Below are 110,885 nucleotides of genomic sequence, written 5' to 3' on the forward strand. Positions count from 1 at the left end.
CTGCAGTCGATGGCCACAAAATTGGTGGCGGACGGCAGAGGTTCCAACCCGTGTGCACGGGCAATCTCGGCGATCCGTTCTCGGGCTTTGGCGACCCGCGCCTGAACGTCTGCAAGCCATGAGTGGTCCTGCAGCGCAGCCAGCGCCCCGGCCTGCGATGCACGGTTGACGCCAAAGTGATTGCGCACCTTGTTGAAGGCCGCAATCAGTTCGGGCGCGCCGAGCGCGTAGCCAATCCGCGCCCCGGCCATGCCGTATCCTTTCGAGAATGTCCGCATCCGGATCACCCGTGGATCATCCGCTGCGACCGGCGCCGCCGTGCCTTGGGGTGCGCATTCCACATAGGCCTCGTCCAGCACCAGCAGACAGCCTTTGGGCAAGGTCTCCATCGCCGCCACGATATCCGTGCCACGGTGCCAACTGCCCATCGGGTTATCGGGGTTGGCCAGATAAACCAGCTTGGCCTCCACCTCGGCAGCCTTGGAAAACAGCGCCGCCGGGTCCTCATGATCAGCGACATAAGGCACTTTGTGCAATTCTCCGCCAAAACCGGCGACATGGTAATTGAAGGTCGGATAGGCCCCGTCCGAGGTCACAACCGTATCCCCCGGTTCGATCATAAGCCGCACCAGATAGCCCAGCAGCGCATCAATCCCTTCACCGACGACGATGTTCTCGGGCGCCAACCCGTGATGCTCTGCCAGAGCGTGCCGCAAATCGTAGGATTCGGGATCGCCATACATCCAAACCTCTGCGGCGGCCTTCTGCATCGCTGTGACCGCGCGGGGCGAAGGGCCAAATGCGTTTTCATTTGCGCCCAGCCGCGCTGCAAACGGCGCGCCGCGCTGACGTTCTTGCGTTTCAGGTCCGACAAACGGAACGGTTGCCGGTAGGGATAGCGCGAGCGGTGTATATCGAGGGCCAGTCATATCCGCAGATAAGCCCACCGGAAGGGCGCGGGCAAGCCCGACCTCTGACAACCTGCCTTGACGTCGCGGTGGAACTGGACCCGCATTCAGGGCAGGGTTGCAGCAAGCAGACCACAAGGAGAACTGCACATGGCCCGCGTATCCGTTGAGTACAAAGACCACATCGCCCATGTTACGCTGACACGCGCTGACAAGATGAACGCGTTGGACGAAGCGATGATCAAGGCGCTGCTGGCGGCCGGGCAAGAGGTCGCGGCCTCGGACGCGCGTGCCGTTGTCTTGTCGGGCGAAGGCAAAAGCTTTTGCGCCGGGCTGGATATGGCGGGCTTTGCCAAAATGGCCCATACGGACCCGACCGAATGGTTGATGAACCGCAGCCATGAGGATGCCAATGAGATGCAAGAACTTGCCCTGATCTGGCGCCGCGTCCCTGTCCCCGTGATTTGTGCCATTCAGGGTGTGGCTTATGGCGGTGGTCTGCAGATCGCGCTGGGTGCGGATATCCGCATCGCGCATCCCGAGGCCAGATTGGCCGTGATGGAGATGAAGTGGGGCATCATCCCCGATATGGGCGGTATGGTCCTTTTGCCGCGGTTGGTCCGCTCGGACGTGTTGCGTCTTTTGACTTACACCGCGCGGCCTATCGGTGCGCAACAGGCGACCGACTGGGGGCTGATCACCCAGCTGTCGGACGATCCCCTGACCGAGGCCTTGGCGTTGGCTGAAAACATCGCGTCACAAAGCCCCTCGGCCATCCGCGCCGCCAAGCGCCTGATTGAGATTGCAGAATCCAAACCCCGCGCCGAGGTGTTGCTGACCGAGTCCGCAGAGCAGGTCGAGTTGATCGGAAAACCAGACCAGATGGAGGTCGTTATGGCGCAGATGCAGGGTCGCAAGCCCGAGTTCAAGTGATCAACGCATAAACGCGCGCCGCGCGTCGCGGGCCATGTTGAAGCGCATCTCAAGATCGGCAATCCTTGCCATTGCGGCTTTGCGGGCCGCAGGTTCGGACAGCGCAGCATAGTCTTGTCGCGCCGCATCCAGCTGTTTCTTGATATCGAACTCTTCTGGCAACACTCCGGCCTGCGCCATGATCCGGTGGCCCGCAGCAATGGCCGGATCTCCCTGCGCCTCACCCGAGCGGTCTGGCAGAGGTGCGCCTTGGCCTTCAAGACCCTGCAGCTGGCCCTCGGCCTGCGCCTTTTTGATCTGGCGTTCCACCAGTTTTCCAAGCGATCCGAACATGTGACCAAAATAGCAAGGCTCGTCGCCTAGTGAAAGGGATCATCGCACGCGGTTAGACGCCAGATATGCGATACCGCCGGCCAAAAGCCCCCAGACGGCCGCACCTAGACCGAATACCGTGATCCCCGAGGCCGTGATGGCAAGTGTCAGGATCGCGGCCTCCCGCTCGGCGGACACTTCCAGCGCAGCAAAGATGGCGTTGGCCATCACACCTATCAGGGCGATGCCGGTCAGCGTTCCCATCAGCAGCGGGTCGGCATGGGCGGCAAAGCCTGTGATTGCCACAGCGAAGACTCCAAACAGACAATAGAACACCCCGCCCATTACTGCCGACCAATAGCGCAGATTGCGGTCCGGATGACTGTCCTCGTTCGAGCACATCGCGGCAGTGATGGCGGCAAGGCAGGTGGCAGGTGCGCCGAAGGGTGCCGATAGCAGGCTGGCTGCACCAACCGACGAAAACAGCTTTCCCGGCGCCGGGGTGTAACCATAGCTGCGCATGACTGCGATGCCGGGAATGTTTTGAGTGGCCATTGTCACCACAAACAGCGGCAGGCCAATTCCAATGGCCGAGGCCACCGAGAATGTGGGCATCGTCCAGACCGGTGCCGCCAGATAGTGTTCGGGGCGCACGGACGTACCCTCTGCGCTGAACACGACAACCAGCGCGGCGGCAACCACGGCGGCGGGGACGGCGAACAACCGGTTAAGCCGCCCTGCAACGAACCACGTCAGGATGACAGGCAGGGCCTGCCAGGGAAGTTCGACCGCTGCCTTGAACGGGATGATACACAGAGGCAGCAAAACGCCTGCCAGCATGGCCTGAGCCAGCGTCGTCGGGATCGCGGCGGCCAAGCGTCCTAGCGGTTTCCAGAGCCCAGCAAGCACCGTCAATGCACCGGCGCAGAGGAAAGCTCCGACTGCACCAGAGAAACCTTCTGTCGGTGTTGCGGACACCGCAAGCACAGCCGCGCCAGGCGTGGACCAGGCCACACTGATCGGTTGACGATAGCGGACACTCAGGAAAATCGCGGCCAACCCCATGGCAATGGCCGCACTCATCAGGCCCGAGGCCGCCTCGGCCTTGGTTGCGCCCATCGCGGCAAGCCCTTGCAGGACGATGGGGAACGAACTGAAGAACCCGACGATGGCCACAACCAACCCGGTTGAGACGGTCTGCATCGGAGGAAGGGGCTGCGCCATCGGGGCCTCGGAGGATTGTGTTGCCGAACTGCTAACAAGTGTGGGGTGGCGCGAACAAGGGGGAAAGCTTTGAGGGCAAAGAAAAACCTCACCGCTGGTTTGTGCGGTGAGGCTGGGTTTTCGCCGACTGAAACGCCAGAAAGATCAGGCGATTTCGGCCAACCGGGCAAGGGCCTCGTCCAGTTTCGCCTCTTCCTCCTCGCGGGCAGCGAGGTTGGCCTTTGCCTCGGCGACGACCTCTTCCGGGGCCGAAGCCACGAATTTCGGGTTGTTCAGACGCCCGCGCAGTCCACCCAGTTCCTTGGCCAGCTTACCTTTGGCTTTTTCCAGCCGTTCTTTTTCAGCACCAATATCAATGATATCCGCCAGCGGCAGGCCGAAACTCGCGCCGGGGGCGGCGATCGAGATGGTGCCTTTGGGCAGTTCATCCGCCTTGGTCAGACTGTCGATCCGCGCCAGACGTTTGATCAGCGCCTCATTGCGGTCCCACGCGGCTTGGCCGTTGGCGTCGATCTCGGTCACCAGCATCGGTACGTAGAGGCCAGCAGGCACCCGCATCTGCGCCCGGGCTGAGCGGGTGTTTTCGATCACCGAGATTACCCAGTTCATCTCGCGATCCGCATCCGCATCGACAAGTTCGGTGCCGTATGTGGGCCAGTCGGCGTGAACGACCATCTTCGCGCGGTTGCCAGTCAGGCCCCAGAGCTCTTCGGTGATGAAGGGCATGATCGGGTGCAGCAGGACCATACACTGATCCAGAACCCAGCGCATGGTGGCGCGGGTCTCGGCCTGCGCCTCGGCGTCGTCGCCCTGCAGCAGCGGTTTGGAGAGTTCCACGTACCAGTCGCAGACCTTGCCCCAGACGAAGGCGTATAGGCCGTTGGCGGCGTCGTTGAAACGATAGCTTTCCAGCGCCGCGTCGACCTCTTCCCGCACGCGGGCGGTTTCGCCGATGATCCAGCGGTTCACGGCGGCTTTGGGCTTCAGGTCGGCCACATCCAGTTGCGGGACGGCGTCGGTGAAGACCTCGTTCATCTCGGCAAAGCGTACGGCGTTCCAAAGCTTGGTGCCGAAGTTCCGGTAGCCGGTGATGCGCTCGCGGGACAGTTTCAGCACTCCGCCGATTGCCGCCATTGAGGCGTTGGTGAAGCGCAGCGCGTCAGCACCGAATTCGTCCACGATCTCCAGCGGGTCTATGACGTTGCCGGTGGTCTTGGACATCTTCTTGCCCTTCTCGTCGCGGACAAGCTGGTGCAGGTAGACGGTGTGGAACGGAATCTGATCGACCACGGCCAGTTGCATCATCATCATCCGTGCGACCCAGAAGAACAGGATATCGAAACCGGTAACCAGAACGTCCGTCGGGAAGTAGCGCTCCAGTTCCTCGGTCTGCTCGGGCCAGCCCAGCGTGCCAATGGGCCAGAGGCCGGAGGAGAACCATGTGTCAAGGACGTCGGGGTCGCGGAACAGGCCGATTTTGCCCTCGCGAATGAGAGCGATAGCCTCTTCTTTAGAAGAGACTTCAGCGATTTCTATGCCTTCGTAGTAGTCCTCAATGTCCGCCCGAATTGCATCAAAAGACGAGCCGCAGAAAACCGCAAACTCTCCTTTGTTGTGTTTTTCCATTCGGGCGATGCGACTAGGGTTCGGCGCCAGTCCCGAGCACTTCTGCTGAGGCCCATACCAAACCGGAATCTGATGCCCCCACCACAGCTGGCGCGAGATGCACCAAGGCTCAATGTTTTCCAGCCAGTGGTAATAGGTCTTCTCGCCGGACTCGGGGATGATCTTGACCGTGCCGTCTTTGACCGCATCCAGCGCGGGGCCGACGACCTTTTCAGCGTCCACGAACCACTGGTCGGTGAACATCGGCTCGATGACCACTTTTGAGCGGTCGCCAAAGGGCTGCATGATCGGTTTGCTCTCGACCAACGGGACCAGAGCCGGGCTGAAGCCCGGCCTACCGTCTTCGTCTTCCGTAGACCGGGCTTCAGCCCGGCTTTGCCCCAGACGCGGATCATCCGGGCTGCACATTACGGCAAGACCATCGGCAGTGATCTCTTCTACCACCTTCGCGCGCGCCTCGAACCGATCCAATCCGCGCAGGTGATCGGGGACCAGATTGACCGCGTCGATCTCGTTCTCGGTGAACGCGCGACCACGCGCATATTCCTGCGCCAAACCCGCCGCTTCCGCATAAGGCGCACCATCACCCCGCATCGCGCCTTTGGTATCCATCAGGCGATACATCGGGATGCCGCCGCGCTTGGCGACCATGTTGTCGTTGAAGTCATGCGCGCCGGTGATTTTCACCGCGCCCGAGCCGAACTCGGGATCTGGATAATCATCGGTGATGATCGGGATCTGACGGCGATGCTCTTTCGGGCCAACCGGGATTTCGCAGAGTTTCCCGATGATTGGCGCATACCGCTCATCTGACGGATGAACCGCAACCGCGCCATCGCCCAGCATGGTTTCGGGGCGTGTGGTCGCGATCGAGATGTAATCGCGCTCTTCCTCAAGCACGATATTCCCATCCTCGTCCTTCTCGACATAGGTATAGGTCTCGCCCCCGGCCAGCGGGTATTTAAAGTGCCACATATGGCCCGCGACTTCGATATTCTCGACCTCAAGATCGGAAATCGCGGTCTCAAAATGTGGGTCCCAGTTGACCAGGCGCTTGCCGCGATAGATCAGGCCCTTTTCGTACATCTCAACAAAGACTTTGATGACCGCGTCATGGAAATTGGCCGAATTCTCGTGCCCGGTGCGCGGATCACCCGGCGCGCCTGCCATGGTAAAGGCATTGCGCGACCAGTCGCAGCTGGCACCAAGACGCTTGAGCTGATCAATGATCGTGCCGCCATATTCACCCTTCCATTCCCAGACTTTCTCAAGGAATTTCTCGCGCCCCAACTCGCGCCGACCGGGCTGCTGGGTCAGCATCAGCATCTTCTCAACCTGCATCTGTGTTGCGATGCCTGCGTGGTCCTGACCGGGTTGCCACAGCGTGTCAAAACCGCGCATCCGGTGCCAGCGGATCAGGATGTCCTGCAGTGTGTTGTTGAAGGCATGGCCCACATGCAACGCCCCCGTCACGTTGGGCGGCGGGATCATGATGGTAAAGCTATCATCGCGCGAGCGGTTTGCGCCGGCCTTGAAGGCTCCGGCCTGTTCCCAGGCCTCGTAAATGCGGGCCTCGGCCTCGGCCGCGTTGAATGTCTTTTCCATCGCCATGGGTGCGTCCTGCGTCATCGAATTGAGGGTCAGCGCTTGCAATAGCGAAAGGTTTGCAAAAGGGGAAGGCTTTGCCGCCAATTCCGCGCGTGGCTTGGTCCACTGCAACCGTGAACCAAGCCACAGACAAGGGAAACCGGGATCGGCTAGACTGTTGTGGTGCGGTCACGGGACGGCGCGACCCGGCAAGATGTGGCTGAGCTGCCAGTTTCGTGATCACTCGCCAATTGGTTTCAGGAATTTTGCAATGTCTTTGAACTTTCGTAATATATTCAGACATATGGTGGTTGGATTGATAGGGCCGCACAGGGCGAGGGGCTTGGTCATGATGATGCCCAAATGGCAACCTAGGCTGGATTTGATGGTGCAGCGGCTCACGGTTTCGTTGGACGCCTTGCCCGGCAGGCGCAGGATGCCCATCATTGAGTGTATGCCGTTGCCGCTCTTGCCGGAGGTCTCTCAGGTGGCCGCCGGAAAGTGTTGCGGAGGTCGGATATCGGCGCATGGGCCTATTGTGCAAATGCGCCCTGAGATAAGGGGACGTGCCATGCTGAGACGCTCGCGCACCCTCACAGAATACAGGAGTGACTGAGATATGGTTTGGTCGCGGCTAAGCAGAAAGGTACTGGGATGGCTCGGGCGGCCTTTGCGCTCCGAGCACTCAGCCGAGGCGCTGCGCCGCGAACCGATCAGCCATGTTGTCATTCTGGACGGCACCATGTCGACGCTGGAGCCCGGGTTCGAAACCCATGCAGGGCGGACTTTCCATCTGTGCCGCGAGATGGGTGCACAGGTGTCGGTTTTTTACGAGTCCGGTGTGCAGTGGGACAGCTGGAAATCCTCGCTTGATGTTATGATGGGGCGGGGCATCAATCGGCAGATCCGTCGCGCCTATGGCTATCTGGCGTCGCGGTACAGGCCGGGTGACCGAATCTATTTCATCGGCTATTCGCGGGGTGCGTATGGTGTGCGAAGCCTTGCGGGCGTGATTGATATGATCGGGTTGCTAAAACCCGAACATGCGACCGAGCGGAACATCAAACAGGCCTACCGCCACTATGAATGTAACCCCAGCGGCACGGCCGCCCGCGATTTCCGCCGCAATTTCTGCCATGAGGATGTGGCGATTGAGATGATCGGGGTCTGGGACACCGTCAAGGCTCTGGGCTTGCGCCTGCCGCTGCTCTGGCGCTGGGCTGAGGACAGGCACGCGTTTCACAACCATCAGCTTGGCCCCGCAACGCGCCATGGGTATCATGCGATAGCATTGGACGAAACGCGCGAGGTTTACGAGCCGGTTTTGTGGAATTGTACGCCAGAGTTCAAAGGCCATGTCGAGCAGGTTTGGTTCCGGGGCACGCATGGTGATGTGGGCGGCCAGCTGAACGGATATGACGCGGCGCGCCCGCTGAGTAACATTTCCCTGATATGGATGCTGGACAAGGCCGAGCGGCATGGGCTGCCGCTGCCGGATGGATGGCGCGAGCGGTTTCCGATTGATGCGCATGCACCTTCGGTCGGCACATGGCGCGGATGGGGCAAGATTTTCCTGCTGCGCAAGCATCGCACCGTAGGTCGGGATCAGTCCGAGCACCTGCATGCCTCGGTCTCGCCCGAGGAATTGCCGGGTTGGGTACCGGACCCGGAATTGCCTACGCATCCGGCGCAGTAAGGTTTAGTCAAACATCGTTGGCGCCGCGTCCGAGCGAGCGGCCTGGAATGCGTATTGGATGTCCTGTTCCAAGTTTCGACCAAGTGACAAATCGGGCAGCGCGTCCAGTGCATGGAAAGCAGCCTCACTTGTTTCTTCGCCTGCGGTAGGGTCCGCTTGACCGGCTTCTTCGCACAGAAAGAACAGCTTGTAGAAATCCCGTACGTCCGGTGGATAGGCGTGCCGCGCTTTGTGGCGCAAGGCATATAGCCGCGTTGCTCGGACTTTCAGTCCGGCTTCTTCCAGGACCTCACGCTCGATATTCTCAGCCGGCGAACTGCCGATATCCGCAAATCCGCCCGGCATCGACCATTTTCCATCGCTGCGCTCGCGCACCAATAGAATTCGCCCCTTGCGGATCACGGCTGCGCGAAGGTCTATACCCGGTGACGCGTAACCGCCCGCATGTTCGCAAACCAACCCTTCGATCCGCGATAGAGGTACATCGCCCAGATCTGCAAGTAGCGCGCGCGCAAGTGCTGCGACCTCTTCATAGCGTTCGCGATCAAAGGGATCTTGAGTAAAATGCTGGCCGGTTTCGGCCAGCGCAAGAAGTCGCTTGGCCCGCGATAGCCAGGTATCCTCCAACGCGGTCGGATCCTGGCGCACGGATCCTACCGCCGCCGATCGCGCCGCGAGCTCATGGGTTGGAAGGCTACGCCCACATGCGCCTCGCAATAGGGTTTGCCGGGCTCCACGGGCAGGCCGCAAAACCAGAAATCCTCGGTCGCGGGGTCGCCGACCGGCCATTTGCAGGTCTTTTCGGTCAGTTCCATCAGCGTAAGCTTCTTCGCCTTTTTCTCGACTTCGTTGACCTTGGCCAGTGCCTCGGGGCTGATTTCGTTGGCCGATGGCTGCGGCGGCAGCGGCTGACCGGCGGGTATAATCTGACGGCGTGCAGGGATGGCGGGTTTGGCCTCGGCAGCCGGGGTAGGGGCCGGACGTGCCGGTTCGGTCTTGGGCGCGGGTTTGGGCTTGGCTTCGGCCTTGGGCGCGGGGGCCGGCTTTTCCTTGGGTTCGGACTTGGCCGGGGTCGATCCGGTTGCACGGTTCGATAGGCCCAGACGATGCACCTTGCCAATCACCGCGTTACGGGTCACGCCGCCCAGCTCTTTGGCGATCTGACTGGCCGACTGGCCCTCGCCCCACATCTTTTTCAGCAGTTCTACGCGCTCATCGGTCCAGGACATGGGTTGCCTTTCAAAAAACGGGAAAGCGGCCCCGGATTCGGGCCGCCTTGGGAATTCGTGTCAGCCCCCTATTCTAATCACTGCGACCCGAGTTACAAGCGGTCTTCGAATCAGTTTGAGGTCAGATGATGCAGATTTCCGCACAGCAAAGCGAACGCCGGTTCGGACGGGTGAACTGGATGGGCCTGTACACTCTGGCACAACGCGAAACGCTGCGCTTTCTGGCGGTATGGACGCAGACCTTGTTGGCCCCGCTGGTCACGGCGGGTCTGTTTCTGCTGATCTTCAACATTGCCATCGGGCCCAGCCGGTCCGATGTCATGGGCGTGCCGTTCCTGACGTTCCTGGCCCCCGGCATCATGATGATGACGGTGATTCAGAACGCTTTTGCGAATACGTCGTCCTCGATGGTGATATCCAAGGTACAGGGCAATATCGTCGACACGCTTATGCCACCGCTGTCGCCTTTGGAGATTCTGCTGGGCTATCTGGCTGGTGGCATCGCCCGGGGGGTCCTGATCGCCTTTGTGGTCGCGAGCGCCCTGGCTTTGGTGCTGGGTATCGTTCCGCAACACCCGCTGGTGGCATTGGTCTTCGTCATCCTCGGTGGAGCGTTTATGGGCGCTCTGGGGCTGTTTGCAGGTATTTTTGCCAACAAGTTCGACCAGATGGCTGCAATCACCAACTTCATTGTCACGCCTCTGGCTTTTTTGTCGGGGACCTTTTATTCGGTCGAGGCATTGCCGCCGGTCTTGAACAAGATCAGCCATGTGAACCCGGTTTTCTATCTGATCGATGGCCTGCGTTATGGGATGATCGGGGTCTCGGACAGCGCGCCTGTATTGGGGTTTGTGGTCTGTTCGGCGGCGACCCTGGCCGTATGCGCGCTGACTTGGCAGATGGTGCGTACAGGTTACCGGCTTAAGGCCTGACGCTGCCGCGCTTCCCGCCAGACCAGGATCAGCGCGCCGGTCAGGATGATCGACGAGCCGATGACGCTGACTGTGTCCGGAACCACGCCAAAGATCGCAAAGTCATAGCAGGCTGCAAAGATCAGGGTTGCATAGCTGATCGGAGCCACGAACGAGGCATCCGCCCGTGCCATCCCGTTGACGAAACAGGCTTGCGCGCACGCCATCAACCCTCCGATCGCGGCCAGAGCGACCCATTGTGACATCGTTGGCGGCTGCCAAACAAAGACCACCGCAACCGAGGCAATGACCAGCCCCAAGGAATTGTTTATCAACAGAATTTGGATCGGAATCTCGCGACCCGAGAGTTTCTTGATGAAAATCAGTTCCATCCCGATCACCATTGCCGCGGTCAATGCCAACAGGGCTGCCGGTTGGAAGCTGGCCGGGGTGGGCCGCAACAGGATCAGTGCCCCGACCAGGGCCACAAATGCCGCCAGCCAGCGCCAGGGTCCAACACCTTCCTTCAACAGCGGAATCGCAAGAACCATGGCAAAGACGGGGTTGAGGAAAGAAATCGCAGTTGCGTCTGCAATCGGGATATAGGCGACCGAGGCAAACATCAGCGTGATCCCCAGCCACCCGAAACTGGTACGTCCGATATGCAGCCCCCAGTGCGGACGCTTCAGGGGCGGGCGCAATACGGCCACCGCGCCGACGATCACCGCAAAGGCAAACAAAAAACGACCATGGCTGATTTGCATCGGGTGCAGCGGAGGGCCCAAAGCATGCGTTCCCAAAGCCTTTGCCAACAACGTCGTTCCGGCCAACAAAGCGCTGGCAGCAAAGATCAACAGGGCCGCAAGGGACGGGTTTTGGCGGGCAGGCGTCATGCCCCAGCGGTGCGGTACGCAAGGGCAAATGACAAGCGCCAAATGCGTCGCATGGTCGATCCAGCGCAAAATTTCACGACGACGCAAATTAGAGGGTTCCCAGATCGGACCAGCCCCGCTATACGACCGGCCATGATCAAGACTGCACATATACTGCGGCTCCGACGCCGACGCCTGACCGCGTAACCGGCCCGTTTGATCTATTTGCGCTGTCCAAATCCGCGCAAACTCCACCAAATCAGTTGACGACCATGGCTCTCGTGTATCACTCACAGGGCTCAAGCTATTCGAAAAGGATGATCCGATGATCCCGTCCGTTCTGCCGACCTATAACCGCGCACCCCTGACTTTCGTGAAGGGCGAGGGCGCCTGGCTGACCGAGGCGGATGGCCGACGTTTTCTGGACCTCGGCGCGGGCATCGCGGTGAACGCGCTGGGCCATGCCCACCCGGCATTGGTGGCCGCACTGACCGAGCAGGCACATGCGCTGTGGCATGTTTCGAACCTCTACAATATTCCGCAACAGCAGGCGCTGGCCGACAAGCTGGTCGAGCACACATTCGCCGACACAGTGTTTTTCACCAACTCCGGCACAGAATCCTGCGAACTGGCCGTGAAAATGGCGCGCAAGTATTTCTATGACAAAGGCCAGCCCGAAAAGGTCGAGATCATCACATTCGATGGCTCTTTCCATGGCCGCTCCTCGGCGGGCATCGCTGCGGCTGGCTCTGAGAAGATGACCAAAGGCTTTGGCCCGCTACTGCCGGGCTTCGTGCATCTGATCTTCGGCGATCTTGATGGCGTCACCGACGCTATTACCGACCAAACAGCCGCTATCATGATCGAGCCCGTTCAGGGCGAAGGTGGCATTCGCCCGGTGCCCGATACCGAACTCAAAGCCCTGCGCCAGATCTGCGACGATCACGGCTTGCTTCTGATTCTTGATGAGGTGCAATGCGGTGTGGGCCGGACTGGCAAGCTTTTTGCGCATGAATGGGCGGGGATCGCACCCGACATCATGATGGTCGCCAAAGGCATCGGCGGAGGGTTCCCCCTGGGGGCTGTTCTGGCCACCGAAGAGGCCGCCAGCGGCATGACCGCAGGCACTCACGGCTCTACCTACGGGGGCAACCCGCTGGGATGCGCCGTTGGCTGTGCGGTGATCGATCAGGTGGCAACACCCGCCTTCCTTGACGGCGTCAACCGCAAGGCCGGCCTGCTGCGCCAGAAACTCGAAGGTTTGGTTGCCGAACATCCAGAGGTATTCGAAGCAGTGCGCGGTTCCGGCCTGATGCTTGGTCTCAAGTGCAAGGCACCCAATCTGGATGTGGTCAACGCGGGCTATGACAACGAGGTTATCACCGTCCCCGCCGCCGACAACGTGATCCGCCTGCTGCCACCCCTGACCCTGACAGAGGACGATATTGCGCAAGCCATGATCCGCCTCGACAAAGCCGCAGCACAAGTCGAGACCCATCTTGCCACGGCATGATCGTCATCTTTTCCAATTGCTTGGCAGTGGGGGTCGCCCCTACTGTCCAAAAGATAAAAGCGAAGCAAAATGAAACACTTCCTCGATATCCACAAAACCGATGCAGGCGAATTGCGGGCCATGATCGATCAAGCCGCTGCCATGAAACAGGCGCGGCAGGGTCGGCCCAAGGCCGCGCCGGATGATGACCGGCCTCTCAGGGATCACATGGTCGCGCTGATCTTCGAAAAACCCTCGACCCGGACTCGTGTGTCATTTGACGTGGGCGTGCGTCAGATGGGCGGGCAAACTATGGTGTTGTCGGGCAAGGATATGCAATTGGGTCACGGTGAGACCATCGCTGACACAGCCCGCGTGCTGTCGCGCTATGTCGACATGATCATGATCCGAACCTTTGATGAAACCATCCTGACCGAGATGGCGGAATACTCGGACGTACCCGTGATCAACGGCCTGACCGATCGTACCCACCCCTGTCAGATCATGGCCGACGTGTTGACCTTCGAAGAACACCGGGGGCCCATCGCAGGCAAAAAGGTGGTGTGGACCGGCGACGGGAACAATGTGTGCGCCTCCTTCCTGCACGCGGCCGGCCAGTTCGGATTTGACCTGACGTTCGCCGGCCCCGCGCAGTTCGACCCAGAGGACGAATTCATCGGTCTTGCGCGCCAGAAAGGGTCAAAGATCGTTGTCGAACGCGACCCGTTCAAGGCGGTCGAAGGCGCGGATTTGGTGGTCGCCGACACATGGGTCTCGATGCACGATTCCCAATCGGCCAAAGAGCGTCGCCACAACCTGTTGCGCCCCTATCAGGTCAACGCCGAACTTATGTCGCACGCCAAACCTGATGCGCTGTTCATGCATTGCCTGCCTGCACATCGCGAAGAGGAAGCAACCTCGGAGGTCATGGATGGCCCCAACTCGGTGATCTTTGATGAGGCTGAAAACCGCCTTCATGCGCAAAAGGCGGTCATGCGGTGGTGTCTGGGCGTCTAACGCCGGACCTCCCAAACCCGCATCCTGGCGAGCGTACCTGCGCTTGCCAGCAGCACCAGCACACAAAGTGCGGTCTTGGTCATGATCTCCATAGTGCCTTCGATCAGCATCGCATGCACGACGCAGCCAACAATCGTCACGGTCGCCAGGCTCGTGTGCGTCAAGCGCCAGAGGCGAAACCGCAGGCTTAGCCGCTGCCGGTAAAGTCCCAACAGCGCCACCGCAAACGCGGCCCACATGGCAATCACACCCCAAGCAGAGAACGGCGTCGGTGACACGAACAGCAGGGCATCCACAACATCCGGTGGGCTAGTGACCCACAACCCGCCGACATGGATCAGAATCGCCACAATCAGCGTAAGGCCGACCCATCGATGCAAGCGTCGGCTGGTCATCGGGGACAGACCAGGCAGGTCTTTTGTCGCCAGCAACGGTTGAAGCAGCAGCAACCCCAAGCATAGAACCCCGGCAAACCCGGACAAAATGTAGACAGGGTCACGCCAAGCCAGCAGTGGGCTCAACATCGCTGCCGCCAAAGGAATAAACATGGCGGCACCGATGGCTGCCCAAATGCCCAGACTGCGGAGCACTTGGATCAGACTGGTTGCAGCACGAAATGCGCAGCCAGTGTTTTGTCTTTCGAACTGGACATGACGGGCCGCAGGAACACCGTTTCGAAGTCGCCGCTGTCATAGGCCAGATGGCCGTGCGGCTGCCCGAACGCGGGCACGATCTGCGGCATTTCCAGCCGGAATTCGCCATTCGCATCCGTCAGAGTCGCCCCATGACTGCGCTGATCCCGCTCGTGACCTTCGGTGGTATGTGCCCAGATCTGGATGCGTTGGCCGGGCAGGGGGGCTCCGTCGCCCGCGCGCCGCACCGTTCCTGTCATCCAGAAACCGCCCTCGCCGATCCGCTCGACAATCGGAGCGCCGGGTCGGTAGTTGTTGGAGCCTCCGCGCATCGACGGCGTGGGCGCCACCCCGCTGGCCCGCGCAGGAACCAACACACCGGAAGCACCCGTGACCAAAGCGGCGCTACCGGTGACGATCAGCGAACGACGAGAGACCTGGGTCATGCAACTCTCCTTGAAACCACGATCCATGCGCCCGGTGCCTACCTGACGCCTCCCTTCAATATAGTATGATTGTCGCGCATTCCGAGACCTTGTTGGCCAAGCGTTGATGGGGATCGGAATCCTTTGACGCATTGCGCGCGCAGTGCAATCGTCAGGCCCTGAGGCCCAATTCGGAAAGGGATGGCAGATGACAGACAGGCCCCTCGTGTCAGTGGACGACATCGCAGCCTTTCAACGCGATGGAGCCGTCGTGCTGCGATCAGTTTTCCCGGACCATTGGCTTGCGTTGTTGCGGGACGGTATCGATGCCGATTTGGCCGATCCCACCGAAAATTTCACACGCCACACCAAGGACCCGGACGCACCTGCCTATTTCGAGGATTTCTGGGCTTGGAACAAAATCCCACAATTCAACGATTTTGTCCGAAACTCGCCCTGTGCTGCACTGGCTGCTGACCTGCTGGGCGCGCCTTCGATCAATCTGGTTATGGACAATTGGTTCCTGCGTGAAGCCGGATCGACCTCACGCCCGCCCTTTCATCAGGACCTGTCCTACTTTGATTTCGAAGGCACAATGTGTGTCCTTTGGTTGCCATTGGAGCCTGTCTCGAAAGAAAACGGCATTGCGTTCGTCAAGGGCTCGCATCTTTGGGGCAAGCTGTTCATGCGGGTGCGGTTTGCCGATGGCCATCCCAGTTTCGAACCCACCGAAGTCGCAGGCCATACCTATCACCCGCCCCCCGATGTGAATGCAAACCCAGACGCCTATGATCTGCTGCAATGGGACTTGGAGCTTGGGGATTGCATTTTCTTCGATATGCGCACTCTTCATGGTGGTCTGTCTTCTGTAACGCCAACCGAAACGGTGCGCCGTTTTACGCTCAGAATGACCGCCCCGGACGGAATTCTCCGTTACAGGGGGGATTGGGCCAAGGACGAGCGCGCCCAGTTCGAGGCGGCAGGATACAATGAAGGCGACCGCATCGACGGAGCTTTCTTTCCCCGACTCTGGCCGTAACTGAAGCTGTTGAGACAAAGGTATGTCCATCACTGGATAGCGGCGCACTTTTAGTGTGCGGTTTTGGGGATGTGAATGCGTGTTTTCGCCCTATATCCTGCATCAGTGAACCGAAGCACCGGAGATTAGGTATGAGTTGGAACCCGACCCACAGCCCCGAATGCAGCTCGCAGGACTCAGCGCTTGAGACATTGATTATCCCTCGCGCCCGGGATCTGGGCGGTTTCGAAGTGCGCCGCGCCTTGCCCTCGGTCGACCGCCAGTTGGTAGGACCTTTTATTTTCTTCGATCAGATGGGCCCTGCCGAGTTCATTACCGAGGGCGGGATCGATGTCCGCCCGCATCCCCATATCGGGCTGGGCACCGTCACCTATCTTTATCAGGGCGAATTCGAACACCGCGACAGTCTGGGCACGCATCAAATGATCTACCCAGGCGAGGTCAACTGGATGGTGGCCGGGCGCGGTGTCACCCATTCCGAACGCACAAGTGCCGAGACCCGGGCCCGAGAAAACAAACTGTTCGGCATTCAGACCTGGATCGCATTGCCGGAAGCGCATGAGGATATGGCCCCTGACTTCGAACACCACAAAAATGGTGCGCTGCCTCATATTCAGGACAAGGGCGTTAGTGCCCGGCTGATCCTCGGTTCGGCCTATGGCGAAACCAGTCCAGTGACGATGCTTTCCGAGACTTTCTATTTGGACGTCCAACTGGACCCCGGTGCTTCCTTCCCGCTGCCGGAAGATCATGAAGATCGCGGTGTTTATGTCACCCAAGGCTCTGTCGATATCGCAGGAGACACATTCGACGAGGGTCGCATGATGGTCTTCCGCCCGGGCGACAAGCTCTCGGTCACGGCAGGTCCATTGGGTGCGCGGCTGATGCTGCTGGGGGGCGCGACCCTGAACGAGGATAGATATATCTGGTGGAATTTCGTGTCCTCGTCGAAAGAGAAGATCGAGCACGCCACGCGGGAATGGAAACAGGCCGACTGGGCCGATGGTGCCTTCCACCTGCCGCCCGGCGACGATCAGGAGTTTATCCCGATTTCTCCGGAGCTGGAGCGCACCAAGCCTCGGTTGGCGCGTTCAACGTGACGTCATAGAAAGTCCGGCTTGTCCGGACCAACTATTCCGGTGATCCTTCTTCAAGCGGAGGGTTCACCATGAAGATCGTCATCGCTGGTGCAGGCAGTATCGGGTGCTATTGCGGCGCATTGCTGGCCAATGCAGGGCACACGGTTACATTGCTGGGCCGGGCGCGCGTGTTGGATCCGATCCGGGCGCAGGGCCTGAGCGTCAGCGATTTCTCGGGCCTGCGCTGCACCGTCCCTGCCGCGTCGCTGGACCTGAGCGAAGACCCGACCTGTATGGCCGGCGCCGAGGTTGTGATTGTTGCCGTAAAGTCCGGGGCCACCGCTGAAATGGCTGATCTGATCGCGTCACATGCTCCGACCAACGCCCCCATCCTGTCCTGGCAGAACGGAATGGAGAATGCGCGAACCCTGCGCGATGCTTTGCCTGACCGTGATGTCCGCGCAGGCATGGTGCCCTTCAACGTCGTGCCAACTGATCCGGCCAGCTATCACCGGGCGACATCCGGTGAAATCGTCATTCAGGCCGGTCCGGGGGCGGTGGCGGGGCAGTTGAGCAGTACAAACCTGCCCATAGCGGAAAGTGAACGGATCGAAGCCGTGCAGTGGGGCAAACTGGTCATCAATCTCAACAACGCGCTCAATGCACTGTCCGGCCTTACGCTGCGCGCTCAACTGATGGACCGTGACTGGCGTCGCGTGATGGCCGATCAGATGGCTGAGGCGTTGTCTGTCCTGAAAGCCGCGGGTCGCCCCGTGGTCTCGACGACTCCGCTGCCCGCTTGGATGATGCCGCATATTCTGCGCCTGCCGACACCGCTGTTCAAACGTATCGCTGCGCGGATGTTGACCATTGACCCCAGTGCGCGGACTTCAATGGCGTACGATTTGAGCGCAGGCCGCCAAACCGAGATTGATAGCCTTCAGGGAGAGATTGTGCGTCTTGGGCAACAGACAGGTGTCCCTACACCGATCTGCGCCCATATTGCAGACCTGATCCGAAAGGCCCCGGAAAACCCGCTCTCACCGGATCAGACCCGTCCCTGATCACCGGCTCAGGTAAAGGCCGTCAGCAACCAGAAAATCATCGCTGACATCGTGGCCGCAGCGGGGACGGTGATGACCCAAGCAGCCACGATGGTCATAAAATGCGACCGTCGCACCAGCATGCGCCGTTGATGTTCTTCCCGCGCCAGGCGTTGTTCCGGCGGACGTTGGCGGTTCGACCGGTTCCAACGCTTGTCCGAATGCCATTCGCGGTAGAACCCGACACCAAACACCGCACCCACGGCGATGTGGGTCGAACTGACCGGCAGTCCCAGCCAACTGGCCACAATCACGGTGATCGACGCCGACAGAGCGATGCAGAAGGCCCGCATCGGGTTCAGCTTGGTGATCTGGCTGCCAACCATGCGGATGAGTTTTGGTCCGAACAGGAACAGGCCAAAGGATATGCCAAACGCTCCGATCACCATGACCCAGACAGGAATCGACACTTTGGCGGCAAATCCTCCGGATTCGGCGGCATGGACGATGGCAGCCAAAGGTCCAACCGCATTTGCCACGTCATTGGCACCATGCGCAAAGCTGAGAAAAGCGGCCGAGATGACCAATGGCAACCCGAACAGTGTCTTCAGCGAACGAGTGCGGTTTTCCAAACCGGCGGATTTGCGACGGACCCAGGGTATGGTCACAGACCAGGCCAGCACACCCGTGCTCAGCCCGATCAGCAGCGCGATGTCCAGCTCGACTTCGACGATCTTTTTCAACCCTTTCACGGCCAGATATGTGGCGAAGGCCCCTGCCATAAGACCGACAAGGATAGGAACCCAGCGTTGGGCGGCGGCAATCTTGTCTTCCCGGTACTGTATCTTTGCCTTTATCAGTGCCAGAAACCCGGCTGCAATCACCCCGCCCAGAACCGGCGAGATCACCCAACTGGCTGCTATCGCGCTCATCGTGCCCCAGCTGACCGCGCTCAGACCCGCTGCGGCGATGCCCGCGCCCATTACACCGCCAACCACCGAATGGGTGGTCGAAACCGGAGCCCCCACCCAGGTCGCCAGATTGACCCACATGGCGGACGAGATCAGCGCCGCCATCATTGCCCAGATGAACACATCGCTGTTCTGGACGGATACAGGGTCGATGATCCCTTTGGAGATCGTGGAAACAACGTCGCCCCCGGCCAGTAGCGCACCCGCGCTTTCGGCTACGGCTGCGATGGCAATTGCACCACCCATGGTCAGCGCGTTTGCGCCAACCGCAGGCCCCATGTTGTTGGCAACGTCATTGGCGCCGATGTTGATTGCCATATAGGCACCAAATGCTGCCGCCGCGACGACGATGAACGCGCCGTCCATCTGCCCGAACAGCACCGCGGCTGTCAGCCCGGCCAACGCCATGAAGGCCAGCGCAAGGCCCGGCGCCAGCAAAGGACGGGCCACATGCGCATTCGCTGTCTCGACGCGCGAGATGCGATGCAGGTCACTGTCCAGCGCCTGCCAACGGGGTTTTGAGTGCGAATTCGCCATGGTCTTGATGTCGTTCCAGGGATACGGGCTTGGCGGCTATCGGTTTCCCTGTGCAAGGGCAACCCAATAGTCCTGACATTGTCGTGGGGCCCTTACATATCCCGCAAGAGGGCCTGCAATTCCGGCTCGTTCACACGTTTGGCGGCGGTTTTGGGGGGCACCCAGCTTCGCTTGCGCTCATCCATCTCGGGATAGTCATCCGACAACTCTTTGACACGAAGGCGGTACACGCTGGTCAAAACAGGTTCTGCCGAGCCGTCCTTGAGTATCTTGTCATACGTGAAATGCCCGACTGGGTCCTCTTCGGCCACGGCTTTGCGTACGCCAGCCTCTTCCCAGGCCTCTTGCAAGGCGGTTTCTGCGCCGTCCAGCCCGTCAATGGGCCAACCCTTGGGAATAATCCAGCGCCCGGTGTCGCGGCTGGTGACAAGCAGAACCTCTTCACCGGATCCGGCCTTGCGCGTGCATAGCGCAGCAACCTGCACCCGCTTGGGGCGCTGGACCATGGGTCGTCCGACCTCGTCCCAGATTTTCTGCAACTGTGCTTTCATCTGTCGGCTGTCTAAGAATTGAGCATACTGAACGGTTGATGACATAGTTGTGGGAGGCACCTTTTGCAACGCGAGCTGCACAGATTGCCGTTTTGGTCAGAGTGTTTCGGCAATTATACCGCAAAACCCGCGACGTTCCGCAGTTTCGCCCAAAAACAGGCTACCTACTAGACCGGCCTGCGTTTTGCCCGCAACGTTGGATCAGCCTGTGTCGGGTCTTCTGGCCATGGGTGTTTGGGGTATTGCGCCCGCATATCCTTGCGCACATCCGCATAGGAGCCTGCCCAGAACCCCGGCAAATCACGGGTGATCTGGATCGGGCGACGTGCGGGCGATAGCAGCGTGACCTTGAGAGGTGCGCCCCCCACGATCGGATGCTGCGTGACGCCAAACATTTCCTGCAGACGCACCGAAATCTCAGGCGCGTCAGCGCCATAGTCTATCGGTACTTTCCGTCCCAGCGGCGTGATGAACGATCCCGGTGCGCGTCGGTCCAGCTCTTGCGTCTGGGTCCAGTCCAGCCGCGCCCGCAACGCTGGCAGCAGGTCGAAGCGCTTCCAGTCGTCGGCGCTGCGTACGCCCGAGAGCATCGGCAACAACCAGTCATCCAGTGTCTCCATCAGCCCCTGATCCGAGAAATCGGGCAGGTCGACGCCATCACCGCGCACCAGCTGCACCCGCGCGGCCAACCGGGCCGCAGCCCCACTAAGCCGCAGCCCCAAATCGCGCACACCGTCCAGCATGGCCTGGGCCACCACATCATCCGGCACGTCCTTCCAGACGCGATCGTCCAATGTGATCGCTCCGAACAACTCCTGTCGCCGCGCGATGACGCGCCGCTCGCGCTTGGACCAGGCGCATCTGTCTTGCCAGCCGATCTGATCCGAAAACAGGTCTCGGATCTCCCGTTCCGAGATTTGTGCAGCCATACGCGCCCTGGCCTCGCGCGGGTTTCCATCCGTATCGACGACCACCAGATAGGGTGCGCCCGCCAGCGTATCGCTGGTGTCCAGCACGACGCCTTTGCCCCCCGACAGCACATAGCGCGGAGCATCTCCCTTGCGCCGTTGCCCGATCCGGTCGGGATACGCCAATGCTGCCATGGCCGCGTGGCTTTGGGTTTCGGTTTCGCCTCCAGCTTGCGCCCGCAGGCGTTTTGTCTCGGCCTTGACCCGGTCCAGCACGCCCATGTTGACTTGCCAGACCCTGTTGCGTTGAAACGCCCGGGCGTCCCGTATTGCTTCAAGGCGCAATGTCAGATCAACCGGGGCGCCCTTCAGCGGATCGCGCTCGGCCATCAGGGCCGCCAATGACGCCGCCTGAGGTCCGGCGGAAATCAGCATATGCCCCAAACGCGGATGGAGCGGCAACGCCGCCAGGGCCCGTCCGTGATCCGTGATCCGCCCCTTTTCGTTCAGCGCCCCCAGCATGGTCAGCAGCGCCCGCGCTTCGGCCAAAGCGCCTGCGGGCGGCGGGGTCAAAAAAGCCAGATCTCCGACCTCGGCCCCCCAAAGGGCCAGTTCCAGTGCCAGACCTGTCAGGTCAGCGGCTTCGATCTCGGCAGGCGGGTAGGCGGCCATTGCGCCATCTTCACCCTTGGACCACAGCCGATAGCACACACCTTCCGAGACACGGCCCGCCCGCCCTGACCGCTGCGTCGCCTCGGCCCGCGTCACGCGTTCTGTCACCAGTCGCGACATACCCGATCCGGGATCGAACCGTGCCCTTCGCGCCTGACCCATGTCGACCACGATGCGAATATCGGGAATGGTCAGCGATGTTTCTGCAATCGAGGTTGCCAGCACCACCTTGCGCCCGCTCTCGACTGGCGCAATCGCGGCGCGTTGGGCGTTGAACGGCATTGCACCGAACATGGGCCGCACAGCGCAATCCTTGCGCAAACGTCCGGTCAGGGCGCCTTCGGCCCGGCGGATTTCCCCTTCGCCAGGCAGGAATACCAATATGCCTCCGCCCGAAGCCCGAGTTTCACGCTCGGCCTGAACAACCAGATCGATCAATGCATCCAGCCGTCGGGCCTGTGCACCCAAAGGCCGATCCAACCACCGGGTCTCGACCGGATAGCTACGCCCAGCCGAGGTCACGAGCGGGGCTCCCATCAGCTGTCCCACCGGGTCTGCATCCAGTGTCGCGGACATCGCCAGCAGGATCAGATCGTTCCGCAGCGCGCCTGTCACCTCAAGACATAGTGCCAGACCCAGATCGGCATTCAGCGACCGTTCGTGGAATTCATCAAAAATCACCGCGCTGACGCCGGGCAGGTCAGGTTCAGATTGCAGCATCCGGGTCAGGATACCTTCGGTGACCACCTCGATCCGGGTGGATTTTGAAACCCGTGCATCGCCGCGCACCCGATATCCAACTGTTTGACCGGCCTGTTCGCCCAGCGTCCCGGCCATCCGCTCGGCCGCGGCGCGGGCCGCCAGTCGCCGGGGTTCCAGCATCACGATCCGACCCTCGCACAGCCCTGCCTCAAGCATGGCCAGCGGCACCCGCGTGGTCTTGCCTGCACCGGGCGGGGCCTGAAGCACGGCCCTGCCATGGACCTTTAGAGTATCCAGCAGCTCGGGGATTGCATCGTCTATCGGCAAACGGGTCATGCAGCCTTATCGCCAAAGCACGACCCAAGGTCCAGAAGCACCGCAGCAAATCCCGCTTGGACCTCTGGACAAACACCACGCGGAAAAGTCATCTAGGGCAAACTCGAGAGGGACCGCACGAATGAACATTGCTGACCTGGGCGACAGGATCCTAGAAGGCGAACGCCGGGCCCTCGCGCGTGCAATCACGTTGGTCGAAAGCCGGAGAGAAGATCACCGGGCGCAAGCGACCGAGTTGTTGACCCATCTGGCGCAGTCCGGGCGGCAATCCCTGCGCATCGGATTGTCGGGTACGCCCGGTGTCGGCAAATCTACTTTCATCGAAAGCTTTGGCATGATGCTGATCGGGCAGGGGTTGCGCGTGGCGGTTCTGGCTGTTGATCCCAGTTCGGCCCGCTCGGGCGGATCGATTCTGGGTGACAAAACCCGCATGGAACGCCTGAGCCGGGAAGCCAACGCTTTCATTCGCCCTTCGCCCAGTCAAAGCCATCTGGGCGGCGTCGCGCGCCGCACTCGTGAGGCCATCGCCCTGTGCGAGGCGGCAGGCTACGACGTGGTTCTGATCGAAACCGTTGGCGTTGGTCAATCCGAGACAGTGGTCTCGGAGCTTTCGGACCTGTTCTTGCTGCTGCTGGCGCCCGCAGGCGGGGATGAGCTGCAAGGCGTCAAGCGCGGGATCATGGAGATGGCAGACATCATCCTGATCAACAAGGCGGACGGGGATCTTAAGTCTACGGCAACCCGCACCTGCGCCGACTATGCCGGGGCGCTGCGTCTGCTGCGCAAACGCCCGCAGGACCCGGAAGGGTTCCCAAAGGCCATGACCGTCTCGGCTGTCGAAGAACATGGGCTCGACACCGCCTGGACCGAAATCCAGACCCTGACCGATTGGCGCCGCGAGGCGGGTCATTGGCACAACAATCGCGCGGCCCAGGCTCGATACTGGTTCGATCAGGAGGTGCGCCACGCGCTGCTTGCCCGCCTTGAAACCGCTCAGGCCAAGGCCCAGATGGCGCGGCTGGATGCCGAAGTGTCCCAAGGCCGCCTGAGCCCGGCGATGGCCGCACAACAGATGTTGGCTACATTGAGCTGACACTTGTTTTTTCTTGCGGAAAACACCCGCAGGGCAGGGCCCTTCCCGCATGGGACGGTATGGAAAAGAATTCGCTTTGTCCGTCTTGACCCTCAGGGCGATTCCAACTAAACGCATCCAACCAGTTTTCGGGCGCGACTTCGGGTTGCGCCCCTTGTGATTTGGCCGCAGGCGTTTTGCCGGGCCTCCAGAAACAAAGGAAGAAACCATGTCGCGCCGTTGCGAACTGACCGGAAAAGGCCCGATGACTGGCAACAATGTCAGCCACGCCAACAACAAAACCAAGCGTCGTTTCCTGCCGAACCTGAATGACGTTACCCTGCAGTCCGAGACTCTGGGTCGTGGCGTCAAGCTGCGCATCTCGGCGGCTGCTCTGCGTTCTGTCGACCACCGTGGTGGTCTGGATGCGTTCCTGGCCAAAGCCAAGGACGATGAGCTGTCTGCGAACGCTCTGAAAGTGAAAAAGGAAATCGCCAAGGCACAAGCCTCGGTCTAAACCTTTACACATTTAAACTTACAAGCCCCGAGCCCGTCCGGCTCGGGGCTTTTGTTTTTTGGAAACGATTTTTGTTGATTGTTGCCAAAGGCGAAATAAAATATCTGCTGTGTGATCTTGTTCACAGACGAGTTGATGTAAATTGACGTAGCGTTAACTTATCCAGCGGCGAGGGCTTTCCCATGTCATTAAAGAGTATATATTTTTTTCAAATATTGAACGCATTGGCTGGTAGGACGATTTCGGCGTGTTCGCGGATGCAACGCAGGGTTAACCGGACGCATACCAGCCTGACCAAGGGCACTGTCAAGCGGCCAGGAATGGACTACTGACCCGGAATTAGAGTGCGACCGTTTCGCGCTTGAAGCCCATTCAAACCAAGGCTTATATCGACGCCAATATGAGACGCGTCGTGCATCAAGTTGTGCCTGTTCTGCTGTCCCTGCTGGTTGTACTGACTGGACAGGGTGTTGCGGCGTCCCGTGGTATCGACAACGCTGTGGGACAGATGGTGCTGTGCACCGGTACAGGTCCTGTCGTTGTCTACATGGATGCGTCAGGTCAACCGACTGCGCCTCCGCATTTTTGTCCCGACTATGCCCTGGCACTGTTGGGAGCTGTTTGCGCGGCACAGCCACCTGTGCCGGAGGCCCCGCAGCGAACGCTGCCCCAACCGGCGCGCCAGGTGGACAGCCTGATTGCCTTGCCGTTGCCCAGTCAACCAGCGCGCGCGCCGCCTTTGTTGGCCTGAAACCCCTCCGAATTCCCAGTTTTTCTACAATGGAGAGGCATGATGTCCTTCAAATCGACTCTGCTCGCAACCCTGGCCACCTGTGCTCTGGCCCTTCCCGCAATTGCAGACAGCATCATCGTGGTTGATGATGCCTATGCCCGGTCGGCGGGTAAATCAGCCAAGGCAGGCGCGGCTTTCATGGTGATACAAAACACCGGAGACACCGAGGATCGCCTGCTCAGCGCGACCTCGGATGTGTCTGTGCGCGTTGAATTGCACACCCACAAGATCGACGATGCCGGTATAGCCAAGATGGTACAGGTCGAGGAGGGCTTTGCGATTCCAGCAGGAGAGAGCCATGTGCTCAAGCGTGGTGGCGACCATGTGATGTTCATGGGGCTGAAGCAACCGTTCGAACATGGCGCCACAGTGCCGGTCACGTTGGTCTTCGAAAATGCAGGTGAGGTCCTGATCGATGTCCCTGTTGATCTGGAACGCCAGGACAAGCATGGCCATGGTCAGGGCAAACAGGGGTCGCATTCGAACTAAGGCGACGCCTGTCTTCGGGCCGCGATGCGGCCGTCATCCATGCGTCAGGCCGGGCTTTGCCCGGCCTGTTGTGCCTTGGGGTTCAGGGTAGCGACCTTACTTTACCGGGTGATGTTTTTCATACCGACCCGGTCATTGGCACTGCGCAGGCGCGAAGTCAGCCAGAACATGACGGCGGCAATGGCGAGTGCCGAGAAAGCGATGGCCCATCCCAGCGCCACCAGTGCAATGGCTGGCCATATCATCAGAACCAATCCAATGATAAGCGCTGCAAAGCCCGAGCCGCGCATCGAGCCGCGCTGCGGGTCTTGTTCGCGCATCTGCCGGGCGGCCGCCAGTGAGCCGATACCAATGATCAGCGCCCAAGCACCCAACAGGAAGAAGGCCAGCTTGACCGTGCCCTCGGGCCAGATCAGCAAGACGAGGCCAATCAGCACTGCGCCAATCGCGGCACTACCCAGAAGCCCCCGCCGTCCAACACCAAAGAGCGTCAGGACGCCATCGAGGACCAGCAATGCGCCGACCAGCCGCAGCAGCAACGCAATGCTGCTCGAAGGCCAGAACAGGGCCGCGATGCCAACAGCCGCGGCCAACACACCGCGCAGCAAGAAAGTCCACCAGAGGCTTGCCAACTGGGCGCTCAACATGTCCCGGTCGGCCATACTGCCCTCATCCAAAATTTCACCGGTTTGCGGGTTTTGGTCTGTCATGGCGTGGTCTCACTTTGTGTTTTGGTAACCAATCGGTCTATAGGGGCGCAGAATTCGTGCGCTGTCTGCCCTTTTATGATTGCATTTGCAGAAGTCGGTTGACCCATAGTGGCACGGTTTCGGTCGCGTTGCCCAGCAGGCGGTCATCAAAACCACCGTTCGTTTGCTCAAGATTGATTTCTATGGTTTGCGCACCAGCCGCCTGTGCCTCATGCACAAAGGCGGCCGCCGGGTAGACCTGGCCAGAGGTGCCGATCGCGGCAAAGATTGATGCTGTGGCAAGGTGATCGAAAATCTCGTCCATGTGATAGGGCATCTCGCCAAACCAGACCACATCGGGTCGCGCGGTGGGGGCGAGGCACAACGGACAGGGTTCTCCGACGGCCATTTCGAGCGGGGCAGTCCAGCGGTGACCGCAAGACGCACAAAGCGCGCCAGACAAAGTGCCGTGCATATGGATCACATGCCTGGCGCCTCCGGCCTCGTGCAGCCCATCAACGTTTTGTGTGACGATCACGACTTCTCCGGACCAGTCCCGCTGCAGGTTGGCCAATGCCTGGTGCGCTGCGTTCGGCTGAACAGTGGCGGCCTGTGCACGGCGCGCATTGTAGAACCCCTGTACCAAGGCGGGATCACGCGCGAAGCCTTCCGGCGTCGCGACATCCTCGATCCGGTGTTGCGCCCAAAGGCCCCCTTCGTCGCGGAATGTGCCAAGCCCGCTTTCGGCGGAAATTCCGGCCCCGGTCAGAATGACGATCTTTTCCATTTGCCCCTCGCGCGTTACACATTGGCCCATGACGCACCGTATCCTGTTTGTTTGCCTGGGCAATATCTGTCGCTCACCCGCCGCCGAGGGCGTTTTTCGCGCGCAGGCACCGCATCACGGCGCAGATAGTGCGGGCACCATGGGTTGGCATGCAGGCAACCCGCCATACGGCCCGATGCAAAAGGCTGCCAAAGCACGCAACTTCGATCTTGGCGATCTGCGGGCGCGACAATTCTCGGCCGAGGATTTTGACCGTTTTGATCTGATTCTGGGAATGGATGCCGAGAACATCAAAAACATCGAGGCCCTGCGTCCGCCCGGAAACCAAACCCCTGTGCGTCTGTTGACGGATTTTGTGTCTGGATCCGACGCGGATCACGTGCCCGACCCCTATTACACACGAGACTTTGACGGAGCCCTCGACCTGATCGAAACCGCCGTCCAGGGCCTGGTCGACCATTTGGATCGTTAGGTATCCATGATCTTGAACTGTCCGCTCAGCCAAGGCAGCTTTGCCGTGGCAGGATCGATCATCTGGCTTTGCATCAGCCGACGCATCATGCCCGCGACCTCCTGCGGGACCTGATCCGACCAATCAGTCCGGGTGAACAGCGAGATCGTCCGTGAAAACGCACCGAAGGGGCAGGGATGGGCCTTTAGATCGTCATGAAACCGCGCCGCGCGCATATAGCCCAAAGGCGTGGTGATTGCCCAACCCAGACCGCGTGCGACCATCGCCATCAGCGCCAGATGCGAGCCAATCTCGAACCGTTCCTCGAACTCCATCTGTTGCCGGGCGACGTGAGATTCGATCTGGCGGCTGATCAGCTGTTCGCGCGCATAGCGCAGGAACGGCAGCTTTTCTACGGCCTCGTCCGCATCACCAACGCTGCTTGGGGCCACCAGAATGAACGGGTCCTGAACCAGAGGGTATTCGACCACCCCTTCCAGCACCTCGCCGCTATGGGCGGAAACCGCCATATGCAGGCGCTGGGCTTCCAACTCGGCAAACAGGTCCAGACTGGGCAGCGTGATCAGCTTGAATTTCGACCGCGTCAGGCTGTCAGCCAACAGGGTCGCCAATCGCGGCGTCAGGTCATTGTCAAAATCGTCGATCAACCCGATTGCGAGCGTGGTGAGATGCCCCAGATCCATTACGGTCAACTCGCTCTGGGCCATTTGCAGTTCGGCCAGAACCGCCTCGGCCCGCGCCAGAAAGCTGCGCCCGGCCTGTGTCAGTCGCATGGGTCGCCGCCCGTGATCGACCAGATCTGTGCCTATCGCCTTTTCCAGATTGCGCAACTGTTGACTGACCGACGGCTGGCTGAGTCCCGTGATCTCGGCGGCCTGCGCCACCGAGCCTGTCCGCGCCAGTGCCTCGAACACTTCGAGCCCGCGCAGCGTCAGCCCTTTCATCACCATGCAAAACCCCTCTTGTTGCGCCTTTTCTGCGGCGCAGCCGAGGTCAGGTCAAGCGTTCAGATGGTGCGTCGGATCAGCGACAGATTGCCTGAGCCAGCTGACCAAAGTTCTGATATCGATCCCACAACGCATCATCGCGCGCGGTTTTCGACATCTTCAACTCCTGCGCCTGATGCGGGTCGGAGAACCACTTGGCGACGGTTCTCTGGTCGCCATTTGTCAGCGTGTCATTGGCCACGCCCTGAATACATCTGCACCTTTGCCGGGTTGCCGCCGCCCGATCAGATGCCAGACACGCTCGCTTGATCTGCGAGGCCTCAACGGCCTGAGGCGCCACTGCCGTGATCGACGTGGCGCAGAGTGCGATTAGGAGGAACTGTTTCATGCTCATGCCTCGTGTTTGCCTGCCCGGACGGGTCTTATGCCCCTCTCGGTCTCCGCGGAAGTATGAATCAAAGTGGATTTGGGATCAATTGTTTTGACAGTCAGATCAAACGGCGTTGATTTGACCGGGACAAAAGCCGCGCGTCGGGATGCGCCGCAAGCGAATTAGATCGGCGTATACAAGGGATAGGGCAGTGATTTCGATCAAAAATCTATTTGTGTCAGCTGTAGTTTGGTTTTCTCCAATTGCGGCCTTGTCGGAAGTGCCCCCTTTGCAAGGCGAAGACGCGCCGGAATTCAAGGAAACGGTTCAAGCTTGGTTGGATGGCGAAGATCTGGTCGCGTTGCGAAGCCTCTCTGAGCAGGCGCAAAATGGGAATCCAGCGGCTCAAATCCTTCTGGCGAGCATCGCACTTAGAGGAAACATGCACAAGCACGTATCCGTCGATCTACCGCGTAAAGAACGGATTGCGCTATTTCGAAAGCCAAAAGGGCTGTCCGGTCAATCTTGGTTGGTTGAAGCATCGGAAGCGGAACCTCTGGCGGTTGCATTGATGCAATCTAAGGAAATGGGACAACGAGTGCCTGCGATTGCGGCACTCGTAGAACTAGGCGAGCCATTAGCTGCGTTACTTGTAACTGAATTCTTGCTTACCGAAGGTAGAGCGGATGAGGTGATTGATGCCTTACAGGGATTAGAAGGCGAATTGCCAGAAGAGGCAACGCCCTTGTTGATTTGGGCAAAGTATCAAGTCGCTAACAAGAACCGATACCCCTACGCAGGACATCACCGCGTAGCTTCGCAGCTCTTGGCAGATAATCGTTTTCGCACTTCTGAACTAGCTTGGATTGCACCCGGACCGTTTGAATTGTCGGAAAACAAAGACCTCTTTAGGAAAACGTCTAAACTAAGTGCTGATGTTTCAAATTGGGCCCCGGTGCGTAAGTTTTGTACTGAGAAGTGCGCAAACGAAGTTAATGATTGTACCACTCTTGGTGCTTCATTCTTATACTACAATGGGAATTTGCCGTTAAGGAGCCCGTTAGAGCGCGTGATTTCCAATGAGGTTTATTGGAACAGCCGAAGGATGGAGGGAGATATGATGAGGCTGATCCCTGATATGCAGCATTTGGATTGGAAAACCTTACAACCAGCTAACGCATGTGTTGTCGAGGCCGTCATCGAGTCTCAGGCTGGTCACGGTTTCGGAGTTGGAACAAAGCGGATTGGTTCGGATTGAACACGTAAGCTTTACGCAAATACCTATTCGGTCCTTGCGAAGTTCACTACTCAGGCTCCGTATCATATCTCAAATAAGCAGTCGAACTATAGTGAATCCTTTGACGACCGACCATTGACCACAGCCCATTTCCGACGCATATCCCCAACCCATGACAGACCTCGCTCATATCCGCAATTTCTCCATCGTCGCGCATATCGACCATGGCAAATCCACCCTTGCTGACCGGCTCATTCAAGAGACCGGAACGGTCAAGGATCGCGACATGAAGGAACAGCTGCTCGACAGCATGGATATCGAGCGCGAGCGTGGCATCACCATCAAGGCCAACACGGTTCGCATCGACTATACCGCCGATAATGGCGAGCAATACGTGCTGAACCTGATCGACACCCCCGGCCACGTGGACTTTGCCTATGAGGTCAGCCGGTCGATGCGCGCGGTCGAAGGCTCGCTGCTGGTTGTGGACTCGACACAAGGGGTCGAGGCGCAGACGCTGGCGAACGTGTATCAAGCCATCGATGCCGACCACGAAATCGTGCCGGTGCTGAACAAGATCGACCTGCCCGCGTCCGACTGTGACCGCGTCGCCGAACAGATCGAGGATGTGATCGGGATCGACGCCTCCGAGGCCATCCAGGTCAGCGCCAAGACGGGGCAGGGCATCCACGAAACGCTGGAAGCCATCGTCACCCATCTGCCCGCGCCCCAAGGCACTCTGGACGCGCCGCTCAAGGCGATGCTGGTGGACAGCTGGTACGACGCCTATCTCGGTGTCATCGTTCTGGTCCGCATCATGGACGGCACGCTGAAAAAGGGGATGCGGGTCAAGTTCATGTCGAACAACACCCTGCACCATGTGGACCGCGTCGGCGTCTTCCGGCCCGAAATGGAGATGGTCGACAGCCTCGGCCCCGGTGAGATCGGCTTTCTGACCGCCTCGATCAAACAGGTCCGCGACACCCGCGTCGGCGACACGATCACCAATGACCGCAACGGCACCGAAGAGGCGCTGACGGGCTTTAAACCCGCGCAGCCGGTGGTGTTCTGTGGCCTCTTCCCCGTCGACAGTTCCGAATTCGAAGACCTGCGCGATGCGATCGACAAACTGGCGCTGAACGACGCCAGCTTCAGCTTTGAGATGGAAACCTCGGCAGCACTCGGCTTTGGCTTCCGCTGCGGCTTCCTTGGCCTGTTGCACCTTGAGGTTATCCGCGACCGCATCGAACGCGAATATGATATCGAGCTGATCACCACCGCGCCGTCTGTGATCTATCACGTCTACATGAAAGACGGCGAAATGATCGAGCTGCACAACCCCGCCGATATGCCCGACCCGTCAAAGGTCGACCATATCGAGGAACCGCGCATCAAGGCGACCATCCTGGTGCCGGACGAATTCCTGGGCGACGTGCTGAAACTGTGCCAGGACCGCCGTGGCATCCAGATGGACCTGACCTATGCGGGCAGCCGCGCCATGGTCGTCTATGACCTGCCGCTGAACGAGGTTGTCTTTGACTTCTACGATCGCCTGAAATCAGTGACCAAGGGCTATGCCTCGTTCGACTACCAGATGACCGGCTATACCGAGGATAATCTGGTTAAGATGTCGGTGCTGGTGAATGACGAGCCCGTCGATGCGCTGTCAACCATGGTTCACCGCGACCGGGCCGAGATGCGGGGCCGGGCGATGTGCGAAAAGCTCAAGGACCTGATCCCGCGCCACATGTTCAAAATCCCGATCCAGGCCGCCATCGGAGGCAAGGTCATCGCCCGCGAGACCCTCTCGGCGCTGCGTAAAGACGTGACCGCCAAATGCTACGGAGGCGACGCCACGCGGAAACGCAAACTGCTGGACAAGCAGAAGGCGGGTAAGAAAAAGATGCGTCAGTTCGGGAAGGTGGATATCCCGCAGGAGGCGTTTATTAGCGCCTTAAAAATGGACAGCTAGCGGCTGGCTGTATTGCGAAGGTTGGTTGCAATCTCTCTTCTCTTTTTGGGGAGAGGGTTCATTGAAGGCCCGCCAAGTTAATGAATTCGGTACCGTGTTTGGGGCTTGAAACTTTCAACCGGCTAAGGCTGCTGTTGAGCGAAATCTCAAAGTTTAGGGTCGCATTTTCATTAGCTGCCCATCGATCAATCGTTTGAATGTTCTCATACTCAAAAAACGCAATGAAATCGTTATTGGCATCGATAGTTTTCTGCAGTCTTTTCTTAGCTTGTTTAATGATTTTCTCTAGAGATTTGTGTTCCTTTAGAGACATTTGTTGAATTTTGAGGAAGGTGGCACTCTTGTCACTCCCAAAGTTGGCCACGGAAAAAGCCTGTATCTCTTTTTCGCAATCTCTCGGATGCCTAAAGGTGCTCTTTACTGCAGTATGCCCTGACACAGAGCCAATTTTCTCTTCATAATGATCGGATACTCCCGATGAGGACACTGTCGCAACCCCTGAGCGGATGTTGCGCTTTCGTGCAACAGACAAATAACCATTTGACATTTCGCCTCGAAGGGCTTGTGCGATTTCAGGACATTTACGTCGAAACTCAAGCCATATGTCACGGTGTCTCACGGATTGTTCGTGCGCTAACAAGAGTTTCTCAAGAATTTCGGGAACTTTGTGGAAGTTTTCCTCGAGATACTTGATCCTCGCTTCCTGTCTCTGACGGTCTTTGAAAGCTCGGACTTCCCTATCCCATCGATCATAGATCCGTTTGCCACATTCCTTACCGATGGCCCGTATGCACTTTTCGCTAGGGAACCAAACAAGATACCCCGCAAGAAATTTGGGTGATCGAGGGCTGCAAATCGGACAAGGTGCTTCATCCAGTTCTGGCCGCTTCTTTCGATTGACCTGAAACTCTGTCAGGATCATCGCGTCGTCAAGCTGGGTTGCCTCGGTGGTAGTGATCCTTGGAAATGTCTCTGGACTGCCGGTGGCACGGACATGCTCTCTAAATTCTTGGATTTCAGCAAGAGTGGGCTTTTCACGTAGAGTGAAAAGCCTGAGGTCGTTTTGGTAGCTACGGGCCGTATTATCCAAATTGGAACTTTCCGAGTCTAAATGGCGAACAAATCAACCTTTCTCTGTTTGTTCCTTGCCGTCTACTTCGCTTCCTAAGTATCAATGTAAGACTAAATGCGCCGCGTTGTCAATAACAATCGTATGGGCATCTACTGCTCATGGTAGGACGATTGTCAGCGGCAACCATATATTGCTGCGTAAGGTCGTTAGAGCTTTTGCGATCTTCGTTAAACTCAACCCTTCCGCCCGGCGGCACCGTCGGGCCGCGACGACCCGCCCCGTCAAACCGTAGGTTTGCCTCCGCAAATCGGGCGGCGCGTTTGCGCCCCGGGGCTCCGCCCGTTCGAAAGCGAAACCATCCCCCGGATGGTTTACGGGGAGCTTTCTCACTCCACTGGACGAATTCCAAGACGTCGCTCACTCTGACCCAGATCAAAGACTTACCCGGCCTTTGACCCTAGCGTCAGACGAAACTGAGTCCCTGATATGAGGCCCCCATGCTTCCCCTGATGTTGATCGTGCATATCTTCCTTGGCTCTACCCTTGCCGGGTCCGCTGTGATTGCGGTTCTGTCGATGGGGTATACGACGTTGACCCCAATCCTGATCGCCGCGGGCGTCGGATTCGTGGCGGCGTTCCCGGCCTCGTATCTGGTGGCGCGCAAGATCTCGAGCTAAGGGCCGGGCGGGGACGCTTGTGCCCCGCTGTTCTGCGCCGATCCCACTGTCCTGCTGAGGTGCCCCTGACGGGGACGTCAACACGAGGCCCAGTTGCGGTCGTGCGTGCCCCCGATCCTCGCCCTCGGGTCAGGCTACGATTGCTGCGATTTCAACGGCGGTCTGGCAGAAGGCACCGGGCGTTGGCCTTGATCTTCTGATCGTCGCGACGCAATCGGTCGGGGCTGATCCGTGTGTGAAGCAATCATTAAGCCTTGTTTAGAAAGCTTGTAAGCCGTCGGGGCTCTTCCAATCTGTATCCCACAGCAACGGTGTTCGCTTTTGAACTCCAAAGGGTCGCATTCAGGAGGATAACCCATGACCAGATACATGACTGCCGGAGCAGCCGCTCTGGCCACGAGCCTTACTCTTGGAACTGCGGCATTGGCCGATACCACACCGGATTTGCGCGGCACGTGGACGGGCAGCTACACCACCGTTGGCCCGAACAGGACCACAACCGGCGATGCGCCGCGTTTCAACAGTGCCGAGTGGGTGCTGGACATCCAGAAGCAGAAAGACAACGTGTTCTGGGGGCCCAGCAAGTGGCGTCCGAATGCGGCCCAGGGATGGCGCGTCATGGATGCCACCGGAACCATCAGTGTCGATGACCCGACCCGCATCAGCATCGTCGAAAGCTCGGCCAATCCCGAGATCGGTGTGAATGCCCTGATCGATGCCCGGTATCAGGATGGCAAGATTTACGCGGATTTCCGTAGCCTGCGTCGCGGGACGACCTACAGCACCGTTCTGGAACGTCAGGTGAACTGAAGCGTTTCCGGCTCGGGCGGACTGTAGGGGGTACGTCCTGTCGCACGATTGTTCAAGCGGCAGAGTAGTAGGTAACCCGGCCGGGTCGGAACGCTTCTCAAGTCGATCCCACCTCCTTTGCACAGGAGGAGGTGGGACATGCGGCCCTCTCACCGTCAGCGGACCGCCGGGCAAGAATGCGTGGTTTCTGATACGGATGATGTCCCCGAGTGCGGATTTTCGCTTGGAGGACAGACCGCGCCAAATGCGTGCAGGCCCAGGTGAGAATGCAGTGTATTTTGCGTCGTCCCTGATTTGTGCGATTCGTGTGCTTTGGGGTCCGAGCGTCGAATTTTTTGTCCCAACGGCCCGAAACTCACCGTGGGCGACCTTTGCACCTGCAGCATTCCCGGGTTTTCCGCTAAAATTCTGCTTTCTGGAGTTTTCCGATATTAACCCTGCGCAATTTTCAGGAAATCCCGATTTATCCACAGCGCTCTCCCGGCAGATATCAACAACTTATCCCCGTCTGATTTTCATGCTGCAGTGCTATTTTCTTGCCCGGTTTCAGGCGGAATGTAACAGTGACGACACCGCTGGCGTTCCTCGGAACAGACGGCGGGATGCAAAGGCCAAGGGGGTCTGAGCGGGGAAAGACGATCTTAGGATTGTTATTCTTTTGCAAAGGCTTACCGGTAGACGATACGTCACTCTTGGGCCCTCGGGCCTTGGGTTGAAGGATCGGTTGCTTTAACGGTCTTTGTGCGTCGCGGCGGCCTTCGGGTTCAAAGCGGCAGCCGTGGTCCTTTCGGGGGCCGGGGCAACTGGATCGAGGTGGTCTTCGGGCTGCGTCGTCCGGGTAAGGCGTCAGGGGTTGCCCGCAAGGGCGCATGCAAAGACCGCGTCTGCGCACCTGACGCCTTTTCCCTTGCCAGTTTCATTCAGGCTACCACGCACCCCTCTTCCGAAAGGGAGCGGGGCTCTTTCGCATGTGCAAAAGAGCCCCGTATTTACGTCAGATGATGCAATGCCGCGTCTATGCACCTGTAGCGGCACACTAGCGCATCCCGCAGGGTACATCAACTATATATTGCGGCATGTGCGTCAAAGGCCGCAAAATGCAGGTGCGGATCAGATGTTTTCCTGCACATCGGTGGCTGCGCTCTGGATAGCGTCGCCTGCTTTTTCGATGTCTTTACCGGCGCCTTTGGCTGTTTCACAGGCGGTCAGGGCAAACAGGCTCAGGCCGACAAGAATTGCGCGGATCATGCTTTTCTCCTTAATGCTCGATCTGCCTTTCGGTAGCATTATCCTGGTGGGCGGGCCAGTACCTAAGACATGGGACACGCGGCATCTGCGTAACGTTGGGAAATCACCCGGTCTATTTCGTGTCATCGTTGCTGCAAAAAAGCTCATACACAACTTCCAGCATTCGGCGCGGGCGGTCGTCTGCCAGACGGTAGTAGATTGCTTTGCCTTCCCGGCGCGGCGTGACCAGACCTTCCAGCCGAAGACGCGACAGCTGTTGTGATACGGCGGCCTGGCGCGCGGACAGAAGTTCTTCCAGCTCAGTTACCGATTTCTCGCCGGACACCAAATGGCACAAGATCATCAGTCGCCCTTCGTGACTGATGGCCTTTAGAAAGTTCGACGCGCGGGCGGCATTTTCCACCATGCGATCAAACTCGTCCGGCGACATGTCTCGGTTCAACTGGGGGAGAGTCATTTTATCTTCCTTGCAAACCCGTTGATCGGGTGTTGTGTCCATCATTGTGGCTGCCATCAAGTCAGGCCGTTTCGTTACATGTTTTGCGCATTTCTTTCCATATGCATGAATCAAAATACTGTGATGAGAGATGCACAGCGCTGGCCGGCAACCCCGATTTCCAGAAGACCGGAAATCAAATGGCGCTACATTCGTGTGAAGCGTGTGACCACAATAGATCACCGTTCTGATCGGCCCCCCTTGCAGCCCCCCGGTGGCGACACTAAGACTCGGGTAACTCTTGTTGGGATATCGTCCCGATCCATAGCAAAGCAGGCAGGTTCCGAATGTTCGATCCAGTAGATACCTATATGAATACGCTCGTGCCCATGGTCGTTGAGCAGACCAGCCGGGGTGAACGCGCTTATGACATCTTCTCGCGCCTGCTCAAAGAGCGGATCATTTTTATCAACGGCCCAATCCACGACGGGATGAGCCATCTGATCGTGGCCCAATTGCTGCACCTTGAGGCGGAAAACCCGAACAAGGAAATCTCGATCTACATCAACTCGCCCGGTGGTGTCGTCACCAGCGGTTTGTCGATTTACGACACAATGCAGTACATAAAGCCGAAATGTTCCACATTGGTGATCGGTCAGGCTGCGTCGATGGGGTCGGTTCTGCTGGCCGGTGGTGAGACAGGCATGCGCTTTTCACTGCCCAACAGCCGCATCATGGTCCACCAACCCAGTGGCGGCTATCAGGGCCAGGCGAGCGATATCATGATCCATGCCGCTGAGACGCAAAAACTGAAAGATCGTTTGTATGACATCTATGTGCGTCATACAGGGCAGACCAAGAAGGCGGTTGAAAAGGCTCTGGATCGTGACAATTTCATGAGCCCCGAAGAAGCCAAGGATTGGGGACATATTGACGAGATCGTCGAAAACCGTGCCAAGATGGATACGGAAGAGGCCTAGGACACAGACCCCGCGCCCCGTGCGCGGGGGTCATTTTGAGATTGTAGCCGCCAGAGCGCTGGCCTAAGCTGCACGAACATGCGCAAGCGCGCCCTGTCAGATGGGGTGCATGGACGAAGCCCGAAAGGTAAATCATGGCGACGAATTCAGGCGGTGACGGCAAAAACACGCTCTACTGTAGCTTTTGTGGAAAAAGCCAGCATGAGGTGCGCAAGCTGATCGCGGGCCCGACCGTTTTCATCTGCGATGAGTGCGTCGAGCTGTGCATGGATATCATCCGCGAGGAAACCAAAGCCAGCGGGCTGAAATCCTCGGATGGCGTGCCGACGCCCAAGGATATCTGCGAGGTTTTGGACGACTATGTGATCGGGCAGGCCACGGCCAAGCGTGTGCTTTCGGTTGCCGTGCACAACCACTACAAACGTCTCAATCATGCTCAGAAAGCGGGCAGCGACATTGAGCTGGCCAAATCCAATATCCTGCTGATCGGCCCGACCGGTTGCGGTAAAACTCTGTTGGCGCAAACGCTGGCACGGATTTTGGACGTTCCGTTCACTATGGCGGACGCAACCACACTGACCGAAGCCGGTTATGTGGGCGAGGATGTCGAGAACATTATCCTCAAGCTGCTTCAGTCCAGTGAGTACAATGTCGAACGCGCACAGCGCGGTATCGTCTATATTGACGAAGTCGACAAGATCACGCGCAAATCCGAAAACCCCTCGATCACCCGTGACGTGTCGGGCGAAGGGGTGCAGCAGGCGCTGCTCAAGCTGATGGAAGGCACTGTCGCAAGCGTTCCGCCGCAAGGGGGTCGCAAGCATCCCCAACAGGAGTTCCTGCAGGTTGATACAACCAACATTCTGTTTATCTGCGGTGGCGCATTTGCGGGCCTCGACAAGATTATCGCGCAGCGCGGCAAAGGCTCGGCTATGGGCTTTGGTGCTGATGTACGCGACAATGATGACCGTGGCGTGGGTGAGATTTTCAAGGAACTGGAGCCCGAAGACCTGCTGAAATTCGGTCTGATCCCGGAATTTGTCGGCCGCCTGCCGGTCCTGGCAACGCTGGAAGATCTGGACGAGGATGCCCTGGTCACAATCCTGACAAAGCCCAAGAACGCCTTGGTCAAGCAATACCAACGCCTGTTCGAACTGGAGGATGCAGAGCTGGCTTTCACCGACGACGCGTTGAAGTCGATAGCGAAGAAAGCGATCGAGCGCAAAACCGGCGCGCGCGGGTTGCGTTCCATCCTGGAAGACATCCTTCTGGATACGATGTTCGAGTTGCCAGGCATGAAGAACGTGACCGAAGTTGTTGTGAACGAAGAGGCCGTGTCTTCCGACAAGCAACCGCTCATTATCTATGCAGACGCAGCTCCGGAATCGGCGTCAGCTGGATAGCGGATACCAAGATCACCACAGCCCTTGGGTGAAGCGGATTTTGCCTCAACAATGGCAAGCCGCATATCCCTTGGGTGTTGTTGGCCAGATGATACAGGGATCCAAAACTTCATCTGGCCCTAAGTATCCCGGAGCGCGAGGCAGAGCCTCGCTGGAATCCAAAAGGCTTTTCAAAGAGTTGGTGTGGAGGTTTGGGGTTTGACCGCAATCAAACGACTTTCTTCAGGCGGTGAATTCGAAGCCACGGTCGGTTATTGCCGCGCCGTGGTCGCTGGCGGTTGGGTTCATGTGGCCGGTACGGTTGGGCAGGGCGAAACCGTGGTCGAGCAATGCAAGTCGGCTCTGACAATCATCGAAAAAGCCTTGGTTGAAGCAGGCGCAACTTTTGAAGATGTTGTCCGAGTTACCTACATGTTGCCGGACCGGGCAGAGTTCGAACACTGCTGGCCCATTCTGTCCGAAACCTTCGGGGCGAATCCTCCGGCTGCGACGATGATCGAATGTGGGCTGATTGATCCGAAATACCGGATCGAGATTGAAGTCACCGCCTTTTTGCCGGAGTGACGCAGTCACACGGGTGGCACTGGACCTTGGCGCGCCTTTGGTCCATATCATTGCAGGACCGAATTGCCGGAGGCGGATAATGGGTATCCTAAACACTCTTTTGCGGGCTGTTACCTGGTGGAACGGGGCAACCCTGAACACGCAAATCTTCACGGCGCGCAATGGTGTAAAAGTGGGAGAGGACGATGAAGGCAACGTCTTCTATCGCAATGCGGATGACAGCAAACGCTGGGTGATTTTCAACGGCGAGGCAGAGGCCAGCCGGGTTGATCCCGAGTGGCATGGTTGGCTGCATCGCACCTGGGATGAGCCACCGACGGACCGGCCGCTCAAACACAAGTCCTGGGAGAAACCGCATCAGGAGAACCTGACAGGCACTGCCCTCGCGTATACGCCAGCAGGATCTCTGCGTCGGGCAGAGCCGGTCGAGCGCAAGGACTACGAGGCCTGGAGCCCGGAATAGAAGAGGCGAGCAATGTCGACCCACAACTGGACCGAAGTATTTGTCGGCGGTGCCGTCCTGGCCTGCGCCGTCGCATTTGGTGTTTATGCCAGCCAGTCCACCGGCCTGTCCCAGAGCAGAGCCGGCTATGAACTGGGTGCGTCTTTCCGATCGCTGGAAGGTGTGAGCGTGGGAACTGACGTGCGCCTTGCGGGTGTCAAGATCGGCACCGTCACGGATGTAACTCTGAATTCTGACACCTATCGCGCCGACACCACCTTTTCGGTCGCGGATGGTGTTCTGGTCCCGGATGACAGCGCGGTCGTGATTTCCTCAGAAGGTTTGCTGGGTGGAAACTTTGTTGAGGTGATGCCAGGTGGGTCTCCGTTCTACTTTGAGCCCGGCGATCAGATCGAAGATACGCAGGGCGCGGTCAGTCTGATCTCGTTGCTGGTTAAGTTCGTGGCCGGAGACGGCGGCGAATGATACGCGCGCTGACAGTTGCACTGGCATTGATGGCCACATCCGCGTCGGCGCAACAAAAGGTCCAGTCTGGACCCGGGGCGATGTTGCGCGGTTTGGACAAGGTGAACGGTCAGACTGTGGATGTTGAACTGAAAGCCGGTGAAACACAGGCCGTCTTTGGCTTGGATGTCGCGTTGGGGGATTGCCGCTATCCGGTGGACAACCCAACCGGGGATGCGTTTGCTTTCCTGACCGTCTGGGAACAGGGTAAGGCCGATCAGCTGTTTGACGGCTGGATGATCGCGACCTCTCCGGCGTTGAACGCCTTGGATCATGCGCGTTACGACGTTTGGGTGATCCGCTGTATCACGCCGTCCGCGGACTGAGCCAGCGGCGCCGTGAAATCCGCACTGGCGTTGATCGCGTCGTCCAAGATTTTCCGATAGTCACTGCGGGGGATTTCAATCGCCCCGAGCGAGGCCAGATGGCCCGTCAGGAACTGCGTATCGAACAGCTGAAACCCGGTTTGCCGAAGCCGATCCATCAGATAGGCAAGCGCAATCTTCGACGCGTCCGAGCGGCGCGAGAACATGCTTTCCCCAAAGAATGCGGCCCCTAGAACCACACCGTAGACTCCGCCGACAAGCTGCTCGCCCTCCCACACTTCAAGAGAGTGCGCGTGGCCCGCGCGGTGCAGCTGTTGGTACAGGTCGCTTAGTTCAGCGTTGATCCAGGTGTCGGCGCGGTCGGCGCAACCATCGACGACGCCGGCGAAGTTTTGATCAATCGAGACCGAGAACCCGCATTTCCGGAGTCGTCGCGCGAGACTGCGCGAGATATGAAAGCCATCCAGCGGAAAGACACCCCGGAATTTGGGGTCCACCCAGAACAATTCGGGGTCATCACGGTGCTCGGCCATCGGAAAGATGCCGATGGAATAGCCATGCAACAAAAGCTCAGGGGACAGGCTCATGCGAAACACCCAAGGGCCGGGGGGCAAAAGCCAACCGGCCCCATGTTTTAGTCGGCCATATTCTCCGCAAGCCAGTGCTCCAGCCAGTGGATGTTGTAGTCGCCTTTGTGCAGATCGGGTTCTTGCAGCAGGGCATGGAACAGAGGCACCGTGGTGTCGATGCCGTCAACGATCAACTCACCCAAAGCCCGTTCCAGACGCGCCAGCGCCTCGGGCCGGTCACGGCCCTGAACGATCAGCTTGGCGATCAGGGAATCGTAGTAGGGCGGGATCGAATAGCCGTCATAGAGCGCGGAATCCATTCGCACACCCAGACCACCCGGAGCGTGATACGCGGTGATCCTGCCGGGGCAGGGTGAGAAATTCGGCAGTTTCTCGGCGTTGATACGGACTTCTATCGCGTGACCGTTGATCTCAAGGTCATCTTGTCCGAAGGACATGTCCTCGCCTGCAGCGACGCGGATTTGTTCGCGCACCAGATCGACGCCAAAGATACCTTCGGTCACCGGGTGTTCCACCTGCAAACGGGTGTTCATCTCGATGAAATAGAACTCACCATTCTCATAGAGGAATTCGATGGTTCCAGCGCCGATATAGTTGATCTTGGCCACCGCGTCGGCGCAGATCTTGCCGATCTTGGCGCGTTCTTCGGGGGTGATTGAGGGGCCGGGGGCCTCTTCAAACACCTTCTGGTGGCGGCGTTGCAGCGAGCAGTCGCGTTCGCCCAGATGGACCGCCTTGCCCTTGCCGTCGCCAAAGACCTGAATCTCGATATGGCGCGGCGTGGTCAGGTATTTTTCGATATAGACCTCGTCATTGCCAAACGCGGCCTTGCCTTCGGCCCGCGCGGTCATGAAAGCGCTTTCCATCTCATCGGCGCTTTGCGCGACTTTCATACCCCGCCCGCCGCCACCGGCGGTGGCCTTGATGATGACAGGATAGCCGAATTCCTCGCCGATGCGCTTGGCATCCTCCAACGTGGGAACGCCGCCGTCCGAACCGGGCACGCATGGCACACCCAGATCCTTCATCGTGTCCTTCGCAGTGATCTTGTCGCCCATGACGCGGATATGTTCTGCGGTGGGGCCGATGAAGGTGATGCCGTGGTCTTGGACGATCTGCACGAACTCGGCATTCTCGGACAGGAAACCATAGCCCGGATGGATCGCCTGTGCGCCGGTGATTTCACAGGCCGAGATGATTGCTGGGACGGACAGATAGCTTTGCGGGCTGGGCGGAGGGCCGATGCAGACCGACTCGTCGGCCATACGCACATGCATCGCATCGCTGTCTGCGGTGGAGTGGACGGCAACCGTCTTTATCCCCATCTCGCGCGCTGCGCGGATCACGCGCAGGGCGATCTCGCCGCGGTTGGCAATCAGGATCTTGTCGAACATGGGCCCGCCTTACTCGATAATGACCAGAGGGGTGCCGAATTCCACAGCGTCGCCGTCGCCAACCAGAATGCGTTTCACGGTGCCCGACTTGGGTGCATGGATGTGGTTCATGGTTTTCATCGCTTCGACGATCAGCAGGGTATCGCCTTCGGACACGGATGCGCCTACCGAAACAAAGGCAGGAGCGCCCGGTTCGGGCTGCATATAGACCGTACCGACCATGGGTGACGTGACGGCACCGGGATGGTTGGCGGGATCATCCGTCTCGGCCGCAGGGGCAGCGGGCGCAGCAGCTACAGCAGCAGGTGCCGCTGCTACAGGTGCAGCGGCCGCAGCCGGAACGGCAACATGAACCGGAGCGGGGGCGGCCTGCGTCATGCGGCTGACGCGCACGTTCAGGCTGTCTTCTTCACCGTATTCGCGTTTGACCTGCAACTCGGTCAGGTCGTTTTCGCGCAGCAATTCGGCCAAGGCTTTGATGAACGCCACATCCGCATCGTGTTTGGTATCTGTCATGAGTATCCTCGAAGGTTCCCCTATGGCCCGTCTGTTTGCGCGGGCTTTGGTCTGATTACGCAGCGTTATACGGCAAGCGCGCGGTCATGAAAAGCGCCGTTTGGCCCTGAAAAACAGGGGGTTTCACAGGATTGGGGCAGGGCAAGCCGGTCACAGGGGCATGCCTGACAGCTTTGCCACCAGCTCGGACAGTTTTCGGGCGCTGAATTTCTCGAGCAGACGGGCCCGGTAGGCTTCGATCGTGCGATAGCTGAGCCCCAATTCCATACCGATCTCTTTTGCCGACAAACCGCGGCATGACAGGATTGCCACTTCGCGTTCGCGAACCGTCAGTTCGACCAGCGGGCGTTCTTCGGAGATGTCGGAAAAGCTCCAGATTCCGTGACGAAACGGGTCGTCCGGTGTCAGCGAGCGTCCACGGGCGCGGCACCAGAACAGGTCTCCGTCCCGGCGGCGCATGACCCGTTCATCGGTGTAGTATCCGGTGTCCCGCATGACCTGCAGACTTCGCTGTCCGATTCTTTCCCAGTCCGCGACCGAGGGATAAAGATGCAGCAAAGGCATGTTGCGATATTCGGCTTCGTCGCCGCCAAAGGTCCGCGCGAACTGAAGGTTGCACCGCCGGATAATGCGGTTCTCCAATTCGACCAGTCCGATAGGTGCATATTCAAAAGCTGGATCGCTCATCCGGTCATGGTGACGGCAAATGCGATGAATTAGAAGGGGCGATGCGCAGCCTGGCTACTTGGTCCGGGGCGAAATCGGGTGAGACGTGTTGTCAATGCTGTTAACTATATCTGAAAACTGGTGTATAACTATCAGAAAATGATAAGATAATCTGAAAACTGAACCAGAAAATCCTTCCAAAGGAGACTGAGGGCCTACGTCATGCGTGATTTGCTAACAGGTAGCCGAATACGGGAAAGACGGCAGATTGCAGGGCTGCGGCAGGCCGAATTGGCGCGTCAGGTTGGTATTTCCGCCTCCTATCTGAACCTGATCGAACACAACCGCCGCCGGATCGGAGGCAAACTTCTGGTCGATATTGCCGGCGCACTGGCAGTAGAGCCGTCGCTGTTGACGCAGGGCATCGAGGCGACGCTGATCTCGGCGCTGCGAGAGGCTGCGATAGACGCCGTGGGGCAGCAGGCCGAGATTGAAGTGTTGGAGGAATTTGCGGGTCGATTCCCGGGCTGGGCGGGTGTGCTGGCGCAGATGCACCGCAGGGTTGTGTCCCTGGAACGTAAGGTCGAAACGTTGTCGGACCGGCTGACGCATGACCCTCATCTGGCCGCGTCGATGCACGAGGTACTGTCTACCGCAGCGGCGATTCGCTCGACCGCAGGAATTCTGGCAGACACACAGGACATTGACGCCGAATGGCAGGACCGGTTTCATCGCAATTTGCATCAGGATGCCGAGCGACTGGCGGAAAGTTCCAAGGCCTTGGTAACCTATCTGGATGAAAGCGATACCTCGAACGATCCGCGTGCGGCGCCGCTTGAGGATGTCGAGGCTTTTCTTGAACAGCGCGGCTACACCATTGCGGAGTTGGACGCCGGGCAGGGCGTTGAGACGGTTGCGCTGGATGGGCTGAACACCGCAGCCGCGCGCAGTCTTGCTCTTGACTGGTTGCGGCAGTGCGCGGCTGACGCGCGGGCGATGCCGCTCGATCAGGTAACCACCGCTTTGAACGACGCTGACCCCGATCCCATGGAGTTGGCGCGCAGGTTCGCGGTAGACGTGCCAACCGTGCTCAGACGGTTGGCCTGCCTGCCCGAAGACCTGTCGCCACGAGCGGCGGGGTTGGTGATCTGCGATGCCTCGGGCAGCATCCTGCTCCTCAAGACGGTGCCCGGTCTGTCAATCCCGCGCCACGGCGAAGCTTGTCCGCTTTGGCCGTTGTTTTCTGCATTGAGTAGGCCTCTGGTGCCGATCCGAAAGCGTGTTGTGCAACTGGGAAGGACGGCGGCGGCATTTGATTGTCACGCCTATGCGTGGCCTCACAGCGTCTCTGACTACGATCAGGAACCCGCCTATCGCGCCGTGATGCTGGTACGCCCGGTCCTGGACGCTGACCCCGATACGGCTGTCACGCCAGTTGGGTCAAGCTGTCGCGTATGCCCGAGTACAGAGTGTGGATCGCGGCGCGAGCCGTCGATTCTCAGCGAAGGCTTTTGACAGGTTCCGGGCCAAGCGCTTAGTCTGGCGTGGACTGGCCCCGGGGTGGAGACCGGTCATGGGGAGGACAGACACATATGAGCCGTAAGGTTCTGTTAATAGAGGATGAGCCCAACATTGCCGAGGCCATCCGGTTCCTGCTGACCCGCGAGGGGTGGCACGTAGAAACACATGGCGACGGGGCGGATGCGCTGCAGGTCATCCGGGGCGCACAGCCCGATCTGGTTATTCTGGATGTGATGCTGCCGGGAAAAAACGGTATGGACATACTGCGTGATCTAAGGGAACTGGACGAGATGCAGAACTTGCCCGTGCTGATGCTGACCGCGCGCGGCCAGTCCCGGGATCGGGAAATGGCCGAGAATGCGGGGGTGAGTCGCTTCATGACCAAACCGTTTTCGAATGCCGAGGTGCTGACCGCCGTGCGGGACCTGCACGCGCAGGCGACACGGTTATGAGTGTGGATGAGGGTCAGGAATCCACATCGCGCGGGGCGCGGCCCTCACTGTTTCTTGAACGGCAAAGCTATCGCCGACGCAGGTTGACAGATGCCGCTCGGGTGTTGCCGTTTCTGGGCGCGGCGCTTTTGGTGCTGCCGTTGCTGTGGCCGGATCACGGCGTCGAGGGCGGAGGAGTGCCGTTGTCTTCGGCCATACTCTATATTTTCGCCTGCTGGATCGGTCTGATTCTTGTCAGCCTGATTTACGGGCTGGCAGCCCGGCACATGGGGGCAGGTGAAGATCCCGACTCGGATGGCGACTGATGGCAACGCTGAATATCCTCATCCTCGTCTGTCTGGGCTATGTGGTGCTTCTGTTTGGAGTGGCCTTTGCAGCTGACCGCCTGGCGGCGTCCGGGCGTGGAATGTGGTTGCGGTCACCTCTGATTTATACGCTGTCTCTGTCGATCTATTGCACCGCCTGGACGTTCTACGGCGCGGTTGGTAATGCTGCGCGTTCAGGTCTGGAGTTCGTGACGATTTATCTGGGGCCAACACTGGTGATGATCAGCTGGTGGTGGGGCTTGCGCAAATTGGTGCGCATTGGGCGCAGTCAGCGGGTGACCTCGATCGCCGACCTGTTGTCGTCGCGCTATGGCAAGTCGAACACGCTTGCGGTCTGTGTGACGGTCCTGGCGGTGCTGGGCGGCACGCCGTACATTGCGCTTCAACTTCAATCGATCACGTTGTCTTTCTCGATCTTTGCCGAGGCCGACCTGTCGGGCCTGTATCGTGAGGGGTCGAGCGTGTTCTGGATGGCCGCAGGGCTGGCTGTGTTTGCCATTCTGTTCGGCACCCGCAACCTGGACGCCAATGAGCGTCACCACGGTGTCGTAATGGCAATCGCGGTGGAATCGGTTGTCAAACTGTTTGCTCTGTTGGCTGTTGGTATCTTTGTGGTCTGGGGCGTGGCAGGCGGCATTGGCCCAATGATGGAGCGGATCGACGCGTCTGAGATCGGGCAATGGAATGTCGATGGCGGGCGTTGGACGACCTTCATTTTTCTGTCCGCCGCGGCCTTTGTCTGTCTGCCGCGGATGTTTCAGGTGATGGTGGTCGAGAATGACGACGAAGGTCATCTGCGCACCGCCGCCTGGGCTTTTCCACTGTATCTGTTGTTGATGAGCCTGTTCGTTGTGCCCATTGCCGTTGTGGGGTTGGACCTGTTGCCTGCGGGATCAAACCCCGATCTGTTTGTCCTGACCGTGCCTCTGTCGCAGGGTAAAGACGGGCTGGCGATGCTATCTTTTATCGGAGGGTTCTCCTCTGCCACGTCAATGGTGATCGTCACCGCGATGGCCTTGTCGACGATGGTGTCGAACCACGTCGTGATGCCGATCTGGCTGAACACCCATGAACGGGCGGGGTCTGTCCCCGGTGATGTGCGCAATATCGTTCTGATGGCACGCCGGGTCTCGATCGCTGTGATCATGGCGCTGGGTTACTTCTACTACCGTCTTTCGGGTGGTGGTGCGGCCTTGGCAGCAATCGGTCTGGTGGCCTTTGCCGGTATCTCGCAAATCCTGCCTGCTCTGGTCGGTGGCTTATTCTGGCGCGGGGCCACGAAAGCCGGCGCTTTGGCAGGGTTGACTGTGGGCTTTTTCCTGTGGATCTACACGCTGCTGCTTCCGGGTATGGGCGGGGCTTGGATGCCTGAAAGCGTTGTGCTCAATGGCCCGTTTGGCATTGGCTGGCTGCGTCCGCAGGCGCTGTTCGGGATCGAGGGGATTGATCCCATGGTGCATTCGGTCATGTGGTCAATCTTTCTGAACGCCGTTGTGTTCTGCGTGGTGTCGCTGGCGAGTTTTCCCAGCCCGTTGGAACGATTGCAGGGGGCGCAATTCGTCAACGTCTTTGATCATTCTGTTGCTCCGCGCGGCTGGACGGGCTCGGTGGCGCAAAGCGAGGACCTGATGATCATGACCCAGCGCATTCTGGGCACGGTCCCTGCACAAGAGCTGTTCCAGCGCGAGGCCGAACTGCAAGGCGGGCGCACACGCCTGCCGGAGCCCACACCGGGTTTCTTGGCGCGGCTTGAACGAGAACTCAGCGGTTCGGTCGGGGCGGCGACGGCGCATGCGATGATCGGACAGATCGTGGGAGGCTCTTCGGTGTCCGTCGAAGATCTGTTGGCGGTGGCTGACGAATCGGCGCAACTGCTTGAGTATTCCGGTCAGATGGAGCTGAAATCCGCCGAACTTAGCCGGACCGCACGACAACTGCGCGAAGCGAATGACAAGCTGACGCAGATTTCGGAACAGAAGGACAGTTTCCTCAGTCAGGTCAGTCACGAGTTGCGCACACCGATGACCTCGATCCGGGCATTTTCGGAAATCATGCGCGATACCGAAGGTCTGAGCAGTGAAGAGCAGACCCGCTATGCCGCCATCATTCATGACGAGGCGCTGCGCCTGACGCGCCTGTTGGACGACCTGTTGGACCTCAGTGTGCTTGAAAGCGGGCAAGTCAGCCTGAACCTGGGCGATGACAGTCTGCGCTGGGTTCTGGACCGATCTGTCTCGAGCGCACTGGCCGGAACGGATCAGAGGTTGACCGTGCGACGGAGCAAAGTGTCCGAACGCATTTCGCTTCTAACGGATCTCGACCGGTTGGGGCAGGTCTTCATCAACCTCATTTCCAATGCGCGGAAATATTGCGATGCCGATGAACCTGTTCTGACGATTTCCGCGCATGATGTGGGCGGTCAGGTGGTTGTCGATTTCATTGACAATGGCAGCGGTGTTCCACCCGAGGCGCAATCGATGATCTTCGAGAAATTCGCAAGGGTTGGCGGGGACAAGGCCGGCGGCGCAGGGTTGGGGCTGGCGATCTGCCGCGAGATCATGCATCGCTTGGGCGGTGACATCACCTATTTGCCGGGGCAGGGCGGGGCAGGCTTTCGGGTCAGCCTGCCTTTGGCCTACCGCGAAGCAGCGCAATAGCAAGGTTTAAAGAAGTTCGTAACCTTCGCCGGGTTAAACCATGGTTCGGAAAGGGTACGGACGCCATGGCACACACCGGCAGCGCCGTTTTGGCGCAAAAACTGAGATTGGGGCAAGGGGATCAGGGTGATCGCCCGCGCTCGGTATTGCGAGCTTTGCGACTTGGTTTTGCGCGTGCCGCAGGTGATCGATTGAACCTTCCACTGACAGTCATTGGCGCCAGACAGGCAGATCGGGCACAGGCGGATATTGGTGAAGCACTGGATGATGACTGGCTTTTGCTCAAGTTTTCAGGAGATGACGGGGTCGCGGCGGCTTGTCTGGACATAAACTGTGTCTCGGCAATCGTGCAGACCCAAACCATCGGAGAGGTAACGGCTGATCCCCCGCCTGTTCGGGCTTTCACGGATACTGACGCAGCCATGGCCGCCCCGCTGGTCGAGGACGCATTGACCCGGGCCGTCAACTTGGTCGATTCGGCAGATCAATCGATTTTGTCAGGCTATGAATTTGCGTCACGCGTGACAAACAAACGTTACCTGATACTGGAGTTGATTGCCGAGAGCTATCGCGTCTTTGACCTGACAGTTGAACTGGCCGGTGGACTGCATCAGGGGCATATCTCGGTCTTGCTACCCGAGGGGGTGCGCGCGGACGGGACAGAGTCCAAAAGCGACGTGAACACTGGTCCCAGCCTAGAGCAATCCTCCGGTGTGGTTCGGGCCGAACTGAACGCCGTGCTGTGTCGCATGTCGTTGCCATTGGGGCATTTTTCAATTCTCGAGGTTGGGGGGCTATTGCCCTTGACCGGGGCGCGGCTGGACCAAACACAGATATTGACGATTGAGCGCACGCAAGCTGCCCGTGGACGCTTGGGTCAATCCGGGGGTATGCGGGCCGTTCGGCTGAACGAAACCACACCACATGCAATGTTGACCGAGCAGGACACGACGGAATTCATTGCAAGCAAACCCGCTGCTGCCTCGCCCGATCTGTCCCGGATCGGTGCTGACAAGTTGGTCGAGCCTTTAGATATCTCTTCGGCAGCGCAAGATATTGAGCCCATCGACAGTGATCTGAGTCTTGTTGCGCCCGATCAGATGGCTGCCGAAATCTCGCAGTTGGCCGGCCTTGACGGCCCGGAGGATGGGCTGGACTGAGCTAGCCAGAAGTGTTGCGCAGTTGATCCAGTGCCGGGCGTAGGCCGTCCAGCTGATACCCGGCATTGGTGGTCGCGGTTAGAATCTCATCTGTGCTCATGTGGTTGCACTGTCCCAAAGCCCATACGACGGAACAGCGGGTGCCCGAGGCGCAATAGGCCAAAACCGGCCCCGAGCAGCTTTCGGCCATATCGCGTTGCCGGGCGACGTTCTCGGGGGTCATTGTCTGGTGGGTGAGTTCCAGTATCTCGTATTCCAGACCGGCGGCACGCACCGCTTCACCGATGGCGTCGGATTGCAAAACCTCAGGCACCTCGGCATTGGGTCTGTTGCAGATGACCTTTACGAAACCGGCCGCGGCAATGGCGGGCACGTCCTCGACAGTGATCTGGGGGGACACGGCGTAGCGGGGTGTTATTGGTCGAATCTCCATGGCAATTGCTTAGGCCGGGTTTGCCGTCCTGTCCAGTTGCGCGCGCAATCCTGATGACAGTCGCATTCCGACGGCCATCGCCAACACAGAAACAGCGCTGCTGATCCCGCCATAGGACAGCGCCGCCATGGCCGGACCGGGACACAGCCCTACCAGCCCCCAACCGGCACCAAACAGGATCGAGCCCACGATCAAATCGCGATCAAGCTGGTTGCTTGCCGGGCTCGGGAAGATGCCCCCGATCAGCGGGCGTCGGTGTTTGGTCAGCTGCTAGGCCACCAGCATGGGAAGGATCGCGCCGCCCATCACAAACGCAAGCGTTGGGTCCCATGCCCCGAAGATATCCAACCATTCCTGAACTTTACGGGTATCGGTCATGCCCGAAAGCAGCAGGCCCGCGCCAAACAAGGCACCGGCTATCAAGGCGATTAGAAGCCGCATCAGATTAATCCCAATCCATGCCGCAATATTGCCAAGACCAACACTCCGGCCCCGATGTAAAAGACCGCGGCGACGATCCCGCGCGGCGAAAACCGGGATATCCCGCATACCCCGTGGCCCGACGTGCAGCCATTGGCCAGACGCGTTCCGACCCCGACCAAAAGCCCGGCCACGATCAGCAGACCAAGGTTCTCAGTCAGGTGGGTTTTCGGTGGTTGAGTCATGAACCGGCTTGGAACCAAAGGCTTGCCAATCAGCCCAATGGCAAATGCCAGATTCTCTCTGCGCCCGTTGCAGTCGATCAGGTCGCCGAGGATGCCGCTTGTTCCCATGATGCAACCGTTTCCCAGCTGGTACAGCGCGGCTCCCGAGGCCGATCAGTACGCCGCCAGACAGGCCTCGCATCCTGTCCGGGTTCATGTCCGTTTCATCCTTTCCCGACTGTGCGGGTCAAAGCTTGTTGATGGGCAATTTCAGAAACACATCGCCCTGTTCATCCGCCGGCGGCATCCGACCGGCACGCATGTTGACCTGAAGCGAGGGCAGGATCAGTTTCGGTTTGGCAAGGGTCGCATCGCGCGCGTCGCGCATTTTAACGAACTCTTCGATACTACGCCCTTCCCCGATATGGACGTTCAGCGCCTTCTGTTCACCCACCGTGGTTTCCCAGGCAAATTCATCCCGTCCTGGAGCCTTGTAGTCGTGGCCGACGAACACACGGGTTTCATCCGGCAGAGTTAGGATTTTCTGGATCGAGGCAAAAAGTGTCTCGGACGATCCGCCCGGAAAATCGCAGCGCGCGGTGCCGAAATCCGGCATGAACAGCGTGTCGCCGACAAAGGCAGCGTCTCCGATGACATAGGTCAGACAGGCAGGAGTATGACCCGGCGTATGCAACACATCGCCCCGCATCTGACCAACGTGAAAGCTGTCGCCTTCGCGGAAGAGAGCGTCAAACTGGCTGCCATCCCGTTGAAACTCCGTGCCTTCATTGAAGATCTTCCCAAACGTCTCCTGCACCTCGACGATTTGAGCCCCGATGCCGATCTTTCCGCCCAATTCCTGCTGTAGGTAGGGTGCGGCCGACAGGTGATCGGCATGTACATGGCTTTCCAGTATCCACTCGGTCTTCAGATCATTCGACCGAATATAGTCGGCAATCTGATCGGCCGATGTGGTATCTGTCCGGCCCGAGGCGTGATCGAAATCCAGAACACTGTCTACAATTGCACAGGCGCGGCTGCTCTCTTCGTGCACGACATAAGACACCGTAAACGTCTGATCGTCGAAAAACGCTTTTACTATTGGTTTCATGGTTTCCTCCGCTCAGATGACATTTATGAAATTCAGAATGTGGCGCAAGTGCCGGGTTGTTTTTGATGCCGGTCAAGGCATTGCAGATGAAATTCGATTAATCTTTAGCCGAATCGCGCAGAATTGCCGAATGCGCTGCTTTCTCAGGCAAGAATCCGCGCGCGTGTCAGTTATGATCTTAGGGTCTTATTCCCGTTACCTATATCAAGGATACTGGCACAATCTGGGAGGATCGAAATGATGACGAAAAACCTCTACTCCGAAGCTGAGCAGCTCGAGAAAAAACTGCAGGACGCGTGCCTTGATACGCGCCTGGCGCTTCAGCCCAGTTTCAGCAAGATCGTTGATCGGATGCGGCAGCAGGGTATGCATGTGCCGTCCCGCATGCGCCGCTTGGATGCAGCCTTGTGCGAAGATGCAATGGAAGCGCGGTTTGACAATCTGCCTGTCTGACCTGCTTGGTCATCCGAAGGAAATGCCAAGGATGACCAGCATCAGCCCGATCACAGACAAAAACAACGAGGCCAGGTTCCAGGGCAAAACGCCCTGAACCACTGCGCGCAGTTCATCATCCGAAAGCCCGGACTTGCGTGCTTTCATCACACGCAGAATGCACCAGACCAAACCGGCAAGCCCGGCCAGAGACAGGGCAGCCCCGCCCCAAGTGATGAATTCGAACATGTTTTCCTGCCTTTGCTGGTGTCCCGTTCCCGCGCTTATCGGATCGGGGTTCGCCGCACAAGCCTGCCCTCTTGGAATGGGCGCTTGCGACCCGGACAGCACCGATGTATCCGACATCAATCTTGATGTCTCAGCATCGCAAATCAGCCTCTGGGAGAGACCTAAATGGAAGATATGACCGAAGATCAGGCCGCCGCCAACTACCGCGTGACAGCAGGTGAGCTGCGCCAGTTCGTCGAACGGTTAGAGCGTCTGGATGCCGAAAAGAAAGACCTGGCCGAACAGCAGAAAGAGGTCATGGCCGAAGCTAAAGCCCGCGGCTACGACACCAAGGTCATGCGAAAGGTGATTGCTCTGCGCAAGCGCGACAAAGACGATATCGCCGAAGAAGAAGCGGTTCTTGAAATGTACAAGGAAGCGCTGGGCATGTAAGGTGATGCGGCCCTGCGCTAGGGCTGCAGAACACTTACCCCCGGCATCGACCGGATTTTGGCTAAATCCTGTTCGTAGATTTCCGAGAATGCACCGACCAGATCAGCATTCCACCCCGGCAGTTCCAGCTCTTCCTCGATCTGCGCGGGGTCGGCATGCTCGTCGAACAGATGCGCCAGACTATTCCGAAGCATGTCCCGATCTTTGCGCCCGATTTGGTGAACAAGTTGGGCCAGTTCGGCCCGTCCGGTATCGGTCAGCAAAGATGCGAGAAACGCGTATTCATGCAGCACCGTTGCGTCTTCGGGCAAGCCCGCAAGCGCGCGCAAGATATCGCCCCAGATCAGGGGGGTGTCTTCATTGGCCCAAAGGGTCAGCTGAACGTCGGGTGCCTGATCGCGCAGATCTTCGATCATGTTCAACCAGCTGAGACAGCTGATGTCGGTATTGTCCAAAACCGCCTTTCGCCGGTCCTCGGGCAAGGACATCAGCGTTTTCGAGATAAAGGTGGCCGGGTTCATCACCCCAAAAAACAACTCTATTTGTTCATCATTCAGAATGCGATCCACAAAGGCCGTCCGTTCTCCGGCGAGCGGATAGAATTGCCCGTCAAGAATGGCGGTTCTTCTGGGGCCAAAAGTCTTGTCGCTTGACACAATCACACGATCGCAGGCCGTGCGATCCGGCAGAACGCACTCTAGTTGGTCCTGGACCTCAAGCGGGTTTTTGCCACCTGCCATTGCATCCGAGGCTACTTTGACGAACTGTCGACCCTGCGCGAGGTCAAGCGGAACGATCCGTTGTTGCTGCAAACCGTCTGCATTTGCCAACAGGGTTTCGATCAGGCAGTCATTGTCGGAAAAAGCGACGCCAGCGTGGATAACAACCTGCATTTTTGTCCTTTTGCTAACGCGCCTACCTGAATGTGTTACAGCCTGTACGGGCATCGGTAAATGCCGCAACGGATCATGTTTGGATTTGTGGTCGCGGCAGGAAAAATGTTCCTCTTGATCATCAGATGAAAATTGAGGCTTGCAGTCCCTTCTTGGAGACAGTAATCGACTGCCAGTGCCCCTATAGCTCAGCTGGTAGAGCAACTGATTTGTAATCAGTAGGTCCGCGGTTCGAGTCCGTGTGGGGGCACCAAAACGCTCAGTTTCTCCCTTAACTGTCTTGAAAATGTTTGTGCTAGGTACTTTCCGTGACACAACCGCAGACCCGTCTTGGAGATACTTTGGCTTTGATTGCGAAACGATCTGTTTGACTTCGCGACAATCGTTGACGTGTTTGTCTGGCGCTAAGTGATCAGAAACGCTTGGGGTATTCACCAGGACAAGGCTATGAGAAGTTGAATTTCCAGTATTTTTTGATGCTAGAAGATGGTGGGCGACCCTGGAATCGAACCAGGCGTGCGTCTCCGCGAGGGAGTTACAGTCCCCTGCCACACCTTGCGGCCTGTCGCCCACTGTCAGGCGTTGCACCTGACGTGGAGGCGTGATTACTAGCGCACCAAAGGAGCGTCAACAGGAAAATACCGCTTTGACGCAGGAAATCGAATGCCCGGCCCGGAGGCCCAGAAAATGAAAAAACCCAAGTGGGTCGTCGAGAAGGAACAGGCGCGAAAAGCGGCTGCTGCGGAAACGGTTTGGCTGTTTGGCCTGCATGCGGTGCGTGATGCGTTGATGAACCCAAGACGGCAGAAACTGCGTCTGATCGTGACCCGAAACGCCCGGGACAAGTTGGCGGAAGCCATTGCTTTTGCAGGGGTCGAGGTGGAAATGGTAGACCCGCGCAAGTTCACGGCTCCGATCGACCCGGGGTCCGTCCATCAAGGGGCGGCGCTTGAAGTCAAGCCGTTGGACTGGGGTGGATTGGCAGAAAACTGTATCGGGCGCGAACACCCGCGGGTCATCCTGTTGGACCGAGTAACAGACCCGCACAACGTGGGTGCGATTCTGCGTTCGGCCGAAGTGCTGGGAGCCAGTGCGGTGATCGGTACGCGGCATCACTCTGCCCCTGAAACCGGAGCTTTGGCGAAGACCGCCAGTGGCGCTTTGGAACGGCAGCCCTATCTGCGGGTGCGCAACCTGGCGGACTCAATTGTCGAACTGCAAAACATGGGTTTTCTGGTTCTGGGTTTGGATGGCGAAGCTGAACATACAATCGAAGAATCTATCGGTGAGAAAAGGGACCGCCCTGTGGCATTGGTGCTGGGGGCCGAGGGTCCGGGTCTGAGGCAGAAAACTAAGGAAACCGTTGATCAGCTGGTGAAAATTGACGCAGCAGGAGGGTTCGGGTCCTTGAATGTCTCAAATGCGGCGGCTATCGCCTTATATGCATCTCGGTATACAGAATAGGAGAGTGCTATTTCCGGCCCGTCGAAAATTGCCACCTGCTGCTATTGCGGGACTCGCGCAGCGCTTGTCCTGAAAGGCAAGCAGCGTCATGAGCTCAGCTGTTCCAGCTGCGGCGCGCCTCTGCATGATCTCAAGATGTTGCCCAAACGCAAGGTATCCGACGGCAGGCCCAAAAGACATGCGGTGTCTCATACCGTGCCACCAAAGTCCAAACGCAGAAAAAAGAAAAAAACTCTGTTTTCACGTGTGATGGACGAGGCCTGGGACGTGATCGAGGACATCTTCGACTGACCCAAACTTCCCACGCCTGTTCACAACCGCGTCAACGGGGGTGCTACACGGCAAAAATCATTGCAGTTTGATACCCTGTGTTCATGATTCTGTAGTCGCGATGCTGACCCGAAGCTCTCTATTTGGCGCGTTGAGCGCTGTTTTTCTTGCCTGTGCCGCTCACGCGCAGGACACGCCCGTCTACTTTGCCCCTGACGGTATGGCGATGGGGGGCTATGACCCCGTATCCTATTTCGAAGGCGATGTGCCCGTGCAAGGTCAGCCTGAGATTTCGGTGATGTGGAAAGGGGCAGAGTGGCACTTTGCCTCTCACCAGAACCGCGAGTTGTTCGAGGGCAATCCGCGGGCTTTTGCCCCTCAGTTCGGTGGATATTGTTCCTACGCCATGGCGCATGGGGTGTTGAAAAGCACCGATCCAAGTGCTTGGCGGGTCGTGGATGGACGTCTGTATCTGACCCATTCGCCCGAGATCGAGCAAATGTGGCGTCAGGATCAGGGTGAATACATCCAGCAGGCCCGGGAATACTGGCCCGAGATATTGTATCGCGAATAGGATCGCGTCCGCTTTTTGTGAAAAGTCATCACAAAAATGCGCGCCCCCTCTTTTTTTCGCCGAGATCATGCCTAAATGTCACAGTGACCGCGGAACGGAACTGCCGCGGGTCATTTCACTGTCCCTCGTTCCAACAACTGGCGCCCAAGGCTTCTTGGGCGCTTTTTTCTTTTCTGGCCCCTGTCTATGGTGCCCGACATGCCAGAGTATTCAGACGATCACCTGAAAGCCATTTTGCAGCGCACCAAGACCGTCGCTGTTGTTGGCGTATCCATGAACCCGGTCCGCCCCAGCTATTATGTGGCGCGCTACCTGTCTCTGAAAGGCTACAGGGTTCTTCCGGTCAATCCGGGCCATGCGGGCAAAGAACTGTTTGGTCAGAGGGTTCGCGGTAGTCTGACCGAGATCACGGAACCGGTTGATATGGTGGATATCTTCCGCCGGTCAGACGCGGTTCCGCCCATCTTGGATGAGGCGCTGCAGACTTTTGCCGATCTGCGCACGATCTGGATGCAGATCGGGGTTGAGCACCCAGGCGCGGCTGCAAAGGCCGAGGCGCGCGGCATGGATGTGGTTATGAACCGGTGCCCAAAAATCGAGTATCAACGCCTGTTTGGTGAACTGCGTATGGGTGGGTTCAGCACCGGGATCATTTCGTCCAAGCTCTAGCGTCACTGTGCAACGTAAGGCTTGAGGCGCGCGACCTGCTCCTGTCTGCGACTTTCCAGAACCACCTCACGTGGGAGCCAGTCATATCTTGTGTCCTCGACCAGAGGGGACCAAAAGAGAACCCCGCCATAGCGCCAGGGGTCCAGAACAACGCCGTCGTAGAGAGACTCGCCGCGGCGGCTGATGATGGCCGTGCTGTGATCGATTCGCAGCGGATTGTCGGCATTGGCGATGGCGCGATGCATTTCCAACGTCTGAAATTTCTCTTGCTTCAACCGTCGTTCGATATCTTCGGCCCAGTGCCAGCACAGCCCGCGCGGGCGCAGACCTTTGTTGACCTTGGCGTTGTGGATCAATGGAGGGTCGGTAATCTCGTATTCCTGCACCAACTGCGCGGTATAAGAATAGGCGATGCGTGCGGCCCGGTCGGCCTCTGCTGGGTCCACATCGGGACCGAGTCTGCGGATCTCAGACGCCAGTCGCTGAACCTCGTCCCCTGTGGGGGGTGGCGGGCTCGTACAGGCCGCTAACGCCACTAGGGCTAGCAGCATGGCGAATACTCTGATCATGCGCACGCCCTTCTGTGGGTGGACCATGACATCCGATCATACAGGGCAGTGCGCCTTGACGAAACCCTTCGCTCAACCCTTTGGGCGGGATGCTTTCTCGGTGATACCGCTGATGCCCTGACGGCGCGCCAGTTCGGCCAGCACATCATCCAGGTCCACATCACGTGCGGCCAGCATGACCAACAGGTGAAAGAACACGTCCGCAGCCTCGGCCGTCAGCCCGTCCTTGTCGCCTTTGACAGCTTCGATGATGGCCTCAACGGCTTCCTCACCAAACTTCTCGGCGCATTTCTCAGGGCCTTGGGCCAGAAGCTTGGCGGTCCAACTGGACTTTGGATCGGCAGTTTTGCGCGTCTCAATGGTGACCGCCAGATCGTGCAGAATGCTCATGTCAGCCTCATCGGGATGCCCGCCGCGGCCATGTGTTCCTTGGCCTCGCGGATGGTATGTTCGCCAAAATGAAAGATCGAGGCTGCCAGCACCGCACTGGCCCCACCCTTGGTCACACCTTCGACCAGGTGGTCCAAGTTGCCTACGCCGCCCGATGCGATCACCGGCACGTCGACAGCGTCAGCGATGGCGCGGGTCAGGGGCAGGTTGAACCCGGCCTTTGTTCCATCACGATCCATGGATGTCAGCAGGATTTCCCCGGCGCCCTTGGCAACCACGGTTTTGGCAAACTTCACCGCATCTATGCCGGTGGGTTTGCGACCGCCATGGGTGAAGATTTCCCACTTGCCGGGGCTGACGGTTTTGGCGTCAATCGCGCAGACGATACACTGGCTGCCAAACTGGTCTGCCGACTCGGCGATCACGTCAGGGTTGGCGACCGCTGCCGAGTTGAAGCTGACCTTGTCCGCCCCCGACAGCAGCAGAGCGCGTACGTCGTCTTTCGTGCGCACACCTCCACCCACGGTCAGAGGTACAAAACACTGTTCTGCAGTGCGCTGAACCACATCAAACATGGTGCCGCGATTTTCATGTGTGGCGTGGATGTCCAGAAAGCAGATTTCGTCGGCGCCAGCGGCGTCATAGGCCTTGGCCGACTCGACCGGGTCGCCTGCATCGCGCAGACCCACAAAGTTCACACCTTTGACCACGCGGCCATCCGCGACATCGAGACAGGGAATGATACGGGTTTTAAGCATTGGGTATCCTCTGGTCAGGGCACCTCTACCGGCAAAGCCCCGCCGATGCCAGACTTGTGATTGCCACCCCTCTCAAACCTGTGAAACATGTTCCCAAATTCAACAGGAGATCAATGAGATGCGAACTTTCTTTTTGGCGACCACATTCATTTTCGCAGGAGCAGTTGCGGCAATGGCCGACGATATCATCAAAGTAGAAACCGATAAATCCGTGGCTCAGGCGCTGGACGCGCTTGAGGCTGCAGTGGGCAATGCAGGCGCAACCGTCTTTGCCCGTATTGACCACGCAGCGGGTGCCGAAAAAATAGGCACCCCCATTCCACCCAATCAGGTGCTGATCTTTGGCAACCCGGCACTGGGCACACCTGCCATGCAGATCGATCCGCGCGCAGGGCTGTTTCTGCCCCTGAAGGTGCAGGCCTATGAGGATGCGAATGGGCAGGTTTGGCTGGCCTATGAAGACCCGAAAGAGACAATGGACGATCTCGACGAGGTCGAGAATTCGCCCGTGATCGAAAAAATGCGCGGTGCGTTGAAGAAACTGACGGCTGCTGCCGCAGGATAAGGTCTATGCGCTTGCGCGATGAACCCGCGCAAGCGCGTTTCTGGCGATCAGGATGTGAAACGGCAGGATGGCGGCCAAGTACAAGCGCCCACCCAGATTGTGCCGGTGAACCCATGTGGCCAACGAAATACGGCCATTCTCGGACAATACAGAAACCCGAAAGTCCAGGTGGCTGTCGTTGAACCCTGCGATCACCTCGTTTTCATTGTCGTGCTCAACCGGAAAGATCCCGACTTTGTCTGTTGCGGCAGGCCCTGCAGTGCTCAGACCAAACGGTGCGACCAACATTCCACGCAGTCGCACCAGTGCTTTGGCCCATGCCGGAAAGTCAGTGATGATTTCAGCAGCCTGACGCGGCGAGATATCGGACGCGACGCTGAAACAATCCAGAAAATCGCCTTTTTTGATCCGCTTGTGCAGCAAGCTTCGGGCCGACAGCACCGAACGTTCTACGTGCGAATGGAACATTGAACTACTCTCTGAGCGTATTCAGAGCCTCTTTCAGATCAATCGCACCATCATACAGCGCGCGACCGGAAATGGCACCGTTCAGCGCTGCGCCACAATCGCGCAGAGCGATCAGATCCGCAATTGATGAAACGCCGCCCGACGCGATGACTGGTATGTCTACTGTTTTGGCCAGTGCTGCCGTTGCCTCAATATTGGGGCCCTGCATGGCCCCGTCGCGATTGATATCGGTGTAGATAATCGCGCTGACGCCGGCATCCTCAAAGCTGCGGGCCAGATCGGTGACCTGCACGTCTGTTTCTTCGGCCCAGCCTTTGGTGGCAACCATGCCATGGCGGGCGTCGATGCCGACAGCCACCTTGCCGGGAAACGCCTTGGCGGCTTCACGCACCAGATCAGGGTTTTCGACTGCGACAGTGCCAAGGATGACCCGCGCCAGTCCCTTGTCGATCCACGTCTCGATGGTCGCCATGTCCCGGATGCCGCCGCCGAGTTGCGCAGGAACGTCACATGCCTTCAGGATTGCTTCGACCGGGGCGGCATTGACCGGCTCACCCGCAAAGGCCCCGTTCAGGTCGACCAGATGCAGCCATTCGCAGCCTGCTTCGACAAAGGCACGGGCCTGTGCCGCGGGGTCTTCGTTGAACACGGTGGCTTTGTCCATTTCTCCGCGCAGCAGGCGAACGGCTTTGCCGTCTTTCAAGTCGATGGCGGGATACAGGATCATGTCGGGCGGCCTTATCTGAATGTTACATGGGCGGCGTATCGCACAAGCAGGGCAGGGGATGCAACGCGACGCAAAGTCAATCTTGCCCGATGCCCCGCAGCGGGCCAGACTGAACACAAATCAGGGAGGTTATCATGAAGAAACTTGCACTTTCGTTTGCCTTTGCAACTTTGGCCACTGGCGCGATGGCGGCCGATCCCGCCGACGGGCTGTGGAAAACCCAGCCGGGCGACACCGGCGGCTACCTGCATGTCTCGATCTCCGAATGCGGCAGCGCGATCTGCGGAACGATCGACAGCGCTTTTGATGGCGATGGCAACCAGCAACTGGAATACGAAAACCTCGGGAAACAGATCATCTGGGATATGGTTCCAGAGGGCGGCGGCAGCTATGATAGCGGCAAAATCTGGGCGCCTGACCGGGACAAGACCTACAACTCGAAAATGACGCTGGACAGCCAGAACCAGTTGACCGTCAAAGGCTGTGTCGCCGGTGGTCTGGTCTGCCGCGGGCAAACCTGGACCCGCGTTCAGTAACCTTTAAGGCGCCCAGGTCAGGAAATTCCCGATCATGCGCAGCCCAACATCCTGGCTTTTTTCGGGGTGGAATTGCATGCCAAGCATTGTGTCGCGGCCGATCATGGCCGTGACGTCCTGCCCATAGTCCACGAACGCCAATCGCTGCGCCGGATCAGAGACCCGGAAATGATATGAGTGGACGAAATAGACATGATCGCCGGAATTCACACCGTGGAACACCGGATGATCGCTTTCAATAACCAGATCGTTCCAGCCCATATGGGGCACTTTCAGTGCGGCGTCAGAGGGTTCTATCCGCACCACATCACCGGCAACCCAATCCAGACCATCGGTTTCGGTGTACTCATGGCCTTTTGACGCCATCAGCTGCATCCCGACGCAGATGCCAAGGAAAGGGCGGCCTTTTTGTTCGACCGCCTCGACCATCGCGTCATAGATACCTTTGTGACCGCGCAGCTCTGCCGCGCAGGCCGGAAACGCCCCGTCGCCGGGCAAAACCAGTCGATCCGCACGGGCCACAACATCCGCGTCCGAGGTCACGACAACCTCGCCCGCGTTCAGTTCTTTTGCCATGCGTTGGAACGCTTTTTCCGCCGAGTGCAGGTTGCCGCTTTCATAGTCGATAATGGCAGTGAGCATCTATAGCGCGCCCTTGGTCGACGGTATCGCGTCCGCCTTGCGCGGGTCGGTCTCAACCGCGTCGCGCAGGGCGCGGGCAACAGCTTTGAACGCCGCCTCGGCAATGTGGTGGCTGTTGAACCCGTGCAACTGGTCGATATGCAGCGTGATGCCGCCATGGGTGGCCAGCGCCTGAAAAAACTCGCGCACCAGTTCGGTGTCGAACGTGCCAATCTTGGGTGTCGGCAGATCCACATTCCAGATCAGGAACGGACGGCCCGACAGGTCCAACGCACAGCGCACCTGCGCGTCGTCCATCGGCAGGTGGCATTCGCCATAGCGCCGGATGCCCTTTTTGTCGCCCAGGGCCTGCGTCAGCGCCTGACCCAGCGCGATGCCGGTATCCTCGACCGTGTGGTGATCGTCGATGTGGTAGTCGCCCTTGGCGCGGATCGTCATGTCGATCAGGGAATGGCGCGCCAGCTGGTCCAGCATGTGATCAAAGAAACCAACGCCGGTCTGGTTGTCATACTGGCCGGTGCCGTCCAGATTGACCTCGACCGAAATCTCGGTCTCGGCGGTCTGACGGCTGATCTTTGCGCTGCGCATGGGCGAATTCCTTTTGCTACAGGCGCGCTTATAGACGGGGTGAGGGCGGTTGATCCAGACCATCCGTCGCAATCAATGCAAACTGTTGCAGGGGATTGCGCCCGCCGCCGCCGCGTGCCAGCCTTGCGGGTAATTCGAACCAACAGGGCCAGACCATGTCCACCTGCGTTTTCATCCAGATCCGCTGCAAACCCGGCACCACCTACAAAGTGGCCGAAGACATCGCCCTGCGCGAAATCCATTCCGAACTGTATTCGACCAGCGGGGAATATGATCTGCTTTTGAAGCTCTACATTCCTAAGTCAGAGGACGTAGGTCACTATATCAACGAACACCTGCTGGTGATTCCCGATATCGAGCGATCACTGACCACGATGACCTTCAAGGCGTTCTAGCCCAGTTCAAACGTCGTGACGCCGAAAACTCGGGTCAGGTCGATGTCCGGCTCATGGTCGGAATACATGCGCGCGGTTTCAAAAACTTTGTCCAGCCCAAGCTCTTCGGCCATTGAGAAAGCCGATGCGTTGCGTTGAGGCATGTCCACAAAAACGTCATGTTCTTTGTGGTCTTCGGGAATGGCAGAAAGTACCGACGCCAGCAGCGTTCTTGCTATTTCGGTGGTATCCGCAAACAAAGGGCCAACCTTGTATCCGGTGAGACAGGGGCGCAGGGTTGCATAGCCCCTGATCCTGCCATTCTCGGTACAAACCTTGGAAACATGGCCGTAGGCGCCTACCCAATTTTGCAGGAATGCGTCTCGCGCCGCAGGAAACAGCGCGCGATCATACGCTTTCAATTCGTCAGACACGCGTGTCAGATCACTGATATGACTGTCGGGGCTGGTCTCAAGCCTGGCCAGCATCCGCTGCTTCGTCCCTGCGAAACGGTAGTTATTGTAGGCAAACGTAAAACCGGATTTGCGGTAGTTGTCCTGCTGCTCGACCACACCATCCAGACCCATGTTGCGCCCCGCGCAATGGGCCAATGCATGCTGCGCGATTTCAAGCCCATGGCCGTGATGGCGAAACTCGGGTTTCACGATGTAGAACCCCAGAAAGGAAAACCTGTCATCGTAGTTCACGGCAGAGACCGATGAGATCATCTCACCGTCCAGGAACCCACCCAAAAACCCATCCGGATCGGTCGTCCGGAAACATTCGGCATCATGCACCCCCGGGTTCCAGCCTTCGCGCCCGGCCCAATCCACGGCGTATTGAACCTCGGCTGCGGTAAGGGGGCGAATGACATAGTCCGACATGAGCAAATCCCGCGCATGATTGAAATCACGGCCAGAATGGCGCAATGCCCGGGAAAGAACCAGAGTGATTGGAAGGGTTGGTATCTGGAGCGGGCGAGGCGATTCGAACGCCCGACCCTAACCTTGGCAAGGTTATGCTCTACCCCTGAGCTACGCCCGCATCAGATACGTACATGGTCCGAAGACCTCTCAATGGAGCGGGCGAGGCGATTCGAACGCCCGACCCTAACCTTGGCAAGGTTATGCTCTACCCCTGAGCTACGCCCGCGCCGTTGAGTGAGGAGGGATGTATAAACTCCCACGCGAGGCTGCAAGCGGAAAAACACAATAGTCCGCAAAAATCTTTCGACGGAATCCCGGGTCTGGTGCGTTGAAGAAGCAGAACAGGAAACAACATGAAGGGACGAGGACAGGAAATGAGAGGTATTGCCGACATGAAGATGGCGCTGCTGGCTGCGCTGATTGTGTTCGCGAGTGTTCTGTGCGCACAGGATGGCGATCAGTTGGTCGACGCTCAGCCAACCTTCCAACACGCTCCGATCATCGAGACGCAGGTTCTGATCGGGTAGACATTTTCCCCGGATCACAGCGCCAGCAAGAGATTCGCAATCGCGGCCACAAGAATGGCCGTAAATGTCAGGACCATTCCGATCTGGCGTAAAATTACGATCTGCGGGCTGCGACCGAAGCCATAAGCATGCAGCAGGCGACCCGCCAGCAGTGTCAGACCCAGAAGGTTCAACAACAACCCACCGGCCCCCTGAAGCTCGAGCATCGCGATGAGCAGCAATGCAAAGGGTGCGTATTCGACGAAGTTTGAATGCGTCCGCATCGCCTTGAGCATGTTTGTATTGCCGCCATCCCCGTAAGAAATCTTGTCGCTGCGGCGTTGGCTGATGACTTTGAAACTTAGAGCGACATACAGAATCGCCAGCAATGCGGCGTAGATTGGGGTGATGGACAGCATATTGTTCCTCCGGTGCAAAAAAGAGCCGTCCGGTTCCCCAAACGGCCCTTGTTCCTGTAGGAAGCTAAACGTCTTATTCGAGTTCGACCAGCAGGTCTTTGGCGTCGATCTGGGTGCCGGGTTGGACGTGGACGGCCTTGACGATGGCGTCGCGTTCGGCGTGGATGCCGGTTTCCATTTTCATCGCTTCGATGGTCAGCAGCATGTCACCTTCTTTGACCTCCTGTCCGGTCGTCACAGCGACGGTTGCGACCACACCGGGCATCGGGGCACCGACATGGCCGGGGTTGCCGACCTCGGCCTTCGGGCGGGCCTGTGTCGAAGATGTGACCATACGGTTGGGCACTCGGATCACACGCGGCTGTCCGTTGAGCTCAAAGAAGACTTTGACCTCGCCCTTTTCGTCGGTCTCGCCGATGGCCTGACACCGGATTTCCAGCGTCTTGCCGGGGTCGATCTCGGCGGTGATCTCTTCGCCAGGCTCCATGCCGTAAAAGAAGGTGCGCGTCGGCAGGGTGCGGACCGGGCCATAGCTGCGATGGCGGCCCATATAATCCAGGAACACCTTGGGATACATCAAATACCCGTTCAGGTCCTCGTCATCGACCTCTTTGCCGTCCAGTTGCTTGGACAGATCGGCGCGGGTGGCTTCCAGATCGACGGCTGGTACGTCCTCACCGGGGCGCGCGGTGTTCGGCGCTTCGTCCTTCAGAACCTTTTTGATGATGGTCTGCGGGAACCCTCCAGGAGGCTGGCCGAGGTTGCCGCGCATCATGTCGACCACCGAATCCGGGAAGGCCACATCCGTATCCGGGCTTTCCACGTCTGCCCGTGTCAGACCCTGGCTGACCATCATCAAGGCCATGTCGCCAACCACTTTCGAAGACGGCGTCACCTTCACGATGTCGCCGAACATCTGGTTCACATCCGCGTACATCTGAGCGACCTCGTGCCAACGCTCTTCCAACCCCAGAGAGCGCGCCTGGGCCTTGAGGTTGGTGAACTGACCACCGGGCATCTCGTGCAGATACACTTCCGAAGCCGGAGCCTGAAGGCTGGATTCGAAGGCGGCGTACTGACCACGCACCGCCTCGAAGTAGTCGCTGATCTCGCGGATGGCTTTGATGTCCAGGCCGGTGTCGCGCTCGGTATGACGCAGCGCCTCGACCACCGTGCCAAGCGTTGCCTGGCTTGTGTTGCCCGAAAAGCTGTCCATCGCACAATCCACCGCGTCCACGCCCGCCTCGGAGGCGGCCAGAATGGTGGCGCTGGCGATGCCGGCGGTGTCGTGGGTGTGGAAGTGGATCGGCAGGCCGACCTCTTCTTTCAGCGCCCGGATCAGGATCTTGGCCGATGCCGGTTTCAGCAGGCCCGCCATATCCTTGAGGCCCAGCACATGCGCGCCTGCATTGCGCAGCTCTTTCGCCATGCCGACGTAATATTTCAGGTCATACTTGGCGCGATCGGGGTCCAGAATGTCCCCGGTATAGCACACGGTGCCTTCACAGATCTTGCCGTTCTCGACCACCGCATCCATGGCAACGCGCATGTTTTCGACCCAGTTCAACGAGTCGAACACGCGGAACACATCGATATTCTGCGACGCCTGACGCACAAACTCCTGCACCACGTTGTCGGGGTAGTTGGTGTAGCCAACCCCATTGGCCCCACGCAGCAGCATTTGCGTCATCAGGTTCGGCATTGCCTCTCGCAGGTCGCGCAGACGCTGCCAGGGGCATTCCTGCAGGAATCGATAGGCCACGTCGAAAGTTGCACCGCCCCAGCATTCAACCGAGAACAGTTGCGGCAGGTTCGCGGCATAGGTCGGCGCCACCTTGATCATGTCGATCGACCGCATCCGGGTGGCCAGCAGCGACTGGTGACCGTCGCGCATGGTGGTGTCGGTGATCAGCAGCTGACGCTGCGCCTTCATCCAGTCGGCAACTGCCTGCGGGCCTTTTTGTTCCAGCAGGTTGCGCGTCCCCATCTGCGGTTCAGCCTTCAGCGCGGGCGCTTTGGCGTCTTTCAGGTCGGCGCGAGGCTCGGGGCGGTCCTTGGTCTCGGGATGGCCGTTGACGGTGATATCCGCGATATAGGTCAGTACCTTGGTGCCCCGGTCGCGGCGCTTCTTGAAGTGGAACAGGTCCGGCGTCTCATCGATGAATTTGGTGGTGTATTCATTCGACAGGAAGGTCGGGTGCTTCAGCAGGTTCTCGACAAACGCGATGTTGGTGGACACGCCACGCACGCGGAATTCCCGCAACGCGCGGTCCATCCGGGCAATCGCTTTCTCGGGTGTGGGCGCCCATGCGGTCACCTTGGTCAGCAGTGAATCGTAATACCGTGTGATCACACCACCCGCATAGGCGGTACCGCCATCCAGACGGATGCCCATCCCGGTGGCCGAGCGATAGGCGGTAATGCGTCCATAATCCGGGATGAAATTGTTCAGCGGGTCTTCGGTGGTCACACGGGTCTGCAGCGCGTGGCCGTTCAGGCGGATGTCGTCCTGGCTGGCCTTGCCGGTGGCCTCGGCCAGTGTCTTGCCCTCGGCGATCAGGATCTGCGCCTGAACTATGTCGATCCCGGTGACCTCTTCGGTGACGGTGTGTTCCACCTGCACACGGGGGTTGACCTCGATAAAGTAGAACTTGTCGGTGTTCATATCCATCAGGAATTCGACGGTGCCGGCGCATTCGTAATTCACATGGGCGCAGATGCGGCGGCCCAGTTCGCAAATCTCGGCGCGCTGCGCTTCGGTCAGATACGGGGCAGGGGCGCGTTCAACGACCTTCTGGTTCCGGCGCTGGACCGAGCAGTCACGCTCGTAGAGGTGATAGATCTCACCTTGCTTGTCGCCCAGGATCTGAACCTCGACGTGGCGGGCGCGGGTGATCATCTTTTCCAGATACCCTTCGCCGTTTCCGAATGCGGCCTCGGCTTCGCGGCGACCTTCCAGAACCTTTTCTTCCAGCTCGTCCTCGGACAGGATCGGGCGCATGCCCCGCCCACCGCCGCCCCAGCTGGCTTTCAGCATCAGCGGATAGCCGATCTTGGCAGCTTCAGCCTTGATGGCCGCCATGTCATCGCCCAGGACTTCGGTCGCCGGGATGACTGGCACGTCCGCAGCGATCGCCACCTTGCGGGCGCTGGCCTTGTCACCCAGGGCGCGCATGGTTTCCGCCCTGGGTCCGATGAAGGTAATGCCGTTCTGCACACAGGCATCTACGAAATCGGGGTTCTCGGACAACAGACCATACCCGGGGTGGATCGCATCGGCGCCACACTCCTTGGCCACACGAATAATCTCATCAATCGACAGATATGCCGCAACCGGCCCCAGTCCCTCGCCAATGCGATAGGCCTCATCCGCCTTGAAACGGTGCAGGCCCAGCTTGTCTTCCTCGGCAAACACCGCAACAGTGCGCTTGCCCATCTCGTTGGCGGCGCGCATCACGCGAATGGCTATCTCGCCGCGGTTGGCAATCAGGATCTTGGTGAAGTCGGTCATTGGAAGTCCCGGTCTTTGTGGTTTGGCCGTGTTCATAGGTGGACAATACGTGCTCGTATATCAGTCCTTCTGGGTAGAACCGGCATGTTAACGCTCGCAAACGCCGTCTGTGATCGCATTTCTCTTAACGTCGCTGCGCCGCAGCATCAATCCTCAGGGTACATTTTGGCAATCTGATCCACGCGTGCGAGGCCCATTTGCCCCATATTGGCCAACAGATCCTGCTTCAAAATGTCGATCACATGGGTCGGGCCGCGCGAACCCAGCGCCGCCAGACCATATAGAAACGCACGCCCCAGCATGACAAAATCGGCGCCCCCGGACAGCGCGCGCAGGATATCCAAACCGCCCTCGATCCCGCTGTCGAAAATTAAAGGAAGCTCAGTCGCAGAGCGTATCGCGGGCAAGGCTTCGATGCTGGCAGGGGCAGCGTCGAACTGTCGACCGCCGTGATTCGACACCCACAGAGCGTCAGCACCCAGCTTTTGCAGCCGTTCGGCATCTTGCGGGCGCAGGACCCCCTTAATGATCAAAGGTCCGTCCCAGTGATCGCGCAACCATTTCACATAGTCTTCATCCGGTGATGTGCGCAGCAGGTATCCTACATGCGCCGTCGGCGGTAGGTCGCGCGTACCGTCATTGGCGTACTTATCCAACGTGCGCATGTGCGGAACGCCCGCCCGTAGCATACCCGTGGCCCAGGCAGGTCTTTGTGCGATTTGGGCCAACAAACGCGGAGTCAATTTGGGTGGCTGTCGCAGACCTGATCGCGTTTGCCGTTCTCTGCGAGACGCGACTGGAACATCGACGGTCAAAACCAGCGTGCCGAACCCCGCCTGCCTTGCACGGGACAAAAGGTCTTTGCGAATTTCGATATCCTTGGGCGGGTAGAGCTGAAACCAGGCATGTTCTCCGACATGTGACGCCAGATCCTCTGGGCTCTGGCTGGCGACCGTTGACAGCGAGTAGGGAATTCCGGCTTTTGCCGCGGCGCGGGCCAACAAAGTCTCAGCATTTGGCCAGACCAACCCGGACATCCCAATCGGCGCGATGCCAAATGGAAGGGGGTAGTTTTCATTTAGAAAGTCTTTACCCGTATTAAACGTCAGCTCACCATGCAGGATCGATGGCGACAGCCGCACCAAATCCAATGCGTGGCGATTACGGGCCCGGGTCGTTTCTGTTCCGGTGCCGCTGTCGACATACTCCCAGACAAAATGTGGTAGCCGCCGTCGGGCACGGCGTTTCAGATCGGGAATGCCGGGATAGGTGCTGTGCAGGTCCATGCGGATTGATCCAACCTGCGCAGTGATTCGGCAAGAGCATCACGCAGCATCGGGCGTTGCGGGAATGGGCGCAGGATTTTGAATCGCCGATTTTGGCTTTGTGTCCTCGCGGGCCAATCGGACCTGGTTGCGCCCCTTGTCCTTGGCTGAATACAGCGCATCATCTGCCGCGCGCATCAGATCCTGCGGCATGGTTCCATGCGCAGGATAGTGAGAGACGCCAACCGAAATCGTGATTCTGGGCAGAGATTTTTCGCCGTAGCGAACTGAGACCGCCTCGACCGCCTGACGCAGGGTTTCGGCGCGAGTCATGGCGTCTTCGGGGGTGTTGTCTGGCAGGATCAGCATGAATTCCTCGCCGCCGATACGGCAGGCGATTTCATCCCGGTCGCAACCCTGTTCCAGTGCGGCACCGACCGCGCGCAGTACCATGTCACCCGCATCATGCCCGTGCGTGTCGTTGAATTTCTTGAAATGGTCCACATCCACAGCAATCAGGCTCAGGGGTGCGCCGGTTTGTTGGCTGCGGTTGATCCCCTTGCGCAGGGACTCGGTCATGTGGCGGCGATTGAACAGGCCGGTCAGAGGGTCCCGCACCGACTGATCGTGCAACTGATCGCGCATCCGCACATTGGCAATTGCCATGCTGATCTGCTCGGCACTGAGTTGCGCCAGTTTTTTGCTGGCGTGAAACTCTTCGCTGCAATCCTCATGCGCACGCAGATGCAGCAAACCGACGGTTTCACCATGCGCCAGAATCGGAAAGCAAAAATAGGGCCGGCCGTCATGCGGCTCGGCATGTTCGCAGACAAAGTCGATCTCTGAGGCGCCGAATTCATACGTCCGCCCCCGCCGCAGGCCCCAGCAGCCCTCGGGGTGGATGTGCGCCTTGTGCGTTCCGCCGTTCCAGCTGGCGCAGCCATCCAGCACATCACGTGAATTGGAATAGACATAAACACTGCCCTCGGCCGCAGGCAGGATATGAGTCATGAAACGTGAGACCATGTCGAACAATTCGTCCAGCGAGCGGCTGGATTGAAGCCATTCATTTAGCTCGCCCAACAGACGGACTTCGCGCGCAAGCCGCAGCTGTTCATCCATCAGTTCCCGTTCTTTCAGCGCCCGGTTCTTAACGCTGCGCAGCTGTTGTCGGTTGCTGCGAAAGACCACGGCTGCAACAGTCAGAATCGTTCCGATCATCAGGCAGCCCACAAGCGCAAGCAGCGGTCGTATCTGCCTCAGAAAGGCAACGCGCAAGTCACTGACATCCGTGAAGAACTGGACAGATCCCAGATACGCGCCCCCATTTGTAACCGGAGCGACCGTTTCGGCCACGTCGCGAACTTGGTCAGAGCGGTCGAGCGCGGCTGTTTCCGAATGCAGCACCTCAAGTACGGATTTCTGCGATAGCGCGTAGAAAATGCGCCCCTTCAATGTTTCGCTGCGGCGGATTTCGGACAGAGCGGGCGCATGGCTGTGCGGCCCGGCCGAAGACCAGATGGCGCGTCCTGACGCGTCATAGACCTGCATTCGAAACACGTCTGTAGCGCCCAAAAACCTCTTGAGAACAGTGGCTTCGTCTGCGTTGATCTGGCCGGTCGTGAATTCGAGGTGGAAATCCGGCATCAACACCGAGATGTGACTTTCCCAAACCTCGGCGCGATGGCGCACCTCGGCCTCGATCATGCGGTCGACAAGCGGGTCTGCCCCTTTGATGGATATCCATCCCGCCAGCCCGACAACACACAACAAGCCCATGCCTGAAATCAGGCGCATAAAAAACCGCCCCTGAGTTTCTTTCTTTTGCCCATCCACCGAAACACCCCCATATTTTCTTGTCCCAAGGGTCGACGGATCTATTTGAAAATTCGTTAAGGTCCGAGCCCGTAGGCCGGACCATGAACGCTCCGTGTGCAACATTTTAGTCAAGTGTGCGCGAACAAGCCGTGAACAAACTCTTTCCCTTCGGACGCGGCTGGCGTATTTTATGCGCATGAGCAGTTTTGACGAAATGGACGCCTTCGAGGGCGCATCGCTGTCGGCAAGGGCGATGCCTGCGGCCTCGGCTGATTATCTCAACGACTTGAACCCGGCGCAGCGCGAAGCGGTCGAGCGGCTGGACGGCCCGGTGCTGATGCTGGCAGGGGCCGGGACGGGCAAGACCAAGGCGCTGACCGCGCGGATCACCCATCTGCTCAGATCTCATCGGGTGCGCGAGAACGAGATCCTGGCTGTGACCTTCACCAACAAGGCCGCGCGGGAGATGAAGCTACGCGTGGGGCGTATGCTGGGCCGCCCGGCCGAGGGGATGCCGTGGCTGGGCACGTTCCACGCGATATGCGTCAAGCTGCTGCGCCGCCATGCGGAATTGGTCGGGCTGAAATCGAATTTCACCATTCTTGACATGGATGATCAGAAGCGTGTGATTAAGCAACTGGCGGGTATGAATGGGGTCGAAGTGAGAGCTTCTACGGATCGTTGGCTGGCAGCGATCATAGACAAGTACAAAAATCAAGGCTGGAGTCCTGAGCAAGTCCCGCGCGCGCATGAAAGACTGATAGACCTCGAAACAGGACGCGAGTATTCACCTGGCGAGGCTGGAACAAGGCGTGAAGAGGTCATGTCCAGTATCGATTTTTATAAGAAATATCAGCCGCGGCTCAAAGAATTGAACGCCTGCGACTTTGGTGACCTGCTTTTGCACATGGTCACGATATTTCAGACCCATCCGGACGTGTTGGAACAATACCAGCGCTGGTTCCGCTATATCCTTGTGGACGAGTATCAGGATACCAACGTCGCTCAATATCTCTGGCTGCGCCTGCTGGCCGGGGGGCATAAGAATATCTGCTGCGTGGGCGATGATGATCAGTCGATCTATGGCTGGCGCGGGGCCGAGGTGGGCAACATCCTGAGGTTCGAGAAGGATTTTCCCGGCGCGTTTGTGGTGCGGTTGGAGCAGAACTATCGCTCGACCCCGCATATTCTGGCGGCAGCCTCGAATGTGATCCGTGGCAATGAAAGCCGGTTGGGCAAAGAGCTTTGGACTGACCGGCAAGAGGGCGAAAAGGTTCGCCTGATCGGCCATTGGGATGGCGAAGAAGAGGCGCGTTGGATCGGCGAAGAGATCGACGCGATGCAGAGCGGGACGCGTGGTGTGCGCCCGATGAACCTGGACGAAATCGCCATCCTCGTGCGCGCGTCTCACCAGATGCGGGCGTTCGAGGATCGGTTCCTGACAATCGGGATGCCCTACAAGGTGATCGGTGGGCCACGGTTTTATGAGCGGATGGAGATTCGCGATGCCATGGCCTATTTCCGGTTGGTGGTCAGCCCCGAGGATGATCTGGCGTTCGAGCGGATTGTGAACACCCCCAAACGGGGCCTTGGCGACAAGGCGCAGCAGACGATTCAGGTTGTGGCGCGGGAAAACGGCGTGTCCCTGGTCGAAGGTGCGCGGATCGCGGTCGAGAACGGGCTGATCAAAGGTAAGGGCGGTAAGGCGCTGCGTGAGTTGATCGACGGGCTGGCGCGGTGGAACGCGATGACGCGCGGGCCTCGGATCGAGGTGGATGATGACACCGTCATTGATGACGGGGTGTCTCCGATCCGCTATGGCGCGCCCGAGCATACGCATATCGAACTGGCGCAGATCGTTCTGGACGAATCCGGCTATTCCGCCCATTGGCAGAATGAGAAGACGCCTGAGGCTCCGGGGCGGTTGGAAAACCTCAAGGAGCTGGTCAACCAGCTGGACAATTTCGAGAACCTGCAAGGGTTCCTGGAGCATGTCAGCCTGGTCATGGACAACGAACAGGACGGGGACCGGGCCAAGGTCTCGATCATGACGCTGCATGCGGCCAAGGGGTTGGAGTTTCCCGCCGTGTTCCTGCCGGGGTGGGAGGACGGGTTGTTCCCGTCGCAGCGGTCTATGGATGAGACTGGGCTCAAAGGGCTCGAAGAGGAACGGCGGCTGGCCTATGTCGGTATCACCCGCGTCGAAGAGGTCTGCACGATTTCCTTTGCGGCCAATCGCCGGGTGTTCGGCCAATGGCAGAACTCGATGCCCTCGCGGTTTATCGACGAACTGCCCGAGGATCATGTTGAGGTTCTGACGCCGCCGGGCCTGTATGGCGGGGGGCAGCCCTCGGCAGGTATCGAAACCCGTGCGGCTGAGGCGAATGTCTATAACTCACCCGGTTGGAAGCGGTTGCAGGCGCGGCAGGGGCAATATGGCATGTCGCAACCAAGCGAAAGCCGCAACACGGTGATCGACGCAACCGCGGTGGCCAGTTTCACGCTGGGCGAGCGGGTGTTTCACCAGAAGTTCGGCTATGGCGCGGTGACAGGCATCGAAGGTGACAAGGTCGAGGTCGATTTCGACAAGGCTGGCGTCAAGAAAGTTGTCTCGCGGTTTTTGTCCGCCAAGGACGACGTTCCGTTTTAACCAAAAGGAATGCGCCTGACGGCGCATGCCCGATATTTTGAAAGGCGCTTTTGTGGGCGCCTTTTTCTGTGTCGAAAAACGAAAAACGGCGGTTTCCAGGGAGGAGGAAGGAAACCGCCGTTCTTTTCAACACCAGGGCAGGGAGGAGGAGAGCCCCGATGTATCCGAACCCGGGTTTGATCCCGGTATGAGGAAGACGCGGCGACGTCAGGGAGGAGGAAGACGTCGCCGCGCACTTTCAACACCGGACAAGGGAGGAGGAGATGCCCGGTGTATCCGTATCCGGCATCATGAGGCCGGTAGAAGGTGCGACAGCATCAGGGAGGAGGTAGATGCTGCCGCAGATTACAGACCCCAAAGGGAGGAGGAGGGGTCTGATCTCTTGTATTCCTGGTGCGCTTAGCGCGCGGTAAAGTCGTCGGCTGCCTGGCGAGCGATGCCCCGGATCATGGCCCGGCTAAGGCCCAAATCATTCAGTTCGCGGTTCGAGAGCGAAGACAGCTCGTGAACCGTCTGCCGATACAGGCGGTAGCGGGCAAAGCGTGTCTTTGCGGCCTCGACAAAGGTGCCGAAGCTGCCGATATGTGCGCTTTTCAGCGCAGAGGTGTTGGTTGCGACTGCCATTTCCGAAATCCGTTCATTCTTGTGTCTGCTGACCGGTGCCAGCGTTTGCTTGAGATTGAAAATAGGTGAATGCTGCGATTGCACAATGGGCGATGTCGTCAATGCTGCTATGCAGCAAATGCATAGATATCATGGAGTTGGCTGTTCTTGCCTTGGATCGCCATGAAATATTGGGCTTTGCGGCCTCGGTCGGTGCTGTGTCAGGCGTGAGCGGATTTGTTAGCGCAATCGGACTGCCTGAACTTTGGGCGGGGTTTTCTAAAGTTTGTGCGCTTTAAAGTGGGATTGTTTCAGCCGTGCTCACGGTTTTTGTTCAGAGCGGGCGTCATATGGGAATTCATGGGCGGGCGTGATTTGGGCAGTTTGGCCTTGGTTTGGAGCGCTCGATTCGTGAATAATTGCTTTGGAAACACACAGTGAGCTATCTGAATTGCGCAAATTTGGCATATTTCTGGGAAATTATGGGTAAGAGTGGGTTCCGTACAATTCAACCACATATTGGGTATGTTTCTCAATATGCGTCGATATAGTGTGTTTCAGTGGCTAAGCTCGGAGCGAATTTCCAATCACTCTTCAGTAAATCAGAGTAATACCGCAAAAAAACCTGTTGATTTCCATGATTTCCCATGTCATCCCTTATGCATCCGATGAGGACGAGGCAGCAGGGGCACCAAACGACCCCAACCAAAAATAATCAGGTTTCATACAGGCATCTCGCTTTCATCAACCAAGAGATCCGGCGCGCGGGCGAGCAGACATCCCCCCAGGTGGCGCGTGCAGCTGGACATCCCGCAAAGCGGGTCAATGCGGCGGGTTGATCAGTGGCAGCAGATCAACCCGCCGTTTTTCATCCGGGGGCGTGAATTTCAGGTGGGGCGCAAGCGAAAGGGACAGTCGTCTTGGCGCGCAGGTTTAGAGGTGAAAGCCACCACAAGGTGGATGCGAAGGGCAGGGTCTCGATCCCGGCCTCGTTTCGCCGTGTGCTGGAAGCTTCGGACCCCAATTGGCAGCCCGGTGACAATCCTGAGCTTGTGATCGTCTACGGCGACCACCGCCGCAAATACCTTGAATGCTATACCATGCAGGCGATCGACGAAGTCGACGCCAAGATCGATGCGCTTCCGCGCGGCTCGATGGAGCGTAGGATGCTCCAGCGTATGTTCCATGGTCAGTCCTTCCCGACCAATGTGGACGAAACCGGGCGTCTGGTTTTGCCCGCCAAGCTGCGCAACAAGATCGACCTGGAGGGTGAGGCCTTTTTTATTGCTGCCGGTGATACATTCCAGATCTGGAAGCCCGAGACCTATGAGGTCGAGGAACTTGCCAAGGCTGAAGAGTGGATGGACGATCTGCCGGATGATTTCGATCCGATGGTCTATCTTGATGGCGTCGGGGACGCGTGACGGCATGTCCGGCGCTGCCTCCCCTTCCGACAAACCCCATATTCCTGTTCTGCTGCGCCCGTTGCTGGCCGCAGTGGCTCCTATATCCGGCGTTTGGCTGGACGGTACCTTTGGCGCTGGCGGATACACGCGCGGCTTGCTTAAGGCGGGGGCTAATAAAGTCATCGCTGTGGATCGTGATCCACTTGCCTTTGAAATGGCCGCCAACTGGGCGGGGGGATTTGGCGACCGGCTGGTCATGCAGCCCGGCGTTTTTTCGCGGATGGACGAATACGCGCAGGATCTGGACGGGGTTGTTCTGGACCTTGGCGTATCTTCCATGCAGTTGGATCTGGCCGAGCGTGGGTTTTCCTTCATGAAGGATGGCCCCTTGGACATGCGGATGAGCCAGGAGGGGGAAAGTGCCGCCGATCTGGTCAATACCGGAACCGAGGCACAACTGGCTGACATCTTGTTCCATTACGGTGAAGAACGCGCCAGCCGCCGGATTGCCAAGGCCATTGTCAAAGCAAGAGCCGAAGAACCGATCACCACGACGCTGCGACTGTCCGAGATCATCGAATCCTGCCTGCCCCGCCCGAAACCGGGACAGTCTCACCCTGCGACGCGCAGCTTTCAAGGGCTGAGGATCGCAGTGAATGCAGAATATGAAGAGTTGTTTCAAGGCCTTATGGCGGCGGAGCGCGCATTGAAGCCGGGTGGGCAACTGGCCGTCGTGACCTTTCACTCCATTGAGGACCGAATGGTCAAGCGGTTCTTCCAGTCTCGGGCCGGCAAGACCGGCCGTGCCAATCGTTATGCACCCGAGATGGCACAGGAACAGCCGCAATTCACGCTCAAGACCCGCAAGGCCGTGGGTCCTGACGCGGAGGAATTGCAGGAAAACCCGCGCGCGCGGTCGGCCAAGCTGCGTGTGGCAGTGCGGACCGAGGCTCCGGCAGGGGATATTGATGCCCGTGCCATTGGGATGCCGCAAATTGGGGGAAGGGCAAGATGAAGAGTATTCTGTATGTGTTGACCGCCTTGTCCGTTTTTGGATTGGCCTTGTGGGCTTATCAAGAGAATTACCGCACGCAGCAGGTTGTGAAGGAAACACAGAAACTGCAGCGCGAGATCGGCATGGCGCAGGTCCGGTTGGCAGTCCTGAATGCGGAATGGGCCTATCTGAACCGACCGGATCGCCTGCGCGAACTGGCCGATCTGAATTTTGAACGTCTGGGTCTGCTGCCCCTGCGCGCGGAACAATTCGGTCGTGCGGATCAAATCGCCTATGCCGAGGACCCGGATCTGCCGATTGTCGATCCGATTGAATTGCAGGCCATCACCAACATTCAGGCTTTGGGTGAGGTGCAGGTTCCATGACACGCACGCCTCTGCGCCCTCTGGCCCGAATTCTTGACGCGCGTGCCCGGGGCGAGAACCCCAAGGCCATTGAGCGCGAAAACATTCGCCAGCGCCACGAACAGATGAAGGATCGATCCCGCGCCCGGGCCGAAGGGCGTTTGCTGGTGCTGGGCCTGTTCTTCTTTTGCGCGTTTTCGGTTGTGGGTGTTCGCATGGGCATGCTGGCCACGTCCGAGGCACAGGAACCACTGGCCAGCGCCCCCGGGGCTGCGATTGCCATGCAGCGCGCCAATATTGTCGACCGTGAGGGGCGCATTCTGGCGACCAATCTGGATACCTATTCGGTCTATGCGCAACCGCCCCTGATGATCGACCCGATTGCAGCGGCGGATCAACTGGTGGCGATTTTCCCCGATCTGGAAAGAGAGCGTCTGGTCAAGGATTTTACCGGCAATCGCAAGTTCCTGTGGATCAAGAAACGGATCTCGCCCGAGCAGAAGCAGGCGGTTCATGATATCGGTGACCCGGGCATCTTGTTTGGACCACGCGAAATGCGTCTTTATCCGAATGGCAAGCTGGCGGCGCATATCCTTGGCGGTTCGGGCTTCGGGCGCGAAGGCGTCAGTGCGGCCGAGGTGATCGGCGTTGCCGGGGTCGAGAAGAAGTTTGACGACTATCTGCGCGATCCGGCCAACGGCAACAAACCGCTGCAACTATCGCTGGACCTGACCATTCAGGCCGCCGTGGAACAAGTTCTCTATGGTGGCATGAAGATCATGAACGCCAAGGGCGCGTCGTCGGTTCTGATGAATGCCCATACGGGTGAGGTGATCTCGGCTGCATCCCTGCCGTCATTCGACCCAAATGACCGCCCACGCCCGCCGACATCAGGTTTTGATCCGTCCGACAGCCCTTTGTTCAATCGCTACGTACAAGGTGTGTACGAACTGGGTTCGGTCTTCAAGATTTTCACAGCCGCACAGGCTGTGCAGCTTGGGTTGGTGAATTCGGACACCATCATCGACACTTCCGGCCCAATGAAAATCGGTCGCTTCCCGATAGGCGAATTCAACGGCAAGAATTATGGCAAGATCAGCGTCGCAGACGTGATCGTCCACAGCTCGAACCGGGGCACCGGGCGTCTGGCCTTGCAGATCGGCTCCAAACGGCAGCAAGAGTTCCTGCAAACTTTGGGCATGTTCGAAGCCACGCCGTTCGAGATTGTCGAGGCCACAGGCGGAGCGCCGCTCAAACCCAAGAAATGGGGCGAGTTGAGCACGGTGACCATTTCCTATGGTCACGGTCTTTCGACCAGTCCAATGCATCTGGCGGCGGGTTATGCTGCGATTGCCAATGGCGGGCACTACGTGAGCCCCACAATCCTGCGTCGCAATGGCCCTCAATACGGTCCGCGCGTGATGTCCGAAAACACGGCGCGCCAGGCGCAAAAGATGCTGCGCAAAGTGGTGACCGATGGCACCGCAAGCTTTGCCGAGGTCAAAGGCTATGATGTGGCGGGCAAGACCGGCACCGCCGACAAGCCCAAACCGCGTGGCGGTTACTATGATGACAAGGTGATTGCCACTTTCGCGACCATCTTCCCGGCCTATGATCCGAAATATGTGCTGATCGTCACCTTGGACGAACCCTCTATCGTGGCCCATGGCGAAAAGCGCCGGACCGCGGGCTGGACGGCAGTGCCGGTTGCCGCCGAGTTGATCGGGCGGGTTGCGCCGCTTTTGGGTCTGCGTCCCCGTCTTGAGCCTGAGGCGGGCGCTGCTATAACCCTGACCTCGAATTAGGGTGCCGGAGAACAGGTGGGTCATGGGCGCAAGGACAAAGAAACTCAGCCAACTGGCCCTGACTGCACGCGGCGGCGCGAATCCCGATATCACCGGGCTGGCCGTTGATAGCCGTGAGGTCAAAGTCGGTACCCTGTTCGCTGCACTGCCCGGAACGCGGGTCCATGGCGGCGCGTTCATCCCGTATGCCCTGCGCATGGGGGCCGCCGCAATCCTGACCGATGCCGAAGGGGCGCAAATTGCAGCGGCTGAGCTGGCCGCGTCCGACGCCGCCCTGATCGTGGTCGAAGACCCGCGTCAGGCCCTCGCCGGGTCGGCAGCACTTTGGTTTGGTGCGCAACCACAGACCATTGTCGCGGTCACCGGAACCAACGGCAAAACCTCGGTTGCCACCTTCGTCCGTCAGATCTGGGCCGAACTTGGCCACGCTGCCGTCAACCTTGGCACCACGGGCGTCGAAGGCATTTGGACTGCGCCGCTGACCCACACCACGCCCGAACCGATCACCCTGCATCGCTGTCTGGCCGAGGCCGCCGAGCACGGCGTGACCCATGCGGCGATGGAGGCCTCTTCGCATGGGCTGGAACAGCGGCGTCTTGATGGCGTTCAGTTGACCGCTGCCGGATTCTCAAATTTCACGCAGGACCATCTGGATTATCACGAAACCTTTGAGGCCTATTTCGCGGCCAAGGCCGGCCTGTTCGACCGGGTGCTGCCGCAGGATGGAACGGCCGTCATCAACCTCAGCGATCCCAAGGGTGCGCAGGTGCGCAAGATCGCGGAAGCCCGGGGACAATCGGTGCTGACAGTCGGGCTTGGAGAGGCAGACCTTTGTCTTATGAATCAACGCTTTGACGCGACCGGGCAGGATTTGCGATTTTCCTGGCAAGGCAAAACTTTCCAAACCCGTCTGAACCTGATCGGAGGCTTTCAGGCCGAAAACATTCTTCTGGCCTGTGGTCTGGTCATCGCTGCAGGCGACGTGCCCGAACGGGTTTTCGAGACCCTGCCGCATCTGACAACGGTCCGAGGCCGCATGCAGTTGGCGGCAACACGGGACAACGGGGCTGCGGTATTCGTGGACTATGCCCACACGCCCGATGCGGTTGCCACGGCTTTGAAGGCGCTGCGCCCGCATGTAATGGGGCGCCTGATCGCCATCGTCGGCGCAGGCGGAGATCGCGACGCCAGCAAGCGTCCGCTGATGGGTCGGGCGGCAGCCAACCACGCGGATGTTGTCTTCGTCACCGATGACAACCCGCGCAGCGAGGATCCGGCCACCATCCGGTCCGCCGTTCTGGACGGTGCGCCAGAGGCGACGGAAATTGGCGATCGGGCCGAGGCCATTCTACGCGGTGTTGACGCGCTGCAACCCGGAGACGCGCTGTTGATCGCAGGGAAAGGGCATGAAACCGGCCAGATCGTTGGCGATCAGGTTCTGCCCTTTGACGATGTGGAACAGGCAAGCATTTCGGTGGCCGCTCTGGACGGGAGGGTGGCATGACACTCTGGACTGCGGCCGAGGCTGCCGACGTCACCGGTGGTCGCGCGACGACGGATTGGTCTGTGGGGGGCGTGTCGATCGACACCCGGACCTTGCAGCCGGGCGACCTGTTCGTTGCGCTCAAGGCCGCGCGCGATGGCCATGATTTCGTGGCGCAGGCGCTGCAAAAAGGGGCAGGCGCGGCGCTTGTATCCCATATTCCGCGAGGCGTGCCCGAGGATGCGCCGTTGTTGATTGTGGATGATGTGCAGGTCGGACTTGAGGCGCTGGGGCAGGCGGCCCGCGCCCGGACCGAGGCGCGCGTGGTGGGGGTGACCGGCAGCGTCGGCAAGACGTCGACCAAAGAGATGCTGGCGACCATCCTGGAAACGCAGGGCAAAACCCACGCCAGCGTCGCCAGCTACAACAATCACTGGGGCGTTCCGCTGACACTGGCGCGGATGCAGAAGGATACGGAATTCGCTGTGATCGAGATCGGGATGAATCACCCGGGTGAGATTGCCCCATTGGCGCGCCAAGCCCGCCCGCATGTCGGTTTGGTAACAACCGTCGCCGCTGTTCATCTTGAAGCCTTCGATTCCGTTGCGGGCATTGCCCACGAAAAGGCGGCCATCTTTGAAGGGCTGGAATCCGGTGGCGCGGCGATCGTGAACGCCGATATCGAGCACGCGGGGATTCTGCGCCAGACCGCTCAAGACCTCGGCGCGGGGATTGTGGAATTTGGTCGGAAAGCTGCCGATTACAAACTGATCGATGTGACCGCCGGACCTGACTCGATTCAGGCTGAGGCCGCGGTTGGTGACACGATGTTTGTCTTCGAAGTCCAATCCGCCGGAACCCATTTTGCGATGAACGCGCTGGGTGCCTTGGCCGCTTGTGTTGAGCTGGGCGTTGAACTGGAACCGGCCATTAAGGGCCTGAGTCAATGGTCTCCGGTGAAAGGGCGCGGTGTCCGAGAGACCTTGTCGCTGGCAAGCGGCGGTCAGATCGAACTGCTGGATGACAGTTATAACGCCAACCCGACCTCGATGGAGGCTGCGCTGAATGTGTTGGCCGCATCAAACGGCGCCCGCCGGATCGCCTTTCTGGGCGATATGAAGGAACTGGGCGCGCAGGAAATCGCTATGCACGCGGCCATGGCGGATGTGCACGCTATGAAGCGGGTCGATAAAGTCCATTGCATTGGTCCGTTGATGCAGGCGCTGCACGAGGCTTTGCCGGATGCCAGGCGCGGGATGTGGTTTGAAACCAGCGCCGAGATGGCTGAACACCTGCCGGACTTGATCCAAAACGGCGATACCGTGTTGGCGAAAGGCTCGCTCAGCATGGCGCTGGCCCGGGTTGTTGACCGCTTGCGGAAAATGGGGCAAGGGGGCGCGCTTGAAGGGTAACGTGCCCGTGTGCCGCGTGTGAGAAAGGTATTGCAATGCTGTATTGGTTGACGGCTCTGTCGGACGGAGGGGATTTCTGGAACCTCTTCCGCTACATCACCTTCCGCGCGGGTGGCGCATTTCTGACCGCTCTGATCTTTGGGTTTCTCTTCGGAAAGCCATTGATCAATGTTTTGCGTCGCAAGCAGGGCAAAGGTCAGCCAATCCGCGATGATGGGCCAGAGGGGCATTTTACCAAGGCCGGAACGCCGACCATGGGCGGTTTGCTGATCGTCGGCGCGCTGGTCACGTCAACGCTGATCTGGGCGCGTTGGGACAATCCTTATGTCTGGATGGTGCTGTTCGTAACTCTGGCCTATGCGGCGATTGGCTTTGCAGACGACTATGCCAAAGTGTCGAAACAGAATACCAAGGGCGTATCGGGCAAGATGCGTATGGCTCTGGGGATCATCATCGCTGTATTGGCGGCGCTTTGGGCGTCCCTGCATCATCCCGAAGCTTTGCAGAACCAGTTGGCCGTGCCGATCTTCAAAGACACGCTGGTCAATCTGGGCATCTTCTATATCCCGTTTGCAATTGTGGTGATCGTTGGGGCGGCAAATGCCGTGAACCTGACGGATGGTCTGGACGGGCTGGCGATCATGCCCGCAATGATTGCGGCCACGACGCTGGGGATCATTGCCTATGCTGTTGGGAGGGTGGACTTTACAGAATATCTGGACGTGCATTACGTGCCGGGAACGGGTGAGATTCTGATTTTCACCTCGGCCTTGTTCGGTGGCGGTCTGGGTTTTCTTTGGTACAACGCGCCGCCTGCGGCGGTGTTCATGGGCGACACCGGATCGCTGGCGCTGGGAGGGGCATTGGGCGCAATTGCTGTGGCGACCAAACACGAGCTGGTGCTGGCCGTGGTCGGTGGCCTGTTTGTGGTCGAAGCGCTGAGTGTGATCATTCAGGTTCTTTACTTCAAACGCACTGGCAAGCGGGTGTTCCTGATGGCACCGATCCACCACCACTACGAGAAAAAAGGTTGGGCCGAACCCACAATCGTTATCCGGTTCTGGATTATCTCACTGATCCTGGCGATGATCGGACTGGCAACGCTGAAAGTCCGGTAACGCTCCCGCCAGGTTCGGAGGACCTGCGGTCCCCCTGCCACCTGTTGGGCCCGGCTCGCGCTGATGCGCGAGCCTGACAGCGCCCTTGCCTTCGTGATTTTCTTCGGTGCAGTGTGGCGCCCGAATTCCGGATTAAAAAGAAGGTGGACGGCATGATCCCGGTCAAAGGTTTCTCAGGGCAAAAGGTTGCCGTTTTGGGGTTGGGTCGTTCCGGATTGGCCACGGCACGGGCCTTGCGTGCGGGTGGCGCCGAGGCGATCTGCTGGGATGACAATCCTGTTGCGAAGGACAAGGCGGAAGACGAGGGGTTTCGCTGTGTTGATCTGCGCCGCCAAGGGGCGTTTGATGGGATTGCCACGCTGATCGTCTCGCCCGGTATTCCCCATCTCTACCCACAACCCAACCCGGTGATCGCTGCTGCGTTGGAAGCCGGAGTACCCGTGGATAACGACATTGGCTTGTTCTTTCGGTCATTCGCTGGATCGGAATGGAACAATTTCGACACCCCGCCGCGTGTGATCGCGGTGACCGGGTCGAATGGCAAATCGACGACGGCCGCGCTGATCCACCATATCCTGACCGAGGCCGGCCGCAGCGCACAACTTGCTGGCAATATCGGACGCGGAGTACTGGATATCGAACCCGGTGTAGACGGGTCAGTCGTGGTGCTGGAACTGTCCAGCTATCAGACCGAATTGGCCCGTGCCTTGACGCCGGATGTGGCGGTTTTCACCAACCTGTCGTCGGATCATCTGGATCGCCACGGGGGGATGGGCGGGTATTTTGCGGCCAAACGGCGCCTGTTTGCCGAAGGGGGGCCGGATCGCGCCGTGATTGGTGTGGATGAGGTCGAAGGTGCGTTTCTGGCCGGACAACTGGCCGAGGGGCCTGCCGACGACCGGGTAATTCGTATTTCGGTAACCCGCAAATTAAACGGGCCGGGATGGCAGGTTTTTGCCCGCAAGGGGTTTTTGTCGGAGTATCGAAAGGGGCGGCAGACCGGATCGATCGATCTGCGCACCATCAAGGGTTTGCCGGGAGCGCATAACCACCAGAACGCCTGCGCCGCATATGCGGCGTGCCGGTCGCTGGGCCTGGCGCCGCGCGTGATCGAAGACGCGCTGCACACGTACCCGGGCCTTCCACATCGCAGCCAGATTGTCGCCGAGGCGGGTGGAGTGACCTTTGTGAACGACTCCAAGGCGACGAATGTGGACAGCGCGGTCAAAGCCCTGAGCGCTTTCAAAAAGATCCGCTGGATTTGCGGCGGGTTGGAAAAGGAAGGTGGAATCGCGGCCCTGAACGAGGGCACGGATCAGGTGATCAAGGCCTACGTGATCGGGCGCGAAGCAGCGAATTTCGCCATGCATTTGGCGGTCGAGGCAGAGGTCTGCACAACGATGGCCACTGCGGTCGAACAGGCAATTGCGGACAGCGAGGCTGGCGAAACGGTGTTGTTGGCCCCTGCGGCGGCCAGTTTCGACCAGTATGACAATTTCGAGCAGCGCGGGGATGACTTTACCACCCAGGTTCAAAAGCACTTGCAGCGCTAGTGCATTTGCAATTGCTCGCCGTTTACGCGACAGTCGGCGGGGTTCGGCTTGACGCCGCTTAAGAATTTGTTTTGCTTTTCGGAAATTCAACACGAGGTCATGGATATGCCAAACCCGAAAACTCTTCTGATCGTCCCGGCTTTGCTGCTGGCTGGGGCCTGCACAAATACCGGTGCGAACTACGTGCCGGTGATTGATGGACCCGTTGGACCCAACTATCAATCCGATCTGTTGCAGTGTCAGCAACTGGCAGCTTCTCAGGCGGCTGTCGATGGATCGACCGCAGGAAACGCCGCCATCGGCGCGGCCGGTGCGGCAGCAACAACGGCAATCATTCAGGACAGCAGTGACAATCTGGGCCGTGCAGCGGCGGCAGGTGCTCTGATCGGGGCCGGGGCCGACGTGATTTCGAAGAACCAGAACAAGGAAGTCATTGTGCGCAACTGCATGCGCGGGCGTGGCTATAACGTCGTAGGTTAAAGGGCGGCAATGGCCGTTCCGGCAGCGTGGCCCGAAGACCACGCCCACTGGAAATTATAGCCGCCCAGCCAGCCGGTGACATCCACCGCTTCACCAATCGCATAGAGGCCGGGGACATCCCTGGCCTCCATCGTTTTTGACGACAGATCATCTGTGTCGATTCCGCCCAGCGTGACCTCGGCGGTACGGTACCCCTCGGTGCCCGATGGCGTCAGATGCCAGTTGGACAGGGCTAAGGCGAGTTCGCTCAGCGCCACATCCGACTGGTCAGCCAGATTGCCGTTCATGGGAATTTGATGGCTGAGGTAGTCGACCAGCCGCGCAGGCAGATGGTGGGCCAACTCGGTGGTCAACGCCTTGCGACTGCCGTTTTGTCGCTGTCCACGCAGAAGATCGAGCAAAGGCAGGTCGGGGATCAGGTCGACCCGGATTGCCTCACCCTCGCGCCAGTAGGAGGACAACTGAAGCACGGACGGGCCGCTCAGGCCGCGATGGGTGAACAGCAATGCTTCGTCAAAACTGGTGCGATCATTGGACAGCCGCGCGGGCAGAGAGACCCCAGACAGGTCCTTGAACTTCCCGTCCGAAAAGGTAAACGGCACCAACGCGGCCCGCGTCTCGGTCATTCGCAACCCGAATTGTTGCGCGATGTCGTAAGCCAGACCGGTCGCGCCCATCTTGGGGATGGACTTGCCACCGGTCGCCAAAACCAGAGTCGCGCAACGCAGGCTGAGACGTTGACCCTCGCGCTCGATCTCAAGCGCATACCCGACCTCGGTCTTGCGCAGGTCCTTCAGCTCAGTACGTACCCACAACTCGGCCCCTGCGCGGGCCATTTCGTCCAGCAGCATCTGGATGATCTGCTTCGAGGATCCGTCGCAAAACAACTGGCCCAGTGTTTTTTCATGCCACGCAACACCGTGACGCCCAACAAGGTCGATGAAGTCCCATTGCGTATAGCGTGCCAAGGCAGATTTGCAAAAGTGAGGGTTGTGCGACAGGAAATTGCCGGGGGCTGCATACATATTGGTGAAATTGCAGCGCCCACCGCCGGAGATCCGGATTTTCTCACCCGGCGCCTTCGCATGATCAATCACCAATACGCGGCCACCGCAATGGGCCGCGCACATCATACCGGCCGCTCCGGCCCCAAGGATGATCGTGTCGTAGGTCATGTGCTGCGCATGGCGCGGATTTGCCCTGAACGCAAGAGCGGGCAACGCAGTTGTTCAACGGTACAAGGGGCGGCGGGATAGCGTCCCATACGATCTGGATGTACCCGTCGCCCGAGTGTTAAAATGACAACAGGTTGCGGCGTTTTGAACTGGTTTGGGACATGGTCTATGTTTCCGGCGATTCTTTGACCTCAGAAAGAAGGTTACGTTTCGGCGCGTTTTCAGATTCACGGAGTACCATTGTCATGCCAACCAACGTATTCGGAGCGTTTCGGACGGACACCGATCTGACCGCCAATGAAGTCACGTTCGACCCCACCGGCGTTGTGTTCGAAATATCCGCCTATAGTCAGATCACCGTCGGAGACGGGGCGGATGGCACAATCATCGACGGTGACGATCAAAACAACGAATTCCCGAACGATCCGACGCAATTGTTGGATGGAAATGCGATCTACTGGGACTTCACGATAGAAGTTACCGACGGCACCAACACCTACCAGATTGGCATTTTTGATTACGACATTAACGGCAACGGGAACTCTAACGTTATCAATGCGGAATCTGGGTATTTCCTGGGATTTCTGGATGGGTCCGTTCCGCCGCTGAATACGCCTCTTACCGTCAACGGGGTCATCGATAATGGACCGGATATTGATGTTGATACGGTGGTGCCGTGCTTTGTGTCCGGCACACGGATCGGAACGCCGAATGGTCCGCGTGAGGTAGACAGCCTGAAGCCCGGTGATCTGGTTCTGACACAGGATCACGGAGCGCAACCCGTCCGATGGATCGGCAAACGGGATCTGGATAGCATTGACCTGACACTAAAGCCAAAGTTGCGGCCGGTCCGCATCGCGCAGGGTGCATTGGGTCCGGGGGTGCCTGAAAAGGATCTTCAGGTTTCTCCGCAGCACCGGATGCTGGTCAGATCCTCCATCGCCGCGCGCATGTTCGCCCGAAGTGAAATTTTCATACCTGCCAGAAAACTTCTGGATCTGCCTGGTGTGACGGTTCAAACCGACGACGACACCGTGACCTATTTTCACCTCCTGTTCGACCGGCATGAGGTGATCTTCGCCGAGGGCGCGCCGACGGAAAGTCTCTTTACCGGCCCCGAAGCGCTCAAAGCCATCGGAGACGACGGATTGCAGGAACTGCAGGAGGTCTTCCCCCAACTGTTTTCAGAGACGCACAAGCCTGAAACCGCACGATTTTCTCCCAGAAAGGGACGTCAGATTCGAAACCTCGTGCATCGTCACCTCAAGAATGGCAAGCCTGTGGTTTCGGGAATTGGTGAGGTTTCGAAACGACAGTGATGTCTGATACCGGCACGCCCCGGGGATGGCCGCTGTTTTTTTGATCGGCGCGTCATTTCCCTAGCCCAAGCACCAAAATCCCTGTAGACTTGCACTCAGATCCCGAAAACGGGACGCGAGTGAGGCAGTAAGTGGCGGTATCTCATGACTGAGATGGTGTATGGCGCGGTCCAGGACCAGCGCGGGGAACCGATTCTACCCAAGTGGTGGCGGACGATTGATCGCTGGACGATGTCCTGCGTGCTGATCCTGTTCGTCATCGGGTTGTTGCTGGGGCTGGCATCTTCTCCGCCACTGGCCGGGCGCAACGGGTTTGACCCTTTCCACTATGTCGAACGGCAAGCCCTTTTTGGCGGATTGGCGCTGATTGCCATGTTGCTGACCTCGATGATGTCTCCGACACTGGTGCGTCGTCTGGCTGTGCTGGGGTTTCTGGGGGCTTTTGTGGCGCTGGCCTTCCTGCCGGTCTTCGGAACGGATTTCGGCAAGGGCGCGGTGCGCTGGTATTCTCTTGGCTTTGCATCGCTGCAACCGTCCGAGTTTCTCAAGCCCGGATTTGTGGTGGTCGCGGCTTGGCTTCTGGCGGCGTCGCAGGAAATCAACGGCCCTCCGGGACGGTTGTGGTCTTTTGCGCTGTGCACGGCGATTGTCGGCATGCTGGTGATGCAGCCTGATTTCGGGCAAGCCTGCCTGATCCTGTTCGGCTGGGGAGTGATGTATTTCGTGGCCGGAGCGCCGATGCTGTTGCTGGTTGGCATGGCCGGTGTGGTTGTACTGGGTGGTATGTTTGCCTATTCCAACTCGGACCATTTCGCCCGTCGTATCGACGGTTTTTTGAATCAGGAGGTCGACCCGACCACTCAACTCGGCTACGCGACGAACGCCATCCGTGAAGGAGGGTTGTTTGGTGTAGGCGTGGGTGAGGGTCAGGTTAAATGGTCTCTGCCGGACGCGCATACGGATTTCATCATTGCCGTTGCGGCCGAGGAATACGGCCTGATCCTGGTGCTGATCATCATAGCGCTCTATTCGATCATCGTGGTGCGTTCGCTGCTGCGGCTGATGCGCGAGCGGGACATGTTCATCCGTCTGGCCGGAACCGGTCTGGCCTGCATTTTCGGTGTTCAGGCGATGATCAACATGGGCGTAGCCGTGCGCCTGTTGCCTGCAAAAGGCATGACGCTGCCGTTTGTCAGCTACGGCGGGTCATCGCTGATCGCGGGTGGTATTGCGGTTGGTATGCTGCTGGCCTTCACCCGGTCCCGCCCACAGGGTGAGTTGGGCGATATTCTGCGCGGACGAGGCTGATGGGCAAACCCTACCTGTTGATTGCGGCTGGCGGCACCGGGGGCCACATGTTCCCGGCGCAGGCTCTGGCCGAGGCGATGCTGCACAAAGGTTGGCGTGTTCGCCTGTCCACCGACGCGCGCGGCGCGCGGTACACGGATGGCTTCCCGCATTCTACCGAGATCAGCGAGGCGTCCTCGGCGACCTTCGCGCGCGGGGGGCTGGCCGCAAAGGTTCTGGTGGGCCCAAAGATTGCCGGTGGCGTCACCAGCATGTCGGTGCAGATGCTGCGCGACAAACCTGACGTGGTCGTGGGTTTTGGTGGCTATCCGTCGATCCCGGCGTTGGGCGCGGCGACGTTGTTGAAAATCCCCCGGATGATTCATGAACAGAACGGCATTCTGGGGCGTGTGAACCAGGTATTCGCCACGCGTGTGGCCCACGTCGCCTGCGGTGTCTGGCCCACCGACCTGCCCGAAGGTGCCAGCGGTATTCACACGGGCAATCCGGTCCGGGCCGCGGTGCTGGAACGTGCCGCTGCACCCTATATCCCGCCCGGCGAATATCCAATGTCGGTTCTGGTGATGGGAGGATCGCAAGGCGCGCGTATCCTCAGCGATGTGGTGCCCGAAGCACTTGCCGCGTTGCCCGAGTTCCTGCGCGGGTTCATCCGTGTCTCGCACCAGGCGCGTGATGAGGATGGCGAACGGGTCACGGCCTTTTATGCCGACCATGGTATTCGCGCGGATGTTCAGCCCTTCTTTGACGATGTGCCGCGACGTATGTCCGATGCCCAACTTGTCATCAGCCGTTCCGGCGCGTCCAGTGTCGCGGATATCTCGGTTATCGGTCGTCCTTCGATTCTTGTTCCCTTTGCTGCGGCTGCAGGGGATCACCAAACCGCCAATGCTCGTGGGCTCGTGCAGGCGGGCGGGGCGATCATGATCCCTGAAAAGGCTCTTGACGTTGCCGCGCTGACCGAGCAAATGACCACGGTTTTAACCAATCCCGAAGCTGCTCAGAAAATGGCCCATGCCGCCTTGTCCACAGGTGCCCCGGACGCAACCGAACGTCTGGTCGCCCTTGTCGAGCAGGTGGCACAGAAGGAGACCCCATGAACCCAGCAACCAAACTGCCGCAGGACGTAGGGCCGATCCACTTCGTCGGGATCGGAGGGATCGGGATGTCGGGGATCGCCGAGGTTCTGTTGAATCTGGGCTACCGGGTGCAGGGGTCGGACCTGAAGGCGTCCAAGATCACAGACCGTCTGGCTTCGTTGGGGGCTGAAATCTTTGTTGGGCAAAAGGCCGGGAACCTGGAAGGCGCGGCTGTCGTCGTCGTCTCGACCGCGATCAAACCGGGCAACCCGGAACTGGACGAGGCGCGCGCTCAGGGTCTTCCCGTCGTTCGCCGCGCCGACATGCTGGCAGAGCTCATGCGCCTGCGTTCGAATATTGCGATAGCCGGGACCCATGGCAAAACCACAACGACCACGATGATGGCCGAGTTGATGGTGGCCGGAGATTTTGACCCCACCGTCATCAATGGCGGCATCATCCACGCCTATGGCTCGAACGCGCGAATGGGGCAAGGCGAATGGATGGTGGTCGAGGCCGACGAATCCGATGGCTCCTTCAACCGCCTACCCGCAACCATCGCCATCGTCACCAATATCGACCCTGAGCATATGGAGCATTGGGGCGATTTCGACACGCTGCGCGATGGATTCTATGAGTTTGTCTCGAACCTGCCCTTCTACGGACTGGCGGTGTGCTGCACGGATCATGCTGAAGTGCAGGCGCTGGTTGGGCGCATTACCGACCGCCGCGTGCGCACCTATGGCTTCAACGCACAGTCCGATGTGCGGGCCGAGAACCTGACCTACAAGGGCGGCGTCGCACATTTCGATATCCACCTGCAATATGAAGACAAGGTGATCGAGGGCTGTACCTTGCCGATGCCAGGCGACCATAACGTCTCGAACGCGTTGTCGGCTGTGGCCGTAGCCCGCCATCTGGGCATGAAAGCTGCGGAAATCCGCGAGGCTCTTGCCAATTTCGGCGGCGTCAACCGCCGTTTCACCAAGGTGGGCGAAGTCGATGGCGTCACCATCATCGACGATTACGGCCACCACCCGGTCGAGATTGCCGCCGTCCTCAAGGCCGCGCGGCAAGCGACCGAGGGCCGCGTCATTGCCGTCCACCAGCCGCATCGCTATTCGCGCCTGTCTAACCTGTTTGACGATTTCTGTACCTGCTTCAACGACGCTGATGTGGTCGCCATCGCCGACATCTTCGCTGCCGGAGAAGACCCGATTGAAGGTGCCTCGCGCGATGATCTGGTGCAGGGGCTGATCCGCCACGGCCACCGCCACGCCCGTGCTTTGCTGGACGAGAATGATCTGGAAAGACTGGTGCGCGAACAGGCGCGTCCCGGCGATATGGTCGTCTGCCTCGGTGCCGGTACGATCAGCGCCTGGGCAAACGGACTGCCTGAAAGACTGCAACGAAAACAAGCTGTTTGACGACTGATCTTGTTTGGCGGGCACCCAAATATATGCTAGCTGTGGTGCCAAGACCGCGAGTCCTCGGAGGGGACAGATGGACTATTCGATGATCTTTGCTGCTCTCTGGGTGATCTGCGCCACGATCGTGGCGATGTTGCCGATGCGGCTGCAGTTTCCACCAGGTATCCTTTTGCTGATCTGCGCGCCGATTCTGATAGTGTGGCTGGGTTATGATCACGGCTGGGTCTGGTCGGTGCTGGCCTTGGGTGGATTCGTGTCGATGTTCCGTAACCCCCTTCGCTACTATTGGCGAAAATGGGTGCGCGGCGAGGTGATCGAATGAGCATGTCTCTGGCGCTTGCCGCCCTATGGGGTCTTGCCGCCAATCTTTTGGCGATGATCCCCAGCAAGGACAACCACTGGACCCGCGCGTATATCCTGATCGCGGTTGGTATCCCTATTCTGGGTTACGTCACCTATGAGAACGGCCCTTGGGTTGGCCTGATCGTTCTTGTGATGGGTATGTCGATGCTGCGCTGGCCCGTGATCTACCTGGGTCGGTGGCTGCGTCGGCGGATTTGACCCCTTACACGCCAATACAGGTTGCCATATCCGCTTGAATCCGCGATCTAGCGGCTATGAATACTGTTCCTGTGCCACGTGGCAAACTGTCCGAAAACCGAGCCCTCAACGACCTGACATGGCTGCGCGTTGGTGGACCGGCTGATTTTCTGTTTCAGCCTGCGGATGTCGAAGACCTTCAGACCTTCCTGCGCGACCTTCCAGCGGATACTCCGATCTTCCCGATGGGCGTTGGGTCCAACCTGATCGTTCGAGACGGTGGCCTGCGTGCGGTGGTGGTCCGGCTGGGCCGGGGATTCAATGGGATCGACATCGAGGGCACCACCGTCATCGCAGGTGCTGCCGCCTTGGATGCGCATGTGGCGCGCAAGGCCGCGGATGCGGGCGTGGACCTGACGTTCCTGCGCACAATTCCTGGCTCGGTTGGTGGTGCCGTGCGGATGAACGCGGGCTGCTATGGCAGTTACACGGCGGATGTGCTGCGCAAGGCCACAGTCGTGACGCGGCAGGGTGAGGTGATGGACCTGACCCCTGAGCAGCTGAATTTCCGCTATCGTCAATCCGATTTACCCAAAGGAGCGGTGCTTGTCTCGGCCGAGTTCGAAGGTCTGTCTGGCGACCCGGCAGAGCTGCATGCGCGGATGGAAGCACAGCTCAGGAAACGTGACGAGACCCAACCCACCAAAGATCGCAGTGCAGGGTCGACCTTTCGTAACCCGGCCGGGTTCTCTTCAACGGGCCGGGACGACGATGTTCATGACCTCAAGGCGTGGAAGGTGATCGATGACGCCGGGATGCGCGGAGCCGAATTAGGCGGCGCACAGATGAGCCCAAAGCACTCGAACTTCCTGATCAACACCGGCACAGCGACTGCTGCCGACCTCGAAGGTCTGGGCGAAGAGGTGCGAAAAAAGGTTTACGAAACAAGCGGCATCACGCTAGAGTGGGAAATCATGCGGGTCGGTGATCCGCTGACAGAATAAAGCCCCAACCGTCAGACCATAACAGGCAAATTCAGGCGACGGATCAAAGGCATAACACAGTACGGACCACCAGATAAGGTCCGGGGACATTGAGGCGCACGAAGTGGGACTGTCGAGCAGGACAAACCCAAAAGTGGCGGTATTGATGGGCGGCCCCTCGGCGGAACGCGAGGTGTCTCTCAGCAGCGGGCGCGAATGCGCAGCCGCCCTTGTGGGAGAAGGCATTGAAGTGGTCGAACTGGACGCAGGTCCCGACCTCTACGCGCGCCTTGTGGACATCAAGCCAGATGTGGTTTTCAACGCCCTGCATGGCCGCTGGGGCGAGGATGGCTGCGTGCAGGGCCTGCTGGAATGGATGCGTATTCCCTACACCCATTCGGGCGTTTTGGCTTCGGCACTGGCGATGGACAAGCAGCGCAGCAAAGAGGCGTTCCGCGTTGCTGGCCTGCCAATCGCTGACAGTGTCATCGTTCCCAAGATCGACGTTGTGGCGGGCCATGTGATGGCCCCGCCCTATGTGGTCAAACCGAACAACGAAGGCTCCAGCGTCGGAATCTATCTGGTCCACGAAGCCGCAAACGGCCCGCCGCAGCTGGCAAATGATATGCCGGATCAAGTGATGGTCGAGCAGTATGTGGCAGGTCGCGAGTTGACAGTGACGGTGATGGGGGTCCGTGCCCTGACCGTGACCGAGATCATGACGGATGGCTGGTATGACTATGATGCCAAATACAAGCCGGGCGGCTCATGGCACGTTCTGCCAGCCGAAATCCCGTCCGAGATTTTCGAGTTGTGCATGGACTACGCGCTGCGTGCCCATGACGTGCTGGGGTGCAAAGGTGTCAGCCGTACAGACTACCGATGGGATGACAGCAAAGGCCGTGACGGTTTGGTCCTGCTTGAGACAAACACTCAGCCAGGCATGACACCGACCTCACTTGTGCCAGAACAGGCTGAGCATGTCGGTATGAGTTTCGGCCAGCTTTGCGCCTGGATGGTGGAGGACGCGTCATGCGACCGCTGAAAGCCACCCGTGCGCCAGTGATCCATCGGGCCAAAGCATTGGCCGGTCCGGACGCAGATTTCCAATCCGCCGACACAGAACCCCATGAAACGCAACCGGTTCTCAAGCTAGGTAGGGTCAAACTGTTCCACCGCACGGCGCGCCGGGCCGACCCCGCGCCGTCAAGGCTGAGCTATCGCTTTCAGCGATGGATGCTGACGCCAGGCATTCGCATGGGCGTCAAACTCGGTCTGCCAATCTGTGCGATTGCCGCCGGTATCGGGCTCTATTTCGCCTCGGAAAACCGGCGCGAGGCGTTAGGGGCCTATATCGCCGAGATCCGAACCTCGATTCAGGAACGCCCTGAATTCATGGTCAACCTGATGGCCATCGATGGTGCCGGTCCGGGCCTGTCCGAGGATATTCGCGAAGTGGTGCCGTTGGATTTCCCGATCAGTTCGTGGGATCTGGATGTCGAGCAGATGCGCGACACGATCACTGGGCTGGACCCTGTGAAATCTGCCACTGTCCGCATTCGGCCCGGCGGTATTTTGCAAGTGGATGTGGTCGAACGCCAGCCGGTCATTGTCTGGCGCACGCGCGATGGAGTTGAGCTGCTGGACGAAACTGGCGTGCATATCGACGAGGTCGGGTCGCGCAAGGATCACGCCGCTCTTCCATTGATCGCGGGCAAGGGCGCAAACGCTCATGTGGGTGAGGCGCTCGAGCTTTTTCGGACCTCGCGCAGCCTCGGCCCGCGGGTGCGTGGCCTGGTGCGTGTGGGGGAACGCCGCTGGGATCTGGTTCTGGATCGCGGCCAACGTATCATGTTGCCGACAGATCGTCCCGTGCGCGCCTTGGAGCGTGTGCTGGCGGTGAACGAAGTGCAGGACCTTTTGGAACGCGACGTGGCCGTGATCGATATGCGTCTTGGTCAGCGGCCGACAATCAGAATGACCAAAGCCGCCAGCGAAGACTGGTGGAATACAAAAGTGACAGTGGGTAACGGGCAGTAACGACCATGATGACCGATCTTTATCAGTCCCAACGCGCCATGCGGCAGATGCGCAGACAAGCAATGCAGCGGGGCGTTATCGCCATTCTGGATGTGGGCAGCTCAAAGATCGCCTGTCTTGTGCTGCGCTTTGACGGCACCGGCCGGTTGAGCGACGACAATACCATCGGATCGATGGCCGGGCAGACCGGGTTCCGCGTGATTGGCGCGGCAACGACCCGCTCGCGCGGGGTGCAGTTCGGTGAAGTCACGGCCATGCAGGAAACCGAGCGCGCTATCCGCACCGCTCTGCAAGCAGCACAAAAGATGGCCGATATTCGTGTTGACCATGTGATTGCCTGCTTCTCGGGCGCGAACCCGCGCTCGTATGGTCTGGACGCGCAGGTCGATCTGGAAGGCCAGCTTGTGACCGAGGCCGAGGTGGGCCGTGTGCTCAATGCCTGCGACGTGCCGGATTACGGGGCAGGGCGTGAGGTTCTGCATGCACAACCGGTGAATTTTGCGCTGGACAACCGCTCGGGCCTGATTGACCCGCGTGGGCAGTTGGGTCAGTCGCTGGCCGTGGACATGCACATGCTGACCGTTGATGCCGTTGCGATCCAGAACATCGTGCGCTGCATCAAGCGATGTGACCTCGAGCTGGCGGGGATTGCGAACTCCGCCTATGTGTCCGGGGTCTCGGCTCTGGTCGAGGATGAGCAGGAATTGGGGGCCGCCTGTATCGATATGGGGGGTGGAACCACCAGCGTTTCGATCTTCATGAAAAAGCACATGATCTATGCCGATTGCGTGCGTATGGGTGGGGATCACGTGACGTCCGACATTTCCATGGGTCTGGGCGTTCCCGCGGCCGTGGCAGAACGGATCAAGACATTCAACGGCGGGGTACATGCAACAGGGGCCGATGATCGCGACATGATCGATATCGGTGGCGACACCGGTGACTGGGAGCACGATCGCCGCACCGTCAGCCGCGCTGAGTTGATCGGTATCATGCGTCCTCGGGTCGAAGAGATTCTGGAAGAGGTACGCGTCCGCCTGGACGCCGCCGGGTTCGAACATATGCCCAGCCAGCAGATTGTTCTGACGGGCGGTGGCAGTCAAATCATGGGTCTGGATGGGCTGGCAACGCGCATTCTGGGTCAGCGCGTTCGTTTGGGTCGTCCCTTGCGGGTCCACGGCCTGCCGCAATCCGCCACCGGGCCGGGTTTTTCCTCGGCGGTAGGTCTCAGTCTGTTTGCTGCGCACCCTCAGGACGAATGGTGGGATTTCGAAATTCCGGTCGACACCTATGCCGCGCGCCCGTTCAAGCGCGCCGTGCGGTGGTTCCGTGACAATTGGTAAAACCCTGCGCCGCGTGCTGTGCTGCGCGGCGTTTGTGCCCGGCGGGGCCGTAGCCCAGACCATCCTCACGCCCGAGGCGTTCCTGGATGCAGTATTGGGTAAAACAGTCAGGTTTCATGAGATTCGCAGCGGTGATCTGGTCGGCACAGAGCAATTTCTGAACCGAAAAACCTCGGTCTGGCGGGAAGAGGGGCGGGGGTGTGTCTATGGTCAGATCACCACGCCGAACGGTCAGGTCTGTTTTCTCTATGACAATGACCCCGACGGCATTCCGGTCTGCTGGTGGCCGTTTTTGTATCAGGACCGTCTTATGGTTCGGCTGGCCAGCCTGACGGATGGCGAAATACAAGAGGTGCGCAGTATCACCGAGACAGGTCTGGACTGTCCAAGTGCACCAATCAGCTGAAGAAACAGGTTGCAGCCAACCGAGTTATCCATAAAGATGTCCACAAGGCCCGTCAGAGGCCTCGCGGCAGGACTTTGAGCAGTTTTCCGCAGTGACTGACACGAATCTCAAACGTGGCGCAAAGGGTAAGCGTCGCTTGGATAAAGCTTGTCTAGTAGTGATCCGCATTGTTTCCGCTATATTTGGCAAAGACCGCGAAATACCGCCGCTGGCTGCCTTATTTCCTCCATATTTTGTGGAATCTTTTGATTTTTGACGTGACCTTTTCGCATCAGAGCGCTAGAATCGAACATGGATAGGTAAGAAAAACACCGCTTTGGCGGGACATAAATACAGGCGGACAGAGCATGACATTGAATCTTTCGATGCCCGGGCACGACGAACTGAAGCCTCGGATTACAGTATTTGGCGTTGGTGGCGCGGGCGGCAACGCAGTCAACAATATGATTGAGAAACAGCTGGACGGCGTCGATTTTGTCGTCGCCAACACAGACGCGCAGGCGCTGCAGCAAAGCCAGTCCTCGGCAAGGGTGCAACTGGGTGTGAAAGTGACCGAAGGTCTGGGGGCCGGGGCCCGTCCGACCGTTGGTGCGGCGGCTGCAGAAGAAAGCATCGAACAGATTGTCGACCATCTGGCGGGCGCGCATATGTGCTTTATCACCGCCGGTATGGGGGGCGGCACCGGTACAGGGGCGGCTCCGATCATTGCGCAGGCTGCGCGCGAGCTGGGCGTTCTGACCGTTGGCGTTGTGACCAAACCCTTCCAGTTCGAAGGGGCCAAGCGCATGCGTCAGGCCGAAGACGGTGTTGAATCGCTGCAAAGGGTTGTCGATACGCTGATCATTATCCCGAACCAGAATCTGTTCCGCCTCGCCAACGAAAAAACCACCTTCACCGAGGCGTTTTCGATGGCCGATGACGTATTGTATCAAGGCGTGAAGGGTGTGACCGATCTGATGGTCCGTCCGGGCTTGATCAACCTCGATTTTGCCGATGTGCGTGCCGTGATGGACGAAATGGGCAAGGCGATGATGGGCACAGGTGAGGCAACTGGCGAAGACCGGGCCATTCAGGCGGCCGAGAAGGCGATCGCCAACCCGTTGCTGGACGAAATCAGCCTCAAGGGCGCGAAGGGCGTGTTGATCAATATCACCGGCTCGCACGACCTGACCCTGTTCGAACTGGACGAGGCCGCGAACCGCATTCGCGAGGAAGTGGACCCCGAGGCCAACATCATCGTTGGTTCGACACTGGATACCGTGATGGAAGGCGGCATGCGCGTTTCGGTCGTGGCCACGGGTATTGATGCCAGCGAGAAATCGTCGGATGTTCCTGTCGCACGCCGCTCGATGTCAGAACCTTTGACCCGGACCGTTTCGGCAGAAGAGCCAGAGCAGGAAGAGGCTCAGATTGCTGCTGACGCCGAACCCGTTCAGCAGGACAACCCCGAGCCGTCGCTGTTCGAAGCCACGGAAGACCCGGCCCCGGCACGGTTCCAGTTGCGCGACGAGCAGGACGACGACGATCTGCCGCCCCCGGCCTACCAGCCGCGCGTTGCCGAATTCGAACCACAGCCCGAACCCGTCGAAGAGACCCCCGAAACCTATGTCGCACCGCAACCCCACGCAGCTGGTACCCCCTCGCCAGAAGCTCTGCAGCGCCTGCAGGCCGCCGTTCAAAACGTCCCCTCGGCCGCGCAGCGTCTGACCGCGACCCGGCCTCAGGAACCCACCGCTCAGCCTCAGGCGGAACCCGAAGATCGCCCCCGCTTCGGCTTCAACCGCCTGATTGACCGGATGACAGGTCATGCTGCCGATACCCCGGCACAACCGCCTCGTCAGCAGCCCGCCATGCGCCAGGCTGACGCTACGGCACCTGCACAGGATGAGGCTGACCCGGATCAGGATCGCATCGAAATTCCGGCCTTCCTGCGCCGCCAGGCCAACTGACTGCGGTAACAAATTCATGAAAAAGGGTCGCCGAGAGGCGACCCTTTTTTCAATTCTAACAAGACGTTAAAGGTGGCTAAGCAGGGTTTTGCCGATCTGTCACATTCATGTTTCATTCAGTTGCAAAGAGTGAGTTGAGCTTGCAAGGCCTCTTCCTTAACTGAGGGTCCAACACGACCCGTATAGGTCGGACACCACTCACCGAGGCCCATTTTGCAACATACGCTCAAATCTCCGGTTACGTTCAAAGGCGTCGGACTGCACGGTGGTCAGCCTGCGGTTATGGTTCTGAAACCGGCAGCAGCTGGTCACGGAATCTGGTTCAAACGGACGGATATCGATCTGGGCAATGCACTGCTTCCTGCGATCTATGATGTGGTCGAGCGTACACCGCTTTGCACCCGATTGGTGAATGATGCGGGTGTTTCGGTATCAACCATCGAGCACATCATGGCTGCGCTGGCAGGTTGTGGCGTCCACAACGTGCTGATTGAAATTGATGGGCCCGAAGTCCCGATCATGGATGGGTCATCCATTGAATTCGTTCGCGGTATCATGGCCAAGGGTGTACGTCGTCAGGCAAGCCCGGTTCTGGCCTACGAGGTTCTCAAGCCTGTGACCGCGTCCCGTGAAGGCGCCAGCGCTTCGATCAAACCCGCAAACGGGTTGATCATCGACTTCCACATCGACTTCGAAGATGCTGCCATTGGCAACCAAACCAAGACACTGGACATGCGCAACGGCTCGTTTGTGCGTGAACTCAGCGACTGTCGTACCTTCTGCCGCCGAACCGATGTTGAAGCGATGCGTGAAAACGGGCTGGCTCTGGGCGGCACGCTGGAAAACGCTGTTGTCGTGCAAGGCACCGAAGTTCTTACTCCGGGCGGTTTCCGTCATGCGGATGAGGCCGTGCGCCACAAGATGCTGGACGCGCTTGGTGATCTGTATCTGGCAGGTGGTCCGATTCTCGGTCACTTTACCGGTGACAAGTCGGGCCATTCGATGACCAACACGCTGCTGCGAAAACTGTTCGAAACGCCCGGCGCGGTCCGTCCGATCCTGTGTACACCCGAACAGGCTGCGCGCCTGCCGGGGCAGGGCCTTGTCGCTGACGAAATTCCGGCTGTCGCCTGACGTCATCAACTCTGACGACATTTCCGACAGAGCGTGGATAAGGCGTTTTGCCCCGGAATTTTCTGTGCTAGACCATGGCTCGATCCGGCTGGGATCCGGGAAGCAAGACGACAAGGATAAGCGGTATGGTTGGCAGCAAAGCGGCAGTCAGATTCGCGGGTGCGATTCTTCTGGCAGCAGTTTTGAGCGCATGCGGCAACGCAGGTGGCCTGTTCGGAAACCGAGGTGCAGACCGCGAACAGAACTTGGAAGGGTTCACGCCGGAACAGATATATACCCGTGGGGAATACGAGCTGTCGCAGAATCGCTCGGACGACGCGGCGTATTATTTCTCCGAGGTCGAACGGCTCTATCCCTATTCCGATTGGGCCAAACGCGCGCTGATCATGCAGGCGTTCTCGTTCCACGCTGACCAGAATTATGAAGAAAGCCGGGCCGCCGCGCAGCGCTATATAGATTTCTATCCGACGGACGAAGATGCGGCCTATGCCCAATATCTTCTGGCGCTCAGCTATTACGACCAGATTGATGAAGTCGGTCGGGATCAGGGCCTGACCTTTCAGGCTTTGCAGGCTTTGCGCACGGTGATCGAAGTTTACCCTGACAGCGAGTACACCACGTCCGCAGTTTTGAAGTTTGATCTCGCTTTTGACCATCTGGCCGGCAAGGAAATGGAGATCGGGCGCTACTACCTGCGTCAGGATCACTATATCGCGGCCATCAACCGGTTCCGGGTGGTGGTTGAGGACTTCCAAACCACGTCTCACACCGCCGAAGCGCTGTATCGTCTGATCGAGGCCTATCTGTCGCTGGGCCTGTTTGACGAGGCACAATCGGCCGGCGCGATTCTGGGGTACAACTACCAGTCGTCGGAATGGTATGATGATGGGTACAAATTGTTGACCTCGCGCGGTTTGGATTTGAAGAGCCGTGGCAACAACTGGCTCAGCACGATCTATCGCCAGACCATCAAGGGTGAGTGGTTGTAATCGCCATGTCATCAGGCTTGGGACGTTAAAGACCCGATGCTTCGCGCCCTGGATATCCGCGACATGCTGATCATTGACCGGTTGGAATTGACCTTCCAGCCGGGTCTGAACGCCTTGACCGGAGAGACCGGTGCAGGCAAGTCGATCCTTCTGGATTCGTTGGGCTTTGTTTTGGGTTGGCGCGGGCGGGCCGAACTGGTCCGGCAGGGGGCGGCTCAGGGTGAGGTGGTGGCCGAATTCGAACTGCCCAAAGGCCATCCGGCCCACGCCATCCTGCTTGAGGCCGGTTTGCCGGGCGGAGAGGAACTGATCCTGCGCCGAGTCAACTCCGCCGAGGGACGCAAAACCGCATGGGTCAATGACCGCAGGTGTTCAGGGGACGTTCTGCGCGCCTTGTCAGAGACACTTGTTGAGTTGCATGGCCAGCACGATGATCGGGGGCTGCTGAACCCGCGTGGCCACCGTCTTTTGCTGGACGACTACGCGCAGGTTTCGGAACAGATTGGCGCGGTTCGCCGCGCTTGGTCCGAGATGTCACGCAGCCGCAAGACTCTGGCCGAAACCGAGGCCGCTTTGGCGGCTATGCGTGCCGAAGAAGAATTCCTGCGCCACTCCGTCACTGAATTGGACAAGCTCGATCCGCAACCTGGAGAAGACGCTGATCTCGACGCCCGCCGCCGCATGATGCAGGGTGCCGAACGCATCAGGGACGACGTCGCCCGCGCCTTTGATTTGCTTGGCGGCGGTGGGGCCGAAGCGGCGATGTCGGACGCGGTCCGCTGGCTTGAGGGCGTATCCGACAATGCAGGCGGGCAGCTGGAAGAGCCGATCGCGGCGCTTGGCCGCGCTTTGATTGAGCTGGGCGAAGCGCAGGACGGGGTGAAGGCCTGTCTGCAGGCGCTGGATTTCAACCCGGTTGAGCTGGAAGCCACCGAGGAACGCTTGTTCGCCATCCGCGCACTTGCCCGCAAGCATGACGTGGCTCCGGATGATCTGGGCGCGTTTGCCGACACCCTGCGAGATCGCCTTGGACGTTTGGATGCCGGGGATGCCAATCTGGCCGATCAACGCGCAGAAGTTGAGGCGGCACAGGCGGCATACGATACGGCCGCAACCAAGCTCAGCGATGCGCGGACAAAGGCCGCCGGGCGGCTGGACAAGGCAGTGATGGCCGAACTCGCGCCGCTGAAAATGGAACGCGCGGTGTTTCGAACCGAAATCACCCCGTCCGATCCGGGCCCAGAGGGTTTCGATGCGGTTGCCTTCACAGTCGCCACCAATCCGGGCGCACCTTCGGGGCCGTTGAACAAGATCGCGTCGGGAGGTGAACTCAGCCGCTTTTTGCTGGCGCTCAAGGTTTGCCTGTCCGGTGATGACAGCGCCCGCACGATGATCTTTGACGAAATTGACCGGGGTGTTGGCGGTGCCACAGCCGATGCGGTGGGGCGTCGACTGGCTGCGCTGGCGCAGGGCGGACAGGTTCTGGTTGTCACACACTCGCCTCAGGTCGCCGCACGCGCGGCCCATCACTGGCGCGTGCAAAAACAGGTGAGTGGGGGACAGACGTTGTCGACCGTTGTACCGCTGGCCGAAGGCGACCGCGTGGATGAGATCGCCCGGATGGTTTCCGGGGATACGATCACCGACGAAGCGCGGGCCGCTGCACGGGCTTTGCTGACCTCCTGACGCCTCAGCGGCGTTTCCTGCTCGCTCCACCGTCGCTATCTTACTTTTATATGATCGCTCCGTGGCTTAGTAAGGTGTATGTGATGATCCCCGAGGGCCGATGACCCAATCAACCCGCACCGTTCTGCGCAACCAGCTCAATCAGGCTCTGGCCGCGATCAAGGACGCGTGGCGGGTCATGCGCCGACGTGGACCCAGCCAGATCCAGTTCTGGTTCATCGCCTTGGCCATCGGTATCGCGGCGGGTTTCATGGCCTTGGGATTCCGCAAGGCGATCCGTGCGCTTCAGGCCTATATCTATGACACCGAAGATATCCTGCTGTTGCACAGCCACGCAGAGAAGCTGCCATGGTTCATGGTGCTGATCATCCCCATCATCGGGGGCCTGATCGTGGGCATCATCCTCAATAAATTCACCGATGATGGTCGTGTGCGCTCTGTCGCGGACGTGATAGAAGGTGCCGCCGTCAGCGATGGCAGGGTCGAGACCAAGGCTGGCATCGCCTCGTTTTTCGCCTCGCTGATCACGCTGAGTTCCGGCGGCTCCACAGGGCGAGAGGGTCCCGTGGTGCACATGGCCGGGGTGATTTCGACATGGGTTAGCAATCGCATACATGCCGACGGGATCACCGGGCGCGACCTGCTCGGATGCGCCGTCGCCGCGGCTGTTTCAGCCAGTTTCAACGCCCCCATCGCAGGTGCGTTGTTTGCGTTGGAGGTTGTGCTGCGCCATTTCGCGGTCCATGCCTTTGCACCCATCGTCATCGCCTCGGTCGCCGGAACGGTGATCAACCGGTTGGAATATGGCGATGTCACCGAATTTGCACTCGAGACGCCCGGCTCTTTGCAATTCTATGTCGAACTGCCTGCTTTTCTGATCCTTGGCCTGATCTGCGGATTGGTATCCTTGCTGCTGATGCGCTCGATCTTTTTTGCCGAGGACATCGGCAATCATGTTCAGAACCGTTTGTCCTTACCGGGATGGCTGCGACCGGCTGTGTCCGGCGCCATGCTGGGCGTGATGGCGATCTGGTTCCCGCATATCATTGGTGTCGGGTACGAAACCACGATCCGCGCGCTGACCGGGGATCTGGTGCTGACAACGGCCATTCTGTTTGCGGTGGTCAAAACGGTGGCGGTGGCCATTACAATGGGGGGGCGCATGGGCGGCGGCGTCTTTTCGCCCGCGCTGATGATTGGTGCGCTGACCGGCCTCGCCTTTGGTCTGATTGCGACAGGGCTGTTGCCGGATGTCTCGGGCACCCACACGCTTTATGCCTTTGCCGGTATGGGTGCAGTGGCTGCCGCTGTTTTGGGCGCGCCGATCTCGACCACGCTGATTGTGTTCGAGTTGACCGGAGATTGGCAGATCGGTCTGGCCGTGATGGTTTCGGTCTCCATGTCCACCGCATTGGCGTCGCGCCTTGTGGACCGGTCGTTCTTCCTGACCCAACTGGAGCGTCGCAACGTGCATCTGGCTGCCGGGCCGCAGGCCTACCTTTTGGCGATGCTGCGGGCCGGGGCGGTAATGCGGCCTATTGGCGATCCGCGCTCGATCACCAGGGACGAGGCAGCAGCGCTGATCGAACAGGGGCTTTGCGTCAAAGCCAGTGCCACGCTAGAGGCCGCAATGCCTTATTTTGACCGCGATGACATTCCTTGTATCCCTGTGATCGTACTGGACGAAAATGGCAGGGAAACACCGGTTGGCGCGCTGTATCACGTCGATGCGCTCAAGGCCTATAACCGGGCATTGGCGGCGACGGCGGCCGAAGAACACTCCTAGCCGCGATAGACGCTTGCGGCATCACCCAGATAGTTGTCCCAGGCGAACCAGTACGAGATATGTCCGGCCACGCGCGGCAGTTCTGCACCATCCGGCCCAACGAGCGTTTCTTCGGTCAACGTCCACTTGCGGCCCGCTTCGTCGACAAGACCGCCATCCGTGGCCGTGAAACGGTGCCCGCCACGCTCATAGGCCCGCACGGTCCGCCTGTCCGCGTTGCCGATCAGAACCAGGGGGCGGTTGGCAATTGCATCGTTGATCACCCGTGTCCTGCTGAACGCATCCAGCGGCCAGGCGCGTGCCGCGCCGAATTGGCGGATGGTAAACACATAGTCTTTCTGACGGTGTTCCGACTGGTCCACCAGTGCCGGGAACATCAGGTCGGGCGAGGCAAAATACTGTTGGTAGACCACACCCGACCCGTAGTTGCGTCGATGCCCTGTCTGCAATGACAACACCTTCGTGTTCGGGTGTGCGTCTTTCCAGTTGTCCCAGGTCGAGATGACCACCGGTCGCTGTCTGAGTTCAATGCCGCTGTCGACCAATGGACCCACAACGGGCTTGCCGGTGTACTGGTTCCACAATGAATGGGTTTCGCGGTCAAACATCAATTTGTTGGAGCGGTACAGGAACCCGGACGACCCAAATACAAACGGCTTCCGTCGACCCTTAACTTGGGTTTCAAACAGGATGCCGGACCCACACAAGGTGCAATAGGCCAGCGCGACGGGCACGCCTCCGATCACCTCGTTGAACATCTCGTGCCATCCCATGATACGCAACGGATAAGCGCGTGTATCCCCGTTGATCGAGACCCCAAAGACCAGATCGTCGTCCCTGAGGTAGCTGGCGTCAGACGCTGTGATCAGTTTCGGATTGTCCAGCGAGGGAATACCATCCTTGCGCACACCGCCCCAGGCAATTTCTTCCAACCGGATCTTCATCCGGTCGCGTTGCAGATACTCGGGGCGCAGGAAAACGTCGAAATTCCTGTCGATGCCCAGAAGAACTTCACGCTTGAACGGTATGAGGGCAGGGTGCGGTATCACTTGCGGGTTCTGCTCCTGCCAGAGCATCCAATTGAACCAGTCTGTACCAAGCTGCTGCCCGGTCAGCGCCTCCATCACCTCCGAGATTTCGTCGCGCCGCCGATCCGAAAAGCGAAGGCCCGTCAGCAGGGCGGGAACCACATCGGGGTTGCCGCGTGCCAGCAGATACTCCATTTGCGCCTCGAATTCGGTTCTGCGGGCATAAAGCGTGCTGCGAACCGCGTCGAGCACCGGATCCTGCTGGGCCAAACCCGTGGCGGGGGCCAGTGCCCCGGCCCCAATCATACCGACAAAGTGGCGACGTGAAACAGACATGGCACCCTCCAAATCCCAGCCGTGCCTATTCTGCCCTCAATGCTGATCAAAAACACCAAACAGCCGCGTGAGCGCGCCGTGATCCTGCCAAGCGCTATTGCTACATTGCTTAGAAGCGCTGTTGCGTCCTGCTATCGGATGGCTTGCCGAAGATTTGATCACATCTGGCAAAAGCCGGGGTTTGCCGGGCCAAAACTGTTCGGAAAAGACTGATGCTTAGAAAGCGCCCCGTGGTGGCCTTCATTTTCAGCCAACTGTCAGGCAGGTCGATGCAGGTGCTGGGGATTGGTCGTGCGCCATCAAGTCAAATCTCTCAAATCTGCTCTACCTTGACTGAATCGACCGGATAGAACGCCAGATACGAAGTGATCTCAGCCATCCCAGCAACCGGAGCCTCATAGCTCCATACAGCGTTTTCTGTGACTGAAGATTTGTTCACGATCGAGAAATGCGTCGCGTCTCCCTTGTGCGGGCAATGGGTTACCTTGTCGGTGCGATCCAGAAAGGCCATCGCAATGTCTGAACGCGGAAAATAGATCACCGGTTCAAGATCACCTTCCTGCAATTCAAGCGCGTCCGAGCTTTCGCCCAAAATTGCCCCACCGGACCGGACGCTCCATTTGCCCGGTGCTTTGCGGATCGTGATCTCAACCATATGTCTTCCCTCGTTCTTGTTCGGGCCTCTCCTCTGCCCATCCTATGTAACAGCCCTGTGTCAGACTGGCGCTGTTGCGGCATCCAACCACAGCTGAGCGTCTTCGCCCAGCCTTGGGCGGATTCTTTCTGCGACGTCCCGGTGGTAGCCGTTCAACCAGTCGCGTTCCTGATCGGTCAGCATATCGACAAGGATCAAACGCCGGTCAATGGGTACGAAGGTCAGCGTGCGCCACTGCAGCATCGCCCGTTCTGCATCGCCGCCGGGCAGTGTGGGGGCCTCGTCGACAACAATCAGATTTTCGATCCGAATGCCAAATGCCCCTTCGCGATAGTATCCGGGTTCATTGGACAGGATCATGCCCGGTTCCAACGGCACATGGCTGACCCGAGACAGGCGCTGCGGACCCTCGTGCACGCTGAGATACGCGCCAACCCCGTGGCCTACACCATGGTTGAAATCCTGACCGGCCTTCCACAACGCAGCCCGCGCCACGCATTCAATGTCGCGCCCGGCCAGCCCAACCGGCCAGCGTAGCATCGACATGGCAATCATGCCTTGCAACACGCGGGTAAAACAGGCTTTTTCTTCCGATCCCACGTCACCAATCGCAATGGTCCGGGTGATGTCGGTGGTCCCGTCCAGATATTGCCCGCCGCTGTCCAGCACCAGCAGATGACCGTTTTCAAGCACGCTATCCGTCTCTTCGGTTACGCGGTAATGCATGATCGCGCCATTGGGCCCCGTGCCAGCGATGGTATCAAACGAGATATCTTGCAACGCATTGTCGCAACGCCGCGCATTTTCCAGCCGCGTCACTACCTGCGTTTCCGTCACTTGTCCGGGGGTCTGCTGATCCAACCAGAATAGGGTCTCGACAACAGCCACGGCATCGCGCAGATGCGCCTCGGCACTGCCTGCGATTTCGGCGGGATTCTTGCGAGCCTTGGGCAGTGCACATGGATCGCCCCCGTCGACCATCCTGGTGTCCAAAGTCTCGGCTACAATCTGTGGAACCGTACCGGGGTCAACCTGAACCTGACCATGCAGCGCGCCAAGTGCATTCAGGAAATCATCAGGTTCATGAACGATGACCTGCTCCCCCAGATGATCGTCCAATCCGGCCAGCTTCTTGGTTGCCATGAACAAATCAACACGCCGGTCGGCATGCAGAATGGCAAACCCGTGCGCCACGGGGTTGTAGGCAATGTCAGAACCGCGAATGTTCAGCAACCACATGATCGAGTCGGGCAGCGTGATCACCGCTGCCGCGCAGCCATTGTCGCGCAACCGTTCTGACAGCTTTGTGATCTTGTCTTTCGCTGTTTCGCCCGCAAATTCAATCGGGTGCACTTTGACAGGATTCATCGGAGGATCCGGCTGATCCTCCCAGATCCGATCCACCAGATTGTCACATCGGCACAGTTCGATCCCGCTGCCCTGTAGCTCTTTCCGCGCGCTCTTGATCTGTCCCGCCGCATGCAGCCAGGGGTCAAACCCGACCTTGCCGCCATTGGGCAATTGCTCTTTCAACCATGCGCTCAGGCTGATTTCGGGCCAGTGCACCGGAGTGTATTCTGCCGCCACCTGCGCCTTGACCTGTGTCCGGTACCGCCCGTCAATGAACACTCCGGCCACATCCCGCAATACGGCGCAAAACCCTGCAGAGCCTGTGAAGCCAGTCAACCAGGCCAGTCGTTCGTCCCGAGGGGCCACATATTCCCCCTGATGCGCATCCGCGCGCGGTACGAGAAAACCGTCCAATCCTTCGCCCGACAACTCGTCCCGCAAAGCTGACAGGCGCGGCGGCCCTTGTTCAGGCCGCGCCGTCACGTCAAACGACTGAAACATATCTGCCTCCCTCAACCCGAAGGGCAGCTTATACAGGCCGCCCGCCCTATTTGTGAAACACACTCCTGTCGGAGACAAGGCCAGCCTCAGCCCACCTTTCTTATCCCCATCACCCGCGCCCGCGCCCGGGGATCGCTGTCGAACAGCGCGGCCAGTTGCTCGGTCATGGCTCCGGCCAGTTGTTCCACATCGGTGATCGTTACGGCACGGTCATAATAGCGGGTTACGTCATGCCCGATCCCGATGGCCAGCAACTCAACCATCTTGCGCTTTTCAACCATCGCGATCACATCGCGCAGGTGTTTTTCCAGATAGTTTGCCGGGTTCACGCTGAGCGTGGAATCATCGACCGGCGCACCGTCGGAAATCACCATCAGAATCTTGCGCTGCTCACGCCGGGCCAGCATGCGGCGGTGAGCCCATTCCAGTGCCTCGCCGTCGATGTTTTCCTTAAGCAGCCCCTCTTTCATCATCAGACCCAGATTGGCCCGCGCCCGCCGCCAAGGCGCATCTGCGCCCTTGTAGATGATGTGGCGCAAGTCGTTCAAACGTCCGGGTTGCTGTGGCCGACCCTCGTTCAGCCACGCCTCACGCGCCTGACCACCTTTCCAGGCGCGCGTAGTAAAACCCAGAATTTCGACCTTTACATTGCATCGCTCAAGAGTCCGCGCCAGAACATCCGCGCAAACCGCCGCGATCGAGATCGGACGCCCCCGCATTGATCCCGAATTGTCCAGCAGCAGGGTCACGACTGTATCGCGGAACTCGGTATCTTTTTCGACCTTGAAGCTCAGCGGTGTGGTTGGGTTTGCCACAACGCGGGCCAGACGGCCGGCATCCAGAATACCCTCCTCGCGATCGAATTCCCAAGACCGGTTCTGTTGTGCCTGCAAACGGCGCTGCAACTTGTTTGCCAGACGACTGACCGCGCCTTTCAGTTGGTCCAACTGCTGATCCAGGTAGGCACGCAGCCGTTCCAGTTCTGCCGGTTCGGCCAGATCCTCGGCGGCAATCTCTTCGTCATAAGTGTTCAGGAACACCCTATAGTCCGGGTCAGCCTCCGAGGCGGGCGGCGGGGCAGGCGGCTCCATAGGGGCCTCACCCTCGGGCATCTCGGCCTTATCCCCCATTTCATCCTCGGCCATCTCGTCCATCGAGACCTGGGCCTGGGACTGATCCTGCTGCTCTTCCTGAGACTGCTCGGGTGTGGCGTCAGGATCCTGCTCCTCCTGATCATCCTGCCCGGTGCTGTCGGGATCAGGCTGCTCTTCCGCGTCGTCCTCTGCCTGATCTTCCTGTTCGTCGTCCAACTCATCCGGGTCATCGCCCAGCTGGTCGCCATAGCCCAGATCCTTGATCACCTGCCGGGTGAATTTGGCAAACTCCGCCTGATCCGAGAGGATGTCATCGAGGTTTTCCAGCGTGCCGCCCGCCTGTTCCTCGATAAACCCGCGCCACAGGTTCATGACGTTTTCAGCAGCGGGGGGCAGGTCGCGCCCCGTGGCCAGATGCCGGATCAGGTAGCCCGCGGCCACGGACAAAGGCGCCTCGGCCGGTTGTTTGCACTGATCATATCCGCGCCGCAGCGCTTCATGGCCGATTTTCACATCGATGTTAGACGCCGTACCAGGCATGTCCCGCGCACCCATCGCCTCGCACCGCGCGGTTTCCATCGCTTCATAGAGGTCCCGCGCCATATCTCCCGGAGGGGCATAACGCGCATGGGTCGCGTCGTCATGATAGCGACGTTGCAACGCCAGAGCATCTGCTGTCCCGCGCGCCAGTAGAACCTCCTCGCGCGTCATCCGGCGGCTGACCTGAGGCAGACGCATCGATTCACCCGATAGGCCAGACGGGTCGACCGTATAGCTTACCGACAGCTCAGGATCGTCGGCCATGACCTTGGTGGCCTCGGCCAGAGCCTTCTTGAACGGATCAGCGGGGTTGTCGTTTGGTTTGCTCATGATCGCCATCCGCTTTCGTTCTGAAAACTCTCGATACAAACGGTTGGAGCATAGGGCATCTCTTCACCATTCTTTAGTTCATAGGCTTCGCGAGCTACATAGAGCAAGCCTTCAAGCCAATCAGTCTGCCATAGACGATAGTGCTTCGGATTGGCCAGGAACGCATCGAAAACCTTGGGGCCTTGCGCCACAACAGCCAATCTCTTGTACAGAAAGGTGTCGGCTCTACCGGGAAATAACCCACACATGCGTCGATAGTGAGCTCTTGTATCCAAGGCATGAGCTTTTCTTGCGAGAGCCTCTTCAAACGAAAAAATGACATTCTCGTCCTGATCGCGCAAAGCGGACACTAGCGGAGTGAGATCGGTTGTTGGATCTCGCCGCTTTGATCCTTGGATCAGGCCGATAAAATACCAGAATCTATCATCTAATAGAGGCTCCAAGCATCACCCCAAGCTCGCGCTCGCCGCGCTTTCCGGTAGTTCCTCGTCAAAGCAACGCTGATAGAACTCGGCCACGGTTTGGCGCTCCAACTCGTCACACTTGTTCAGGAAGGACAGGCGGAAGGCATAGCCAACGTCGCGGAAGATCTCGGCGTTTTGGGCCCAGTTGATCACGGTCCGCGGGCTCATGACAGTCGACAGATCCCCATTCATGAAGGCCGTCCGCGTCAGATCGGCGACAGTGACCATCTGGCTGACAGTCTTGCGACCCTCGGCAGTGTTATAAAGCGGGGCTTTGGACAGAACGATCATCGTTTCAGCATCGTGGCTGAGGTAGTTCAGGGTCGAAACCAGCGACCAGCGGTCCATCTGCGCCTGGTTGATCTGCTGCGTACCGTGATAGAGGCCGGTCGTGTCGCCCAGACCAACGGTGTTCGCGGTGGCGAACAGGCGAAAGTTCGGGTTCGGCGTGATGATCTCATTCTGGTCCAGCAGGGTCAGCTTGCCGTCATGTTCAAGAACACGCTGGA

At 59.0% G+C, this 110,885-nt stretch carries 113 protein-coding genes, 4 tRNA genes and 1 pseudogene (2 of these 118 only partly in view); 65 read left to right on the forward strand and 53 right to left on the reverse strand.

Translation table 11 applies throughout. From position 1 onward, the window contains the following. A protein-coding gene (locus ACR0L4_RS00290) for a pyridoxal phosphate-dependent aminotransferase (protein WP_480509723.1) crosses the window boundary here: on the reverse strand, positions 1-929 show its 5' portion. The gene continues 181 nt to the left of window position 1, outside the view; only the first 929 of its 1,110 coding nucleotides appear in the window; it begins with the start codon at positions 927-929; its stop codon lies beyond the left edge, outside the window. Between the two features lie 129 nt (positions 930-1,058). Here ACR0L4_RS00290 and ACR0L4_RS00295 point away from each other — a divergent pair, with 129 nt between their 5' ends. Continuing rightward, positions 1,059-1,841 carry a crotonase/enoyl-CoA hydratase family protein gene (locus ACR0L4_RS00295; protein WP_170753173.1) on the forward strand — a complete coding sequence of 261 codons (783 nt, stop codon included), beginning with the start codon at positions 1,059-1,061 and terminating at the stop codon, positions 1,839-1,841. Here ACR0L4_RS00295 and ACR0L4_RS00300 read toward each other — a convergent pair whose 3' ends face one another. The 4 genes from ACR0L4_RS00300 to ACR0L4_RS00315 all read right to left on the reverse strand — a co-directional run bounded on the left by ACR0L4_RS00300 (position 1,842) and on the right by ACR0L4_RS00315 (position 7,037). After that, entirely contained in the window at positions 1,842-2,174 is a 333-nt protein-coding gene (locus ACR0L4_RS00300) for a DnaJ family domain-containing protein (protein WP_170753171.1), read from the reverse strand. Between the two features lie 39 nt (positions 2,175-2,213). Then, positions 2,214-3,377: a benzoate/H(+) symporter BenE family transporter gene (locus tag ACR0L4_RS00305; protein ID WP_480509725.1), complete on the reverse strand. Its 1,164-nt coding sequence runs from the start codon at positions 3,375-3,377 to the stop codon at positions 2,214-2,216. Positions 3,378-3,521: 144 nt separating this feature from the next. Next, entirely contained in the window at positions 3,522-6,614 is a 3,093-nt protein-coding gene (locus tag ACR0L4_RS00310) for a valine--tRNA ligase (RefSeq protein WP_480509727.1), read from the reverse strand. A 216-nt stretch (positions 6,615-6,830) separates the two neighbouring features. Further along, complete coding sequence (locus tag ACR0L4_RS00315) at positions 6,831-7,037, reverse strand: hypothetical protein (RefSeq protein ID WP_480509729.1); 207 nt, start codon at positions 7,035-7,037, stop codon at positions 6,831-6,833. A 172-nt stretch (positions 7,038-7,209) separates the two neighbouring features. Between ACR0L4_RS00315 and ACR0L4_RS00320 the strand changes: the two genes are divergently transcribed. Next, a complete protein-coding gene (locus tag ACR0L4_RS00320; RefSeq protein WP_170753167.1) occupies positions 7,210-8,286 on the forward strand; it encodes a T6SS phospholipase effector Tle1-like catalytic domain-containing protein in 1,077 nt (358 codons plus the stop codon). 3 nt (positions 8,287-8,289) lie between these two features. Here the strand turns inward: ACR0L4_RS00320 and ACR0L4_RS00325 are convergent, their stop codons facing one another. Both ACR0L4_RS00325 and ACR0L4_RS00330 read right to left on the reverse strand, forming a co-directional pair. Continuing rightward, positions 8,290-8,934 carry an NUDIX hydrolase gene (locus ACR0L4_RS00325; protein ID WP_480509731.1) on the reverse strand — a complete coding sequence of 215 codons (645 nt, stop codon included), beginning with the start codon at positions 8,932-8,934 and terminating at the stop codon, positions 8,290-8,292. 5 nt (positions 8,935-8,939) lie between these two features. Then, positions 8,940-9,515 (reverse strand): GcrA family cell cycle regulator, encoded by a 576-nt coding sequence (locus ACR0L4_RS00330; RefSeq protein WP_480509733.1) that lies wholly within the window; start codon positions 9,513-9,515, stop codon positions 8,940-8,942. A gap of 128 nt (positions 9,516-9,643) precedes the next feature. On the opposite strand from ACR0L4_RS00330, the gene ACR0L4_RS00335 reads away from it, so the two are divergent. Next, positions 9,644-10,447 (forward strand): ABC transporter permease, encoded by an 804-nt coding sequence (locus ACR0L4_RS00335; RefSeq protein ID WP_480511106.1) that lies wholly within the window; start codon positions 9,644-9,646, stop codon positions 10,445-10,447. On the opposite strand, the gene ACR0L4_RS00340 is transcribed toward ACR0L4_RS00335, so the two are convergent. Then, positions 10,429-11,319 (reverse strand): DMT family transporter, encoded by an 891-nt coding sequence (locus ACR0L4_RS00340; RefSeq protein WP_480511108.1) that lies wholly within the window; start codon positions 11,317-11,319, stop codon positions 10,429-10,431. The two genes, ACR0L4_RS00335 and ACR0L4_RS00340, sit on opposite strands and share 19 nt — an antisense overlap. A 304-nt stretch (positions 11,320-11,623) precedes the next feature. Here ACR0L4_RS00340 and ACR0L4_RS00345 point away from each other — a divergent pair, with 304 nt between their 5' ends. Together ACR0L4_RS00345 and argF are read left to right on the forward strand one after the other, a co-directional pair. Then, positions 11,624-12,811 (forward strand): acetylornithine transaminase, encoded by a 1,188-nt coding sequence (locus ACR0L4_RS00345; protein ID WP_480509735.1) that lies wholly within the window; start codon positions 11,624-11,626, stop codon positions 12,809-12,811. 69 nt (positions 12,812-12,880) lie between these two features. After that, entirely contained in the window at positions 12,881-13,807 is a 927-nt protein-coding gene (gene argF / locus ACR0L4_RS00350) for an ornithine carbamoyltransferase (RefSeq protein ID WP_480509737.1), read from the forward strand. On the opposite strand, the gene ACR0L4_RS00355 is transcribed toward argF, so the two are convergent. Together ACR0L4_RS00355 and ACR0L4_RS00360 are read right to left on the reverse strand one after the other, a co-directional pair. Beyond that, positions 13,804-14,355 carry a ferric reductase-like transmembrane domain-containing protein gene (locus ACR0L4_RS00355; RefSeq protein ID WP_170753284.1) on the reverse strand — a complete coding sequence of 184 codons (552 nt, stop codon included), beginning with the start codon at positions 14,353-14,355 and terminating at the stop codon, positions 13,804-13,806. The genes argF and ACR0L4_RS00355 overlap by 4 nt on opposite strands. A gap of 47 nt (positions 14,356-14,402) precedes the next feature. Then, positions 14,403-14,885 carry a peptidase associated/transthyretin-like domain-containing protein gene (locus tag ACR0L4_RS00360; RefSeq protein WP_480509739.1) on the reverse strand — a complete coding sequence of 161 codons (483 nt, stop codon included), beginning with the start codon at positions 14,883-14,885 and terminating at the stop codon, positions 14,403-14,405. A 187-nt stretch (positions 14,886-15,072) separates the two neighbouring features. Between ACR0L4_RS00360 and ACR0L4_RS00365 the strand changes: the two genes are divergently transcribed. The 3 genes from ACR0L4_RS00365 to ACR0L4_RS00375 all read left to right on the forward strand — a co-directional run bounded on the left by ACR0L4_RS00365 (position 15,073) and on the right by ACR0L4_RS00375 (position 18,046). Then, the gene (locus tag ACR0L4_RS00365) at positions 15,073-15,903 is read left to right on the forward strand and encodes a phytanoyl-CoA dioxygenase family protein (protein ID WP_170753155.1); all 831 of its coding nucleotides are present in this window, start codon (positions 15,073-15,075) and stop codon (positions 15,901-15,903) included. Positions 15,904-16,034: 131 nt separating this feature from the next. Beyond that, positions 16,035-17,003, forward strand: a complete 969-nt coding sequence (locus ACR0L4_RS00370; RefSeq protein WP_480509741.1) for a pirin family protein — start codon at positions 16,035-16,037, stop codon at positions 17,001-17,003. 68 nt (positions 17,004-17,071) lie between these two features. Then, positions 17,072-18,046, forward strand: a complete 975-nt coding sequence (locus ACR0L4_RS00375; RefSeq protein ID WP_480509743.1) for a 2-dehydropantoate 2-reductase — start codon at positions 17,072-17,074, stop codon at positions 18,044-18,046. An 8-nt stretch (positions 18,047-18,054) separates the two neighbouring features. Here ACR0L4_RS00375 and ACR0L4_RS00380 read toward each other — a convergent pair whose 3' ends face one another. The 3 genes from ACR0L4_RS00380 to hrpB form a co-directional block, all read right to left on the reverse strand. Beyond that, positions 18,055-19,533: an inorganic phosphate transporter gene (locus tag ACR0L4_RS00380; protein ID WP_480509744.1), complete on the reverse strand. Its 1,479-nt coding sequence runs from the start codon at positions 19,531-19,533 to the stop codon at positions 18,055-18,057. 92 nt (positions 19,534-19,625) lie between these two features. Next, on the reverse strand, positions 19,626-20,084 hold the full coding sequence (locus tag ACR0L4_RS00385; RefSeq protein ID WP_480509745.1) for an NUDIX hydrolase: 459 nt from the start codon (positions 20,082-20,084) through the stop codon (positions 19,626-19,628). Positions 20,085-20,251: 167 nt separating this feature from the next. Next, on the reverse strand, positions 20,252-22,702 hold the full coding sequence (gene hrpB / locus ACR0L4_RS00390; protein WP_480509746.1) for an ATP-dependent helicase HrpB: 2,451 nt from the start codon (positions 22,700-22,702) through the stop codon (positions 20,252-20,254). A 121-nt stretch (positions 22,703-22,823) separates the two neighbouring features. Between hrpB and meaB the strand changes: the two genes are divergently transcribed. The 4 genes from meaB (at position 22,824) to ACR0L4_RS00410 (ending at position 25,573) form a co-directional block, all read left to right on the forward strand. After that, on the forward strand, positions 22,824-23,795 hold the full coding sequence (meaB, locus tag ACR0L4_RS00395) for a methylmalonyl Co-A mutase-associated GTPase MeaB (RefSeq protein ID WP_170753143.1): 972 nt from the start codon (positions 22,824-22,826) through the stop codon (positions 23,793-23,795). 208 nt (positions 23,796-24,003) lie between these two features. Further along, the gene (rpmB, locus tag ACR0L4_RS00400) at positions 24,004-24,291 is read left to right on the forward strand and encodes a 50S ribosomal protein L28 (protein WP_170753140.1); all 288 of its coding nucleotides are present in this window, start codon (positions 24,004-24,006) and stop codon (positions 24,289-24,291) included. A gap of 412 nt (positions 24,292-24,703) precedes the next feature. After that, a complete protein-coding gene (locus ACR0L4_RS00405; protein ID WP_480509747.1) occupies positions 24,704-25,042 on the forward strand; it encodes a hypothetical protein in 339 nt (112 codons plus the stop codon). Between the two features lie 42 nt (positions 25,043-25,084). Beyond that, complete coding sequence (locus ACR0L4_RS00410; protein WP_480509748.1) at positions 25,085-25,573, forward strand: copper chaperone PCu(A)C; 489 nt, start codon at positions 25,085-25,087, stop codon at positions 25,571-25,573. Between the two features lie 101 nt (positions 25,574-25,674). Here the strand turns inward: ACR0L4_RS00410 and ACR0L4_RS00415 are convergent, their stop codons facing one another. Both ACR0L4_RS00415 and ACR0L4_RS00420 read right to left on the reverse strand, forming a co-directional pair. Beyond that, positions 25,675-26,283: an HdeD family acid-resistance protein gene (locus ACR0L4_RS00415; protein WP_480509749.1), complete on the reverse strand. Its 609-nt coding sequence runs from the start codon at positions 26,281-26,283 to the stop codon at positions 25,675-25,677. 73 nt (positions 26,284-26,356) lie between these two features. Beyond that, a complete protein-coding gene (locus ACR0L4_RS00420; RefSeq protein WP_480509750.1) occupies positions 26,357-27,049 on the reverse strand; it encodes an NAD-dependent deacylase in 693 nt (230 codons plus the stop codon). Between the two features lie 28 nt (positions 27,050-27,077). On the opposite strand from ACR0L4_RS00420, the gene ACR0L4_RS00425 reads away from it, so the two are divergent. Further along, positions 27,078-27,521 carry a low molecular weight protein-tyrosine-phosphatase gene (locus ACR0L4_RS00425; RefSeq protein ID WP_170753132.1) on the forward strand — a complete coding sequence of 148 codons (444 nt, stop codon included), beginning with the start codon at positions 27,078-27,080 and terminating at the stop codon, positions 27,519-27,521. On the opposite strand, the gene ACR0L4_RS00430 is transcribed toward ACR0L4_RS00425, so the two are convergent. Both ACR0L4_RS00430 and ACR0L4_RS00435 read right to left on the reverse strand, forming a co-directional pair. After that, positions 27,518-28,471 carry a LysR family transcriptional regulator gene (locus tag ACR0L4_RS00430; protein ID WP_170753130.1) on the reverse strand — a complete coding sequence of 318 codons (954 nt, stop codon included), beginning with the start codon at positions 28,469-28,471 and terminating at the stop codon, positions 27,518-27,520. The two genes, ACR0L4_RS00425 and ACR0L4_RS00430, sit on opposite strands and share 4 nt — an antisense overlap. Before the next feature lie 73 nt (positions 28,472-28,544). Next, positions 28,545-28,856 carry a hypothetical protein gene (locus ACR0L4_RS00435; RefSeq protein ID WP_480509751.1) on the reverse strand — a complete coding sequence of 104 codons (312 nt, stop codon included), beginning with the start codon at positions 28,854-28,856 and terminating at the stop codon, positions 28,545-28,547. Between the two features lie 193 nt (positions 28,857-29,049). On the opposite strand from ACR0L4_RS00435, the gene ACR0L4_RS00440 reads away from it, so the two are divergent. Both ACR0L4_RS00440 and lepA read left to right on the forward strand, forming a co-directional pair. Continuing rightward, complete coding sequence (locus ACR0L4_RS00440) at positions 29,050-30,096, forward strand: hypothetical protein (protein ID WP_170753126.1); 1,047 nt, start codon at positions 29,050-29,052, stop codon at positions 30,094-30,096. A gap of 151 nt (positions 30,097-30,247) precedes the next feature. Next, positions 30,248-32,047, forward strand: a complete 1,800-nt coding sequence (gene lepA / locus ACR0L4_RS00445) for a translation elongation factor 4 (protein ID WP_480509752.1) — start codon at positions 30,248-30,250, stop codon at positions 32,045-32,047. Between the two features lie 58 nt (positions 32,048-32,105). Here the strand turns inward: lepA and ACR0L4_RS00450 are convergent, their stop codons facing one another. Then, positions 32,106-33,137 (reverse strand): hypothetical protein, encoded by a 1,032-nt coding sequence (locus ACR0L4_RS00450; RefSeq protein WP_480509754.1) that lies wholly within the window; start codon positions 33,135-33,137, stop codon positions 32,106-32,108. A 479-nt stretch (positions 33,138-33,616) separates the two neighbouring features. On the opposite strand from ACR0L4_RS00450, the gene ACR0L4_RS00455 reads away from it, so the two are divergent. Both ACR0L4_RS00455 and ACR0L4_RS00460 read left to right on the forward strand, forming a co-directional pair. Continuing rightward, on the forward strand, positions 33,617-33,796 hold the full coding sequence (locus tag ACR0L4_RS00455) for a CTP synthetase (RefSeq protein ID WP_170753120.1): 180 nt from the start codon (positions 33,617-33,619) through the stop codon (positions 33,794-33,796). 357 nt (positions 33,797-34,153) lie between these two features. Beyond that, positions 34,154-34,606 carry a hypothetical protein gene (locus tag ACR0L4_RS00460; protein ID WP_480509756.1) on the forward strand — a complete coding sequence of 151 codons (453 nt, stop codon included), beginning with the start codon at positions 34,154-34,156 and terminating at the stop codon, positions 34,604-34,606. A 1,110-nt stretch (positions 34,607-35,716) separates the two neighbouring features. Here the strand turns inward: ACR0L4_RS00460 and ACR0L4_RS00465 are convergent. Further along, entirely contained in the window at positions 35,717-35,854 is a 138-nt protein-coding gene (locus ACR0L4_RS00465) for an entericidin A/B family lipoprotein (RefSeq protein WP_170753118.1), read from the reverse strand. 112 nt (positions 35,855-35,966) lie between these two features. Beyond that, the gene (locus tag ACR0L4_RS00470) at positions 35,967-36,311 is read right to left on the reverse strand and encodes a metalloregulator ArsR/SmtB family transcription factor (RefSeq protein ID WP_170753116.1); all 345 of its coding nucleotides are present in this window, start codon (positions 36,309-36,311) and stop codon (positions 35,967-35,969) included. 326 nt (positions 36,312-36,637) lie between these two features. On the opposite strand from ACR0L4_RS00470, the gene ACR0L4_RS00475 reads away from it, so the two are divergent. From ACR0L4_RS00475 to ACR0L4_RS00500, 6 genes are all read left to right on the forward strand, one after another. Beyond that, a complete protein-coding gene (locus tag ACR0L4_RS00475) occupies positions 36,638-37,270 on the forward strand; it encodes an ATP-dependent Clp protease proteolytic subunit (protein ID WP_170662077.1) in 633 nt (210 codons plus the stop codon). Between the two features lie 134 nt (positions 37,271-37,404). Then, positions 37,405-38,673 carry an ATP-dependent Clp protease ATP-binding subunit ClpX gene (clpX, locus tag ACR0L4_RS00480; protein WP_170753114.1) on the forward strand — a complete coding sequence of 423 codons (1,269 nt, stop codon included), beginning with the start codon at positions 37,405-37,407 and terminating at the stop codon, positions 38,671-38,673. Between the two features lie 198 nt (positions 38,674-38,871). Then, a complete protein-coding gene (locus ACR0L4_RS00485) occupies positions 38,872-39,237 on the forward strand; it encodes a RidA family protein (protein WP_480509759.1) in 366 nt (121 codons plus the stop codon). 79 nt (positions 39,238-39,316) lie between these two features. Then, a complete protein-coding gene (locus tag ACR0L4_RS00490) occupies positions 39,317-39,700 on the forward strand; it encodes an NADH:ubiquinone oxidoreductase subunit NDUFA12 (RefSeq protein WP_170753110.1) in 384 nt (127 codons plus the stop codon). A 12-nt stretch (positions 39,701-39,712) separates the two neighbouring features. Then, positions 39,713-40,165, forward strand: a complete 453-nt coding sequence (mlaD, locus tag ACR0L4_RS00495; RefSeq protein WP_170753108.1) for an outer membrane lipid asymmetry maintenance protein MlaD — start codon at positions 39,713-39,715, stop codon at positions 40,163-40,165. After that, the gene (locus ACR0L4_RS00500; RefSeq protein ID WP_480509762.1) at positions 40,162-40,530 is read left to right on the forward strand and encodes a DUF2155 domain-containing protein; all 369 of its coding nucleotides are present in this window, start codon (positions 40,162-40,164) and stop codon (positions 40,528-40,530) included. Before mlaD ends, ACR0L4_RS00500 begins: the two co-directional genes overlap by 4 nt. Here ACR0L4_RS00500 and aat read toward each other — a convergent pair. From aat to ACR0L4_RS00520, 4 genes are all read right to left on the reverse strand, one after another. Then, positions 40,485-41,117, reverse strand: a complete 633-nt coding sequence (gene aat, locus ACR0L4_RS00505; protein ID WP_480509764.1) for a leucyl/phenylalanyl-tRNA--protein transferase — start codon at positions 41,115-41,117, stop codon at positions 40,485-40,487. The genes ACR0L4_RS00500 and aat overlap by 46 nt on opposite strands. 47 nt (positions 41,118-41,164) lie before the next feature. Next, positions 41,165-42,514, reverse strand: coding sequence for an acetyl-CoA carboxylase biotin carboxylase subunit (gene accC / locus ACR0L4_RS00510; protein WP_170753101.1), 1,350 nt, complete (start codon positions 42,512-42,514; stop codon positions 41,165-41,167). Between the two features lie 9 nt (positions 42,515-42,523). Then, positions 42,524-43,030: an acetyl-CoA carboxylase biotin carboxyl carrier protein gene (accB, locus tag ACR0L4_RS00515; protein ID WP_480509766.1), complete on the reverse strand. Its 507-nt coding sequence runs from the start codon at positions 43,028-43,030 to the stop codon at positions 42,524-42,526. Between the two features lie 150 nt (positions 43,031-43,180). Then, the gene (locus tag ACR0L4_RS00520) at positions 43,181-43,717 is read right to left on the reverse strand and encodes a LuxR C-terminal-related transcriptional regulator (protein WP_170753096.1); all 537 of its coding nucleotides are present in this window, start codon (positions 43,715-43,717) and stop codon (positions 43,181-43,183) included. 201 nt (positions 43,718-43,918) lie between these two features. Between ACR0L4_RS00520 and ACR0L4_RS00525 the strand changes: the two genes are divergently transcribed. The 5 genes from ACR0L4_RS00525 to ACR0L4_RS00545 all read left to right on the forward strand — a co-directional run bounded on the left by ACR0L4_RS00525 (position 43,919) and on the right by ACR0L4_RS00545 (position 49,812). Further along, entirely contained in the window at positions 43,919-45,211 is a 1,293-nt protein-coding gene (locus tag ACR0L4_RS00525) for a helix-turn-helix domain-containing protein (protein ID WP_480509768.1), read from the forward strand. A 77-nt stretch (positions 45,212-45,288) separates the two neighbouring features. Continuing rightward, a complete protein-coding gene (locus ACR0L4_RS00530) occupies positions 45,289-45,669 on the forward strand; it encodes a response regulator transcription factor (RefSeq protein WP_480509770.1) in 381 nt (126 codons plus the stop codon). Beyond that, entirely contained in the window at positions 45,666-45,974 is a 309-nt protein-coding gene (locus tag ACR0L4_RS00535; RefSeq protein ID WP_170753090.1) for a hypothetical protein, read from the forward strand. The genes ACR0L4_RS00530 and ACR0L4_RS00535 overlap by 4 nt, the downstream gene beginning before the upstream one ends. Beyond that, positions 45,974-48,652, forward strand: coding sequence for an ATP-binding protein (locus ACR0L4_RS00540; RefSeq protein WP_480509773.1), 2,679 nt, complete (start codon positions 45,974-45,976; stop codon positions 48,650-48,652). Before ACR0L4_RS00535 ends, ACR0L4_RS00540 begins: the two co-directional genes overlap by 1 nt. A 65-nt stretch (positions 48,653-48,717) precedes the next feature. Beyond that, positions 48,718-49,812 carry a FliM/FliN family flagellar motor C-terminal domain-containing protein gene (locus ACR0L4_RS00545; protein WP_480509775.1) on the forward strand — a complete coding sequence of 365 codons (1,095 nt, stop codon included), beginning with the start codon at positions 48,718-48,720 and terminating at the stop codon, positions 49,810-49,812. 1 nt (position 49,813) lies between these two features. Here ACR0L4_RS00545 and ACR0L4_RS00550 read toward each other — a convergent pair whose 3' ends face one another. From ACR0L4_RS00550 to ACR0L4_RS00565, 4 genes and pseudogenes are all read right to left on the reverse strand, one after another. Beyond that, positions 49,814-50,245, reverse strand: coding sequence for a protein tyrosine phosphatase family protein (locus ACR0L4_RS00550; protein ID WP_480509777.1), 432 nt, complete (start codon positions 50,243-50,245; stop codon positions 49,814-49,816). A 9-nt stretch (positions 50,246-50,254) separates the two neighbouring features. After that, positions 50,255-50,686 (reverse strand): annotated as a pseudogene (locus tag ACR0L4_RS00555) (DUF6691 family protein). Next, positions 50,686-51,018 carry a YeeE/YedE family protein gene (locus ACR0L4_RS00560; protein ID WP_480509779.1) on the reverse strand — a complete coding sequence of 111 codons (333 nt, stop codon included), beginning with the start codon at positions 51,016-51,018 and terminating at the stop codon, positions 50,686-50,688. Before ACR0L4_RS00560 ends, ACR0L4_RS00555 begins: the two are co-directional and overlap by 1 nt. A gap of 118 nt (positions 51,019-51,136) precedes the next feature. Further along, positions 51,137-52,000 (reverse strand): MBL fold metallo-hydrolase, encoded by an 864-nt coding sequence (locus ACR0L4_RS00565; RefSeq protein ID WP_480509781.1) that lies wholly within the window; start codon positions 51,998-52,000, stop codon positions 51,137-51,139. Positions 52,001-52,237: 237 nt separating this feature from the next. On the opposite strand from ACR0L4_RS00565, the gene ACR0L4_RS00570 reads away from it, so the two are divergent. Beyond that, positions 52,238-52,453 carry a hypothetical protein gene (locus ACR0L4_RS00570; protein ID WP_170753079.1) on the forward strand — a complete coding sequence of 72 codons (216 nt, stop codon included), beginning with the start codon at positions 52,238-52,240 and terminating at the stop codon, positions 52,451-52,453. A 9-nt stretch (positions 52,454-52,462) separates the two neighbouring features. Here the strand turns inward: ACR0L4_RS00570 and ACR0L4_RS00575 are convergent, their stop codons facing one another. Continuing rightward, entirely contained in the window at positions 52,463-52,681 is a 219-nt protein-coding gene (locus tag ACR0L4_RS00575; RefSeq protein WP_170753278.1) for a hypothetical protein, read from the reverse strand. 165 nt (positions 52,682-52,846) lie between these two features. Between ACR0L4_RS00575 and ACR0L4_RS00580 the strand changes: the two genes are divergently transcribed. Next, the gene (locus tag ACR0L4_RS00580; protein WP_170753077.1) at positions 52,847-53,113 is read left to right on the forward strand and encodes a DUF2312 domain-containing protein; all 267 of its coding nucleotides are present in this window, start codon (positions 52,847-52,849) and stop codon (positions 53,111-53,113) included. A gap of 17 nt (positions 53,114-53,130) precedes the next feature. On the opposite strand, the gene ACR0L4_RS00585 is transcribed toward ACR0L4_RS00580, so the two are convergent. Beyond that, complete coding sequence (locus ACR0L4_RS00585) at positions 53,131-54,006, reverse strand: hypothetical protein (RefSeq protein WP_480509783.1); 876 nt, start codon at positions 54,004-54,006, stop codon at positions 53,131-53,133. A 177-nt stretch (positions 54,007-54,183) separates the two neighbouring features. On the opposite strand from ACR0L4_RS00585, the gene ACR0L4_RS00590 reads away from it, so the two are divergent. Continuing rightward, a tRNA-Thr gene (locus tag ACR0L4_RS00590) sits at positions 54,184-54,259 on the forward strand. 234 nt (positions 54,260-54,493) lie between these two features. Here the strand turns inward: ACR0L4_RS00590 and ACR0L4_RS00595 are convergent. Next, positions 54,494-54,577 (reverse strand) — tRNA-Tyr (locus ACR0L4_RS00595). Positions 54,578-54,693: 116 nt separating this feature from the next. Here ACR0L4_RS00595 and rlmB point away from each other — a divergent pair. From rlmB to ACR0L4_RS00615, 4 genes are all read left to right on the forward strand, one after another. After that, positions 54,694-55,470, forward strand: coding sequence for a 23S rRNA (guanosine(2251)-2'-O)-methyltransferase RlmB (gene rlmB / locus ACR0L4_RS00600; RefSeq protein ID WP_170753054.1), 777 nt, complete (start codon positions 54,694-54,696; stop codon positions 55,468-55,470). 9 nt (positions 55,471-55,479) lie between these two features. Continuing rightward, positions 55,480-55,761, forward strand: coding sequence for a hypothetical protein (locus tag ACR0L4_RS00605; RefSeq protein WP_480511110.1), 282 nt, complete (start codon positions 55,480-55,482; stop codon positions 55,759-55,761). 100 nt (positions 55,762-55,861) lie between these two features. Then, entirely contained in the window at positions 55,862-56,314 is a 453-nt protein-coding gene (locus tag ACR0L4_RS00610; RefSeq protein ID WP_480509785.1) for a YHS domain-containing (seleno)protein, read from the forward strand. Between the two features lie 198 nt (positions 56,315-56,512). Then, the gene (locus ACR0L4_RS00615; RefSeq protein WP_480509787.1) at positions 56,513-56,983 is read left to right on the forward strand and encodes a CoA-binding protein; all 471 of its coding nucleotides are present in this window, start codon (positions 56,513-56,515) and stop codon (positions 56,981-56,983) included. Between the two features lie 2 nt (positions 56,984-56,985). On the opposite strand, the gene ACR0L4_RS00620 is transcribed toward ACR0L4_RS00615, so the two are convergent. From ACR0L4_RS00620 to hisF, 3 genes are all read right to left on the reverse strand, one after another. Further along, positions 56,986-57,552 (reverse strand): hypothetical protein, encoded by a 567-nt coding sequence (locus ACR0L4_RS00620; protein WP_480509789.1) that lies wholly within the window; start codon positions 57,550-57,552, stop codon positions 56,986-56,988. Positions 57,553-57,624: 72 nt separating this feature from the next. Continuing rightward, a complete protein-coding gene (locus ACR0L4_RS00625) occupies positions 57,625-57,942 on the reverse strand; it encodes a phosphoribosyl-ATP diphosphatase (RefSeq protein WP_480509791.1) in 318 nt (105 codons plus the stop codon). Then, positions 57,939-58,700, reverse strand: coding sequence for an imidazole glycerol phosphate synthase subunit HisF (gene hisF / locus ACR0L4_RS00630; RefSeq protein ID WP_170753044.1), 762 nt, complete (start codon positions 58,698-58,700; stop codon positions 57,939-57,941). Before hisF ends, ACR0L4_RS00625 begins: the two co-directional genes overlap by 4 nt. A 118-nt stretch (positions 58,701-58,818) precedes the next feature. Between hisF and ACR0L4_RS00635 the strand changes: the two genes are divergently transcribed. After that, entirely contained in the window at positions 58,819-59,265 is a 447-nt protein-coding gene (locus ACR0L4_RS00635) for a DUF302 domain-containing protein (RefSeq protein ID WP_480509793.1), read from the forward strand. A gap of 3 nt (positions 59,266-59,268) precedes the next feature. Here the strand turns inward: ACR0L4_RS00635 and ACR0L4_RS00640 are convergent, their stop codons facing one another. Beyond that, positions 59,269-59,733 carry a DUF2867 domain-containing protein gene (locus ACR0L4_RS00640; RefSeq protein WP_480509795.1) on the reverse strand — a complete coding sequence of 155 codons (465 nt, stop codon included), beginning with the start codon at positions 59,731-59,733 and terminating at the stop codon, positions 59,269-59,271. A gap of 4 nt (positions 59,734-59,737) precedes the next feature. After that, the gene (gene hisA, locus ACR0L4_RS00645) at positions 59,738-60,460 is read right to left on the reverse strand and encodes a 1-(5-phosphoribosyl)-5-[(5-phosphoribosylamino)methylideneamino]imidazole-4-carboxamide isomerase (RefSeq protein ID WP_480509797.1); all 723 of its coding nucleotides are present in this window, start codon (positions 60,458-60,460) and stop codon (positions 59,738-59,740) included. A gap of 134 nt (positions 60,461-60,594) precedes the next feature. On the opposite strand from hisA, the gene ACR0L4_RS00650 reads away from it, so the two are divergent. Further along, positions 60,595-60,996 (forward strand): DUF2147 domain-containing protein, encoded by a 402-nt coding sequence (locus tag ACR0L4_RS00650; RefSeq protein WP_170753038.1) that lies wholly within the window; start codon positions 60,595-60,597, stop codon positions 60,994-60,996. Positions 60,997-60,999: 3 nt separating this feature from the next. On the opposite strand, the gene hisH is transcribed toward ACR0L4_RS00650, so the two are convergent. Together hisH and hisB are read right to left on the reverse strand one after the other, a co-directional pair. Beyond that, positions 61,000-61,638 (reverse strand): imidazole glycerol phosphate synthase subunit HisH, encoded by a 639-nt coding sequence (gene hisH / locus ACR0L4_RS00655; protein WP_480509799.1) that lies wholly within the window; start codon positions 61,636-61,638, stop codon positions 61,000-61,002. After that, on the reverse strand, positions 61,639-62,226 hold the full coding sequence (hisB, locus tag ACR0L4_RS00660) for an imidazoleglycerol-phosphate dehydratase HisB (protein ID WP_480509801.1): 588 nt from the start codon (positions 62,224-62,226) through the stop codon (positions 61,639-61,641). Positions 62,227-62,381: 155 nt separating this feature from the next. On the opposite strand from hisB, the gene ACR0L4_RS00665 reads away from it, so the two are divergent. After that, a complete protein-coding gene (locus ACR0L4_RS00665; RefSeq protein WP_480509803.1) occupies positions 62,382-62,621 on the forward strand; it encodes an Lrp/AsnC ligand binding domain-containing protein in 240 nt (79 codons plus the stop codon). On the opposite strand, the gene ACR0L4_RS00670 is transcribed toward ACR0L4_RS00665, so the two are convergent. The 3 genes from ACR0L4_RS00670 to ACR0L4_RS00680 form a co-directional block, all read right to left on the reverse strand. Beyond that, positions 62,618-63,484 carry a GNAT family N-acetyltransferase gene (locus ACR0L4_RS00670; protein ID WP_480509805.1) on the reverse strand — a complete coding sequence of 289 codons (867 nt, stop codon included), beginning with the start codon at positions 63,482-63,484 and terminating at the stop codon, positions 62,618-62,620. The genes ACR0L4_RS00665 and ACR0L4_RS00670 overlap by 4 nt on opposite strands. Before the next feature lie 85 nt (positions 63,485-63,569). Then, a tRNA-Gly gene (locus ACR0L4_RS00675) sits at positions 63,570-63,644 on the reverse strand. A gap of 33 nt (positions 63,645-63,677) precedes the next feature. Then, a tRNA-Gly gene (locus ACR0L4_RS00680) sits at positions 63,678-63,752 on the reverse strand. A 148-nt stretch (positions 63,753-63,900) separates the two neighbouring features. Here ACR0L4_RS00680 and ACR0L4_RS00685 point away from each other — a divergent pair. Next, the gene (locus tag ACR0L4_RS00685; RefSeq protein ID WP_480509807.1) at positions 63,901-64,053 is read left to right on the forward strand and encodes a hypothetical protein; all 153 of its coding nucleotides are present in this window, start codon (positions 63,901-63,903) and stop codon (positions 64,051-64,053) included. Between the two features lie 14 nt (positions 64,054-64,067). Here ACR0L4_RS00685 and ACR0L4_RS00690 read toward each other — a convergent pair whose 3' ends face one another. The 4 genes from ACR0L4_RS00690 to ACR0L4_RS00705 form a co-directional block, all read right to left on the reverse strand. Then, positions 64,068-64,451: an MAPEG family protein gene (locus ACR0L4_RS00690; RefSeq protein WP_480509810.1), complete on the reverse strand. Its 384-nt coding sequence runs from the start codon at positions 64,449-64,451 to the stop codon at positions 64,068-64,070. Positions 64,452-64,524: 73 nt separating this feature from the next. Continuing rightward, positions 64,525-67,962, reverse strand: coding sequence for a pyruvate carboxylase (locus ACR0L4_RS00695; protein WP_480509812.1), 3,438 nt, complete (start codon positions 67,960-67,962; stop codon positions 64,525-64,527). A gap of 146 nt (positions 67,963-68,108) precedes the next feature. Then, positions 68,109-69,248: an alpha-hydroxy acid oxidase gene (locus ACR0L4_RS00700; RefSeq protein WP_480509814.1), complete on the reverse strand. Its 1,140-nt coding sequence runs from the start codon at positions 69,246-69,248 to the stop codon at positions 68,109-68,111. Between the two features lie 39 nt (positions 69,249-69,287). After that, positions 69,288-71,024 (reverse strand): sensor domain-containing diguanylate cyclase, encoded by a 1,737-nt coding sequence (locus ACR0L4_RS00705; RefSeq protein ID WP_480509816.1) that lies wholly within the window; start codon positions 71,022-71,024, stop codon positions 69,288-69,290. Between the two features lie 217 nt (positions 71,025-71,241). Here ACR0L4_RS00705 and ACR0L4_RS00710 point away from each other — a divergent pair, with 217 nt between their 5' ends. Next, the gene (locus ACR0L4_RS00710) at positions 71,242-73,695 is read left to right on the forward strand and encodes an ATP-dependent helicase (protein ID WP_480509818.1); all 2,454 of its coding nucleotides are present in this window, start codon (positions 71,242-71,244) and stop codon (positions 73,693-73,695) included. Between the two features lie 399 nt (positions 73,696-74,094). On the opposite strand, the gene ACR0L4_RS00715 is transcribed toward ACR0L4_RS00710, so the two are convergent. Further along, a complete protein-coding gene (locus ACR0L4_RS00715; RefSeq protein ID WP_170748331.1) occupies positions 74,095-74,319 on the reverse strand; it encodes a DUF1127 domain-containing protein in 225 nt (74 codons plus the stop codon). Between the two features lie 899 nt (positions 74,320-75,218). Between ACR0L4_RS00715 and mraZ the strand changes: the two genes are divergently transcribed. The 9 genes from mraZ to ACR0L4_RS00760 all read left to right on the forward strand — a co-directional run bounded on the left by mraZ (position 75,219) and on the right by ACR0L4_RS00760 (position 84,914). Further along, a complete protein-coding gene (mraZ, locus tag ACR0L4_RS00720) occupies positions 75,219-75,722 on the forward strand; it encodes a division/cell wall cluster transcriptional repressor MraZ (RefSeq protein ID WP_170748332.1) in 504 nt (167 codons plus the stop codon). A gap of 4 nt (positions 75,723-75,726) precedes the next feature. Beyond that, positions 75,727-76,719: a 16S rRNA (cytosine(1402)-N(4))-methyltransferase RsmH gene (gene rsmH / locus ACR0L4_RS00725; protein ID WP_480509821.1), complete on the forward strand. Its 993-nt coding sequence runs from the start codon at positions 75,727-75,729 to the stop codon at positions 76,717-76,719. Next, positions 76,716-77,084: a cell division protein FtsL gene (ftsL, locus tag ACR0L4_RS00730; RefSeq protein ID WP_170748333.1), complete on the forward strand. Its 369-nt coding sequence runs from the start codon at positions 76,716-76,718 to the stop codon at positions 77,082-77,084. The genes rsmH and ftsL overlap by 4 nt, the downstream gene beginning before the upstream one ends. Continuing rightward, a complete protein-coding gene (locus tag ACR0L4_RS00735) occupies positions 77,081-78,868 on the forward strand; it encodes a peptidoglycan D,D-transpeptidase FtsI family protein (RefSeq protein WP_480509823.1) in 1,788 nt (595 codons plus the stop codon). The genes ftsL and ACR0L4_RS00735 overlap by 4 nt, the downstream gene beginning before the upstream one ends. A 22-nt stretch (positions 78,869-78,890) precedes the next feature. Continuing rightward, positions 78,891-80,372: a UDP-N-acetylmuramoyl-L-alanyl-D-glutamate--2,6-diaminopimelate ligase gene (locus ACR0L4_RS00740; RefSeq protein WP_480509825.1), complete on the forward strand. Its 1,482-nt coding sequence runs from the start codon at positions 78,891-78,893 to the stop codon at positions 80,370-80,372. After that, positions 80,369-81,763: a UDP-N-acetylmuramoyl-tripeptide--D-alanyl-D-alanine ligase gene (locus tag ACR0L4_RS00745; RefSeq protein WP_480509827.1), complete on the forward strand. Its 1,395-nt coding sequence runs from the start codon at positions 80,369-80,371 to the stop codon at positions 81,761-81,763. The genes ACR0L4_RS00740 and ACR0L4_RS00745 overlap by 4 nt, the downstream gene beginning before the upstream one ends. A gap of 35 nt (positions 81,764-81,798) precedes the next feature. Then, positions 81,799-82,881: a phospho-N-acetylmuramoyl-pentapeptide-transferase gene (gene mraY / locus ACR0L4_RS00750; RefSeq protein ID WP_170748337.1), complete on the forward strand. Its 1,083-nt coding sequence runs from the start codon at positions 81,799-81,801 to the stop codon at positions 82,879-82,881. 152 nt (positions 82,882-83,033) lie between these two features. Beyond that, complete coding sequence (gene murD / locus ACR0L4_RS00755; protein ID WP_480509830.1) at positions 83,034-84,434, forward strand: UDP-N-acetylmuramoyl-L-alanine--D-glutamate ligase; 1,401 nt, start codon at positions 83,034-83,036, stop codon at positions 84,432-84,434. Positions 84,435-84,539: 105 nt separating this feature from the next. Further along, positions 84,540-84,914 carry a glycine zipper family protein gene (locus tag ACR0L4_RS00760; RefSeq protein WP_480509832.1) on the forward strand — a complete coding sequence of 125 codons (375 nt, stop codon included), beginning with the start codon at positions 84,540-84,542 and terminating at the stop codon, positions 84,912-84,914. On the opposite strand, the gene ACR0L4_RS00765 is transcribed toward ACR0L4_RS00760, so the two are convergent. Next, on the reverse strand, positions 84,911-86,089 hold the full coding sequence (locus ACR0L4_RS00765) for a BaiN/RdsA family NAD(P)/FAD-dependent oxidoreductase (protein ID WP_480509834.1): 1,179 nt from the start codon (positions 86,087-86,089) through the stop codon (positions 84,911-84,913). The genes ACR0L4_RS00760 and ACR0L4_RS00765 overlap by 4 nt on opposite strands. Positions 86,090-86,334: 245 nt before the next feature. Between ACR0L4_RS00765 and ACR0L4_RS00770 the strand changes: the two genes are divergently transcribed. The 16 genes from ACR0L4_RS00770 (at position 86,335) to ACR0L4_RS00845 (ending at position 104,078) form a co-directional block, all read left to right on the forward strand. Then, positions 86,335-87,408 carry a Hint domain-containing protein gene (locus ACR0L4_RS00770; RefSeq protein ID WP_480509836.1) on the forward strand — a complete coding sequence of 358 codons (1,074 nt, stop codon included), beginning with the start codon at positions 86,335-86,337 and terminating at the stop codon, positions 87,406-87,408. Positions 87,409-87,552: 144 nt separating this feature from the next. Next, the gene (gene ftsW, locus ACR0L4_RS00775; RefSeq protein ID WP_480509839.1) at positions 87,553-88,716 is read left to right on the forward strand and encodes a putative lipid II flippase FtsW; all 1,164 of its coding nucleotides are present in this window, start codon (positions 87,553-87,555) and stop codon (positions 88,714-88,716) included. Further along, the gene (locus ACR0L4_RS00780; RefSeq protein ID WP_480509841.1) at positions 88,716-89,813 is read left to right on the forward strand and encodes a UDP-N-acetylglucosamine--N-acetylmuramyl-(pentapeptide) pyrophosphoryl-undecaprenol N-acetylglucosamine transferase; all 1,098 of its coding nucleotides are present in this window, start codon (positions 88,716-88,718) and stop codon (positions 89,811-89,813) included. The genes ftsW and ACR0L4_RS00780 overlap by 1 nt, the downstream gene beginning before the upstream one ends. After that, the gene (gene murC, locus ACR0L4_RS00785; RefSeq protein WP_480509843.1) at positions 89,810-91,219 is read left to right on the forward strand and encodes a UDP-N-acetylmuramate--L-alanine ligase; all 1,410 of its coding nucleotides are present in this window, start codon (positions 89,810-89,812) and stop codon (positions 91,217-91,219) included. The genes ACR0L4_RS00780 and murC overlap by 4 nt, the downstream gene beginning before the upstream one ends. Positions 91,220-91,295: 76 nt before the next feature. Beyond that, positions 91,296-91,544: a DUF2484 family protein gene (locus ACR0L4_RS00790; RefSeq protein WP_480509845.1), complete on the forward strand. Its 249-nt coding sequence runs from the start codon at positions 91,296-91,298 to the stop codon at positions 91,542-91,544. Then, on the forward strand, positions 91,541-91,783 hold the full coding sequence (locus ACR0L4_RS00795; protein WP_170748346.1) for a DUF2484 family protein: 243 nt from the start codon (positions 91,541-91,543) through the stop codon (positions 91,781-91,783). Before ACR0L4_RS00790 ends, ACR0L4_RS00795 begins: the two co-directional genes overlap by 4 nt. A 56-nt stretch (positions 91,784-91,839) precedes the next feature. Beyond that, complete coding sequence (murB, locus tag ACR0L4_RS00800) at positions 91,840-92,766, forward strand: UDP-N-acetylmuramate dehydrogenase (RefSeq protein ID WP_480509847.1); 927 nt, start codon at positions 91,840-91,842, stop codon at positions 92,764-92,766. A 145-nt stretch (positions 92,767-92,911) separates the two neighbouring features. Continuing rightward, positions 92,912-93,790: a D-alanine--D-alanine ligase gene (locus ACR0L4_RS00805; protein ID WP_480511112.1), complete on the forward strand. Its 879-nt coding sequence runs from the start codon at positions 92,912-92,914 to the stop codon at positions 93,788-93,790. Next, positions 93,778-94,785: a cell division protein FtsQ/DivIB gene (locus ACR0L4_RS00810; RefSeq protein WP_480509849.1), complete on the forward strand. Its 1,008-nt coding sequence runs from the start codon at positions 93,778-93,780 to the stop codon at positions 94,783-94,785. The genes ACR0L4_RS00805 and ACR0L4_RS00810 overlap by 13 nt, the downstream gene beginning before the upstream one ends. Before the next feature lie 8 nt (positions 94,786-94,793). Next, positions 94,794-96,128 carry a cell division protein FtsA gene (gene ftsA / locus ACR0L4_RS00815; protein WP_170749226.1) on the forward strand — a complete coding sequence of 445 codons (1,335 nt, stop codon included), beginning with the start codon at positions 94,794-94,796 and terminating at the stop codon, positions 96,126-96,128. Next, the gene (locus tag ACR0L4_RS00820; protein WP_480509851.1) at positions 96,115-96,534 is read left to right on the forward strand and encodes a hypothetical protein; all 420 of its coding nucleotides are present in this window, start codon (positions 96,115-96,117) and stop codon (positions 96,532-96,534) included. The genes ftsA and ACR0L4_RS00820 overlap by 14 nt, the downstream gene beginning before the upstream one ends. Positions 96,535-96,881: 347 nt before the next feature. After that, on the forward strand, positions 96,882-98,483 hold the full coding sequence (gene ftsZ, locus ACR0L4_RS00825; RefSeq protein ID WP_480509853.1) for a cell division protein FtsZ: 1,602 nt from the start codon (positions 96,882-96,884) through the stop codon (positions 98,481-98,483). A gap of 213 nt (positions 98,484-98,696) precedes the next feature. Then, entirely contained in the window at positions 98,697-99,617 is a 921-nt protein-coding gene (gene lpxC, locus ACR0L4_RS00830; RefSeq protein ID WP_480509855.1) for a UDP-3-O-acyl-N-acetylglucosamine deacetylase, read from the forward strand. A 125-nt stretch (positions 99,618-99,742) separates the two neighbouring features. After that, positions 99,743-100,606 carry an outer membrane protein assembly factor BamD gene (locus ACR0L4_RS00835; protein ID WP_170748353.1) on the forward strand — a complete coding sequence of 288 codons (864 nt, stop codon included), beginning with the start codon at positions 99,743-99,745 and terminating at the stop codon, positions 100,604-100,606. Positions 100,607-100,642: 36 nt separating this feature from the next. Continuing rightward, complete coding sequence (gene recN, locus ACR0L4_RS00840) at positions 100,643-102,292, forward strand: DNA repair protein RecN (protein WP_480509857.1); 1,650 nt, start codon at positions 100,643-100,645, stop codon at positions 102,290-102,292. A 100-nt stretch (positions 102,293-102,392) separates the two neighbouring features. After that, positions 102,393-104,078 (forward strand): chloride channel protein, encoded by a 1,686-nt coding sequence (locus ACR0L4_RS00845; protein WP_480509859.1) that lies wholly within the window; start codon positions 102,393-102,395, stop codon positions 104,076-104,078. Here the strand turns inward: ACR0L4_RS00845 and ACR0L4_RS00850 are convergent. The 6 genes from ACR0L4_RS00850 to cobS all read right to left on the reverse strand — a co-directional run. Next, positions 104,075-105,442, reverse strand: coding sequence for a DUF3179 domain-containing protein (locus tag ACR0L4_RS00850; RefSeq protein WP_480509861.1), 1,368 nt, complete (start codon positions 105,440-105,442; stop codon positions 104,075-104,077). The genes ACR0L4_RS00845 and ACR0L4_RS00850 overlap by 4 nt on opposite strands. A gap of 313 nt (positions 105,443-105,755) precedes the next feature. Continuing rightward, entirely contained in the window at positions 105,756-106,097 is a 342-nt protein-coding gene (locus tag ACR0L4_RS00855; protein ID WP_170748357.1) for a DUF427 domain-containing protein, read from the reverse strand. A gap of 60 nt (positions 106,098-106,157) precedes the next feature. Continuing rightward, a complete protein-coding gene (locus ACR0L4_RS00860; protein WP_480509863.1) occupies positions 106,158-107,948 on the reverse strand; it encodes an aminopeptidase P family protein in 1,791 nt (596 codons plus the stop codon). Positions 107,949-108,034: 86 nt separating this feature from the next. Beyond that, positions 108,035-109,912, reverse strand: coding sequence for a cobaltochelatase subunit CobT (cobT, locus tag ACR0L4_RS00865; protein WP_480509865.1), 1,878 nt, complete (start codon positions 109,910-109,912; stop codon positions 108,035-108,037). Continuing rightward, a complete protein-coding gene (locus ACR0L4_RS00870; protein WP_480509867.1) occupies positions 109,909-110,355 on the reverse strand; it encodes a DUF4240 domain-containing protein in 447 nt (148 codons plus the stop codon). Before ACR0L4_RS00870 ends, cobT begins: the two co-directional genes overlap by 4 nt. 3 nt (positions 110,356-110,358) lie before the next feature. Then, positions 110,359-110,885: the 3' portion of a cobaltochelatase subunit CobS gene (gene cobS, locus ACR0L4_RS00875; protein ID WP_480509869.1), read on the reverse strand. 460 nt of this gene lie beyond the right edge of the window; only the last 527 of its 987 coding nucleotides appear in the window; the start codon falls outside the window, past its right edge; the stop codon is at positions 110,359-110,361.

It is taken from the genome of Ruegeria sp. AB5 (assembly GCF_056542645.1).

Excerpts from the sequence above, each read along its gene's own strand:
- ACR0L4_RS00295 (WP_170753173.1), top strand. The coding sequence starts at position 1,059 with ATGGCCCGCGTATCCGTTGAGTACAAAGACCACATCGCCCATGTTACG.
- ACR0L4_RS00300 (WP_170753171.1), bottom strand. The coding sequence starts at position 2,174 with ATGTTCGGATCGCTTGGAAAACTGGTGGAACGCCAGATCAAAAAGGCG.
- ACR0L4_RS00305 (WP_480509725.1), bottom strand. The coding sequence starts at position 3,377 with ATGGCGCAGCCCCTTCCTCCGATGCAGACCGTCTCAACCGGGTTGGTT.
- ACR0L4_RS00310 (WP_480509727.1), bottom strand. The coding sequence starts at position 6,614 with ATGGCGATGGAAAAGACATTCAACGCGGCCGAGGCCGAGGCCCGCATT.
- ACR0L4_RS00315 (WP_480509729.1), bottom strand. The coding sequence starts at position 7,037 with ATGATGGGCATCCTGCGCCTGCCGGGCAAGGCGTCCAACGAAACCGTG.
- ACR0L4_RS00320 (WP_170753167.1), top strand. The coding sequence starts at position 7,210 with ATGGTTTGGTCGCGGCTAAGCAGAAAGGTACTGGGATGGCTCGGGCGG.
- ACR0L4_RS00330 (WP_480509733.1), bottom strand. The coding sequence starts at position 9,515 with ATGTCCTGGACCGATGAGCGCGTAGAACTGCTGAAAAAGATGTGGGGC.
- ACR0L4_RS00335 (WP_480511106.1), top strand. The coding sequence starts at position 9,644 with ATGCAGATTTCCGCACAGCAAAGCGAACGCCGGTTCGGACGGGTGAAC.
- ACR0L4_RS00340 (WP_480511108.1), bottom strand. The coding sequence starts at position 11,319 with ATGACGCCTGCCCGCCAAAACCCGTCCCTTGCGGCCCTGTTGATCTTT.
- ACR0L4_RS00345 (WP_480509735.1), top strand. The coding sequence starts at position 11,624 with ATGATCCCGTCCGTTCTGCCGACCTATAACCGCGCACCCCTGACTTTC.
- argF (WP_480509737.1), top strand. The coding sequence starts at position 12,881 with ATGAAACACTTCCTCGATATCCACAAAACCGATGCAGGCGAATTGCGG.
- ACR0L4_RS00355 (WP_170753284.1), bottom strand. The coding sequence starts at position 14,355 with ATGTTTATTCCTTTGGCGGCAGCGATGTTGAGCCCACTGCTGGCTTGG.
- ACR0L4_RS00360 (WP_480509739.1), bottom strand. The coding sequence starts at position 14,885 with ATGACCCAGGTCTCTCGTCGTTCGCTGATCGTCACCGGTAGCGCCGCT.
- ACR0L4_RS00365 (WP_170753155.1), top strand. The coding sequence starts at position 15,073 with ATGACAGACAGGCCCCTCGTGTCAGTGGACGACATCGCAGCCTTTCAA.
- ACR0L4_RS00370 (WP_480509741.1), top strand. The coding sequence starts at position 16,035 with ATGAGTTGGAACCCGACCCACAGCCCCGAATGCAGCTCGCAGGACTCA.
- ACR0L4_RS00375 (WP_480509743.1), top strand. The coding sequence starts at position 17,072 with ATGAAGATCGTCATCGCTGGTGCAGGCAGTATCGGGTGCTATTGCGGC.
- ACR0L4_RS00380 (WP_480509744.1), bottom strand. The coding sequence starts at position 19,533 with ATGGCGAATTCGCACTCAAAACCCCGTTGGCAGGCGCTGGACAGTGAC.
- ACR0L4_RS00385 (WP_480509745.1), bottom strand. The coding sequence starts at position 20,084 with ATGAAAGCACAGTTGCAGAAAATCTGGGACGAGGTCGGACGACCCATG.
- hrpB (WP_480509746.1), bottom strand. The coding sequence starts at position 22,702 with ATGACCCGTTTGCCGATAGACGATGCAATCCCCGAGCTGCTGGATACT.
- meaB (WP_170753143.1), top strand. The coding sequence starts at position 22,824 with ATGAACATTGCTGACCTGGGCGACAGGATCCTAGAAGGCGAACGCCGG.
- rpmB (WP_170753140.1), top strand. The coding sequence starts at position 24,004 with ATGTCGCGCCGTTGCGAACTGACCGGAAAAGGCCCGATGACTGGCAAC.
- ACR0L4_RS00410 (WP_480509748.1), top strand. The coding sequence starts at position 25,085 with ATGTCCTTCAAATCGACTCTGCTCGCAACCCTGGCCACCTGTGCTCTG.
- ACR0L4_RS00415 (WP_480509749.1), bottom strand. The coding sequence starts at position 26,283 with ATGACAGACCAAAACCCGCAAACCGGTGAAATTTTGGATGAGGGCAGT.
- ACR0L4_RS00420 (WP_480509750.1), bottom strand. The coding sequence starts at position 27,049 with ATGGAAAAGATCGTCATTCTGACCGGGGCCGGAATTTCCGCCGAAAGC.
- ACR0L4_RS00425 (WP_170753132.1), top strand. The coding sequence starts at position 27,078 with ATGACGCACCGTATCCTGTTTGTTTGCCTGGGCAATATCTGTCGCTCA.
- ACR0L4_RS00430 (WP_170753130.1), bottom strand. The coding sequence starts at position 28,471 with ATGGTGATGAAAGGGCTGACGCTGCGCGGGCTCGAAGTGTTCGAGGCA.
- ACR0L4_RS00435 (WP_480509751.1), bottom strand. The coding sequence starts at position 28,856 with ATGAAACAGTTCCTCCTAATCGCACTCTGCGCCACGTCGATCACGGCA.
- lepA (WP_480509752.1), top strand. The coding sequence starts at position 30,248 with ATGACAGACCTCGCTCATATCCGCAATTTCTCCATCGTCGCGCATATC.
- ACR0L4_RS00455 (WP_170753120.1), top strand. The coding sequence starts at position 33,617 with ATGCTTCCCCTGATGTTGATCGTGCATATCTTCCTTGGCTCTACCCTT.
- ACR0L4_RS00460 (WP_480509756.1), top strand. The coding sequence starts at position 34,154 with ATGACCAGATACATGACTGCCGGAGCAGCCGCTCTGGCCACGAGCCTT.
- ACR0L4_RS00465 (WP_170753118.1), bottom strand. The coding sequence starts at position 35,854 with ATGATCCGCGCAATTCTTGTCGGCCTGAGCCTGTTTGCCCTGACCGCC.
- ACR0L4_RS00470 (WP_170753116.1), bottom strand. The coding sequence starts at position 36,311 with ATGACTCTCCCCCAGTTGAACCGAGACATGTCGCCGGACGAGTTTGAT.
- ACR0L4_RS00475 (WP_170662077.1), top strand. The coding sequence starts at position 36,638 with ATGTTCGATCCAGTAGATACCTATATGAATACGCTCGTGCCCATGGTC.
- clpX (WP_170753114.1), top strand. The coding sequence starts at position 37,405 with ATGGCGACGAATTCAGGCGGTGACGGCAAAAACACGCTCTACTGTAGC.
- ACR0L4_RS00490 (WP_170753110.1), top strand. The coding sequence starts at position 39,317 with ATGGGTATCCTAAACACTCTTTTGCGGGCTGTTACCTGGTGGAACGGG.
- mlaD (WP_170753108.1), top strand. The coding sequence starts at position 39,713 with ATGTCGACCCACAACTGGACCGAAGTATTTGTCGGCGGTGCCGTCCTG.
- ACR0L4_RS00500 (WP_480509762.1), top strand. The coding sequence starts at position 40,162 with ATGATACGCGCGCTGACAGTTGCACTGGCATTGATGGCCACATCCGCG.
- aat (WP_480509764.1), bottom strand. The coding sequence starts at position 41,117 with ATGAGCCTGTCCCCTGAGCTTTTGTTGCATGGCTATTCCATCGGCATC.
- accC (WP_170753101.1), bottom strand. The coding sequence starts at position 42,514 with ATGTTCGACAAGATCCTGATTGCCAACCGCGGCGAGATCGCCCTGCGC.
- accB (WP_480509766.1), bottom strand. The coding sequence starts at position 43,030 with ATGACAGATACCAAACACGATGCGGATGTGGCGTTCATCAAAGCCTTG.
- ACR0L4_RS00520 (WP_170753096.1), bottom strand. The coding sequence starts at position 43,717 with ATGAGCGATCCAGCTTTTGAATATGCACCTATCGGACTGGTCGAATTG.
- ACR0L4_RS00525 (WP_480509768.1), top strand. The coding sequence starts at position 43,919 with ATGCGTGATTTGCTAACAGGTAGCCGAATACGGGAAAGACGGCAGATT.
- ACR0L4_RS00530 (WP_480509770.1), top strand. The coding sequence starts at position 45,289 with ATGAGCCGTAAGGTTCTGTTAATAGAGGATGAGCCCAACATTGCCGAG.
- ACR0L4_RS00535 (WP_170753090.1), top strand. The coding sequence starts at position 45,666 with ATGAGTGTGGATGAGGGTCAGGAATCCACATCGCGCGGGGCGCGGCCC.
- ACR0L4_RS00540 (WP_480509773.1), top strand. The coding sequence starts at position 45,974 with ATGGCAACGCTGAATATCCTCATCCTCGTCTGTCTGGGCTATGTGGTG.
- ACR0L4_RS00545 (WP_480509775.1), top strand. The coding sequence starts at position 48,718 with ATGGCACACACCGGCAGCGCCGTTTTGGCGCAAAAACTGAGATTGGGG.
- ACR0L4_RS00550 (WP_480509777.1), bottom strand. The coding sequence starts at position 50,245 with ATGGAGATTCGACCAATAACACCCCGCTACGCCGTGTCCCCCCAGATC.
- ACR0L4_RS00560 (WP_480509779.1), bottom strand. The coding sequence starts at position 51,018 with ATGGGAACAAGCGGCATCCTCGGCGACCTGATCGACTGCAACGGGCGC.
- ACR0L4_RS00565 (WP_480509781.1), bottom strand. The coding sequence starts at position 52,000 with ATGAAACCAATAGTAAAAGCGTTTTTCGACGATCAGACGTTTACGGTG.
- ACR0L4_RS00570 (WP_170753079.1), top strand. The coding sequence starts at position 52,238 with ATGATGACGAAAAACCTCTACTCCGAAGCTGAGCAGCTCGAGAAAAAA.
- ACR0L4_RS00575 (WP_170753278.1), bottom strand. The coding sequence starts at position 52,681 with ATGTTCGAATTCATCACTTGGGGCGGGGCTGCCCTGTCTCTGGCCGGG.
- ACR0L4_RS00580 (WP_170753077.1), top strand. The coding sequence starts at position 52,847 with ATGGAAGATATGACCGAAGATCAGGCCGCCGCCAACTACCGCGTGACA.
- ACR0L4_RS00585 (WP_480509783.1), bottom strand. The coding sequence starts at position 54,006 with ATGCAGGTTGTTATCCACGCTGGCGTCGCTTTTTCCGACAATGACTGC.
- rlmB (WP_170753054.1), top strand. The coding sequence starts at position 54,694 with ATGAAAAAACCCAAGTGGGTCGTCGAGAAGGAACAGGCGCGAAAAGCG.
- ACR0L4_RS00610 (WP_480509785.1), top strand. The coding sequence starts at position 55,862 with ATGCTGACCCGAAGCTCTCTATTTGGCGCGTTGAGCGCTGTTTTTCTT.
- ACR0L4_RS00615 (WP_480509787.1), top strand. The coding sequence starts at position 56,513 with ATGCCAGAGTATTCAGACGATCACCTGAAAGCCATTTTGCAGCGCACC.
- ACR0L4_RS00620 (WP_480509789.1), bottom strand. The coding sequence starts at position 57,552 with ATGATCAGAGTATTCGCCATGCTGCTAGCCCTAGTGGCGTTAGCGGCC.
- ACR0L4_RS00625 (WP_480509791.1), bottom strand. The coding sequence starts at position 57,942 with ATGAGCATTCTGCACGATCTGGCGGTCACCATTGAGACGCGCAAAACT.
- hisF (WP_170753044.1), bottom strand. The coding sequence starts at position 58,700 with ATGCTTAAAACCCGTATCATTCCCTGTCTCGATGTCGCGGATGGCCGC.
- ACR0L4_RS00635 (WP_480509793.1), top strand. The coding sequence starts at position 58,819 with ATGCGAACTTTCTTTTTGGCGACCACATTCATTTTCGCAGGAGCAGTT.
- ACR0L4_RS00640 (WP_480509795.1), bottom strand. The coding sequence starts at position 59,733 with ATGTTCCATTCGCACGTAGAACGTTCGGTGCTGTCGGCCCGAAGCTTG.
- hisA (WP_480509797.1), bottom strand. The coding sequence starts at position 60,460 with ATGATCCTGTATCCCGCCATCGACTTGAAAGACGGCAAAGCCGTTCGC.
- ACR0L4_RS00650 (WP_170753038.1), top strand. The coding sequence starts at position 60,595 with ATGAAGAAACTTGCACTTTCGTTTGCCTTTGCAACTTTGGCCACTGGC.
- hisH (WP_480509799.1), bottom strand. The coding sequence starts at position 61,638 with ATGCTCACTGCCATTATCGACTATGAAAGCGGCAACCTGCACTCGGCG.
- hisB (WP_480509801.1), bottom strand. The coding sequence starts at position 62,226 with ATGCGCAGCGCAAAGATCAGCCGTCAGACCGCCGAGACCGAGATTTCG.
- ACR0L4_RS00665 (WP_480509803.1), top strand. The coding sequence starts at position 62,382 with ATGTCCACCTGCGTTTTCATCCAGATCCGCTGCAAACCCGGCACCACC.
- ACR0L4_RS00670 (WP_480509805.1), bottom strand. The coding sequence starts at position 63,484 with ATGTCGGACTATGTCATTCGCCCCCTTACCGCAGCCGAGGTTCAATAC.
- ACR0L4_RS00685 (WP_480509807.1), top strand. The coding sequence starts at position 63,901 with ATGAGAGGTATTGCCGACATGAAGATGGCGCTGCTGGCTGCGCTGATT.
- ACR0L4_RS00690 (WP_480509810.1), bottom strand. The coding sequence starts at position 64,451 with ATGCTGTCCATCACCCCAATCTACGCCGCATTGCTGGCGATTCTGTAT.
- ACR0L4_RS00695 (WP_480509812.1), bottom strand. The coding sequence starts at position 67,962 with ATGACCGACTTCACCAAGATCCTGATTGCCAACCGCGGCGAGATAGCC.
- ACR0L4_RS00700 (WP_480509814.1), bottom strand. The coding sequence starts at position 69,248 with ATGGACCTGCACAGCACCTATCCCGGCATTCCCGATCTGAAACGCCGT.
- ACR0L4_RS00705 (WP_480509816.1), bottom strand. The coding sequence starts at position 71,024 with ATGCGCCTGATTTCAGGCATGGGCTTGTTGTGTGTTGTCGGGCTGGCG.
- ACR0L4_RS00710 (WP_480509818.1), top strand. The coding sequence starts at position 71,242 with ATGAGCAGTTTTGACGAAATGGACGCCTTCGAGGGCGCATCGCTGTCG.
- ACR0L4_RS00715 (WP_170748331.1), bottom strand. The coding sequence starts at position 74,319 with ATGGCAGTCGCAACCAACACCTCTGCGCTGAAAAGCGCACATATCGGC.
- rsmH (WP_480509821.1), top strand. The coding sequence starts at position 75,727 with ATGTCCGGCGCTGCCTCCCCTTCCGACAAACCCCATATTCCTGTTCTG.
- ftsL (WP_170748333.1), top strand. The coding sequence starts at position 76,716 with ATGAAGAGTATTCTGTATGTGTTGACCGCCTTGTCCGTTTTTGGATTG.
- ACR0L4_RS00735 (WP_480509823.1), top strand. The coding sequence starts at position 77,081 with ATGACACGCACGCCTCTGCGCCCTCTGGCCCGAATTCTTGACGCGCGT.
- ACR0L4_RS00740 (WP_480509825.1), top strand. The coding sequence starts at position 78,891 with ATGGGCGCAAGGACAAAGAAACTCAGCCAACTGGCCCTGACTGCACGC.
- ACR0L4_RS00745 (WP_480509827.1), top strand. The coding sequence starts at position 80,369 with ATGACACTCTGGACTGCGGCCGAGGCTGCCGACGTCACCGGTGGTCGC.
- mraY (WP_170748337.1), top strand. The coding sequence starts at position 81,799 with ATGCTGTATTGGTTGACGGCTCTGTCGGACGGAGGGGATTTCTGGAAC.
- murD (WP_480509830.1), top strand. The coding sequence starts at position 83,034 with ATGATCCCGGTCAAAGGTTTCTCAGGGCAAAAGGTTGCCGTTTTGGGG.
- ACR0L4_RS00760 (WP_480509832.1), top strand. The coding sequence starts at position 84,540 with ATGCCAAACCCGAAAACTCTTCTGATCGTCCCGGCTTTGCTGCTGGCT.
- ACR0L4_RS00765 (WP_480509834.1), bottom strand. The coding sequence starts at position 86,089 with ATGACCTACGACACGATCATCCTTGGGGCCGGAGCGGCCGGTATGATG.
- ACR0L4_RS00770 (WP_480509836.1), top strand. The coding sequence starts at position 86,335 with ATGCCAACCAACGTATTCGGAGCGTTTCGGACGGACACCGATCTGACC.
- ftsW (WP_480509839.1), top strand. The coding sequence starts at position 87,553 with ATGACTGAGATGGTGTATGGCGCGGTCCAGGACCAGCGCGGGGAACCG.
- ACR0L4_RS00780 (WP_480509841.1), top strand. The coding sequence starts at position 88,716 with ATGGGCAAACCCTACCTGTTGATTGCGGCTGGCGGCACCGGGGGCCAC.
- murC (WP_480509843.1), top strand. The coding sequence starts at position 89,810 with ATGAACCCAGCAACCAAACTGCCGCAGGACGTAGGGCCGATCCACTTC.
- ACR0L4_RS00790 (WP_480509845.1), top strand. The coding sequence starts at position 91,296 with ATGGACTATTCGATGATCTTTGCTGCTCTCTGGGTGATCTGCGCCACG.
- ACR0L4_RS00795 (WP_170748346.1), top strand. The coding sequence starts at position 91,541 with ATGAGCATGTCTCTGGCGCTTGCCGCCCTATGGGGTCTTGCCGCCAAT.
- murB (WP_480509847.1), top strand. The coding sequence starts at position 91,840 with ATGAATACTGTTCCTGTGCCACGTGGCAAACTGTCCGAAAACCGAGCC.
- ACR0L4_RS00805 (WP_480511112.1), top strand. The coding sequence starts at position 92,912 with ATGGGCGGCCCCTCGGCGGAACGCGAGGTGTCTCTCAGCAGCGGGCGC.
- ACR0L4_RS00810 (WP_480509849.1), top strand. The coding sequence starts at position 93,778 with ATGCGACCGCTGAAAGCCACCCGTGCGCCAGTGATCCATCGGGCCAAA.
- ftsA (WP_170749226.1), top strand. The coding sequence starts at position 94,794 with ATGACCGATCTTTATCAGTCCCAACGCGCCATGCGGCAGATGCGCAGA.
- ftsZ (WP_480509853.1), top strand. The coding sequence starts at position 96,882 with ATGACATTGAATCTTTCGATGCCCGGGCACGACGAACTGAAGCCTCGG.
- ACR0L4_RS00835 (WP_170748353.1), top strand. The coding sequence starts at position 99,743 with ATGGTTGGCAGCAAAGCGGCAGTCAGATTCGCGGGTGCGATTCTTCTG.
- recN (WP_480509857.1), top strand. The coding sequence starts at position 100,643 with ATGCTTCGCGCCCTGGATATCCGCGACATGCTGATCATTGACCGGTTG.
- ACR0L4_RS00845 (WP_480509859.1), top strand. The coding sequence starts at position 102,393 with ATGACCCAATCAACCCGCACCGTTCTGCGCAACCAGCTCAATCAGGCT.
- ACR0L4_RS00850 (WP_480509861.1), bottom strand. The coding sequence starts at position 105,442 with ATGTCTGTTTCACGTCGCCACTTTGTCGGTATGATTGGGGCCGGGGCA.
- ACR0L4_RS00855 (WP_170748357.1), bottom strand. The coding sequence starts at position 106,097 with ATGGTTGAGATCACGATCCGCAAAGCACCGGGCAAATGGAGCGTCCGG.
- ACR0L4_RS00860 (WP_480509863.1), bottom strand. The coding sequence starts at position 107,948 with ATGTTTCAGTCGTTTGACGTGACGGCGCGGCCTGAACAAGGGCCGCCG.
- cobT (WP_480509865.1), bottom strand. The coding sequence starts at position 109,912 with ATGAGCAAACCAAACGACAACCCCGCTGATCCGTTCAAGAAGGCTCTG.